This window comes from Paenibacillus sp. N3.4 (genome assembly GCF_008017805.1).
Classification (GTDB): domain Bacteria; phylum Bacillota; class Bacilli; order Paenibacillales; family NBRC-103111; genus Paenibacillus_E.
Genome location: NZ_VRTT01000002.1, coordinates 1 through 115,343, shown reverse-complemented (window position 1 = coordinate 115,343; position 115,343 = coordinate 1). Strand labels below are relative to the sequence as shown.

Genomic DNA, 115,343 nt, shown 5'->3' with positions numbered 1-115,343 from the left:
AACGGAACTGATGAATTTGGCATACTCACACATATACGAAATTAGAAATGTGCTGATATTTGAGCTGGATAAGCCAGCAAGAGGTAATGCTTATAAGGTACAGAATGCAATTTATAGACTAATGGATCGATAGGTTCTGGTAAAGCGATGGTTCGAATGCTTGCGGTTATTGCTGAGCCAGAACGGGATATTATAAGTGAGCGAACGATTGCAGAACTTTCAGCGGCAAGAACTAGAGTTAGAGAAGTGGAAAGCAATTTCATAATGAAGGGTTAAAAATAAAAGCATCCTGCAGAAGGGTGTTTTTTCTTTTGATTTATATGGCAACAGGGGCGGGGTGGATAAAGCCATTTAGACATTCGGTTTTACCCAGAAAGCCTATGCACTTACATCCAGCGCACCTAAACTCAATTCGAACGATAAATTATCAACTACAGCTATACGCCAAATGGTAAAATAGGAATAAAAAGGGAAATAACTCATTTGTTTAATTGCTAACACGTGCGATTGTCAAAGGAGTGTTTTAGTTGGAGAGTATTACAGTTTTGCAAATCAAACAACTTCCAAACGAAATACATCAATTAGTTATAGAAGCTAGTAATGAAGGATTTAGGCATTTGATTCGTTTGGTTAATGAATATCAAGCTGGAACAAATAGATTTAATAAACATAGTGAAGCACTATTCGTTGCGTATGCTCTAAGTGAAATTGTTGGCGTTTGTAGGCTTAATCAAGCCCCCTATTCACAAGAGGGATCAATTAGGCGTGTACGCCGCTTGTACGTATCAAAAGACTTTCGTGGTTTCAAACTGCGCCTAGATTGCTTCTGAGTGGCTTCGGGGTCGCAGTATTGATATTAGTCTTAATGAAATTTCAATTTTAATTTTTTGAAGGTGGTTCTTATGAAAATTTTAATTCTTCAACCAAAACTTGAAAAAAATGTTGAACAGCTTGAAAAACTGTTGCGAATCAACCCTTCTGTTGATGCAGTGATATTTCCAGAAGGGTATTTGAATGAAAATATGGAGCAAGCATGTAATCTAGCAAAAAGTTATAACACAATCCTAATTGGAGGTCATAGGAGATTACAAGACAAACCAAAGGATAGAGCAATAATAATAAATCGTAAAGGTGAAATCGTTCTTGATAGAGTAAAATATAGCCCAACTTCATTTGTTGTAGAAGAAGGTCTAAGAATTGGACACATACTTTGTGACGAGTTAATAGTTCAAGGTATTACTGGCGAAGAAGCTAGTGATATTGACTTAATTATTCATCCAATTGGTGTAGGTATGTTTAGCGAAGAACAATTCGTAGAATGGATAAACGAAGCCCAGAAAGCAGCAATTAGATATAAAGCTATGATTATAGGTACAAGTCATGCTGATGGTTCATTTAAAGGTTGTGATGTGTCAATTCCTATTGCTTATTGTATTGATAAAAATGGTAATATTGTTTTCATTTCAAAAAATGACGTTCGAACACGCATATTGGATAGTGAAACAAAAGTGGTTTCAGTTCTTTAACTATTAACAAATCAATAATCATCGAAAAGGGTTCTAAACTAGCATTTGAACGACACTACATAGTCATTAATAACCTGCCAATTATAGTTGGTTTCTTAAAAAAGCCATGGAGCAAATAAAAGTACGATTTTATAAGGAATATCAATTAAAAGCAAAAACAGCTCAGTTCGCAATTTTAGCGAAAGAGCCGTTTAGTTTTACTATTTCACACTATTTTTAATAACAAACACACCATAATTAAGAATTAACACCTTTGTATTGAAATTAATTAATTCTTCATCATGTACTCCTTCAGAAGGAGAGTAATTCAATGGTACCGAAGTAACTCGTTCAAAAACACCAAATTTTGTTGAGATGGTATTGATTGAGTTTCGAATTTCATTCATTTGTTCTACAGATAATTTCTTGGGTTCAGTTACAGTGGAAATATGTGCATAACTTTTTGCAATTCCTAAACTTGAAACAGCAACAAGAAATAATGACATGACCAAGATTATTGTTCGTTTATGCACTGAATTGTAGTCCTTCCAGTAATATCAAAAGTAGTATTACCTAAATATTGTAACTTATTCCATGGAAATAAACTAGCTTGTATAAGCATTTTAATGAAACTGATTTTGTTGCTTTAGGTAGTATTGCTAGTTGTCGCGTTGATAAGCGCCATAAGATACTTTGATTGGAAGTGAAATTAGATTGGCTGGAATACTATCAGTAATTTTTCCTGGAATGGGACAATTGATATGGTAAATGCACTAATAATATTGCGAAATAGAAGTGATGAAATAGATTGGCATGAAAGCTAATATTTCTAATAAAAAAGAAGTTTCATGTAAGGCAGATTGCATGTTGAGAGGAGAGAATACTAGATGGGAAATTCGTTTTGGGTAATATCTGGTGTAATGCAACTGATTTCGTTACTTTTGGTAGTATTGCTAGTTGCTGCGTTGATAAGCGCCATCAGATATTTTGATTGGAAGAGAAAAAACGATGTCGAGATGGGAAAGAAGCTTGATAAAGTAATTGAACTGCTTGGTAAGGATAGGTCTTGAAATAAGATGGCTGAGAGACTGTTCAAGTATGCAGCGGTGATTGAGCTATTGTTGGAAGTTCGTTCACTTGTAGATACGCCTTGATTGGGAAGTCGCTCCATTTTTCCATTGAGGCCTTACGTCGGCAAGTGAATGCTGTTTTGTGGTACAATACAAAGACTGCATCACAGACCAAGGCTTCATTTGGAAGCTTAAGCGTATAAGGGAGAGATGGATCCATGGCATTTACGGCGAATGAAGTAGCAGAATGGATGTTTGAAAAGCTGAAAACAGCAGGTATTTTACATCAAAAAGAGGCAGTGGATTATATCGTTAGTCATTTCGGGGAATCCTATATCTATGTGAATGAGAACGGGAACCAAGCCATCTCCAAGGATGTAAAAAAATATTTAAAAAATTGCATGGTGGAAGAGCGGCGTGGGAGCGAGATGGCTTTTTTTGGGGTTGGCATTAACTTGTAGAAATAATTAATGTAGGATTCAGCTTCCTTTAATCTTTTCTGATTGCAATAGGAGTAGACTAATCATAACTTCTAAACAGGAGCAGTCAGAGATGAGGAGTGATGGTCATGAAAAATCTTAAACATGTCGCTCAGGGATTTTTGTTTGCATTCGTTTCGATCGGCGCACTTCCTTTTTTGCTGATCAAAAGCTTTCTTGAATTATAAATATTCGAATCTGTACCTTCTTAACTGTATAAGAGGCTGAAGCCGTTATGAAAACAGGCATCGGCTTTTTTTTGCTTCTGTTCTTAAAAAAATGTCAATATCCAAGTTGCTAAAACATACAATTCATAATAAGATAAGTATAAGCAATTAAATTGTCTGAATATTTAAATAAGAATGAGAATGATTTATTTTGGAGGGGATTGCCGTGAGTAAAAGTCATGAAGTAGAGTATTGCAACCTAGAGTTACGATTTGATCGCCGGCTAATCCGGAACTTTATTAAAGCCCTGATTCAGGAAGGTTATTCGTTATACTGGCACGAGAGTGAGCTGCAATTCATTATTTCCATTCGTACAGGACGCAAGTTAATTAAACTGAAATTCGAACGCATTGGTGAGAAGTATAAAATTGTTGGCAATTATTCGTTTAAAGATGAGAAATTAGCTGAAATGATGGAGAAATTAATTGGCGATACACGTGGTCATGCTGTGGTCAAAAGATTCAAAGATCGGCAAATTCTCATTGAGAATATTATGTTCGGAGAAATTATTCGCATGGTGGAGATTAGCGGCATCGAACATAAAGTGCTGTATCAGAAGGAGCCTGCCGTGACAGTAGAAGAAGTCATGCAAGCGCTGCGATCCAAACGAACAGACGAGCGAATCCCGATTCTACGCTTGGAACTTGACTATGAGCTGGCTACTTTACAGGATGCAATAGGCTCCGGGGATGTCAAAGCCATAATGGAGAGCAAAACCAAACTAAGTGAATTAAGACAAGAAATGCTCTTATTGGAGATGTGACAATGAATAGTGGATTTAAATAAAGAGAGAGCCTGTATCTAGATACGGACTCTCTTTTATATTTTTGTGAATTTGCGCTTGGCAACATCCAAAAGATCTTATATAATCAAAACATCAAAGTTAAAGCGATTAAACTTTTGTTTGCTACATAATTGATAATCTCTTTAAATTCGACTCATTATTCATAATAAGGGGGAATTAGAACCTTAAAGTTAAAGCGATTTAACTTTTATCTAAATAACGCACGGAGGAGAAAACAGCGGAAGGAGCGGTCTCGTTGGGAACAAGCAGAGGAAGTCGTAGAGAAAGTAAGTATTTCTATCTTTTCGTTTCACCTTGGATCATCGGTTTTATTGTATTTGCGTTATTTCCGATTGGTGCATCGCTCTATTACAGCTTCACCGACTACGATATCATTCATGCCCCGGTATTCGTGGGGTTTCACAACTATTCGGAACTATTTCAAGATACTCAGTTCTGGAATTCGGTTAGGGTTACGCTCCAATATACTTTTTTTAGTGTTCCGCTGACGCTGTTGCTATCTTTATTTTTTGCTCTGCTTATTAATCAAAAGATACCTTTTCGCGGTTTCTTTCGGACGGCGATGTATTTTCCCAGTATGATTTCCGGTGTTTCGATGTCATTGTTGTTTTTCTGGGTGTTTAACCCGCAAGCCGGATTATTTAACTATGGGCTTTCTTTCTTTGGCATAGAGCCGATTCACTGGCTTCTCGATCAGGAGTATGCGATGTGGGCGCTGATTATTATGTCATTCTGGGGAATGGGAGCGGGCATGCTTATTTTTCTAGCAGGTCTGCAAGGCGTGCCAGTCAGCTTATTGGAAGCAGCAAGGCTCGACGGCGCAGGCCGCTTGCGATCCTTCTGGAACGTAACGTTCCCTATCATCTCTCCCGTATTTCTATTTCAACTGATTATTGGCATGATCGATTCCTTCCAAGTGTTCACGCAAGCTTATACGATGACGCAAGGCGGTCCCAATTATTCCACATGGTTTTATGTGTACAACATTTATGTAAATGCTTTTAAAAATTTCCGCTACGGGTACGCTTCCGCGATGTCGTGGCTGCTGCTCATTGCCGTTATGCTCGTTACCTACCTCATTATGAAAGCTTCGAATCGCTTTGTGCATTATGAAGGAGGAACGCATACATGAATAAAACGAAAGCCATGACAGATCCCATGCAGCTCTTAGGATTTTTGATTTTGCTTATGGTTACGTTGATTATGCTCTCTCCTTTATGGTTCATGGTTTCTACATCGCTCAAGACCTCCAAGGAAATGCTGGTCTTTCCTCCAACTTGGATTCCGAAAACGTTTGCATTCAGCAATTTTAAGACGCTTTTTACGAATCAGGATCTGAAATTTGGTCAGCAGTATGTAAATAGCGTTATTGTTGCCGGATTTTCAGTCATTGGAACCGCGATATCTTCCAGTCTTGTCGCATTTGGTTTTTCGCGCTATAACACGCGGTTGAAATCATTATTCTTTATGCTCTTACTGAGCACAATGATGCTTCCATATCCGGCTATTATGATTCCGCAATTTCTGTTATTTCGTCAAATGGGCCTGCATGATTCTTTACTGCCGCTTATTTTACCTGCTTTTTTCGGCTCTGCCTATATGATATTTCTGCTTAGACAGTTCTTTTATTCGTTGCCCAACGAATTGTTTGATGCAGGAAGAATAGACGGCTGCAGCGAGTTCCGTTTGTTCTGGAACTTGACTATACCGCTCTCAGGTCCTGTATTAGCCACTGTGTCCATTTTCACCTTCATATGGTCGTGGAACGATCTGTTAGCGCCTGTTTTATACTTGGATTCACAAGAGCATTTCACACTTCCCATCGGCATGGCGGCCATGCTTTCTTCCAAGTTCCGCATTGCACCATGGAATTTATTGATGGCCGCTTCACTTTTGTCCGTGTTGCCGATTATCACACTATTTACGTTTGCCCAAAAACGATTTGTAGAAGGTATTGTGCTTACCGGTATTAAGTAATGGAATTACTTATCGGATAAATGGTTAACACGGGGAGGAAAATGAATGAAACAGGGGAAAAGAGCAACAGTAGTTTTTGTAGTAGGTCTGATGATGGTAAGTGTCTCGGCTCTGTCTGCTTGTTCGGATGCAGGAAGTAAAGAGAAGAGCGGTGAGCAAGTCACGATCACGCATTACACAATCGATTCGCCCGATCGCACATTTGTAGAGAAATTGATCCCGGATTTCGAGAAGAAGCATCCGAATATTAAGGTTAAAGTAACGAAAACACCTTACGAACAGTTTGATTCCAAACTGCAATCCGCCATTGCTGCGAATAATGCTCCAGATGTTACGTCTCACTGGGGGTATGGCGGATTTATGGAATATTACAACAAAGGGATGCTTACCGATCTGAGCGCTATGATGCAGGCGGATGGATTTAAAGCTTCCGATTACAATATTCCGGATGACGTTATGAACATTTACAAAGTAGACGGTAAAAACTTCGGGATTCCACTAAATAGCTATGTCACCGTCATGCTCTATAACAAAGATTTATTCGACAAAGCCGGGCTCGCTTATCCGCCAACGGATTACAACGATAAGAGCTGGACTTATGACAAAATGGTACAGTACGCGGCCAAGTTGACTGTTGACTCCAAGGATATGAACCAAGCCCAATATGGTTTGGATTTCGGTTGGGGCGAGCGTGATCAGAAGCCGCAGTACTTTGGAGCAAACGTCTACTCGGACGATACTTGGAAGAATGGTGGCAAGCCATCCGCAATCAATTTGAACAAACCTGAAGTCATCGAGGCTTACAAGAAGATTTATGGGTTGATTTGGGATAAAAAAGTGTCCCCGACGCCGGCGTTTTCCAAGTCTGTGTCCGGGCAATTCGGAGATCCGTTCCTTTCAGGCAAAATCGGGATGTCAGTTGTAGGCTCATGGAGCTTAGCCGCATCCAGTGAATTTAATTTTAAAGTCGGTGTCGCCGCGGTACCGCAGGGCCCGAATAAGAAAGTGCGCGGTGTTCTTTACGTGGACCCGTTGTTCATTCTAAAAGATTCCAAGCACCCTAAAGAAGCTTACGAATGGATCAAATATTTAATTACGACGGAAGTGCAGGAGAAATCCATTGAGCTCAGTGGCGGAAATCCGCCAGTCAATCAAAAGGCTGCCGAGAAGTACTACGCGAATTTCGAAGGCATTGAACCGAAACAAATTAAACAAGTGTATGAAGGAGCATTCAAAAACGGATTCGAATCCTACAACCATATAATCTCGAATTACTCGCAAATCAATGAGCTGTTTATTAATGAGCTAGCGAGCGTCGAAAATGGCGATAAAAAAGTTGAAGATGCTTTACCTGTCATTCAAGATAAACTAACGAAATTGTTGGAACGTGTGAATAAATAGTCGCATCTTTAAAGCAGGAGGGTGCTGACGATGGTTCTGCATGCCTCCTGTATATTTGCTTCATGAATTGTGGTACTTTGGGAATATGCTGTAAATCGCCTTGATTACTGCAATTATTGAGCTACAGGAGTTGTTCTTATATGAAAGTAAGCATCTTTGATGTTGCTAAAAGAAGCGGCTTGTCGGTCGTAACCGTTTCGCGAGTCATTAATCAAGCAGGCACTGTGCGTGAAAAAAATCGTCAAAAAGTGCTGCAGGCCATGAAAGAGCTGGATTACCATCCAAATGCGGCTGCACGAAGCTTGGCTCGTGGCAAAACGGGTATCATTGGCCTTGCTATTACTACATTAAATGATTCTTTCTTGGATGCAGTCGTTAAAGAAATTAACGATCGGCTTGCTGAAAAAGGATACTTCTTAGCGCTTTCGATATCGACAGAAGTATTTGCAGTTTTTGATAATTCGATGTTTCAAGAGGACCGTGTGGACGGTGTTATTATGCTCTCGCCGGTACATGAAGATGACTTTGTCATGGAATTGAAAAAGAAGAAAATTCCTTTCGTCATGCTGGATAATCAGCATATTCATCCATCCATATCCTCCGTGATTGTTGATAACTATAAAGGTGGCTACGACGCCACGAAACATTTAATCGACCTAGGTCATACCGATATTGCTCATATATCTGGCTCAAAGCCTTACTTAAGCAGCAGTGAACGGCAGCGTGGTTTTGAAGCAGCGATGCAGGAAGCCGGTTTGGATGCTTCTTGGGTTGAACAAGGTGATTTCAGCATCACCTCTGGTTATCAAGTGGCAAGCGGCTGGATTCAGTCGGGGAAACTGCCGAGCGCAGTATTTGCCGCAGATGACCTGACGGCTTTTGGCGTGATGGATGCGCTCAAAAATGAAGGTTACAAAATACCGCGAGACATATCGATTGTTGGTTTCGATGATCAGATTTTCTCCGTTGAATTCCATCCGATGTTAACGACCGTTCGTCAACCGGCAGAGAAATTAGGAAGGCAGGGTGTGGACATTCTGCTGAAATGGATCGATGGTACAGCCAAACGCAATGTGACGGTGCAATTGGAACCTGAATTAATCATTCGGGAATCTACACAAAGAAAACTAAACTAGAGAAAACGGAAATACAGGAGTTGTAAGCATGAAATATTACTTAGGTGTGGATGCGGGAGGAAGTAAAACCTACGCTCTTATAACAGATGAACATGGTTGTATCAGGGGTAAAGGGCAAAGTGGCAATGGTAATCATCAACTGGGCTTAGAGCAAGCGCGTCTGAATATTACGAGCTCTGTAGAAACGGCTCTGCAGCAGGCTGGGCTTATACGAAGTGATATCGAATTTGCTTTTTTCGGCCTTGCCGGCGCAGACCGACCGATTGATTATTCCATCCTTCGTCCACTCGTTAGCGGGCTCGGATTTTCAAGACATGCTATTGATTGCGATACCATGATTGCTATGCGTGCAGGCACCTCCCAGCCTTTTGGCGTTGTTCTTCTTTGCGGGAGCGGCACAAACAGTGCCGGCAGGAACAGGCAAGGAGAGTTTTTTCAATGTGGAGGCTTCAACTATCAATTTGGTGATTTTGGCGGGGGCGGCACACTTGCCGTAGAGGCTTTCCGTGCAGTCATTCGTTCGTGGGACGGTAGGGAGCAGCAAACGATATTGACTAAGCTTCTGCTTGAGTTTCTTGGCTGCAATTCGGTGCAGGACATGTTCGACGATTTTTTGGATAACAACAAATCCGTTCCGCTGCATACAACCAAATTGTTATTCCAAGCTGCGGAGCAAGGGGATGAGGTTGCCTGCCGAATTCTTAGCGTGCAGGGGGAAGAGCTGGGCAAGTCAGCCGCAGCTATCATTCAGCGATTGAATATGCAACATGAGGCTTTTGACGTTGTACTTGCGGGAAGTGTTCTCACAAGAGGAGAAGGACCCTTTATATATTCCTATATTGCAAAAGCAGTCAGCGAAGTCGCTTCACAAGCAACGCTGGTCAAATTAAAGGTTGAACCTGCGGTAGGCGCCGTTTGGATGGCTATGGAAGCTTCAGGGAGCAGCGTTAGTACGGAAGTGTATGAGAAGCTTCGGACCGTGTCGGATTATCAAACCATACAGCAATTAGATGAGACTAGGAGGGCGTGAGTGCCATGAGAGGTGCATTGAAAATAGCCATTATTGGCGGAGGCTCATCGTATACGCCGGAAATCGTGGAAGGCTTTATTTTGAAATATGCGCAGCTGCCTGTGAAAGAACTTTGGCTTGTTGATGTGGAAGCGGGCAGGCACAAGCTGGAAATTGTCGGGAATTTGGCTAAAAGAATGATCGAAAAGTCTGGCTTGCCGATCGAGGTTCACTTAACGTTAGATCGCAGAAAAGCGATTGAAAATGCCGATTTCGTTAGCACTCAAATGCGCGTAGGTCTCTTGGAGGCACGGAAGTGGGATGAACATATTCCGAATCAGCATGGGGTTATCGGTCAAGAAACGACAGGTCCGGGCGGTATGATGAAAGCTCTTCGTACGATTCCTGTCTTGCTGGATATTTGTAAGGATATAGAAGAATTAAGTCCGGATGCCTGGCTCCTAAACTTTACGAACCCCGCAGGCATGGTGACGGAAGCTATTCATAAATACGCCAATGTAAAGAGCATTGGTCTTTGCAATGCGCCTATTGGCTTGCATAAATGGCTTATGAAGAAGTATGACGCTGCGCCTGAACACATCTATACCGAGTTCGTTGGATTAAACCATCTGCACTGGGTAACGCGGGCAGAAGTCAGAGGCGAGGATAAATTAGCTGAACTGCTGGGCCGCAGAGAAGAATACAGCGGCAAAAATGTACCGGTCAGTGAATGGGATGCGGATTTCTTGCGCTCACTGCAAGCACTGCCATCCTATTATTTGAAATATTTTTATATGACGGATGTCATGCTTGAAGAACAGCTGGAGTCACTCAAGGAAAACGGGACACGCGCAGAAATTGTGAAACGGGTCGAGGATGAGCTGTTTGAGCTTTATCAAGATCCTAACTTGCAAGAGAAGCCAAAGCAATTGGAAAAGCGCGGAGGCGCTTATTACTCTGAGGCAGCTGTCAACCTCATGGATTCGCTTTACAATGACAAGCGGGATATCCAAACTTTAAACGTCATGAATGATACGATCATCGATTTCTTGCCAAAGGATGCTTGTATTGAAGTGAATTGTGTCATTACAGCGAAAGGTCCGATCCCGATTGCCTTGACCAAAGTACCCGAACATGTCAAAGGCCTTATGCACGCGGTCAAAACGTATGAGCGACTGACGATTGAAGCAGCGGTTACGGGCAGCAGAGACCTCGTTCTGCAAGCGTTGGTTCACCATCCATTGGTGCCGTCAGTGGCAGTGGCCAAACGGCTTATGGACGAGATGCTGGAGAAGAACAAACCTTATCTGCCGGCTTTTTTTAGTTGATAAAAAGTGGCTCAACATCCAAATCGGTGCTTGACGAAAGAATGAAGGGTGCAAGAGGACTGGGGCGATGAACGGATCGTGGAGCAGTTATTGTGGTCTTGAATGACCTATTGGGAACTTTGCGGACACCAGCGCCGTTATTCGAATGATAAGGGGCAGATATCTACGTTTTCACTTCCCTTAACGGAACGTATGTCCGCAGACAGGTACAAGGCGAGGAATAAAGAACAAATAACGGCGGTTGGGTCCGCTTGCCTATCCAATCGTTCTTCGCTACGCTTCACCCTTGACAAACGTACTCGTCCTTGAAGGACGGCGGAGTTGTGAGTAAATATGAGTTGAAGAAGCTCTCTTTATGGGGAGCTTTTTTGGCGTTCTGAAACTAGTAAAGGGCAGCGCAAGGAGTCTTGAGAACGTGACCGAGCTTTCACAGAGGAATCAGATACCGGCTTTTTCTGACAAAGAAAAAAGACTATTGTTAACGTGTGCATAGCTGTGATATGCTACAGGTAGAGGTGAAGGTATGAGCGTAACGATTAAGGATATAGCCAAGCTCGCAGGTGTGTCTCATACAACTGTTTCCAGAGCACTGAACAACAGTCCGCTCATTCAGGAAGACACCAAGGAGCGTATTCGCGTCCTCGCGGAACAGCTCGATTATACACCGAATTTCAATGCCAAAAGCCTAGTGCTGGACCGTTCGTATAACTTGGGGCTCTTTTTTACCACATTGAGTAAAGGAACCTCAGCAGGTTTTTTTTATGAAGCCATTCGTGGTGTCAACAGTGTCATACAAGATCGCTACCAATTGATTGTTAAAGGCATTGACGACTACACGCATTTTCAATCCATTACACGCAAAAGCTTTGATGGCATGATTATCGTCAGTCAAAGCGATGACGATCAGGCATTTATTGATCATGCCGCAGCCAAAGGAATTCCGCTTGCCGTATTAAATCGGCCCGTAGATACACAAGGCGTTTTGAATGTTCTCTCGGATGAGGAGCAAGGGGCTTTCCTGGCAGTTTCTTACTTGATTGAACAGGGACATAAGCGGATTGCTCTTATTGAAGGGCGCAGCGGATTTAAATCCGCGCAAAATCGCAAAGATGGCTTTGAAAGGGCGATGAAGCATTTCCAAATGAACATTCCTCCCGCGTATCGCAGGCCGGGATTGTATGATTTGGAAAGCGGACACTCCGCTATGCAGCAATTCCTTGCTCTTGAAGAAGTGCCAACGGCTGTATTTTGCTGTAATGATGAAATGGCGCTCGGCGCGATGAAGGCGATCACGGAATCGGGAAGACATGTTCCTGACGATATATCCGTTGTTGGATTCGATGACACGGTGTTTGCCGCCTATGTGACACCCGCACTGACAACCGTGCGCAGACCGATTGAGCAAATTAGTAGAGAAGGAGCCTTGCGGCTTCTTGGCAATATAGAAAATAAACGTACCGAGACCGAACAACTGTTATTAAGAACAGAATTGATCCTGCGTGAATCGGTACGATCACTTTAAAATAAATGAAAGAGGGATAAGTCGATGAGCATTCTTAGAGAGCTGTTAAAAGATATTCCCATTCCACAGGTTGTAAAAATTCGCCAGAAGTTTGATCGTACGATTCTTGAACACCCTGAGCTCGAGCTGGAGAAAAAGCTTGCAGACAGCGGCGTCATGGAAAGCATTCTTCCCGGACAGCACGTTGCTGTTGCCGTTGGGAGCAGAGGAATTGCGAATATTGCCGGATTTACCAAAACGACACTGGATGCCATTAAAGCAAGAGGGGCATTTCCGTTCATAGTGCCGTGCATGGGCAGCCATGGGGGAGCGACAGCCGAAGGACAGACCGAAGTGCTGCAGCATCTCGGCATAACGGAAGCTAGCATGGAAGCTCCGATCCGTTCCTCGATGGAAGTTATTCAGATTGATCAATTGCCTAATGGTTTGCCTGTGTATGTAGACCGTATAGCTTCAGAAGCGGATGCGATCGTCGTCATCAACCGTGTGAAACCGCATACTGCGTTCCGCGGGCGTATCGAGAGCGGAATCATGAAGATGATTGCTATTGGACTCGGCAAGCAAAAAGGCGCAGAAGCTTGTCATCAGCTTGGTTTCAAGTACATGGCTGAGAATGTGCCGGCAATGGCTAATTTGATGATAGAGAAGCTGCCTATCATTTTCGGAATCGCGCTCGTCGAGAACGCTTACGACGAGACCTGCCAAGTCGAGGTGCTTCCGGCTGCAGAGATTGAGGTTCGCGAAGAACAGCTTCTGATTGAAGCTAAATCTCGTCTTCCCAAAATATTGTTCGAAGAAATCGATGTGCTTGTTATCGACTACATCGGTAAGAATATAAGTGGCGATGGGATGGATCCGAATGTGACCGGCCGTTACCCAACACCTTACGCTCACGGCGGACCTGATGTTGCGAAGATGGTCGTTCTTGATCTGACACATGAGACGAAAGGCAATGCCAACGGCGTCGGAACGGCTGATTTCACTACCCAACGGTTAGTCGATAAAACAAATCTTGCGTTTACTTACGCCAACGGTTTGACGTCAACGGTCTGTGCGCCGACGAAAATCGCCACCACCTTGGAGAATGACTTCTATGCGATAAAAGCGGCTGTAAAAACCTGTAATATTTTGGATTACACGACCTGCAAGCTGGTTCGGATTCAAGATACGCTTCACTTGGGAGAAATCGAAATTTCTGTTAATTTACTTGAAGCGGCACGTCAGCATCCGGATATTGAAATACTTTCCGAACCGTATGAACTTTTATTCGATGAAGAGGGGAATATAAGCAAATGACAGATTTATCAGCTTCTAACGCTGAGCAGCCTGTAGAAGCAGCTGATGTGGTAGGCTCCAAACCTTATGTGTTAGCTGCAGATATCGGTACGACAAGCACGAAGACGCTCTTGATTGATCGCGACGGGAAAGTTCAAGCCTCTCATTCGATCGAATATCCGCTATTTACACCCGCCTCAGACCGTGCTGAGCAGAATCCGGATCAGATTTTTAAGGCCGTTGTTGAAGGTATCGGTGCCGTCGTTCAGAAGCTGGGGATCTCAGGGGATCAAGTGCTCTGCGTATCTTTCAGCTCTGCGATGCACAGCTTGATTGCGGTGGATGAAAAGCTGAACCCACTAACTGCTTGCATTACCTGGGCAGACAACCGCAGTGCGCGTTATGCGGAACATTTAAAGCAAAGCGGACTGGGCCAACAGATTTATACGCGTACCGGTACGCCTATTCATCCGATGTCCCCATTGCTTAAACTCATGTGGTTCCGTGACAACGAGCCTGAACTTGTGAAAGAAACGCACAAGTTCATCGGCATCAAGGAATATGTCTTCGCCAAGCTGTTTGGCTGCTATCTGATAGACCATTCGCTGGCGAGTGCTACGGGGCTTTTCAATCTTGAAAACCTCGATTGGGATGCAGAAGCGCTTCGACTTGCAGGTGTGACGCAAGACCAGCTCTCTGAGCTGGTGCCTACTACGCACCGTGTGGAGGGTCTCAGCGCCGAGCATGCCTCCGCGATGGGCTTGTTAGTGGATACGCCGTTTATCGTCGGCGCGTCTGACGGTGTCCTCGCCAATCTCGGCGTTGGCGCTTTCGAGCCCGGCGTCGTCGCTGTCACGATTGGCACCAGCGGTGCCGTTCGCAGCGTTGTCACCAAGCCACAAACCGACCCCGAGGGGAAGCTCTTCTGCTATGCGTTAACCGAGGGCTTTTGGGTCGTTGGAGGTCCGATCAACAACGGCGGTATTGTCTTCCGTTGGGTGAGGGATCAGATCGCCACGGCAGAAGCTGAAGAGGCACGTCAGAAAGGGATCGACCCTTACGACTATTTGACTGAGCTGGCATCACAAGTTGGCGCTGGGTCCGATGGCTTGCTTTTCTTGCCGCTGTTGTCCGGCGAGCGGGCTCCTTATTGGAATGCTAATGCTCGCGGCGTGTACTTTGGGCTTTCTCTAGGTCATCAGAAGAAGCACATGATACGTGCCGCTTTGGAAGGCGTTATGTTTTCCATTCAGGCGGTAGCAACCTCGCTAGAACGAATTATGGGTCCGGCAACTGTTATTCGGGCTTCAGGTGGCTTTGCAAGGAGCGAATTTTGGCGGCAATGATGACTGACATGTTGGGGACTTCCGTTACGGTGCCGGACTCGATTGAGAGCTCAGGAATTGGCGCCGCATTGCTTGGTTTACTTGCAATGGGAGAAATCGAAGATTTGACGCATGCGCACAAATGGATTCAGGTAGGAAAGGCTCACGAGGTGAATGAAAGCGATTATCGCATTTATCAACAATTGACATCTATTTATACAAGCGTATATCATCAATTAAAAGATCAATTCGATGCGATTACCGCTTTTCAAGGGCAGCACACTCGGAGTCCCAATTCCTAGGTTTATGCTTACGCAAAAAGTTATGGATAAGCAAAAATTGAAAAGGGGATGAAGAACATGAACTTATTTGATCTTACAGGGAAAACAGCCGTTATTATTGGCGGTAACAGTACACTTGGTGGCGCGATGGCTTTGGCGCTTGGCGGACACGGTGCGAAAGTAGCGATTGTTGGCCGCAATCAAGAGAAGAGCGAACAGGTGCGTCAAAGCATTGAAGCTATCGGAGGAGAAGCGAATTGTTTCCAAGCGGATGCGACTAAACGTGAAGACTTGGAGCAAGTTCTTCAAGACGTTATCGCTTGGTCAGGCGGGGCAGACATTCTTATGAACTGTCCGGGAAAAAATAGTGCGACGCCTTTCTTTGACATTTCCATGGAAGAATGGGATTCTATTATGGAGGTTAATTTGAAAAGCGTTGTGTTAGCCTGCCAAGTGTTCGGCAAATACATGGTTGAACGCGGCGAGGGTGGAAGCATTATTAATATTTCTTCCGTTTCGTCCGATCCTCCGCTTTCCCGTGTATTTACTTACTCCGCCTCCAAAGCAGCTGTGAACAATATCACACAGAACTTGGCCCGTGAGTTTGCTCCGAGCCGTGTACGTGTGAACGCGATCATTCCTGGATTTTTCCCAGCGGAGCAGAATCGCAAAATTTTATCGCCGGAACGTATTGACTCGATCATGCGTCATACTCCGATGAATCGATTCGGTGAAGCGGCTGAGCTTCAGGGTGCTGCTGTGTTTCTTGCTTCCGAGCAAGCTTCTAGCTTTGTAACAGGTTCTGTTTTAAGAGTGGATGGCGGTTTTGGCGCGATGACGATTTAAAATATTTAAATATCGGAAGGGTGTATGAGAACATGTCTAAACAACAAATTGGTGTCGTTGGTCTTGCAGTAATGGGGAAAAACTTGGCTTTGAACATCGAGAGCAGAGGATTTACAGTATCCGTATTTAACCGTTCTGCCGAGAAAACAAAAGAGCTTCTTCAAGAAGCTGAAGGCAAGCAATTAGTAGGTACATACACAGTGGAAGAATTCGTGCAATCGCTCGAAGTTCCTCGCAAAATTTTGATCATGGTAAAAGCCGGCGGTCCAACAGATGATACGATTAACCAGCTTCTGCCATATTTGGATAAAGGTGATATTTTGATTGACGGAGGCAACGCGTTCTTCCCAGATACGCAGCGCCGTAACAAAGAACTTGAAGCACATGGTATCCGTTTTGTAGGTACAGGTGTTTCCGGTGGTGAAGAAGGAGCGCTTAAAGGCCCAGCTATCATGCCGGGTGGTCAAGAAGACGCATATAAACTTGTTGAGCCGATTCTAACAGCGATTTCTGCCAAAGTTGGCGATGATGCATGCTGTACGTATATCGGACCGGATGGTGCCGGACACTATGTGAAAATGGTGCATAACGGTATTGAATACGGTGATATGCAGCTTATTTGCGAAGCTTATCAATTGCTGAAGGATGTCCTTCATGTAAGCACAGAAGAACTGCACGAAATTTTCACAGAGTGGAATAACGGTGAGCTTGATAGCTATTTGATCGAAATTACCCGTGATATTTTCACGAAATACGATGCAGAAACCGGTAAACCAATGGTCGATGTGATCTTAGATTCAGCTGGCCAAAAGGGTACAGGAAAATGGACCAGTCAAAGTGCGCTGGACCTTGGTGTTCCGCTTTCCATTATTACCGAGTCAGTATTCGCTCGTTTCATCTCTGCGATGAAAGAAGAACGCGTTGCAGCAAGCAAAGTGCTTAAAGGACCTGATGCTCCAGCTTTCACAGGCGATCGTAAAGCCTTTATCGAGGCTGTTCGCCAAGCGCTGTATGCAAGCAAAATTTGCTCTTACGCGCAAGGCTTCGCTCAAATGAGAGCAGCTTCCGAAGAATATAAATGGGATCTGAAATATGGCAGCATCGCGATGATTTTCCGTGGTGGTTGTATTATTCGCGCTCGATTCCTTCAAAATATTAAGGATGCCTATGATCGTGAACCTGAATTGAAAAACCTGTTGCTAGATTCCTATTTCAACGGTGTCGTGGATAACTACCAACAATCATGGAGACAAGTTATTGCAGAAGCGGTTACTCGCGGTATTGCTGTTCCGTCGTTCACTTCGGCACTTTCTTACTATGATAGCTACCGTACGGAGCGATTACCGGCTAACTTGCTGCAAGCACAACGTGATTATTTCGGTGCGCACACGTTCCAACGCGTTGACAAAGAAGGATCCTTCCATTTTAACTGGATGGAGAACTAGGATTTTAACGCCGAATCTAATTTGAATAGCTCTGAGAGGTCAAGCTTTTTCCTGAAATCCATAGGCGCTTCGCGCAGCCACTTTTTTAAGCGATCGGCTTCTTGGTCAAAGGAATTGCGTCTATGAATGAGCATCAAGGAGATTTCCGCAAAATATCGAAAATTTCTTAATAAATGTGGTTGAGTAAGACCTTGCATATGCGGGTCTTCTTCAGCCACTTTTTTCTTGATAAATTCCAAAATCCAAACAACATCGTCCTTACAAAGAATATAGCTTGGGTGTAAGATTTGCTCCAGTTTGCCTTGATTGTGGTTGGTATAGGCAACAATTGAATTCAAAGCTCCATCTCTCCTTGTCGGCTTAGATCTTTCTTAAAATCTTAACTGTTTAGGCTGGAATTTATTCACACTACTATATGAATTTTTGTGGGATTGTATTCATGACTAATCGGCTGTGGTATGATGTTGGCAAAGTTTGTATGAATAGCTTATGAGAAAAGGGGATTAACGTGACAACAAGCAATATTGTGCTCGTTGGTTTTATGGGGACAGGCAAATCGACGGTAGGACAGAAGTTGGCTGAGCGGTTGAGCTGGACTTTCCAAGATTCGGATGCTTTCCTTGAGAGCCAACAGCAAATGAGTATTCCTGAATTGTTTCGTAAACACGGTGAAGTACATTTTCGCGTTTTGGAAAGCGAAGCATTGGCACATATATTAAGAGGCACAGGTCAAATTGTGGCAACCGGAGGCGGTGCTGTACTTGCTGAAAGCAACCGGGCATGTATGCTGCAGAATGGGTTTGTCGTAGCGTTGAAGGCTTCTCCCGAAGTCATTATTCAAAGAGTGAGCAGTGACACCAACCGTCCCTTATTGCAAGGCAATTTGGAGGATCGGGTTCACACACTCCTTGAACAACGAAAAGCTGCCTATGACTTCGCTACGATGTCCATTGACACAACAGAGTTAACAACGGAACAGATTGTTAACTTGATTATGACTCAGGCCGGCTTGTCGCAAAAAGACTTAAGCTTAGAAGATTAGTCTTCCCAATCCAACATGCCGCCTGTCATGTTTTTCAGTCCTTTATATCCCTGTGCTTCCAAGAAGCTCAGTGCGCGACCGCTGCGGTTTCCGCTCCGGCATACAAGAATAACTTCTTCCGCTTGCGGGAATTCGCTCAAGCGCTCAGTTAACTCACCCAGAGGAATATGGATAGCACCAGGTATCATACCGGCGGCGACTTCCTCATCTTCACGTACATCGACAATGGCTAGCTGTTCGCCGCGGCCTAGTCTTTCTTTAATCTCGGATGGTAAAATGGTTTCCATGATGGTCCTCCATAGTTTAAGTGTTGGGAAGAAGTCCCTTGATAAATAATGATAGAAATAATCCGTCAGGATGTCAAACCTTTGGTTCATTACGGGAGTTGTAAAGATGATGCTTTATGTTGGACTAGCTGGAATATGTGGGGCTCTTGCCCGATATGGGCTTTCGGTCCTGTGGAATCCTAGCACCTCCTCTGTATTTCCTTGGGGTACCCTGTTTTGTAATTTCGCGGGCTGCTTATTCATTGGCTTCCTTGCTTTTGCTAAGGAGCTCCGAATTCCCGCTAATCTTCGCTTAACTTTGACGACAGGGTTTATCGGGTCCTTCACTACTTTTTCTACTTTCAGCTATGAAACTGTGAATATGCTAAGAACAGATCACTTCGGATTAGCTGCGGTCTATGTATTGGGTAGTTTATGGGGAGGGCTTGCTTTTACATGGCTGGGAGCTCGTTTTGGACAATCTTTTGGAGGGGCAGGAAGGCCTCTATGAATAGTTGGCTGTCGTCTGTGTGCTTGGTAAGTATTGGTGGGTTTCTAGGTGCTGTGAGCCGGTTTAGGCTGGGAGCTTACCTATCAAAACGGTTTCCAAGTTCTATTCCATATGGTACACTGACAATAAATCTGTTGGGCTGTTTTTTGCTGGGCTGGTTGATGAGACATCATGCCTTTGATAACTGGAAATTATTGGTTGGAACTGGGTTTATGGGGGCATTTACCACTTTTTCCACGATGAAGCTTGAGAGTATCAAGATGCTGCAGGCCAGAGAATGGCGTGTCTGGATCTTGTATACGATGCTCAGCTATACAGGTGGTATTGGATTAACCTTCATCGGATATTACATATAATAGGGAGAGATCGACATATGAAAGCCATAGTGAAACCTACCGCAAGCCTACAAGGGGAGATCAATGCACTTTCTTCCAAAAACTATACAACGCGCTATCTGTTGATGGCTGCTCTTGCGGATGGGACAAGTACAATTTATTATCCGGCTCACAGTGAAGATAGCGATGCGATGAGACGTTGTATTCGTGATCTGGGAGCAATCATTGAAGAGGATGATGAAAAAATCGTCATCACAGGCTTTGGGAAGCATCCTAAGCATGTGTCGGAACTTAATGTAGGCAATGCGGGTGCTGTTCTTCGCTTTTTGATGTCGACGGCAGCTTTCTGTCCAGAGTTGACTTTCGTAAATACGTATCCGGAATCATTGGGCAAACGTCCACATGACGATTTAATCGAAACTTTGCAACAAATGGGTGTTGAGGTCCGACATACGAACGGTCGTTTGCCGATAACAATTAAAGGTGGACAACCACGCGGTGGAAAATTGACCGTATCCGGAAATGTCAGCTCTCAATTTCTGAGCTCTTTACTATTTATGACTCCTCTTCTCGAGGAGGACAGTGAAATTGAAGTATTGCATGATTTGAAATCTAAGATTATTGTCGGCCAGACGCTTGAAGTATTGGAGCAGGCTGGTATTGTCGTACACGCCAGCGAAGATTTGATGCATTATCGCATTCCGGGCAGACAGTCTTATCAAGCTAAAGAATATGTGATTCAAGGAGATTACCCGGGATCCGCGGCGATTCTGGCAGCTGCAGCTGTAACAAATTCTGATGTGCGCGTTTTGCGTCTTGAAGAAAATAGCAAGCAGGGTGAGAAGGCTTGTGTAGATGTTTTGCGTGCAATGGGTGTTGACCTGACTCACGTTAACGGGGTTGTTCATGTGCGGGGCAATCAGAAGCTGATCGCTGGCGAATTCGATGGCGATCACTTCACGGACGCTGTGTTGGCTATGGTAGCTGCGGCTGTATTTGCAGACGGTACTTCCCGATTCTACAACGTCGAAAACCTGCGTTATAAAGAGTGCGATCGTATTACCGATTACTTGAATGAATTGCGTAAAGCCGGCGCAGATGTGGAAGAACGTCAAAGCGAAATTATCGTCCATGGCAAGCCGCAAGGTGTAGAAGGCGGAGTGGAAATTAATGCTCATTTCGATCACCGTGTGATTATGGCTCTAACTGTGGTTGGTCTTCGATCCGAGAAAGGTTTGGTCATTCGCGATGCCCATCATGTAGCCAAATCTTATCCGGACTATTTTGACCATTTGCGTTCCATCGGTGCTCAAGTTGAACTTGTGAGTGAATAATAGATTCTCAAAACAACGAACGGGTGAGTAGCATGACGATTATTTGGCAGGGATTGAAAGTAACGTTGGGCTTATTCCTTGTTGCGGGACTTGTGTTTGCCAGCAGTGTGTTTGCTGTATTGCTGTATGCTAAGGCGACGGGGAAAGAGACAGCTCTATTCGCATCCAGTCCAACGCTGTTTGTTGCTGCCCCTACGACAACACCTACGAATGTAACGGTGGCCGTAGCCACGCCGCAAGTTATTCATCAAGTAAAGAAATCAGCATTGATTGATGCCCCCGTCTTTGCCCAACTGCCTGAATTGCCGGCAGGATGTGAAGTAACGAGCTTAACGATGCTGCTGCAATTTAACGGAATTAATAAAACCAAAATGGAGCTTGCCGAAGAAATGCCAAAGGATACGACACCTGCGTCTTTGAATGCAGATGGATCGATTGGTTATTGGGGCAATCCAAATACGGGTTTTGTCGGCGACGTTACGCGTAAACAACGCGGCTTTGGTATTTATCATGCGGGGCTTTTCCCACTCTTAAAAACCTATATTCCTCAAGCAATTGATATCACCGGTGAATCATTTGACTTGTATGAACAACAAATAGCAAACGGCATTCCTGTCATTACTTGGACGACAATTGATTATAATATCCCTTATAAATGGGTAACATGGGATACGCCAATTGGTCCATTGCAAACATCCTATTCTGAACATGCTGTTCTATTAGTCGGATATGATGAAAATAATGTGTACTTGAATGACCCGCTAAAAGGAAAAAAACAAGTGCAAGTCAATAAAGCTCAGTTTATCGAGAGTTGGGCTGCAATGGGGAAACAAGGTCTGACATATTTGAAAAAATAGGAGTGAGTCATATGCCTTTTGAAAATCCGTCTAGAGAGCACATTAAAGACATTTTAGCGCATGCAGGTAATATCGCAGTAGTTGGTTTATCAGATAAACCAGACCGTACCTCGTATATGGTTTCTGCGGCTATGCAAAGCAGAGGTTATCGAATTATTCCCGTAAATCCGAACGCCACAGAAATTTTGGGCGAGAAGAGTTACGCTACTCTTTCTGACATTCCGGAACCTGTTGATATCGTAAATGTGTTCCGCCGCGCTGACCAAGTCGTTCCCATTGCGGAAGAAGCTGCGAAAATTAAAGCCAAGGTATTTTGGCTGCAGCTCGATATCGTGAATGAGGAGGCTGCGCGTATCGCAAGTGAAGCCGGAGTCGAAGTCATAATGGATCGCTGTATTAAAGTCGAGGATGCTATTCTTAATCCAAGAAACAATTAAAAATGAGCGGATAAATGGAAGAGGGCTGTCTCCTCCGTAGCAAATGCTACGAAGGAGACAGCCCTCTTTGTCTATAACAATTAAGCTTTTAATACATCATGATCGACGTATCTCTCGCCATTTAACTCACTAAGCACATTGATAGCGACTTGGCACCATCACCTGAAGTGACGATCGTATGTACGCTAACACCGGCTGTTGTGCCTGCTGCCCAAACGCCCTGCAAGCTTGTACGCCCTTGCGCATCTGCATCCACGACCGTTTTAATCCGCGGCTCTGTGCCAGGTTTGGTTTGGATGCCGGAGGCTTCGGCAAGTTCTACCGACAATCCGGTTGCAAGAATCACATGTTTGCCTTCAAAGGAACCGTTTTCCGTAGCAACTCGAAAGTTATCGCCTTCTTTTTCTAACTGGGTTGCTTTACCTTGTACGAATTCTGCTCCGAATTTAGCGGCTTGCTTTTTGCCGATGTCGACTAAATCGGGACCTGAGATGGCATCTACACCATAATGATTCTCAACCCACGCCCTCTTAGTAATGCTTTGATCACTGTCAATAACCAGCGTTTTTTTACCTGCTTTTGCAGTGAATAGTGCCGCACTGGCTCCGGCGACCTGCGCCAATAATGATAACATCATAGGACATGTGAATAGTTCCTCCTTGAAAAGAGAATAGTTTACAAGGAGATTATGGCATATTCGACCCCACATAGTCAATTTATGTGTATGTTAAGTATACTAAAGAAAAAGAAAATCCAACAGCTTCCATAAATAAAAAAAGACGAAGCGGAGAGAATAAAAAAGGCCGCAAAAAAGGGGTCACAAACTTGATATACTCAGAGGAGGATTTACGCATGTATAACAACTTTAATAGCAACGGGGCTTCTTCTTATGGAAATGCTTCTCAAGGAATGCAAAATCAGAATTCGCAAGGAGTTCAGACGCAATATCAAGGCTACCAAAGACAATACCAACCTGTAGGGACAGTGCAATCCTTCTACAGTAATGCTGGACAACAAAACCAAGCATATGGGCAATCGGCTTCCCCTAATTCCTTTCACACAGCCAATTACAGAGGCAATCAACCAGGGCATGATGCCTATCTTCGCAGTGATTCGGAAAATCCTGCTCAGCAGCAACAAGGTAATTACCAAGGTTCTTATTCCTCTTTCAGCGGAATGAATTCCCCGTATGCTGCTAGCCAAAACCAACAATTCAGCTACCAAACGAATCAACAGCCATATACGTCCAATGCATACGGCAATGCCGTTCAATCGAACCAAGCTTATTCGCAAAGCAACATCATGCCGAATGCTTATCACACAGCTAATTATCGTGGCAATCAACCAGGGCATGACGCGTATCTCCGCAGCGATTCCGTGACACCTGCTCAACAACAACAACAATCCTTCCAGTCTCAAGCTGGATATGGGTCACAACAAAACTCGCAGTCCTATAACACAGGATTTAACAACGTGGGGAACAGTCAACAATTCGGATACAATAACTCTTCGTATTAATAAAGAAATGTTCTAGGAAGCTCCTAAGCAGGTCGAGAATCGACCTGCTTATTTTGTTTTTGACAAACGGGCTGACAAGCTTTACGATTTGTTAAGAGAGGAGGTAGCATACGTTTGAACTGGATGGGGAATTTACAACAGCTCGGCCGCTCATTAATGCTGCCTACCATTGCACTTCCGATAGCTGCTGTATTGCTGCGTTTGGGTGATTTGCCTTGGGGTGTGATGCACGCATCTGGCTTTGGGGATATGCTGCTATTGGCTGGAAATACGGTCTTCGACTATATTCCAATAATTTTTGCTGTTGGCGTAGCGCTAGGACTAACAGAGAGTGCTGGCATAGCTGGATTATCAGCAATGCTGGGTTATTTCATGTTCACTAGGTTAGTTGAACATGCATTGGGCCCCCAGTTCCAACTTGGCGTACCAGGTGGGATCCTGATTGGACTCCTGGCCGCGATCATTTATCATCGATGCAAAGAAATTAAGCTACCCGAATACATACAGTTTTTCGGTGGTCCCCGGATAGTTCCGCTTATTATGGGGCTGGCAACGCTTGTTGTGTCTTACATTATGATTGCAGTAGGTCCCTATTTGGAAATTGGCATGAGCAAGCTATCCAATTGGCTCATCGGTTTAGGTGGTTTAGGTGCTTTTATTTATGGAATCGCACATCGGTTGCTTGTTCCTTCCGGCTTGCATCATATTTTGAACAATTTTTATTGGTTTCAGATAGGTGCATATCAAGGACCTTCAGGGAATATGGTTTATGGTGATTTACCGCGTTATTTTGCCGGAGACCCGACCGCTGGTACGTACATGGCTGGTTTATATCCGATTATGATGTTTGCTTTGCCAGCAATTGCTTTTGCCATTATTGGTGAAGCGCGTGAAGATTTGAAGCCGAAGATTAAAGCCACATTTCTGACAGCTGCTTTAGCTTCATTTTTGACCGGTGTCACAGAGCCTATTGAATTTGCATTTCTATTTGTGGCTCCTTATTTGTTTGTGGTTCATGCGATATTGTCTGGTGTTGCGATGTGGATTGCTTATGAGCTTAATATTCATCATGGATTTTCTTACTCCGCGGGCGCAATCGATTACGTGATTAATCTCCACCTATCGCATAATGGTTTACTTCTGATACCCATCGGTCTGGTTTATGGATTGCTATATTATTTTTTGTTCCGCTGGGCAATTCGGCGGTTCCAAATTCCAACACCCGGTAGGGAGGAAGGCTCTTCACTTGAAGAGTGGGCGGGAGATATCCCGTATCGATCACCGCTAATTTTGCAAGCACTCGGTGGGAAAGACAACATTAAGAAGATTGAGGCCTGTATCACCAGATTGCGACTTACGCTTGTGAATGATCGTCTGATGGACATCACGGCATTACGACACTTGGGAGCTGCAGGCGTCATCCGTCTTGGGGGAGGCAATGTTCAGGTCGTGTTCGGAACATTCTCAGAGTTGATTCGTGAAGAAATTATGAAGGTATTGCGCAAAGATATTCATGTGGTGCTGTTTACTTCTCCTATGCAGGGGCGTATGATCCCCATAGAAGAGGTGCCGGATCGCATCTTTGCTTCTCGGTTAGTTGGGAACGGCGTTGCGTTTATTCCGGAAAAGGGAGAACTGGTTTCTCCAGTTGCGGGTACGATCATGCATATTTATCCGACTATGCATGCACTGGGCATTTTGACCGAGGAAGGCTTGGAGGTCTTGCTGCACATTGGTATTGATACGTCTAGTTTGCCAGGAAAATGCTTTAATGCGGTGGTGAAAGAAGGCGATCATGTGGAGCCAGGCCAGCTGCTTATTAAGTTTAATTATAATAAAGTAAAGAAATTTGCTTCATCTATGGCGACACCGATGATTATTACGAATCCGGATCTTGTTAAGTCTTGGAGTTTTGCTCCATTTAAAGCTGTCAAAAAAGGCCAAGGTTCCGTGATGTCCGTCGTCTTAAAGCCTACTAAATCGTCGGGGGGGACTAACGGATGATCAGAGGGATAGGAGCGTCTTCAGGGATCGCCATGGGCCAAGCTTTCGTGATTCCGACCTGGGAGTGGGACTTTCCAGAGAAGATGATTGATGTAACGGATTTAGCTTATGAATTCGAACGTCTTTATGATGGAATTCGATCTTCCAAGGATGAGTTAGAGCTGATTAAGCAGGAAATCAAGGAAGTAGTGGGACAAGACCAAGCCTACATTTTTGATGCCCATTTAGCCATCTTGGAAGATCCCATCTTCATGAATGAAATTCAGGGGATTATAGAGCTGCAGTACAAAGCAGCGGAAGTGGCTGTGAAAGAAGTCATCGATAAATTCGTCGGCATGTTCAATTTAATTGATGACGAGTATATGAAAGAACGGGCACTCGATATTAAAGATGTAGGCAATCGGCTATTGAAACATTTGCTGGGTGATACAACAGCAACCGTGCCGCCTATCGACCATCCTTATATTTTGGTTGCTAAGGAATTGACGCCATCGCAGTTGGCTCATCTGGATCCGGGTAAAGTGCTGGGGCTGCTGACCATTCTTGGCGGGACACATTCCCATGTGTCCATCATGGCAAGAGCCATGTCGGTGCCTTATGTGCTTGGTTTGGAAGGCAAGCTGCTCAGACCGATTCAGAACGGTGATTTTCTAATTATTGACGGTCAGGAAGGGACTCTTTACATTAATCCGGATGACATCATTATCGAGCGCTACAAGGCGCGCAAACGACATTGGCTGGAATTCAAAGAGAGTTTGCAAGGAATTGCTGATGTCGCGCCGCTGACATTGGATAAGAGCTATGTCAATCTTCATGCTAACATTAATTCCGTGTTAGAGATTGACCAGGTTCTACGAAACGGTGCTTCCGGAGTCGGGTTGTTTCGAACCGAATACTTATATATGGATCGCGATTCATTGCCGAGTGAGGATGAGCAGTTCGAAGTATACCGTCATGCCGTCAGACAGTTAAAGGGACGTCCGATTGTCATTCGAACGTTGGATATTGGCGGAGACAAGAAACTGGATTATATGCCGCTTGCCAAAGAGGATAATCCTTTTCTTGGTTACCGTGCGATAAGGATCTCCTTGCACCGGACAGATCTGTTTATGACGCAGCTGAAGGCCATTCTAAGGGCGAGCAGTTACGGCAACGTGAAAATCATGTATCCAATGGTTACTTCCTTGGATGAAGTGCGCCAGGCGAAAGCACTGCTGGAAAAGGCGAAGGCGGAGCTGACTGTGCAGGGAGTTCCGTTCAACGCGAATATTGAGGTCGGATTAACGATTGAAGTGCCCGCGGCAGCGATTATTGCGGACGTTTTGGCCAGTGAAGTCAACTTCATGAGCATAGGGACGAACGATCTGGTTCAATATATTTTGGCCGTGGATCGCATGAACGAGAATATCGCGCACTTATATAATCCTTACCATCCAGCGGTCATTCGATTGTTGAAACATGTTATCGATTCCGGCAAGCGAGCAGGCATTCCGGTAGGCGTATGCGGGGAGATGGCCGGGGATATTCGAGCGCTGCCGATCTGGTTAGGGCTGGGTATCGAAGAGCTTAGTATATCGGTACAGACGCTGCTGCAAGTGAAACATCGTTTGCTAAGCAGTGATGCTGTTAAATGCAAGGACTTAGTGAACCAAATTTTAGTTTGTAAAACAAGTGAAGAAATTATAGAGCTGCTTGTCCAGTCGGAACAAGCAGAATCCATGGTTGGAGGAAATTAACATGTCATTAGCGGGAACTAACGTATTGGCTTTTGTTGATGAGGAATTTGAGGATTTGGAAATGTGGTATCCGGTTTTGCGCTTGCGTGAGTCTGGAGCTACTGTACACATTGTAGGACCTAAAGCCAAAACCGTGTATCATGGAAAATACGGTGTTCCTATTACGACTGATTATGCATTCGAGGAAGTAAACTCATCGGACTATAGTGGGTTATACGTTCCTGGCGGTTGGGCGCCTGACAAGCTTCGTCGTTATCCGGATGTCATCCGTTTAACCCAAGAGTTTCATGCTGCCGTTAAGCCAATTGCTCAAATTTGTCATGCTGGATGGGTACTCATTTCCGCCAAAATCATCCAAGGCTATACGCTGACCTCTACACCCGGAATTCGTGACGATATTGAAAATGCGGGTGCAACTTGGGTGGATGAAGAAGTCGTCGTCGATCGCAACATCATTTCAGGGCGACGCCCGCCAGATCTTCCGGTATTTTCCAAACGGTTTGTGGATGAACTTATCCAATTTAAGGTGCAAAAGGAAAAGTAATATCTCGCTTCCAAAGGTGGCAAAAACTACTACTCCGTTCTCAGAAGGAAATCAAACGAGATAGTAGAATACCATAGTACAAGCAAGTTATGTACATGCCCCCTTTAGTGAAGGAGTGTTCTTTGGATGCAAAAGTATTGCAAGTGCGGACGTGCGATGAACCTTCGTCTGCGTACGGTTATTTATCAAAATAAAGTGGATATTGAAAATGTCCCTATTTACTCATGTGAAGCGTGCGGCAGAAGTGAAGTTGTTCCTCATGTGAAACCCGAACTTACAGCTCTGATCGGCAAGTTAGGGAGTAAACCTGAGAAGCAGCAGCTCTTTTTTCACGAGTTATCTGAAATTGCTTTTTTACTGCGTAAAGTAACAGAAAGAGAGCATATGAACGATTCTATGGAAAAAATTGTTGAAGAACGCATCAATGAATTGTTGGACATTTTGTTGTTGGCTCAGTCGCTCGGGGATCAGCCATGGACGGAAGAAATTCGTAAACGGTTGTCTCAAATTACACAGAGTGCCATTTCAACATAAGTATAATTTGCCAATCCGTTAGGGTTGGCTTTATCCATTTTATGAACATTAATGAAAAACAATGAAAATATTTTCAAAGCATTTTCAATATACGTTGCAAGATGCATGAAATTGTCGTATTATAACGGTAATATCTACTACTAGGATCGCAGAATACTTTTGAAAATGGAGAGAGTAACCGTGACCGTAACTATTTATGATGTAGCAAGAGAAGCTGGAGTTTCCATGGCAACCGTATCTAGGGTTGTAAACAACAATCCGAACGTGAAGCCCCAAACACGCAAAAAAGTTTTTGAAGCGATAGAACGGCTCGGTTACCGCCCTAATGCGGTGGCAAGAGGTCTTGCCAGCAAGAAAACAACGACGGTTGGTGTCGTTATTCCTGATATTTCCAATTCCATCTTTGCTGAAGTTGCACGGGGGATTGAAGATATTGCGAATATGTATCATTACAATATCATTTTGTGTAACGCAGATAAGAAGAAAGAGAAAGAAATCCGTGTTATCAATACATTGCTTGAGAAACAAGTGGATGGATTGCTTTTCATGGGTGGTGTGGTGACAGAGGATCATATTCAAGCGTTCAGAACCTCTTCGGTTCCTGTTGTATTGTGTGGGACGAAGGATGAGAACCAGACGATGGCTTCCGTTGATATTGACCACGAGAGAGCCGCATTCGATGCTGTGAACGTATTGATTGCTGCTGGACATCGCGATATCGCGATGATCTCCGGTACCTTGCAGGATCCGGCCAATGGCTTTGCTCGCTACCAAGGCTACAAGAAGGCTTTGGATGAAGCGGGAATTGAGCTGCGTGATGAGTATGTGCGTATCGGCAATTATCGCTATGAATCGAGTGTGGATGCTGTGAAATATTTCTTGGAGCTTTCTCCTAGACCTACAGCTATCTTCTCGGCTACAGATGAAATGGCGATTGGTGCCATTCACACCGTTCAAGACAGTGGGCTTCGTGTGCCTGAGGATATCGCCGTGATTAGTGTGGACAACATCCGTATGGCTTCTATGGTAAGACCTACGTTAACTACTGTAGCTCAACCGATGTATGATATTGGTGCGGTTTCCATGCGTTTGCTGACGAAACTGATGAACAAAGAGTCAACCGATAACATGCAAGTCGTACTCCCGCACGAAATTATTTATCGCCATTCGGTTTCCCAGTCTTAATGCGTTGTCTTTTGTAAAACTCAGCCTCTACCCGAGGTCATTCCTTCATGGATGACTCCTGATAGAGGTTTTTCAGTTGATATGAGAGTAAAAGTTTATTACTTTTCGTTTTGCATCAACTTTGGCAAACGCGCTCGTCCTTGAGGGACGGTTGAGTCGTTTATCCTTGAAAGATAAGAAGTTATATGTTTTAAAAATGTGAGTCAGACTTACTAAAAGCAGATGTTTTGAGATGAACGTCATCATTGGGATGCGTTTATAAAAAAGCATAAGGAACATAAAAGGAAAAGGTCAAATGTTCGCAAGGAAATGGCTAAACGGTATGTCTAGAAAGATAACACTGTTTTTCAGTGTTACAGCAGTCAGTCAAAGCAACAATTCCACTTTAACACTGAAAACCGTGCTTACAGGTAGACAAGTAGATCAAAGTGACATATTTAGAACTGTAACACTGTTTTTCAGTGTTACAGCAGTGAGTCAAAGCAACAACTCCACTTTAACACTGAAAACCGTGCTTACAGGTAGACAAGTAGATCAAAAGTGACATATTTAGAACTGTAACACTGTTTTTCAGTGTTACAGCAGTGAGTCCAAGCAACAATTCCACTTTAACACTGAAAACCGTGCTTACGGGTAGGGTCTTCAGGATTTTCTGGCGGTTTTTCTTGTGTAAATTAGGAAAAGAGGTCCCTACGATGTCATGGAATAAGATTGCGCTGATCGGCGCGATGAATGAAGAAATTGAATTACTGATTGCTCATATGGAAAATGTGAGTGAAACGAAGAAGGCGGGCATCACGTTTCGTGAAGGCAGCTATTTCGGGAAACAAGTTGTCGTATGCCGGACGGGTGTAGGAAAAGTGAATGCAGCAGTCACTACGCAACTATTAATAGATCAGTTCCATGTAGAAGCAGTCATCTTCACAGGTGTGGCCGGAGCATTGGATCCAGAACTATCTATCGGGGATCTTGTGATATCGACCGAGTGCATGCAGCACGATATGGATGTAACGGTATTAGGTTTTCCGAAGGGCGTCATCCCTTATGAGGCAAAGTCCATTTTTGAGGCAGATGCGAAGTTGATCGAGCTGGCTTCCATTTCAGGCGAAAAGCTTTTTGCAGGTAAAGTGAAGCAGGGTAGAGTGCTCTCGGGAGATCAGTTTATTGCCAGTCGAGAAGTGGTTGCAAGTCTGCATCAAGATCTGGGCGGCACTTGCGTGGAATGGAGGGAGCCTCCGTTGCACAGGTCTGTTCCATGAATGGCATTCCTTATGTGGTACTGCGTTCGATGTCCGACAAAGCTGATGGCTCCGCACATGTGAATTTTGCCGAATTTACGGTACAAGCTTCAGAGAATTCCTATAAAATGGTTGAAGATATCGTGAAGCAACTTTGATTACAAAGTGTAAAAGTTGAATTATCTATAACGTTCTTTAAGGTCTAACCAAAAAAGCTCAAACCCGCTAAGTTTGCGGAGTTTGAGCTTTTTATGATCTGAGCTTGGAGCATTCAAGCGGGGTTATTATCATTTCAAGTACATCAAGGCCAATTCCTTCGTTTGCCGATTCTTTTCAACAATCGCTTGGCGCCTTGGAATCGGCGCCCATGTGTCTACAGGGTCCAGCCACGTATCTGGCAGCTGGACAGGGCTCTTGCCTTGCCAGGCGTTCAGCCACGCCTGCGGAAGCGCCAGCTGGGGCTCTGCCTCCAGCTGCTGCAAGAAGGCCTGCTGCTCGCTCATGACGAGCCAGAGCAGGCTCCAGGCCCGCGGTACGACGCGCCAGATGTCGTACCCGCCGCCCCCGAGCGCAACCCACCGTCCTTCGCACCATTGGTGCGCAAGGGAGTGGATCAGCTCGGGCATAGCCTTGAACACGTGCATGGAACAATGCACGTGCGCCAGCGGGTCGAAAGCATGGGCATCGCACCCATGCTGCGAAATAATAAGGTCCGGCTTGAAGCGGGCAATCGTCTCCGTCAGCACCTCGCCGAAGCATTCCAGCCACGACTCATCTTCGGTATAAGGCTCTACCGGGATATTGATGTTCGTGCCGAACGCTTCGCCATCGCCGCGTTCGTTAACAGCCCCTGTGCCCGGGAATAAAAATTTCCCGGTCTCATGAATCGACAGTGTGCATACCTGGGGATCGGTGTAAAAGCTCCATTGCACGCCATCGCCATGATGCACGTCGGTGTCGACGTAAAGCACTTTCGCGCCATACTTCTCTTTCACGTGCGCTATGGCCGCGGAGGCGTCATTGTAAACGCAGAACCCTGCTCCTTTGCTCTGCAGGGCGTGATGAAGTCCACCGCCAAGGTGGAGGGCGTGAGGAGCAGCGCCCGACATGACGAGCTCCGCTGCCGTAATGGAACCGCCAACGACCTTTGCTGTGATATCATGCATCCCTGAGAAGTAAGGCGTGTCGTCGGTATCGAGTCCGAAGCGCGTTGCTTCGCGGACCCAAATCTCATCCGGTTCGGGGCTGCTAAGCGCTTTCACAGCTTCGATATAAGCAGGCGTATGTACCCTCATCAGCTCTGCATCCGTTGCGGAACGGGGATGCCTTAAGGCACGCTCAGGCAGCATATTGCTTTTGCGCAGCAGATCGACAGTCATCAGCAGCCGATCTTGGTTGAACGGATGATTTTCATTAAACTTATATTGTATTTCTTGATCATCATAGATAAAGACAGGACCCAATGCCTTCTTCTTCATATCCCAAACTCCCCCGGAATCGCTAACAATCTTGCTCAAAGCTTCTGAAATCCTAGATAACTTGGTCATTATTTACGCTTAGTACATAAACCGTTGTTGAAACCGAATCCGATCAAACTGTTCAATCGATGAGATAGGCACCTGCTTGCCAATCCGCACCATCAGGCAATTGGCCGGATGCGAGCAGATTTCCGGATCATCGGTAGCAAACCAGATCATGTCCACACTCTTCATCAGCTTCTCCATCATTGACGATATTCCCATACCGTTAGTTTGCTTGTTTCCAAATCCCAATGCCAATAATATTCAGTCGTGAAACAAATGACATTTTCGAGTTGCTCACCTTCGAAGGCAAGGCGTATCATCTTTTTACCCAAACCGATCGAACGATACTCGTCCGCAACCTCTATGGCGCCAAGTTCAATTAAATCCTGCATATGTCCTTGTGACCAACGCTCGATTTCGTCCGGATAATGAAAGGTAACATAACCAACGATCGTCACGCCGTCTCTTGCCAATATGATACGTCCTTCAGGCAATTCTGCGATTTCTATAAGAGCTTCCAGCTGTTCCTTGGGTCTGCGAAAGGCATCTAATTTGCTGTGCATCGTCAACTGCTGTAATCTTTCACCTGAAACAGGCCCTTCAATAATGATTTCGGGTTGGTCGGGAGCTGTGCGCAAACAGTGCGAGTGATACGTTTTGATATGCTGCATAACCTTAGCTCTCCTTTTAAAAAACAACATGATGAAAGATTCCTTTTCCTTTAGGTCATAGTACTCTTATATCAAATTCCATCTGGAAATAAAAGCATAACTTAAGCGTAGGCGAAAAATTTTTGATGTGTTATAATAGACAATGTCAAAAATCGCTCACATTTTGCTTGAATACTTCAGTAAAATGAAAACGGTTTACCACGCGAGGAGGGTTTTACGTACATGGATCAAATGAAAGTCGAACTCATTGAAGCTGTTTCACCTAATCCAAACATGAAAAATTATGAACAAACGCATGCTGAGTTTGACTGGAAAGAGGTCGAACAAAGCTTTTCCTGGTATGAGACAGGTAAAGTCAACATGGCTTATGAAGCGATTGATCGACATGCGGACTCTTCCAAAAAGGACAAAATTGCCCTTTATTACAGTGATAATCAACGTGAAGAGGCTATTACCTTTGGGGAAATGAAAGCGAAATCAAATCAATTCGGCAATGTGCTTCGCGGGCTTGGTATTAGCAAAGGTGAACGTGTTTTTATCTTCATGCCGCGTACACCGGAGCTCTACTATGCGTTACTTGGAACTCTTAAAGTTGGAGCCGTTGTTGGTCCGCTTTTTGAAGCTTTCATGGAAACGGCCGTTAGAGACCGATTGGAAGACAGTGAAGCCGTCGCGATTGTTACGACACCAAGCTTGTTGTCTCGCGTTCCGTTCGACGAACTTCCGCATTTGAAACATGTCATTCTGGTTGGTCAGGATATTGAACTCGCACAGGGACAAGTGGATTTCTTCAAAGAAATGGAAACCGCTTCAACAGAGCTGGAAATCACTTGGTTGGATCGCGAGGATGGTTTGATCATTCATTACACATCGGGATCAACAGGGAAGCCCAAAGGTGTGTTCCATGTACAGAACGCGATGATTCAACATTATTACACAGGTAAAATTGTATTGGATCTTCAAGAGGATGATATCTACTGGTGTACGGCTGATCCAGGTTGGGTGACAGGCACTTCCTACGGTATTTTCGCACCCTGGTTGAACGGGGCAACGAATGTCATTCGAGGTGGGCGATTTAGTCCGCAGGATTGGTACAATACGATTCAAAAATATAAAGTAACGGTTTGGTACAGTGCGCCAACGGCATTTCGCATGCTAATGGGCGCAGGCGACGACGTTGTCAACGGATTCGATTTGTCGTCGCTTCGCCATGTTCTGAGCGTAGGCGAGCCTCTTAACCCGGAAGTCGTCCGTTGGGGACTTAAAGTGTACAACCAACGTATTCACGATACGTGGTGGATGACCGAAACCGGTGGGCAACTGATTTGTAATTACCCGGCTATGGCGATCAAACCTGGGTCTATGGGCAGGCCAATTCCTGGTGTTGAAGCAGCTATTATTGATGATTCAGGTCAGGTGCTTCCTCCTAATCGGATGGGCAACCTAGCCATCAAAACGCCTTGGCCATCGATGATGCGTAAAATTTGGAACAATCCGTCCAAGTATGAAGAATATTTCCGTCTGACAGGCTGGTATGTATCCGGAGATTCCGCCTATCAGGATGAAGAAGGCTACTTCTGGTTCCAAGGTCGTGTGGATGACGTGATTAACACAGCGGGAGAACGTGTAGGTCCGTTTGAGGTAGAGAGCAAGCTGGTTGAACACCCAGCGGTTGCTGAAGCAGGTGTTATTGGTAAGCCTGATCCTATGCGTGGCGAAATCATTAAAGCCTTTATCGCATTGCGTGAAGGATTTGTGCCATCGGATGAGCTTAAAGCCGAAATTTCCAAATTCGTCAAAGAGGGCCTTTCTGCACATGCCGCTCCTCGCGAAATCGAATTTAAAGATAAGCTGCCGAAGACACGCAGCGGTAAAATTATGCGTAGAGTTCTTAAAGCATGGGAACTCAATTTGCCAACAGGCGACTTGTCGACGATTGAAGATTAAACCATTTTCCAAGAAAACCCTTTTCTTGCCGCTAGCCGGTAGAAGAGGGTTTTTGTTTGATAAACCCGCTCGTCCCTGAAGGACGACGAAGTCGTTTATCCTTATCTCGCCCATGAAATAAAAAAAGATCCGGTTGCCCGGATCTGATTGAAATCATCTAGTTGTTGTAAGCGATGGTAGCGGATGGTTTGGACTCGCCGGCATCATTTTCAGCTGTAATCCGATAATAGCCATTAAAGGAATTCGCATAATAATGAAATTCGGTAGCGTCTTTTACGGAGCCTAGCTTCGTAAAACGTTCCTTTTTCCTTATCGCTATAGAACACGTTATACTGCTTGACATTGTCTTTGCCCGCATTGGCTTTCCAAGTCAGCGTAATACCGACTCCATCAGCTTTGGCCTTAATGCCTGTAGGAGCAGCGGGTAAATCCTTGGTGCTTCCGCTGCCGTTATTTTTGTCAGTTCCTGGTTGTCCTCCTGGATTGGTCTTATCTCCACGGTTTGATCCGTCCGGTGGAGTGGTGGATCCAGGGATCTGGCTGCCATCTGCAGAAGGTACGAATAAGGAATCCAATGAGCTGCCATCCGTGTAGGAAGACCGGCTTGGGATGGATTCTTTGCCAGCTACATCGACAGCCGTTACGTAATAGCCGACCAACCCACTGGATGGGATATGATCAGTGAATTTGGTTTCTGCGCCTGCTAACACAACTTTCCCGCCCATGAGCTGGAATTTACTGTGATTGTCAGAGCGATAAATGCGATACCCAACCAAATCGGCATTTGTGCTTGCCTGGAAAGTGATTGTAGCCGTATCGCCTGATTTGGTCGTTACTACATTGGTTGGCGCCGTGGGCTCTTTACCGTCATCCACGCGCGGATCCATTTCCGATGGGGCATCATCGTCATAGTCGGTAGGCTTGTAATTATCGATGGGTTTTCTGCTCTTTTCTGGCAGTTTACTCATCGCATCTTCGACTTCCTTAAGCAATTGACTGATCGACTTTTGGCGTTTGATTACCGTTTTTTCTTGTGTAAAATCAGCAGGCGTATGGTCTTGTGCAATGTAGTTAAGTCCGTTATACGAGCTGATTTTCATGTTTACCATAACATTGTCTACATCTGTAGGCACATATTTCTTGTTAAAAATATCTGTGACCAGCAGATCCGATTTGCTCGTTAATTCACTTGGCAGCTTGCCAGATAAACTTGATACTGTTGCAGATACGATGCCTTCCGGTTTCACGAAAGTTTTCGTGGGGAAGAGTTCAGGTTTCTGCTCCATGGTCCGGTTCATAATGAGCGCCCAAATATCCTTGGCGTGATACGTTTGCTTTGTCTTCGATGACAGTTTGTTGATAGGTTGGTCGTAACCAATCCACACACCTACCGTAATATCGGGTGTGAAACCCATGAACCACGCATCTGCATCATCCTGCGTCGATCCTGTTTTTCCTGAAATTTCAATTTTCCCATACGATTTATACTTAGTCATCAAGTCCGTCGCTGTTCCTTGACTTATGACCGTTTTCATCATATCGGTAATGAGATAAGCACTTTGCGGTGAATAGACTTGTGTAGGTTTCAGATCATGCTTATAAATCGTTTTACCATTGGAATCTTTGATTTCACGAATCATAAAGGTCTCATTAAAAGCGCCCTTATTGGGAATCGAGGCATAGGCGCCTGTCAGTTCTCTAACGGATGTGCCGCGGCTTAATCCGCCGATTACACCTGTCTGCGCATAATAATCTTCTTTTTGAATGGAAGTGATCCCAAGTTTTTTGGCAAAGTCCCAAGCGTCATTGATCCCAACTTTATTCAAAAATATATCAATGGCCGGAATGTTGTAAGACTGGTTCAAGGCTTTGCGTGCGGTCATGAGACCATGAAATGTATGATCCCAGTTCTCCGGAAGATGGAATCCTTTAACGCCGTCTTTCAGGATAATTGGAATATCGTCCACGATGCTCGCTGGTTGAATGACGCCTTTTTCTAAGGCCGGTATGTAAGCTGCGATTGGCTTCATGGTAGATCCAGGCTGTCTGAATGCCTGTGTAGCGTGATTCAGCTGTTCATCGAAGAAGTTGCGTCCTTCAATCATTCCTTTAATTGCGCCTGTTTTCGAATCGAGCATAATGGCACCGACTTGTTCAATACCGCCTTTTTTCACGTCGGTAGGCGCGAAGTTTTTCTCATTGCTTGAAATTTCATGCATGGAGTCGTAGATTGATTTATCGATGGTTGTATAGATTTGGTAACCGCCACGCAGCAGCTGAGATTGTATGCCCTTTAACGCTTCATTATAGGCTGCTTGATTTTTCTTTGGATCGAGATCGGGCTTTTGAATGCTGAGCAAAATTTCTGCAGCTTCTCTTTCCGTTTCGATCATCAAATACGGATAGGTCGTATAAGCCTTCTGTGCAGGTTGAGGCATGGAGGATCTAAGATCGAATTTCAGAGCTGTTTGGTACTGATCTGTGGTAATTTTTTTCTCGTCCAACATCCGTTTGAGAACGAGTTGCTGCCTTGTAATTGCCCTTTTGAAATCATCCTCATCAAATTCCGGTTTACTGGTGAATGCCGAGTACTGGGAGGGACTCTGAGGGAGTCCGGCTAAATAAGCCGCTTGAGCAACGTTCAGCTTAGCTAGATCATCGATGTTAAATAAGCCTTTGGCGGCTGCTTTAATCCCATATAAATTATAGCCTGTTGATCCGTTTCCATAAGGAATTTTGTTCAGATAAGCAAGTAAGATTTCGTCTTTGGACATAAGGCGCTCCATGCGAAGCGCGAGCAATAGCTCACGAGCTTTCCGGCCATCATCTTTGTCTAAGGTGAGGAATACTCTTCTGGCGAGTTGTTGTGTAATCGTGCTTCCGCCTGTTTGTACTTCTTCATTCAGCAGCTTCTGGGTGACCGCACGATAAATACCGCGGAAATCTACGCCGCGATGGTTATAGAAGTCTTTGTCCTCAATGGACAAAACAGCGTCCAAGACGACTTGTGGAATGTCTGCCAAAGCGACAAGGCGTCTGTCTTCCTCCGTACGCAATTGACCGATGATCGCGTCGTCATTGAAGTAAGCAAAGCCTGTGACGGCATTTTCTTGCATTTGCTGGCGAATCGATTCTTGACTTCGTATAGGATCTTTTTTAACCAAAGCACTCACATATCCGAATGCGGCGGACCCACCCAAAACACCTGCCAAAAAGGCAGAGATCAGAGTCCATTTTAAGGTAATCCATGTTACTTTGAATGTTGTCCTCACCCAAGGGCGATTCCATTTCGCGAAAAAATTGCGCATAAGTTCCAATATCCTCCTTACATGAACCCTAATAGTATACCATAATTGCACGTTTTGCGGTAATATTGACCATCGAAAACGATGTTTGAATGGTTTGACAACCCACAGAAAGCTGTGATATAACTTGTACAAGTGCGTAGATGGATCAGCAGTAGGTAGCTTGTGGATGCTTTCAGAGAGCCGGTGGATGGTGCGAACCGGTACCTGCAGGTTAGTGAATTACGGTCTTGAGCAGCAGATGGGAACCCACAGCAACTGGCTGTGGCAGTAGTGTTTGCCGATTAAACCCCGTTATAGGTTCTTGAGTGAAAACAGTATGCGTGCCTCTAACAGCTTGTTGATAGACTTGCTATAGATATACGAAGGTGCTGTTTTAATTAGGGTGGTACCGCGAGTCAAGTCTTCTCGTCCCTTTGTGGATGAGAGGACTTTTTTGTATGCCGATTTGGAAAAAGGAGATGGAAGAACATGACGATTTTAAAGGATTTGGAGTTTCGTGGGCTGCTGCATCAAATTACGGATAGGGAAGGATTAGAAAAGAAGCTGAGTGAAGAACGTGTCGTTCTTTATTGCGGGTTCGATCCGACGGCAGATAGTTTGCATATCGGTAGTTTGCTGCCGATTTTGACGTTGAGACGCTTTCAGCTTGCTGGACATATTCCTTTGGCGCTTGTTGGCGGTGGTACGGGTCTTATCGGAGATCCAAGCGGGAAAGCGAATGAAAGAACGCTGAATGGACCAGAGATCGTTGAGGCTTGGTCACAAAGCATCAAAAATCAGCTGTCACGTTTCCTTGATTTTTCCGAACATTTGGACAACAGCGCAGAGCTTGTGAATAATTACGATTGGCTCGGATCCCTGAATGTCATCGAATTCTTACGTGATGTTGGGAAAAACTTTACGGTTAATTACATGCTGGGTAAAGATTCCGTCGATTCACGAATCACAAAAGGTATTTCGTTTACGGAGTTTAGCTATATGATCCTGCAATCGTATGATTTCCTGAAACTGAATGAAACGAAAAATTGTGCGCTTCAAATTGGCGGCAGCGATCAATGGGGAAACATTACAGCAGGACTGGAACTGATCGGGAAAACTACGGATCAACGCGCATATGGAGCTACACTGCCACTTGTGACGAAAAGCGATGGACAGAAATTCGGTAAGACAGAGGGTGGGGCCATCTGGTTGGATGCAGCCAAAACGTCTCCTTACCAGTTCTATCAGTTTTGGTTGGGAACAGCCGATAGTGATGTCATCCGTTTCTTGAAATATTTCACGTTCATCAGTCATGAGGAAATCGAGCGTTTGGAAGAAGAAGTGAAGCAGCAGCCGGAGAAAAGAGAAGCGCAGAAGCTGCTGGCCCGCGAAGTGACGCAGCTGGTACATGGGGAAGAAGCGTTGTTAAGCTCGCTGAACATTACTACGGCTTTGTTCAGTGGGAACATTCAAGACCTGTCGCGTAGTGAGATTGAAGAAGCTTTCAAAGATGTTCCTTCTACGACATTGGAGCAAGCAGACATGCCTTTGGTCGATTTGCTGATTTCGGTAGGAGCTGCGCCATCCAAGCGTCAAGCACGTCAGGACATTGAAAGCGGAGCAGTCACGGTCAATGGGGTTCGTATGACACAAGTCGATGTACTAGCAAATGAACTAGGCAAGCTTGGGGAATCCTATATCGTTATTCGCCGCGGCAAAAAAAAATTACTACCTGGCTCAGTTTCTAAATTAAGAAAATCTCAATGTAGTGAAAGCCTGAGGCTCTGCCTCGGGTTTTTTTGAGTAGATAAGAAAGTATAAGTCTACACATTTGCTTCGCATCTACCTTGACAAACTCGCTCGTCCCTGAAGGAAGACGAAGTCGTTTATCCTTGTGTTGAATAAGGTGCAAATGCGCTCGTCCTTAAGGGATATCAGAGGGATACACCTCGTATGCAAAAAAATAACCCGCCTAGGAAAATTCCTAGGCGGGTTAAGACTATTAACGGCTGTAGAACTCGACGATTTGTTTCTCGTCAATTTCTTGTGGCAGCTCAGAACGTTCTGGCAAACGGATGAACTTGCCTTCTACGCTTGCGTCGTTAAACTCAAGGTAAGTTGGCAGGTAGTTACGGTTAGCAAGAGCTTCTTTTACTGCGGAAAGACCTTTGCTTCTTTCACGAAGAGCAATAACGTCGCCAGTAGATACGAGGTATGAAGCGATATCTACTTTTTTGCCGTTCACAGTAACGTGACCGTGAGCAACTAATTGACGTGCGCCTGCACGGGAGTTGGAAAGACCAAGACGGTAAACCAGGTTGTCCAAACGGCTTTCAAGCAAGATCATGAAGTTCTCACCGGAAATACCTTTTAGTTTGGACGCTTTGTCGAACAAGTTGCGGAATTGTTTCTCGTTCAAACCGTACATGTGACGAAGCTTTTGTTTTTCATTTAATTGAACGCCATAACCGCTCATTTTTTTACGTTGTCCTGGGCCATGTTGACCTGGAGGGAAAGGGCGTTTCAAATCTTTACCGTTACCGCTCAAAGAAATACCAACGCGGCGACTTAATTTAAATTTAGGGCCTGTATAACGTGACATGTAGGAAAAACTCCTTCTTTTTTACAATTAGTGTAGTAGATAGCATCTAGATGTCAGGGTGAAGACAAGTGCCTGGTTTTGCTTACGAATCATAATGTGATTCCCTGACAAGAGTAGTTCAGCCGCTGTCTTGAAAGGAGCAAAAGCAGTGAGGGTGATCACAAATGGCATTCACCGAAATCATGTTGGTACTCGACTTCTAATTTTATAAAAAACAGAGACTCGTGTCAAGTCTCAATCCTTAGGAGAGATTCGAAAAAATAGTGCAATAAGCACAGAAAAAGAGTATGATAATATGAGGTAAGAGAACGGCTTGTGTCATAAGTAAGTCAGTCTGGCGGTGAAGGAGAGGCCTATGAGTGAATCACTTCGTAGTATGAAACAACATAGTCGTGCAGAGCACTTCGAAGAGTTCCTTAGGCAAGGGCTTGTTCTTTCTAGCAACTTTTCCTATTGGGATCCTAACATTCGTGAGGCCATGCAAGAAGCTTTTGCTCTATGGATTCACCAATACGGACAAGCGATGCTACCGGCTCAAACCGCTCTGTTATGCGCAGATTTGGATCTCAGCGTAATCAATGTCTGCCCGAATGATTTCGATCCTATGAATCCATTCCTGCAGAAGGGAATGTCTTGGAGCTATGTTGAACGAGGAGATAATCCGTTTGCCCGATGTGCCCAAAAGGCTGCTTTTCATCGTATGTCCGGTGACGAGTTACTAGGGTTAAGCGAATGGATGGGCCATTCGGCAGCTGCCGTTCCTGTCGTTGATGTTCACGGAAGACCCCTTACATATTTAGGACTAATTTCCTACTTACATATAGAAGCAGATGAGCTTGCAAATTTACTTTACACCTTAATAATTTCGTTTAGAAGCAGTGTGCAAAGCTTGGTGGATCAACGTAAGTATGAGCACTTGTTGCTGCAAAACGAACGGAATGAGCGTGAATTCAAGAAGCAAGATGTGCTGTTTGAAGCTTCAAAGAAGCTGCACGCCAAAATTGATGTTGACTCTGTGCTGACAGAAGTTATTGATAGCATTCATAGTGTTTATCCAAAGATTCAAGTGGATCTATTGCTATCGCAAGACAATGACTCTACCAATTTATCCGTGAAGCCGCTTAATTTTCAAAATATTGAAGATGACATATGTACGCGAGCCTTTATGGAGGGGCATGTCATTTTTGAACCTGTGGTCAAAGATGGCCGTCCCAGTACGGGTAATATTGCGGTACCCCTTTCAGGGAAGCAAGGCGTTTATGGTGTTCTCTATTTACAATCTGCCTATGATTTGATTTATGCGTCGGATTTAGAGTTTATATCGCTGCTCGCCGACACGGCGGGTTCTGCCTTTGAAAATGCCAAATTATATGAACAATCGAATGTGATGATTAACGAGCTTCGTCTCATTAATGAGATAACGAAACAGTTAAATCAAAGCTTACGGCTTAATGAAATATTTAATTTTGCTTCGAGTGAGCTGATCAGTATATTCAGAGCAGACTATAGCTGTATTCTGCAGACGAATAAAACGAGTGAGCATTTGATCGTTCAAGCTAGTAATTTACCTGCTATTTTTAATGAGACGTTTACGTTGGACGAGGGTTTCTCGGGACTCATCTATTCATCTAAAGAGCCTATTATTATTTCTGATTATTGGATCAACTCCAAAGTGCAATCTAAATTAATGCAAATGACCCAATCCTGCTCACTCATTGGTTCACCGATTTTGGTGAATGGGGAAGTAGAAGGTGTCATTCTTGTCGTCCACAGCAAGCCCAATTTTTTCTCCTATGATAATTACAAGCTGCTTCAGGTTCTCTCTGGACATATTGGGCTCGCTATGACGAATGCTTCTCTACATGCGGAAGTAAAGCGAATGGTTATCACGGATAATCTAACAGGGTTATACGTACGACACTACTTGGATGAACAGGCTAACTTGATGCAAAAAAAGGATTTTTGCGGATCGTTGATTGTGGTCGATATCGACAATTTCAAACGAGTTAACGATACGTACGGACATCAAGTCGGTGATAAAATTCTGATTCAGGTAAGCCAAATCATTAAGAGCAGCATACGGGACAGTGACATCGCGGCCAGATGGGGCGGAGAAGAGCTAGCCGTTTACTTACCGCAAGTGGCAAAGGATCAAACCGTTCGGATAGCGGAACGTATTCGTGCGCGTGTCCTCGCGGAGACGAACCCGCAAGTGACCGTTTCCTGTGGCGTCTCAGACTGGAACTGGGAAGAAGATAAGATTAGCGTAGAATCACTCTTTTATCGTGCTGATATGGCGCTTTACCAAGCCAAAAATAACGGACGTAATCAGATTCAGATCGGATAATGAACATGAAGTGCTTGTCCTTGGACAGGTACTTCTTTTTTTTCTCATAAAAGCAAAGCGGGAGGGGAGACTGGAGAAGGAAGGACTTCATTTGCTTCGTTGGTTCCGGTCTAGATTTTTCTTCCTGAACCCAGTGCAACATGTTACAATAGTTGGGTCTAAAAGGAAGGATGGTCGAAATTTGTCGTGTCGTTCAATAGAAAGAGAATTCTTCAAATTGTAATTGCTTGCCTGTTGCTTGGTGGTTTAATTTACTTTTTCTTTTTTAACCATATGGGCATAAAACTAACGCATAGTAATATGCGACAGCTGTCTGAACATCTAAGGGCACTTGGTTGGCCAGGCAAAATTATCGGAATGGCCCTAGTTTTCTTTCAAACGTTTTTTCCATTTATCCCCTTTGTGATTGTCGCGGGAACGAATGTGGCCATTTTCGGTATTAAAGTTGGTTTTCTCGTTAATTATGTGATGTCTTGCTTAGGGGCGATTGCCTCCTTTTACTTTGCTCGTTATTATGGACATGCTTGGGTGGAAAAGAAGCTCGAGCGATTTCCACTCGTAAAGCAGTTTAGTACACGTATGGAGAAACAAGGTTTTTTATACGTATTTTTAGGCAGATTAATTCCCATTCTTCCTTCTTCGGCCATTAATTTTGCCGCAGGACTTACACGCATGCGGTTTACCCATTTTCTGTGGGGTACTTTATTGGGTAAATTGCCTATCATATACCTGGAATCGATGATAGCGCATGATTTATTTCATTTCCGTCAATATAAAGGCAGACTGCTTATGCTGTTGGCTATTTTTGTTGGTTTAATGCTCATTGGAAACGTAGTTAAGAAAGTGCTTACATCCAAGAGCAAGTAAGGACAAGCCTTGGGGATGCAGGAAATTTTTAGTTGCGCTTTGTTACCCATCCAAGTTATCATATAGGAGCAAGACGACCAGTTTATATGTAAACAAATGGAGGAATGAAATATGCCAAGTGCTAATAATGCTGCTATTGTAGAAATTTCACAAACTGCTAACAAATTCAGATCGTCCATCGTTCTTCAATACGATAATAAGTATATCGACGTGAAAAGTATCCTTGGGTTGTTCACGACACTGCTTAGCTCAAGCAACTATGATCTTCATGTTCATGGTCCAGATGCTGAGGAAGCCAAGATTGCTATGGGCGAAGTATTCGCTAAACACAATTTAGGTGTTAATGTTGTAGAAGAATAGATAAAGGCTATGAAAAGAAGGTACTCTCAGAGACTCTGAGGGTACCTTCTCTTGTATATTGGAGCAATTTCGCTTAATATAGATCATATAAGGACGGATGACTATAGGTATGGGGGGAAAGATGGAATGTCTTCATCTGATCTACTGCTCGACTTGAATCAAAAAGCGCTCAGTCTTCTTCAAGAAGATGCAAATAAAATCGAAAAGCTGATCGAAGTGCAAATGGAGAATTTGACAACACGTCAATGCCCACTGTATGAAGAGGTTTTAGATACGCAAATGTACGGACTCTCAAGAGAAATTGATTTTGCCATTCGCGCAGGACTTATATCTGAAATACCTGGCAAAGAAATTCTCAACAAGCTTGAACGTAACCTTGCCGAGCTCTATGAAGCGCTGAATAGCAAAAAGTAACCCTAGCGCAGGGTTACTTTTTTTATTTGCGATATAACCTCCTAAACAAGGAAGAAAACTACGCCTAAGATGATATAAACAATAAGCAGCAACAGACCTTCAAACCAATTCGTGGAACCATCTTGTGAAATGGATTTGGTGATAAAGACAGCGACTCCAATTGCAGCAAGTTCGTAAGTAGAGAAGACGATGTTCATAGGAGTTCCGCCCATAAAGAAACTGGCAATGACAAGCACCGGTGCGACGAATAACGCAATTTGCAGAGAGCTGCCGATGGCGATTTCAACAGCGGCACCCATTTTATTTTTCATGGCCATCATGACAGCGGCACTATGTTCTGCCGCGTTACCGATAATCGCTATGAGAAATGCACCAACAAACAACTCGGATAACCCAAACTTATGGGTAACCGACTCCAAGGTACCGACCAACCATTCGCTTGTGAAGGCTACCATCGTTGTAGCCAGAATGAGGAAGACAATCGAGGTTGACTTGGACCAAGCTGCTTCGCCATGCTCGATGGCCTCATCCGATAGGATTTGTTTGTGGGTGACCATTGAAAATAACAACCACAGTAGGTAAGCGACGATGAGTAGAATAGCTACAATCATACTCATGGAGGATGTTTCCTTGGTGGTTAGGCCTCCTGCAAAAATAGCGGGAATAAATAAAGCGATAACCCCTAGAATCATTAAGGAAGAGTTATGTGAGGCGAGTTTGACATTAAACGATTGCTCCTTGAACTTCATGCCCCCAGCAAAGACACTTAATCCTAGCACAAGCAACAAATTACCGATAATAGAGCCGGTTAAGCTTGCTTTTACGACATCAAATAATCCATCTTTGACAAGGAAAATCGCAATGATCAGTTCAGCTGCATTGCCGAATGTAGCATTTAGGAAGCCTCCTACTCGCTCACCTGCATAATGGGCAACGCTCTCCGTAGCTTTCCCCAGAAACCCAGCTACGAAAATAATAGCTATGGCTGCGATGATGAATTGTAGTGTTGGATTGGCGTGCATGAAGTGGGAAATGGCACTTGCTGTGAAAGAAAGAATCAAACCCACGTAAAACAATTTTCCTTTCAAGATAAACCCTCCGACTGTATCATCAATTTTGGCACTTTTTGACTTCTTTTAATATACCCATATTGTTAGATAAAGTAAATTGAGTTTGTATAAAGCAACTGTTCTTGCTTTCATGTTTTGAACTTATTACAATAGATTTATACCAAATTTAGGGGAGTGATCTGTATGTCCGAAGAGAATCAAACCGGATTAATTCGTATTTCTGATGACGTTGTATCGACAATTGCTGGACTTGCAGCTCTGGAGACCGCAGGCATAGCTGGCATGTCAGGAGGCATCTCAGAGGGCCTTGCTAAGCGTTTAAGCGGTAAAAACGTACAAAGAGGCGTCTCAGTAGAGGTTGGACAAGTAGAGGCTGCTATCGATCTGCGTGTGATTGTGAATTACGGTTCCCGTATTCAGGATGTATGTCGGGATCTCCAAGAAAATGTACGCGAAGCTGTCGAGAATATGACAGGGTTAACAGTTGTGGAAGTGAATGTGAAAGTTGAAGGTGTGGCTTTCAAGGAAGAAGAAGTGGTGGATGATCCGCATCGTGTTAAATGAAAAAAGGACCCAATCGAAGGTTATGTCGATTTGGGTCTTTTTTTGGATGGCACATCTCCTTTGGGAGACTGCTCACGAGAGATACTTAACAGAATGCCCATGCTGATGAGGCAGACCATCATGGAAGAACCGCCTGACGAGATGAAAGGCAGGGTGACGCCGGTTAACGGAATCGTTCCCGTTACGCCGCCTATATTAATGAAAGCTTGGAACGCAAACATGACCATGATGCCTACACCTGCTAACATACCGAACATATCAGGACTGCGAACGGCAACGAGAATACCCCGCCAGATGAAGAGCAAGAAAACAAGGATGAACAACGAACTGCCTATAAAGCCGAGTTCTTCACCAATAATGGCGAAGATGAAGTCATTATGAGCTTCAGGCAAATAGTGCAGCTTCTGAATGCCTTGACCGAAGCCAGCGCCGCTTAACCCGCCATGTCCGAATGCATACAAAGACTGGACAACCTGAAAGCCTGTGTCTTGATTGTCTGCAAAAGGATCAAGAAAAGAGGTTAGACGGTTGACGCGGTAATTCTTTGCAGTGGCATCCCCTTTGAGTAGATAAAGAGCGACGCCCATTCCGCCAATGGCAGCAAAGCCTGTCCCTAAAAGGAAAAGATGCTTGAGATTGGAGCCGCCCACCGTAATAACGATGGCTGCACAAATGAGCAGAATCATGCAGGAGCCCAAATCGGGCTGCAGCATAATCAGGAAGCAGACGAAGCCCACGACGAGCAGAGCAGGGAGGAGTCCCCTCTTAAAATCACGGAATTTTTCATCTTTGTTGCTAATGAGGGAGGCTAAGTACAAAATAACAATCAGCTTGGCGAACTCCGTGGGCTGAATGCCAAACATACCGACTAGGTACCAACTGCTGGCACCCTTCACTTTGGCTGTGAAGACAACAAAGATTAAGGCGATGACAACCAAGAAAAAAGCTGGGATGATCAGCTTCTTGAGCCTCGTGTAGTGAATGTTCATACAGAAGAGCATTCCAATAGTCCCAATGCCGACAGCGATCAACTGCTTCTTGGTGAAGTACCAAGGGTCGCCCCATTTATAAGCACTTGTCATTGAGCTTGCGCTGAATACCATGGCGAGACCGAAGCAGACTAGCACAAAAGCCAAAAAAAGCAGCAGAAAATCCGGTGTTCCTCTTCGAGGGGGATTCATGCCGTCTCCTCGCTTAATCCGCGAGGAGTTGTTGCAGCTGTGCTAATTTTTGTTTAGAGATTTTAAGTATAGCTTCTGGTACTGGGGAGTTATAATCCAGACCATGCGGGAAAGTCTCTCTGCCGATGTAAGCCTCTTCTAAAAACAAGATGGCGTAAGGAGATTCCAATTTACCGGATTCAACCCTGGCATTCACGCGTAAGAAATAAACAGCATTTCCTGCTTTATCTTCCATTTTAAAATCATAAGTTGCACGGGTGTATTCCCACTGCCAACGAACGAATCCGAGCGTAGTCGTTACTTCGTCCAGATGAGCAAGATCGTCTTTTAAGCCTTTTAAGCCAGTTGTTTCAATAATCACTTTTAACGCCTCCATATTGTATGTATGCATTCTTTATTCATGATAGTATGTTTCCAAAGGTTCTGCAAGTCGATCCCCCGTTCAAATTTCTAATATTTGATGGCACTTTGCGGGTGAAACACAAGCATTAATTTGATAGAATAGATTCAAATGCGAAGCCAAAAGCGATAAGTTAAGATACAAGGATAGACGGAGGGTTTTCTATATGAACGATTTTGAAGCTGGCTTGCGCGCCATTTACGGAGAAATGGTTGGTTGGAGGCGCTATTTACATCAGAACCCGGAATTATCGTTTCACGAGTATCGGACTGCGGAATTTATTGCCGCTCATTTGCAGGATTGGCAAATTGAAGTTCGCAAAGGAGTAGGCGGCAATGGCATTGTGGGCGTACTGCGCGGCAATGTCGATGGACCTACTGTTGCACTTCGAGCTGATATGGATGCTCTACCTATACAAGATGAGAAGAATTGCTCCTATAGCTCAAAGATTAATGGTGTTATGCATGCGTGTGGCCATGATGCCCATACATCAACTTTGCTAGGCATTGCCAAAGTTGCCAGTCAAAACCGAGATCAAATTAAAGGGAATTTGGTATTTTTGTTTCAGCATGCGGAAGAGATTACGCCCGGAGGCGCTGACGCCATGATTCAAGACAGAGCGCTCGAAGGTGTTGACGCCGTGTTTGGCGTTCATCTATGGACTCCTTTTCCTGTTGGACATGTCTATGGCAAAGCTGGCCCTATGATGGCAGCACCGGATGAATTCTCGATTCGCATCCAAGGGAAAGGCGGACATGGGGGATTGCCTCATCAAACCATTGATAGCATTTATGTAGCATCCCAATTAGTTGTTAACCTTCAGTCCATCGTGAGCAGACAAGTAGATCCGATCGAGCCATGTGTCGTAAGTGTCGGTTCTTTCCATGCGGGCAGCAGTTTTAATGTTATAGCAGAAACGAGTGTCATTAATGGGACTGTACGTACATTCAACGCCGAGCTTAGACAAGATGTCAAGGAACGGCTGGAACGTATCGTTCAGGGGACATGCTCCATGTTTGGCGCTTCTTATGAGCTTGATTATAAAATGGGTTATCCAACCGTTGTCAATGATGCGCATGAAGCACAGCGTTTCTTCAAAGTCGGTACTGAATTATTCGGAGTGGCATCGGTTCATGAATCTCCTCTTATTATGGCCGGAGAGGACTTTTCCTATTATCTTCACCATCGTCCGGGTTGTTATATGTTTGTAGGAGCAGGTAATGTAGAGGCAGGCATCATTCATCCTCATCACCATCCAAAGTTTGATATTGATGAAGATGCCATGTTGAACGCGGCTAGATTATTGCTAGGAATGGCTTTGGATTATATGGCATGAATGTCTTCCTTCCCTTGGAGAAAGGCTATCTATGCAAGAGGATAACTCCAAGGAGGGATTATTGCATGGCTACCAGAACCGTAAGAGACATTATGACCAAAGAGTGTGTAACCGTGACGTTGCAAGACAACGTATTTGAAATTGCGTTGAAAATGAAACAGCATGATATTGGCTTCGTTGCCGTTGTTGAAGGTGAGAAACTCATTGGCGTCGTCACAGATCGGGATCTTGTACTGCGCGGGTACGCGGAGAAGAAGTCAGGGTCAACCGCGGTGAAAGAAGTGATCACCACAGACATTGCTACCATTGAGGCCGACACTTCTGTGGAGGAAGCGGCTAAGATCATGGCAAAAGGCCAAATCAGACGATTACCCGTTGTTGAGAATGGAAAACTTGTCGGCGTTATTGCGATCGGTGACCTCGCAGTCCGAAACCATTTCGAGGATGAAGCCGGAGAAGCGCTTAGTAAAATCTCCTCGGACAAGGAACTTGTCGGAAGTAAATAAGGTTGTCGTTTCAGGAAGCAGTCGTTTTCCAAATTGGGAAACGATTGTTTTTTTTGCGGAGGTAGAATGGCAGGTTAGCTTCCACTGAGGGAATCTCGAGCGAATCTCTCGCGTCCTGATACACAACTGTCAAAGTTCGCAATAAGGTAGTCAATCTGAGACAAGATACCGCTTCGTATATATGCTAAAGTGAAAACGTGCTCAATCATTGTGAATCCTAAAAGAAAAGGGTGACCCTTCATATGGCAAAGTAAGAATTGGTATTATTGGTCTCGGCAATATGGGAACCGGACACGCCAAATATTTAGTGAACAACGAAGTGAAAGATGCGGAACTAACAGCTATATGCGAGTTTAGAGCAGATCGTTTGGAATGGGCCAAAGAGAATCTTGGCGCAAATGTCCTCTTATTTGACAATCTGGATGAATTCCTGAATTCGGGAACAATTGATGGCGTTTTGATTGCTACGCCTCACTATGACCACCCTGATACAGCAGCGCGCGCATTCAAAGCGGGTCTTCATGTACTTTGTGAGAAGCCTGCAGGCGTATATACGAAACAAGTTCGTGAAATGAATGAAGCCGCTGAAGCTTCAGGTAAAGTATTCAGCATGATGTATAATCAGCGCACGAATCCATTATATAAGAAATTAAAAGATCTTGTTTCTTCCGGCGAACTAGGTGAAATTCGCAGAACGAACTGGATCATTACGAACTGGTATAGATCACAAAGTTATTACGATTCAGGCGGCTGGCGTGCAACTTGGGCAGGTGAAGGCGGCGGGGTTCTTATTAACCAAGATCCGCATCAGCTTGATCTATGGCAGTGGACGATTGATATGATGCCGAAAAGAGTGCGTGCATTCTGTTACTTCGGTAAGCATCGCAATATTGAAGTGGAAGACGATGTAACTGCATTCGTTGAATATGAGAACGGAGCTACAGGCTTGTTTGTAACAACAACAGGCGAAGCGCCGGGCACGAACCGTTTCGAGCTTTCAGGCGATCGCGGCAAAATTGTTATTGAAGACGGCAAACTGACATTTTGGCGGTTGCGTGTATCTGAGAGAGAGTTTAATGAAACGTTTACGGGCGGATTTGGCCAACCGGAATGTTGGAAATGCGAGATCCCTATTGAAGGTCAAGAAACAGGCCATAAGGGAATCACACAAAACTGGGTTGATGCCATTTTGCATGGTACACCGCTTGTTGCACCGGGAGCAGAAGGTATTAAAGGTCTGATGCTTTCCAATGCCATGCTGCTTTCGACATGGACGGATAACTGGGTCGATTTACCGATCGACGAAGAGTTGTTTGAAAAGCATTTGAATGAAAAAATTAAAAATTCCACAGTCAATAAAGAAGTGGGCTTCAAAACATTGGACGTTTAATTCAATTCGATCGATGGTCAACGAACGTGTCTGATACTCGAAGTGGAGGTTTCTTTGCTTATGAAAAAGAACGATGGCATGACTTACGCACCAAAAGGAAAACCCAACGCGGTTGTTCAAAAAGGGGAATTCGTCTTTGCGGCGATTGCATTGGATCATGGACATATCTATGGCATGTGCAATGGCTTACAAGAAGCGGGAGCCGAATTGAGATGGGTTTATGACCAGGATCCTGTTAAGGTCGAAGCCTTTGTTAAACAATATCCGCATGTTAAAGTGGCTTCCTCTGAGCAAGAAATATTTGATGATGCCGAGGTCAAATTGATCGCAGCCGCAGCTGTTCCATCTGAACGAGCTGCACTAGGCTTTAGGGCAATGGATCATGGCAAACACTATTTTACGGACAAAACGCCTTTCACAACATTGGAGCAGCTTGCTGTCGCTAAAGCGAAGGTTATAGAAACAGGCCGTAAATATGCGGTTTATTATAGTGAGCGCCTTCATGTGGAGAGTGCAGTATTCGCTGGTCAGCTTATTCAAGAGGGAGCTATTGGGCGTGTCGTTCAAGTGATTGGCCTAGGACCTCATCGATTAAATGCACCAAGCCGTCCAGAGTGGTTTTTCAAGAAGGAAAACTATGGGGGTATACTTTGCGATATCGGCAGTCACCAAATTGAACAATTTCTGTTCTACGCAGGCTGTAAGGATGCTACGGTATTAAGCAGTAAAATAGCTAACTACAACGCCAAGGATTATCCGGAACTTGAGGATTTTGGCGATGCGACACTCGTAGGCGATAATGGCGCAACGAACTATTTCCGAGTGGATTGGTTGACACCAAGCGGACTGGGTACTTGGGGAGACGGACGGACCTTAATTCTAGGCACAGAGTGGATTGGTTGACACCAAGCGGACTGGGTACTTGGGGAGACGGACGGACCTTAATTCTAGGCACAGAGGGGTATATTGAGCTGCGCAAATATATCGATATCGCGCGTGACCCTGAGGGAGACCAGCTGTATTTGGTTAACCAGCAAGGAGAAAAGCACTACAGCCTTCACGGACAAGTAGGCTTTCCTTTCTTCGGTCAGTTGATATTGGACATTATAAATGGAACCGATCTTGCTATGACACAGGAGCACACGTTTAAAGCGGCAGAGCTTTGTTTGCTTGCTCAAGAGAAAGCGGTACGTGTTGAGTAGACGTGCACATTAATTGGACAAAAGCCTGCATGGGCAAAGATAGCTGCTTTTTGGCATGATAGCATAGCTGCACGTGCAGTTTAAAATTCGGGTATTCTAGCGGTAATATCGCTAGGTACCCTTTTTGTGTTTCTGCGGTTACTGTCGTTTTAGGCAGAAGGGACAGTCCGAGCCCATGCATGGCGCATTTTTTGACTGTTTCATAATTATTGATTTCATAGGTTTATGGTGTAATGGATCTGATGCTTACGCAGCATTTTCTCAAACTTTGAATCTGGGTAGTTACGCTCGATTGGGCATAGCCGAGGTGTTCCCCGGCCTTTGTGTAGTTATGCCATTTGGCTACTTCCAAAAGCGTTTTGTATAAGGTAAGATCCATCCTCGAGACGTGCCCACTGGTATGAAAAAGAGGAGAAACGGGGGAGCCGCTTCATCCTGTATATTGGCGTCATAACGCTGCTTATCTCGGTTGTCGTTAGTTACTTTTTAGTATCGAATGCTTTGTCGTAATTGGTCCATAGCCCTTTCTTTTTAGTGCGGGCCGATTCTTGATCTTGCTTGAAAAAATCAACGTACTTGACGTTTGGAGGGAATGTAGCCATGCGCGCATAGCCCTCTTGAACCAAGGTGCGGTTGAATAACTCCTCTCCAATCCACACGTAAGCAAGCAGGCGATGGTAACGATCTTCTTTCTCCACATCGAACTCTAACTCCACGTTTTCTTTTCTAAACGCTTTTTCGTATACGCACTTGCTTCTTTTCCATAAAACATAACCGGTGTGTTCGGTTTCACTGTTTCCGGCGTGTCTATCCCGATTAAACGTACTTTCTCTTTCTTGCCCTTCCTGGTCACCTCAATCGTATCTCCGTCCACAACACGTTCCACCTTGACGCTTTCACGACCAGCGCTGTAGTAGGCTTGCTTCCACAACCAGTTACTGAGAATACAAGACCGCAGAGGAGGAAAAGGGCGATGATGCGCTTGCGCATGTAGGACCTCCTTTAGGGAAAACATGGTTCTCCTCATTTTGCTTTGTTTATGACGTTAGCATGGCAAGGATGTTTAAATCAAGTACTTTCCTTTCATACTATTGAGATAACCCTCTCTCGAAGTTTTTCCAAGTCGAGCGACCGTGTTTAGAGGATGGTTTGTTCGCCAATAAGTTGGCTCTTTTCGACAACTGAAAACTGATATTTTCTTAGTATGGTAAAAAGGAGGCTCACACTTTGGAGTGGGACGTTACTCGCCCGTTGATCGTGCAAAATGATTTATCCATCCTGCTGGACATCCATCATCCTGAATCTGAAGCTGTGCGGATGAGACTATCTCGGTTCACGGATTTGATGAAAAGCCCGGAGCATCTTCACACTTATCGAATCACGCCATTATCTCTCTGGCATGCAGCAGCGGCTGGAATGGCAATGGAAGAGATCATAGCCTGCTTGCGGCAATACGCTAAATTTGGCGTTCCGACCGTTGTTATGAACAGTATTCGGAAATATTCGAAACGCTATGGCGTGCTGCGTCTGGAGGATGTCGGAAGTGAACTGTTCTTGGTTAGCGATGATACGGTCGTGTTGAAGGAAATATGTGCGTATGATTCGTTGAAAACATATGTAGCGGATACCCGCGGTGAGCGGGCTATTGCGATTTCACCATTGGCTAGAGGAATGCTAAAGCAGGAGCTCATGAAGCTAGGTTACCCGGTTGAAGATTTGGCCGCTTATCGGAAAGGAGAGTTCCTGTCTATGCAGCTGAAAGAGGACATGGTTGAACAACCTTTTCAGCTTCGCGAATATCAAAAGGCTGCCGTAGACGCTTTTCAGCAGATTGGAGAGGAAAGCGGTAGAGGCGGGGGCAGTGGCGTTTTGGTCTTGCCTTGCGGAGCAGGGAAAACCGTGGTCGGTATTGCGGCGATGGTGAGATGCAGCTGCGCAACGTTGATTCTTACTTCCAATGTGACTTCGGTCAAGCAGTGGAAGCGGGAAATTTTGGACAAAACGGGCCTTAACGAAGATCAGGTCGGAGAATATAACGGTACCCATAAGGAAGTCAGACCGGTCACGATAGCGACGTATCAAATATTGACGCATCGCGGCAAGAAAGAGGATGCTTTCTCGCATATGGGGCTATTTAGCGAAAGAGAGTGGGGGCTTATCATTACGATGAGGTGCATTTACTGCCTGCACCTGTATTTAGGGCAACCGCTGATATTCAAGCTACCCGCCGTCTTGGTCTCACGGCGACATTGATCAGGGAAGATGGCAGAGAGGATGACGTATTCTCGCTTGTAGGACCGAAGAAGTACGAAATGGCTTGGAAAGAGCTGGAGTCCCAAGGTTGGATTGCTACAGTTGCTTGTCAGGAGATACGTGTGGAGTTATCTGCACTTGATCGAGATCGTTATGGAGCCTCAGGCGCACGACAGCAGTTCAGGATTGCTGGTGAAAATAGGACCAAGCTGGATGTGATTGACTACTTGTTAAAGCTTCATGCCAACGAGCAGGTATTAATTATCGGCCAATACATTGAGCAGTTAACGCTGATTGCCGCGCATACAGGTGCGCCTATGATTAGCGGAGGAACTCCCTGTGAAGCTCGGGAAGAGCTATATGAACAGTTCAAGAGAGGGGATATTTCACTCCTAGTCGTATCCAAGGTTGCTAACTTTGCCGTTGATCTGCCGGATGCAACGGTAGCGATCCAGGTGTCCGGCAGCTACGGGTCCAGACAGGAAGAGGCGCAGCGCCTTGGACGTATTCTTCGCCCTAAGCGAGGAGCGAATGAGGCCGTATTTTATTCGCTCATTACCGAAAATACTAAAGAGCAGGATTTCGCTATGAAGCGCCAATTGTTCCTCGTTGAACAAGGCTATCAATACCGCATTGCATCATGGAGCCAAAGTTCGAACTGGCCGAAAGGAGAATGGGATGAGGTACGAGCAAATAGATAGAAAAATACCGTCAGCCCTCAAAAAGCTGATCATGGGTCAGTCATGGTGCGCCAGTCTAATCGAGCAGGGTGTTGAGTTTCCCGGGTTATTAACGGATCAGGAGTATCTGTCTTCGTTGGAGAGGCATTTGTCGGCTATCGAGAAGCAAACGTTGCGTCTTATCCTTTCTTCATTTGGCTGTGAACCGTTTACAAGTGAAATCTTGGAGAAGCAAGCCGCGCTTCGACTGTCAGGGTCGCAGGTGGCGCTTGGGTTAGTTGGTTTACGCAGGTATGGAGTGATTGCGGCTTTTCGGAAAGCTTGGGGTGATCAGCTTTACGCGCTGCCGGAAGATGGGTTTGCTTCATGGCAAAGGCTATTATTTCCGGAGGTAAAGCTCCGAACTAAGGAAGCGAGTATCGAGTTGGAGCAGTTGGAAGCCGTTGATCAAGTAGGTTGGGAGTGGCAGGTTCTTGTCGCTAATCCCAGAGGATTGGCCCAACAGGTATTCCATTTTGTGGCAGCTTGTTCGCAGCAGTCTACGCTTCCATTAACAAACAAAGGTACGCTGCATAAGAAGCAACTGCAGAAGTTGATGGAACATGTAAGCTTGCGTAGAGAAGTGCTGCAAGCTTGTGGGCTTAGCCATGCCTATCGGGATGTTTATGAGGAGCCTGCTGCTATTCTCCTTGAAATGACTATTCGCCTTGGCATTCTTCAGACACAAGCCGATAGATATGTGTTGAATGAACAAGCTTGCCTGGGATGGATGAAAGGTTCCTACGACAGACAGCAGGGAGTTCTATACCGCATATGGCGACAATTGCTGACACCAGCACCTTTATGGCTGGAACACGGCCTCGCGCTCCTTGAGAGAGCCATACAAGGGCAATGGTGCGATCTGAGTATCATCATCATACAAGGGGTTAGGTCTTGTTGTTCTTTGGGCGGTCATGGGGCAGAAGATGACGTCATTCGCCGAACTCTCATGGATGCGTTGATCATCCCACTAGCCATTTTTCGCTTCGTAGAGCTTTCAAAGGATCAGGAAGGAACGCTATGGTTCCGGTGGCTGATTTCACCTCTAGAGGCAAATCTATCTGTGGATGATCGATCCTCAGAGGATTTTTTGATTTTACAAAAAGAACATTCTCTTTATGTGCAGCCTGACTTTGATATTTTGCTGCCACCTCAAGTTCCCCTTCGTGTGGAATGGGAAATAGCGGCTTTTGCTGATCTTCTGTCTACAGATCTTGTTCGTACCTATCGGTTGAAGAGCGAGAGCTTTCATCGCGCTTGGGAAAAGGGAGTAAGCAGCGAAATGATAATTTCGCTTCTCCAGGAGCATGCTTGTTATGAAGTTCCCGAGCACATCATGAAGGCGTTGCGGCAGTGGGGGGAGCATGCGGGTAATGTACATTTCCAGGAAGTTACGCTGCTTCGCTGTTGCTCCGAAGAGATGGCTGAGGCACTGCTTCGAAATGAGAAGTGCCGTTCCTTGCTTGGAGAGCGGGTAGGGAGTTCCGATTTTATCATCTTCAGCGAACACTTGACCTCGCTTGCAAAGTGCCTGGAAGGGATGGGGTATCATACAGGAAACAATGGGGACAGGAAGAACATGAAAGCTTCAGTGTCGGCAAGCTTACCGACGGATCAGCCTATGGGGCTTTTTTATTCCCGTGATACGGTAAGATTATACGAAATGGAACCCATTTTACCTGAATGTGACAATCTGTATCCCGAGATGCAGATGATACCGCCGCTGTGGTTGAAGGAGTTCCGGGATTACCATGGCACTACCCGTAAAGAATTGATTCGTAAAGCCATTGAATGGAAAAGCTATTTGCAGCTTCGCCAAGAAGGGAGAGATCGTTTCATCATCCCTAGCGTGCTGCGGGAGGATCGAACAGGTTTTACCTTGGTTGGTTTTGAAGCGCAGCAAGAGATCTCTTTAACAGGTGAAGATTTCAGTGAAATGAAACTTATTTTGCCTGGGATTAACGATGAAGGCCTGCCATGCTGATAGGGAGAAAAGGGATGAACGCATTCGTCTGAATGATAAAAAGAAAGAAACTCTGAGCAAACTGTGATATGATAAATGAGGTATACACTCTTTGTGAGGAAGGATGTTGATATTCATATGTTGAATACCCTGGAAGCGGAAACCCTTGATATGTCTGCTGTTCTTATGCAGGCCTATGATATGGGTGATATGATTAATTCCTCTGCGGAAGTAGCAGATTATTTATATTGGAAGACAGCTGTGGAGAATAGCGCTGAGGTTCGCGATTTGAAATATGCTTTTGCGAGAAAGAAAGATGCCTTCGAAGAATGTGAGCGTTTCGGTCACTACCATCCTAGCTACCATGAGGCTCTGGCCGCGGTGAATGCCGTTCAGGAAAAGCTGAATGCCGTCGAAGCCGTCCGTCGATTCAAGCAAGCAGAGGATCGACTTGATGATTTGTTATTTACGGTTTCCACAACCATTGCTCATGCGGTTTCAGACTCGATCAAAGTACCGAGCAACAATCCGTTACCGACAGGTAAAGGCTGCAGCTCCGGTGGGAGCTGCAGCGGCAATTGCGGCTAAGGATAAAGGATCTGAGAACTCAAAGCTGGAAATCAGGTCGGATGTATCCGACCTGGGTTCCTTGCCAGTTATAAACGGCAGGGGTATGGAACGCTGCAAGAGCGCTTACTTCGGATTCGGTGAGTAGATCGAGCTGTTTCAAGGCTTCGACGACTGCAGGATACGTCGCTCGCAGATTGCCATCTTCGATCTTTAGGACGAAGCCAAGTTCTCGCTCAGGGATCGTGAGTGCAAATAAGCCCTCAGCGCCCATTTTACCAACGATACGTCCGTTCGTTATCTCGATTAATTGCGTATCGAAGCGGTCGCTCCCGGCGAGGAATTGCGGATATTTGCGCACCGCTGCGACAATTCTCTGGCAAGCGTTTGCACGTGTTTGGGATAATCCGGCAGGGTTGCCTAATCGAGCAAAAGCGAGGGCAAGATGCTTAATCGGCATACCGAATACAGGAACACCGCAGCCATCAGTACCAAGCTGTATCTGCTCCCTGGACATGCCCGACATCTCGCACACCGTTTCGAGCATGAGCTGTTGGACGGGATGTTCAATGCGCATATAAGTGTCCGGCGATGCTCCCAAATGCGCAGTTAGCGTGAGCATACCCGAATGCTTGCCCGAGCAGTTGTTATGCAGTGTGGTTGGAGCTTCACCGCGATCACGCATAGCCTGTGCGGTCGCTGCATGGTAAGGCTCATGCGCACCACATTGCAGATGAGCGTGATTGAAACCCAGCTTGCCCAGGATGTGCTGGGCCGTGCTTACATGCTCAACTTCCCCATTGTGGGAAGCGCAGCACAAAGCAATTTCGGCTTCTTCGAGGCCGAAACGATCAGCCGCTCCGGATTCAATGACCGGCAGCGTTTGAATGAGTTTGGCCGTTGAACGGGCGAAGGTAAGAAAGTGCGGATCGCCAGCTTGGTACAGCAGCGTTCCTTGGTTGTTAACGACTGCAAGATGAACATGGTGGATACTTTCTGTGATGTTTCCGCGGTAAACGCGAACAAGGGCGTCAGAGGACTTCATATTGTTGTCTCACTCCATATTAGGATTTAGTGAAAAGAGGTAGAATAAGTCATGATGATCGAGCGCAGCGGATTAATCATTTGGGTGAATGATACGAAAGCGGCCAGAAATTTGGAACGATTCGGTTCACTCCATTACATTTCCAAAAAAATGAATTATGCAGTCCTTTATATACATGCAAGTAAATTAGATGAGACGATACGGAACATTCAGAAGCTTCCTTACGTCAAAAAGGTAGAACGATCTTACCGCAACGAAATTAAAACTGAATACAGTAGTGATGTGCCGGACAAAACTAGATTTTACACCCTTTGAGGCTACAGTGCAAAACGAAAGCTTCGTAAAGAAGCTTTTTTTATTTTTTGAATTTTTAGAAAATAAGCATTTTTTCATGATTTCACAAATAATTATTAATAATTTATATATTCTTCCATGGAATTTAACGTTATAATCAAGTAAAATAAAACTTACATATCAATAGGGAATAGGTACACGGTCCCATTTTAGTAGGAGAGGGGTTGTGATCATGAAAGACAAAGTAATGGGGCGATGGAGTACTTATGAACCATTCTTCGTACAATTAGGTGACAAGAAAGTAGCAGATATCGTGATCACGAATCATGCGAAGCTGAGATGGAGTGATCGTGTTTCTAGTCAGAACGGTTCGCTCGAAGAAATTTGCGCTTTTCTGTGGGAAAAGCTTAAAAATAATAATATCATGCCGTATTATCGCAATGAAGAGGATGTTTACCTCATTGATGATGACCTTGTAGTGGTGGCAGAATTTTCACATTTGGAACACGAAACGGATTTGGTCGGCAACCCCTTGCACAAAATGATTATCGTTACTTTTCTTGGCCGAATGTCGGAAACGATGGAGCTTCGTGATTTGAAGTCTTACTATTCTTGGCTGAGACATTCTCGCCGCATGACGCTAATCAAGAACAGCCGTAAGCGGAGATAGCCAAATAGGCTTTCAAAACCTGAGTATGTCGCTTGTCCGCGATATGCTCTTTTTTGCGCCTTAATGGACTCCAGAAGTCTAATTTCATATAATAGAACAAAGAGAGGCGGGTTGGAATGGCACTTAATTTCCATCAACTACATATTTTTTACACGGTCGCTGAGAAAGGAAGCTTCTCTCATGCAGCCGGAGCTTTACATATGACCCAACCGGCAGTCACGATGCAGGTTCAATCGTTGGAAGATTATTTTGGCGTCAAATTGTTCCATCGCAGCACGAAAAAAATCGAACTCTCGGAAGCGGGACGGGCTCTCATGCCGTTTGCCAAAAATAGTATTGAGCTGATTCGTGAAACGGACGTAGCGATGTCCAAATTCACCAAATGATAGAAGGGCGGCTGCAGCTAGGCGCCAGCTTGACGATGGGCGAATACATATTGCCAAGGCTGCTCGGGCCATTCAGCAGGGACTACCCGAAAATTTCGGTGTCTATGAAAGTAATGAACACCGCGCAAATATTGGACGAAGTACTTGGTCATCAGTTGAACTTCGGCTTAGTGGAAGCGCCGATTCATCATCCCGATGTTCATATCGAAGCTATTCTTAGCGATGAGCTTAAGTTGATCGTACCTGCCAATCATCCTTTGGCGGATATGGATGTGGTGACACTTGAGGAGTTGTTGAAATATCCATTTGTTCTTCGCGAGCAAGGTTCTGGGACGAGACGAGTGATGGAAGAAGAATTTGCTCGCTGTAATATGGATTGCACATCGATGAAAATTGTGATGGAATTAGGCAGTACAGGCGCTATTAAATCGGCCGTTGAAGCGGGGCTTGGCGTTTCTATTTTGTCGCAGTCGTCCGTCAAGCATGAAGTAACGCTGGGATTGCTTAAGGTCAAGCAAATCGAAAACATTTCTTTCAAACGCAGCTTCTATGCGATTTATTTAAGTTCTACGCTGCTGCCCATATCGGCAGTTAGCTTTATGACCTTTCTGCGGCAGGAAGACTTGAGCCGATTCTTGTAATGATTTTACACAAATCTACAATTCAATTAATGATCCGTTTATACATCTCCATTACGATGAAGAAAGGGGGAACGAACATGCTTTTAAGAAAAGAAGCCGATTTACATACGCATACGACAGCCTCTGATGGTACGCAGCGACCCGCCGCTAACGTTCGAATGGCTTACGAGGCTGGTCTGGGCGCCATTGCGATAACTGATCATGATACGGTTTCTGGAGTAGCGGAAGCGCTTAAAGCAGGCAGAGAGCTTGGCATTGACGTCATTCCGGGCATAGAAATTTCTACTGTAGCCAACGGTCAGGATATTCATGTATTAGGTTACTACATACAAATCGATGATGTGCAGTTTCTCCAGAGACTGGAATCTTTGCGCGAAACGAGAACTGTCCGTAATCAAATGATGATTTCACGTCTGCAGGAGCTTGGTTTTGACATTACGATGGCGGAAGTGCTGGAAGAAGTGGCCAATACCAAAGGCAAGGGCGATACGGTTGGGAGACCTCATCTAGCAGCTGTGCTGCTGAACAAAGGCTATGTAAGCTCCATTAGCGAGGCTTTTGACAAGTATTTGGGTACAGGGGCTGCCGCTTATGCCAACCCGCCCCGTATCGAGCCAGCTACAGCCATTCAGTGGATTCATGAGGCAGGTGGAAAGGCTGTTCTTGCCCATCCCGGCCTCTATCACGATGATGCGCTGGTTGAAGAAATTACACGTCAAGGTTTAGATGGCATTGAGGTTTATCACTCAGATCATACACCGGAAGAGGAGGCAAAGTATCTTCTTCTTGCGCAGAGCTCCGGACTTCTCGTCACGGCTGGTTCTGATTTTCATGGTGAACGAGGCGGTGTTGTGTTCCATGCGCCGATCGGCTCCAAACGAATCGGGATTGACGTATTGCAAAGCCTACAAACGATAAAGGAGCAACGTTCATGAAGAAAATACGCAAAGCCATCATTCCCGCAGCTGGTCTGGGAACAAGATTCCTGCCGGCGACCAAAGCGCAGCCCAAAGAGATGCTGCCTATTGTAGATAAGCCTGCGATTCAATATATCGTGGAAGAAGCGATCGAATCAGGGATTGAAGATATAATTATTGTAACAGGCCGCAATAAGCGGGCCATCGAAGATCATTTCGATAAATCCGTTGAGCTTGAAATGATGCTGGAAGAGAAGGGAAATGTAAAGCTGCTAGAGATTGTGCAATCCGTCTCTAATCTGGCTGACGTTCATTATATAAGGCAAAAACAGCCGCTAGGACTTGGTCATGCCATTCTTTGCGCGCGCAAATTTATTGGCGATGAGCCCTTTGCCGTTTTGCTGGGCGATGATATTCTGCAAGCTTCTCCGCCAGGGCTGAAGCAGATGATGAATGTCTATGAACAGACCCAAACTTCCGTTATTGCTGTCCAAGAAGTGCCTTGGGAAGACGTAAGTAAGTATGGAATCGTATCGCCATCCATGAGTCGCGACGGCTATAAATTAATTGATGATCTCATTGAAAAGCCGGACCGTGATCAAGCGCCTTCGAATTTGGCTGTTATCGGCAGATACATCATTACACCTGAGATTTTCAGTATTTTGGAAAGGCAAGAGCCTGGCCGCGGCGGTGAAATTCAATTGACCGACGCTTTGCGTGTTCTCAATAGGCAGCAGCAAATGGCGGCTTATCTCATGCAAGCGAAACGCTATGATGTTGGCGATAAAATGGGATATATTGAAGCGACTATCGAGCTAGCCTTGCAACGACCAGATTTACAAGACCAAGTAAAAGCCTATTTATTATCTCTGATTCGCGACTGGGAATTAAAATAGATAATTACCGTTTGAACTTGGGAGGTTGATGGCATGGTCAAGGTACAGCGAATTGCTGTGATTGGAACGGGATATGTGGGATTGGTATCGGGCGCCTGTTTGGCTGAAATGGGGCATCAGGTCGTTTGTGTAGACCGCGATGAAAGGAGAATCGCGCGGCTGCTGCAAGCGGATATTCCGATCTACGAGCCCGGACTGCGAGATTTAGTAGCTTCCAATCTTCATGGTCATCGCTTAACATTCACCTCCCAGATCGGGGATGCCATTCGTCTATCCGACATTATTGTGATCGCAGTAGGAACACCTACTCTTGAAAATGGCGATGTCGATATGACGCAAGTTAACAGTGTCGTCGCAAGTATAGCCGCTTACGCCATCTCCTCCAAAACTGTCGTGATGAAAAGCACAGTACCTGTAGGCACGGGAAGATGGTTGGAAGAGCAGTTAGGTTTGCTTCTTCCTTCCGATATTAAAATTCCTGTTGTTTCCAACCCTGAGTTTTTGAGAGAAGGGTCAGCCATTCATGATACTTTTCATCCGGACCGTGTGGTAATTGGCGCGGAGTATGCTCAGGCAGGAGCTGAGATCGCCGAGCTTCATGCACCGTTGGGAGCTGAAATCCTTCTGACGGACCGTGAAAGCGCGGAGTTAATTAAATATGCATCCAACGCATTTCTGGCGGCGAAAATTTCATTCATTAACGAAATGGCTCATGTGTGTGAGAAGGTCGGTGCAAATGTTGGGCTTGTAGCTAAAGGGATGGGGTTGGATCGGCGCATTGGCCCTCATTTTCTGAATGCTGGCATTGGCTACGGAGGCTCTTGTTTCCCAAAAGATACGAAGGCTCAGCTTAAGATTGCCCAGAATGTTGATTATGATTTTAAAATATTACGCGCTGTCATCGAAGTCAATCATAGACAACGCGAACGTTTTGTAAGCAAAATAGAGCGCACGCTTGGCAGTCTGGACGGAAAGCATTTGGCTGTCATGGGGTTGGCTTTCAAGCCAAATACGGACGATTTGCGTGATGCGCCTGCGCTTGAAATTATTGCCTCTTTACAAAACTTGGGTGCCAGCGTGAGTGGCTACGATCCTGCAGTGTCAGCACATGCTGTTCAAATGCTATTAGGCGTTAACTTGTTTACAGATCCCTACAGCGCTTTAAGGGACGCAGATGCGATGGTTATTGCTACCGAATGGGATAGCCTACGAGAGTTGAATTGGGCCCTTGTACGAAGCCTGCTGAAGCAGCCGATCATCATTGATGGGCGGAATATGTTTGAGCCGGAAGAAATGGGAAGGTTAGGCTTTACTTACGTGTCCATAGGAAGAAAAACATGCGCACGCGATATGGCCGCAACAAGTTCATATATGACAAAAAAGCTGTTCCAAGGTTGAATACAACCATGGGAACAGCTTTTTGTTGACTATTTGATCGTTACTTTCATTTGTTTAATTGCGTCTTCATCCGGTGTGACGAATAGCGTTTTTTGATTCACATAAATGACAAATCCAGGCTTGGATCCCGTTGGTTTGTGGACGTGTTTAATAGCTGTATAGTCAACGGGAACTTGGCTCGAATGCTTCGCTTGACTGAAATAAGCAGCTAGTTGGGCTGCTTCCCGCAGGGTAGTATCTGAGAAGCTGTCACTGCGGATAACGACGTGCGAGCCGGGAATGTCTTTGGTATGCAGCCAGGTATCCATGGAAGAAGCTAGCCGATTCGTTAAATATTCGTTCTGCGTATTATTTTTACCGACATAGATCGGAATGCCTTCACTGGATACATAGCAGGATAGAGATGGCTTGTCTTTCTTTTTCTTTTTACGCTGTTTCTTATTGCGATCACGCACATAGCCTTGCTCCATGAGCTCGTCGCGAATTTCTTCAATATCGGTTAATGAGGCGACGCTAAGCTGCTGCAGCAGGGAGTTTAAATAGGTGATTTCCTGGTGCGTTTGATTGATTTGTTCCTCGACGATTGCCGTACTGTTTTTCATTTTTGTATATTTTTTAAAATAACGCTGCGCATTATCCGAGGGATTGAGCAGCGGATCCAGCGTAATCGTAATGATCGACTGATGCTCATCGTAATAGTTGATGGTTTCAACTTGTTTATCTCCTCTTTTAATGGTGTGGAGGGTGGCCGTAACCAGCTCACCAAGAATTCGGTACCTGTCAGCATCTTTGGAGTCTTCCACGGTTTCCTGCAGCTTTTCCAATTTTTTCACATTTTTATTCGTCTCGTTGTGCAAAAAACGAAGAAGATCGGCGACTCGCTGTTTGACTGTATCTCTTTCGGCTTTATCCCCATAAAAACGCTCTAAACAAGCACTTGGAGTGGAGTAAACCGTAGAAATCCCATCTATATGGGTCAAAGGTGTCATGGCAAAAAACATTTTTGCCGGTGCCTGCCTGTTCAACGATAACGGGCTCATAGCTATGCTGGCGAACGGCAGTCATTATGCCGTCAAAAGCATTCCACAGGGCTTCGGCAGCCGTGATGGACTCGCTATTGCCTACTTGGCGACTGCGGAATACGATTTCCTTTGCAATTAAAGGACTTAGTCCGCTGAAAGCTGCAACTAGCCGCTGCTCGGGTTGTTCTTCCGGCTGCGGTTCTTCTGTCACCGAAGGTTCGAACAACCGCTGGAAAGCAACAGAATCGATCTGTAACGGATCTTGTTTATCTTGTTCGGGCGGTGTCACATATTTACTCCCTGGCATAACGATCCGATAGGAGCTAATGGCTGGGGTAACATGATGAATACCGTCCAGAATCGTTTCTGTTTCAGGATCTAAAAGAATAATATTGCTGTGTCGCCCCATAATTTCCACAATAATATGCTTCGTGCTCATATCCCCTAATTCATCGCGGTGACGAATTTGCATGCGAATTACGCGTTCCATGCCGACTTGTTCCACGGTTTCAATAACGCCATTTTCACAGTGCTTGCGGAGCAGCATACAGAACATGGGAGCATCCATGGGATTGATCGAGGATTGCTCGGTGGCCTGCACCGCGGGTAAGTAGGATTGGCTGAAAGCAGAAGCTTAATATTTTGTCCTTGTGCTCTGATTTGCATAATAACGTCATTTTCGCTGGGCTGGTGAATCTTATTAATTCGGCCTCCTACGCACGTTTGCAGTTCGTGAACAATCGCGTGAAGGACTAGTCCGTCTAAAGCCATGATACATACAACTCCATTCTAGTTAGAAAACTTTGCTAACCTCTATGATGACATACTTTTCACAAAAACTTAAGGGCTGTTCGCTAGGAAAGATGTTTTCAGGGATATTTTCCGGCTTGTCTGAATACATTTACGTATGAGTGAGAGGCAAGATCAAGTGGGAAGTAGGAGGGAGAAGGGCGGATGAGTGAGAACAAGTGGTACCAGTTGACGTCGGAGGAAGTCTTGCAGTCTCAACAGGTGAGCATGCAGCAAGGATTGCCCTGGGAGGAAGCCTTGAAGCGGCAAGAGGAAGAAGGGAAGAATGAACTTTCAGAAGGGCAACGGGTATCTCCGATTACACTGTTATTGAATCAATTCAAAGATTTCATGGTATTAGTCTTATTAGGGGCTACGTTAATTTCTGGTTTGCTTGGCGAATACTTGGATGCAATTACGATTGTGATCATAATTGTGATGAACGGTGTGCTTGGCTTTGTACAGGAATTCCGCGCCGAGCGCTCCTTGCGCGCACTGAAAGAATTGTCGGCCCCGAATGCGAACGTGTGGAGAGAGGGCGCAGTCCATCAAATACCGGCTCGCGAACTGGTCCGTGGCGATATTATTTTGCTCGAAAGCGGAGACCGTATTCCTGCAGATGTCAGGTTTTTGGAAACCAATGGTGTGTATATCGAGGAATCTGCCCTAACGGGTGAGTCGGTAGCTATCGGGAAAATCATTGCAGCCATTCCACATGATGAAGTTCCGCTCGGAGATCAACGCAATCTGGGCTTCATGGGTACGATGGTAGCTCGTGGAACGGCTAAAGCGATCGTTGTTCGTACGGGCATGAATACAGAGATGGGCAAGATTGCAGACCTCATTCAAAACACAGAATCGATGGAAACGCCGCTGCAGCATCGTCTGGAGCAGCTCGGTAAAATCTTGATTATCGTGGCCATTGCGCTTACCGTACTTGTTGTTGTCGCAGGTATTATGCATGGACAACCGCCTTATGCGATGTTCCTGGCAGGAGTCAGCTTAGCCGTGGCAGCCATTCCAGAAGGGCTCCCAGCTATTGTAACGATTGCGCTCGCACTTGGCGTGCAGCGCATGATTAAGCGTAAAGCGATCGTTCGGAAGCTGCCTTCTGTAGAGACACTTGGGTGCGCTTCGGTGATTTGTTCTGATAAAACGGGAACGTTAACTCAGAATAAAATGACCGTTACTCACTTGTGGGTAGGCGGTGAAGTGCTGGAAGTGACTGGAGACGGCTATACACCTTCAGGCGACATTCAGGTGAATGGACAAAAGGCTGATCCTCACAAAAATCCGATGCTGGGCAGGCTGCTTCAAGTATCCGTTCTGTGCAACAATGCGACTTTGTATGAGGAGCAGCAAGAACACAGAAGGAAGAAGAGTAAGGAAAACAAGGATGAGGGAGCTGCCTCTGTATGGAACATAAAAGGCGATCCAACAGAAGGGGCACTGGTTGTATTAAGCGCTAAAAGCGGGATTACGCAACAATCGCTGGGCGGACACTTCCAACGTATTGCTGAGTTCCCTTTTGATTCTGATCGTAAACGCATGTCGGTACTCGTTGCTCATGAGGGTGGACGTTTGGCGTGCACGAAAGGTGCGCCTGACATGCTGCTGCAGCACTGCAATTACATTCTGTGGGATGGTAAAGTCATCCCTTTCACGCCTACGCTCAAGCAGAAGGTTATCTCCGCAAACGAAGGCATGGCCAAATCCGCCTTGCGTGTATTGGGACTTGCTTACAGAGATTTGAAAAGCAACGAGAGCTACGACGAATGTGAGGACGTGGAAAACAACCTTGTGTTCGTCGGGTTAACGGGGATGATCGATCCACCACGCAAGGAAGTTCGCGAAGCGATTTCCAAGTGCCGCAAAGCAGGAATCAGAACCGTGATGATTACTGGAGATCATCAGACAACGGCAGAAGCGATCGCCAAACAGCTGGGGATGATTCCGGCCAACGGGATTAGCATGAACGGGCAGCAAATTGGGCAGCTATCCGATGATGAACTTGATGCCAAAGTCGAAGATACCTATGTGTATGCCAGAGTTTCCCCTGAGCATAAGCTGCGTATCGTCAAAGCTTTGCAGCGCAAAGGACATGTTGTCGCGATGACGGGGGATGGGGTTAACGATGCACCCGCAATTAAAGCAGCAGACATCGGTATCGCCATGGGCATTACCGGTACAGATGTATCGAAGGAAGCTTCTTCTTTGATTCTCAGTGATGACAACTTCTCCACCATCGTGGCTGCCATCGAAGAAGGCCGTAATATTTATGAAAATATTCGCAAATTCATCCGTTATTTGCTGGCATCCAACGTGGGTGAAATTATGACGATGTTCATTGCCATGATGGCTGGACTGCCTTTACCTCTTGTTCCCATCCAAATTCTCTGGGTCAACTTGGTCACGGACGGACTTCCGGCTATGGCGCTGGGTGTTGATCAGGCCGAGAAGGATTTAATGCAGCATAAGCCACGCAGCTCGAAGGAGAGCATTTTTGCCAGACGATTAGGCTGGAAAATTATTTCTCGAGGCATTTTGATTGGCATATGCACATTAGGTGCATTCTGGCTTGTTTTCAGAGGCAACCCCAGTGATGCGGACAATTTGCTCAAAGCACAAAGCATCGCTTTTGCCACATTGGTTATGGCACAGCTCATTCACGTATTCGATTGCCGCAGTTCACGTTCCATTTTCCACCGCAATCCGCTGCAAAATCGTTATCTTGTGCTCGCTGTCCTGTCGTCGCTGGTTCTGATGTTAGCCGTCATGTACGTCGATGAGCTAAGACCCATTTTCAAAACGGTTCCTCTGGGGTGGAAAGACTGGATTCTTGTTTTGATTGCCGCAGGCATCCCGACATTCTTAATGGGACTTGGCAGTGTGCTGTCACCTAAACGAAACAAGCGCTCACGTTCGGTTCCTTATAATTCGAAGCCCAGCTTTAGATAACATAGATACGTTATGGAAATGAGTACTTGCAGAGAGCTGCCGTTTGGCGGCTTTTTGGCGTATAGGTTGCCTTCCACAATAGTTAGCGTTTGCACAGATGATCCTTCTGAAGGCACTCTGCTTTTGATCAAGATCGTTATTCGCAATTGCGGTATATTTAGACTATGCATAGAACAACTTTTACGCTATGATAGTGGCTAAAACACATTTATAGGAGTGCTATTTACAATGAATTTTACGAAAATGCATGGATTAGGTAATGATTTTATCGTGGTAGCCGGTGAAAAAGAACTTCCTGCGGGTGTGGATCAACTGGCGATTCAACTGTGTAATCGTTTTTTGGAATTGGAGCCGATGGCTTAGTATATATTCTTCCTTCCGAGCAAGCAGATTTCAAAATGCGCATCATCAATTCGGATGGTTCTGAGGCTGAACAATGCGGTAATGCGATTCGTTGCGTTTCCAAATATGTATATGATCATAAACTGATCGATAAAGAAGAGATTACCGTTGAGACATTAGGCGCAGGCGTGCAAAAAGTGCAGCTTAACGTACAAGAAGGTAAAGTTGTGACTGTACGTGTAGATATGGGGCAACCGATTTTAAATGGCTTGCAAGTGCCGACAACGATCGATGAAGCGCAAGTCATTAATCATCCGATCGAAGTGGACGGCAAAGAATTCCGTTTCACCGCTGTTTCCATGGGGAACCCGCATTGTGTGATTTATGTCGATGATGCTGTTCACTTTGACTTAGCTGTTTGGGGACCTAAACTGGAAGTTCATCCTTTATTCCCGCGAAAAATTAATGTGGAATTCGTCACGGTCAAAAATCGTGCATACACCGATATGCGTGTGTGGGAACGAGGAGCGGGCCCAACGCTGGCATGCGGAACCGGAGCCTGCGCGACACTCGTATCTTCCGTATTGAATGGCTTGACGGACCGCGAAGCAACGGTCTCGCTCAAAGGCGGCGATCTGTTCATCGAATGGAACGAGCAAGACAACCACGTATATATGACTGGACCGGCAGAAGAAGTGTTCAAGGGAACGGTTGACTAAGAGAAACCCTAACGTATCAGAATTATTGATAAACGTTTGTCTTAATATCTCCCTTGATTTGTGATACAGTATAACTACATTTTTTAGTAGGTGGGGAGTTTATTATGAAATTGGATCTTCGATCGGCGCTGCAGCGGGACATTTTGACCGGTGATGGCGCTATGGGGACTTATTTATATCAGATGGGGTTTCCCGTCGGCATTTCCTATGAAGAATTAAATTTGCTTCGACCGGAAACGGTCGCTGACGTGCACCGCCGCTATTTTGAGGCAGGTGCTCGTCTTATTGAAACGAATACGTTTTCGGCCAATCGCGAAAAATTGTCGAAATACGGGCTCGAAGGCGATGTGGAAGCCATTAACCGAGCTGGCGTGGAGCTGGCGAGGAAAGCCGTAGGTGACGAGGCTTATGTCGTGGGAGCCATTGGTTCCATTCGCGCAGGCAAACGCAAAAACGTTCGCACAGTGGATGTCGAGGCGTCGCTGCGGGAGCAGATCAGCATTCTTCTTGATTGTCCGGTGGACGGGCTTTTACTGGAGACCTTCTATGATTTGGAGGAGCTGCAGCTGGCGCTTCGCATCATCCGCAGCATGAGCCAGCTTCCCGTCATTTGTCAGTTTGCTAACGAAGGAACGGGGAGCACGCAAGACGGTGTCCCGCTGCAAGAAGCGTTTCTGAGGTTACGAGATGAAGGCGCTGATGTCATTGGCTTCAACTGCCGTGTAGGCCCGAATGGGATTCTCCGTTCGATGGAGAAACTGACTCCGCTTGACGGCGTGCCATTCTCCGCGTTTCCGAACGCTGGACTGCCCGACTACGTGGACGGGCACTACAGTTACACGGCGACGCCGGAGTACTTCGCCGAGAGCGCGCTGCGCTTCGCTGATCTTGGCGCGCGTATCATCGGCGGCTGCTGCGGCACGACGCCGGAGCATATCGCCGCTGTGGCAAAAGCGCTTAGCGGCTACGTCCCGGCTGCGCCGGGTACGGATGCTGCGCACGCTTCTGCGGTGCGCGTGAAGGAGCCTGCGCCAGCGAAGCCTGCGCCGCAGGCCGTTAAGCCCACGCTGCTGGACATCGTGAAGCAGCGCAAAACCGTGATTGTCGAGTTGGATCCTCCGAAGGATCTCGACATTGAGAAATTTATGCAGGGGTCCAAAGCCCTGCAGGACGCCCATGTCGACGCGATTACGATGGCCGACAATTCATTGGCGGTAACGCGCATGAGCAACCTTGCCCTGGGATATCTCGTGCAAGACAAGCTGGGCGCGCGTCCGCTTATTCATATCGCGTGCCGCGACCGCAACATGATTGGGACGCAGTCTCATCTGATGGGGCTTCACGCGCTTGGCATCGACCATGTGCTGGCCGTTACCGGCGATCCCGCCAAGTTCGGCGATTTACCGGGATCCAGCTCGGTTTATGATCTTACTTCTTTTGAAATCATTCGTATGATTAAGCAGCTTAACGAAGGTATTGCCTTCTCGGGCAAGCCGCTGAAGCAGAAAGCGAATTTCATCGTCGGGGCTGCTTTTAATCCAAATGTCAAACATTTAGATAAAGCCGTGCAGCGCTTGGAACGCAAAATTGAGGCAGGCGCGGATTATGTCATGACACAGCCTGTTTATGACGCCAAGCTCATCGAGCAAATTTACGAAGCCACGAAGCATCTGAATATACCGATTTTCCTTGGCATTGCACCACTCGCGAGCGGAGGGAATGCGGAATATTGCATAATGAGGTGCCTGGCATCAAGCTTTCTGATGAAGTCAGGGCACGTATGGATGGTCTTAAAGGGGCAGAAGGACGCGCAGAAGGTGTTGAGATTGCCAAAGAACTGCTCGATACAGCGATGGCCTACTTCAATGGCATCTATCTGATGACTCCATTTCTGGCTTATGAAATGTGTGTAGACCTGACAAGATATGTCTGGGAAAAGTCGAATCGGCATGATTTCCACTTGTACCCACTTTCAAAATGAATTAAAATAGGTTAATGGATGTGATGAGGATGATTTGCAGTATGACCGGATTCGGACAAGCGAATCGTTCTTTTGCGGGGTATAAGGTGTTTATCGATGTGAAATCGGTCAATCATAGGTATAGTGAAGTGTCTATACGGATGCCTAAGGAATGGGCGGTCTTTGAAGACGCTTTGAAGAAAACGGTGCTGCAAGCCGTGAAAAGAGGACGTGTAGACGTCTTCGTCACCGCGGAACGTGAAGCGGCTTCCATGAAAAGCGTAACCGTTGATTTTGCTTTGGCCGATGCTTATTTGCAAGCGTCCGAGCAGTTGAGGGAGCGCTATGGCTATGCCGAGCAGATCGGACTCAAAGATTTACTTAAGCTTCCTGATCTCGTTCAAATGAGGGAATCACGCGTTGAACCTGACGAACAGCTGGAACAGGAGCTATGCGCCTGCTTACAGGAGGCTGTTGCGGGGTTATCCGACATGCGCCGGCGAGAAGGCGCGTTTCTGGAGCAGGACATTCGCGAACGCCTAGGGGTATTGAAGAGCATTCATCTGGAATTGGAAGCATTAGCTCCGCATGTTGTACATGAATATGCAGCTAAATTGACAAGTCGAATCCAGTTGCTGCTCCAGGAACAATCCCCTGTGGACGAACAGCGTCTAGCGACGGAAATTGCGATCTTCGCAGATCGCTGCAATGTGGATGAAGAATTGACGAGGCTAAAAAGTCATTTTCAGCAATGTGAAGGGCTGCTCGCTGAGCAGGAGCCTGTTGGGCGTAAGCTCGACTTCCTGATTCAAGAAATGAATCGTGAAGTGAATACGATTGGCTCTAAATCGAATCATTCGGAGCCGACGGCGAGAGTGATTACGATGAAAGCAGAGCTTGAGAAGATGCGAGAACAAATACAGAATATCGAGTGAAGCGTGCATGAAGCTTCGCGAGGAGGAAGCCCTGATGGCTATCAAATTAATTAATATCGGGTTCGGGAACATCGTATCGGCGAACCGCATTATCTCGATCGTAAGCCCGGAATCGGCGCCGATCAAGAGGATCATTCAAGAAGCGCGTGATCGTCACATGCTGATTGACGCTACATATGGTAGAAGAACCCGTGCCGTTATTATTACAGACAGTGATCACGTGATTCTGTCGGCGGTACAACCAGAAACGGTAGCGCATCGACTCTCCAACAAGGACGATGATCATGACGAGTAATACGAACACTCTTGAGCGTGAGAGAGGTATTCTGATTGTTTTATCCGGTCCGTCCGGTGTCGGCAAAGGCACGGTTTGTGCGGCACTGCGTAAGATTTCCCCGGATATTGTCTACTCTGTGTCAGCTACAACCCGTTCACCCCGTCAAGGTGAAGTGGACGGCGTAAACTATTTTTTCAAAACGCGTGAACAGTTCCAGCATATGATTGAGGCCGATGAAGTGTTGGAATGGGCTGAGTATGTCGGTAATTTCTACGGTACGCCAAGGCGCTTTGTTGACGACATGCTGCGCTCCGGTCGAGATGTGATACTGGAGATCGAGGTCCAGGGGGCTTTGCAGGTGAAACAAAAGTTTGCCGAAGGTGTTTTTATCTTCTTGCTTCCGCCGTCTTTGGATGAACTGGAGAACCGTATTGTGACGCGTGGTACCGAAACGGATGAAGTGATTCGCAGTCGTATGTCCGTTGCTGTTGACGAAATCCGTTTAATGGAGCATTATGATTATGCGATCGTCAATGATCATGTAGAAACAGCATGTGCGAAAATTCAAGCCATACTGGCAGCGGAACACTGCAAAAAAGATCGTATGTTTCCAAAAATCGTACAATGGATGGATGAGGTGAATTAAGAATGTTATATCCTTCAATTGATAAACTTCTCGATATCGTTGATAGCAAGTACTCGCTTGTTGTTGCTGCTTCCAAAAGAGCAAGATCGCTGCGCGATGGTGCTAAATCAAATTTAAAAGGGCAAAAAGCCCATAAGCATGTTGGAGTTGCTTTAGAGGAACTGTACGGCAACTATATCGGCTATGAGAAAATTGAGCCCACAGAGACAGAGAAATAAAACTGCTTTATCCAACAACCCTAGTGGTTGTTATTTTTTTCTCAAACCATGCTTACGAAGCTAGTATTTCTAGGAGGATGCTGCATGAGTGTGCTGCAAGGCAAAACAATTGTGCTTGGCGTATGTGGAGGCATTGCTGCTTATAAGGCCGCTACGCTTACAAGTAAACTGACGCAGGCTGGTGCGACGGTGCGCGTCATTATGACCGAATCGGCGGTTCAATTCGTAGCGCCGCTGACGTTCCAAACGTTGTCTCGTCATCATGTTTTCGTAGATACGTTTGATGAGAAAGATGCTTCTGTCGTATCCCATATCAACTTGGCGGACAGCGCTGATTTGATGCTTATTGCGCCTGCAACGGCCAACATCATCGGCAAGTTGGCCCTGGGACTGGGGGACGATATGCTCAGCACAACGCTGCTAGCGGCTACGGCACCCATCTGGGTGGCGCCTGCCATGAATGTCCATATGTATGCCAATCCGGCCGTCATGCACAATATGCAAACATTGCTTAACCGAGGGGTTCGCTTTATTGAGCCTGGCGAGGGACAACTGGCCTGTGGTTATGTGGGCAAAGGTCGTCTTGCTGAACCCGAAGAGATTGTTGCGGCGATTGTGCGACATTTTACAGCGGAAGTTCCACGTTTGGAGGGACGACGCGTACTTGTGACGGCAGGTGGGACGGTGGAGCGTATTGACCCAGTGCGTTACATAACGAATGATTCTTCGGGCAAGATGGGATATGCCATTGCCGCAGAAGCGGTTCGTATGGGAGCTAAAGTTACTTTGGTATCCGGTCCTACGGCTTTATCCGCACCTGAGGGAGTCGAACTAATCCCTGTACAATCGGCATTGGATATGAGAGAGGCGGTACTGAGCCGCTTGGATACCCATGATTTGATTATAAAAGCGGCGGCTGTCGCGGATTATCGACCGGCATCCATCGCAAAGCAAAAAATCAAAAAGAAATCCGATGCGATGACGTTGGAGCTGGTCAAAAATCCAGATATTTTACAAGAAATCGGTACGCTCAAAACGCATCAATTTGTTATCGGTTTTGCAGCTGAAACGGAACGTCTGGATGAACATGCGATGGACAAGCTGAAACGCAAAAATTGCGATTTCGTCGTGGGCAACGATGTCTCTCAAGCGGGTGCCGGATTTAGCGGAGATACGAATGTTGTGCGAATTTATGATAGCAATGGTCTTGTAGAAGCTTTGCCTATACAAAGCAAGAACGATGTAGCGCGCAGGCTGCTTGAATTGGCAGCGGATCGTCTGCATCCAGATGAGGGTGAATCCTGATGTATGCCAAAGTCATCGTCGATGTCCCTGCGAAACAAACGAACCGGGCGTTCGACTATGAAGTTCCTGTCTCCTTGCGCAAGTGGGTAGAAGTGGGAAGCCGTGTCAGCGTGCCTTTCGGACCTCGGTTGCTGCAAGGCTTTGTTGTAGAGCTGCACGAGAATACGCAGGTAGATGCTGCTCGCATCAAACCGATCCAAACCATACTCGACTTGGTGCCGCCACTGACCGCAGAACTGGTAGGACTGGGGAGATGGATGAGCAGCATGTATTTGTGCCATGAAGTTACAGCACTTCAAGCGATGCTGCCCGCAGCTCTCAAGGCGAAATACGAGCGAGTTATCCAAATTGGTGATGAAACGGGTGATCAATCGCTGCTTGAACTGCCAGATCTGCAAGAAATCGTTGGGTTTGTGAAGGCGAAGGGCTCTGTCACGATGGAGGTTCTTTTAGAGCGTTTTGTCCATGATGGATCTTTGATTAAACAATTGCTAGGTATGGGGATACTCATCGAAGTGCAAATGGTTAAAGATCGCATGACGACGAAAAAAGCGTTGACGATATTTCCTCCGGAAGGCGGCAGCGGTTTGGAAGAGGCGTTGGATGGACTACCGGCCAGAGCGGGCAAACAGCAGGATGTGCTTAGGTATTTAATCAAATATCCGCATGCCATCCGACTCACAGCCCTGATGGAAGCGGTGGAGGTCGGCGCTAGTACCGTTAAAAGCTTAGCAGATCGCGGTTTCATTGAACTTCGCGAAGTGGAAGTGATGCGGGACCCTTATGCAGGCCGTTCATTCGCGCGCACACAACCGCTTGTCTTGACGCAGGAGCAGGGCGGTGTTTTTGAAGAAATTCGCAGCGCTGTTGTTGAGGAACGACACGAGGTGTTCCTGCTGCACGGGGTGACGGGAAGCGGCAAAACGGAAGTCTATTTGCAGTCGATCCAGCAATGTTTGGATATGGGCAAAGAAGCGATTGTGCTTGTTCCCGAAATTTCGTTGACACCGCAAATGGTGGAACGATTTAAAGGCAGATTCGGTGATCTGGTTGCTGTTCTACATAGTCGGTTGTCGAACGGCGAACGGTATGACGAATGGCGCAAAATTACCCGTAAACAAGTTAAAGTGGTCATTGGGGCCCGCTCAGCGATTTTTGCTCCTTTGACGAAGATTGGCCTGATTATTATTGATGAAGAGCATGAATCCTCCTATAAGCAGGAAGAGAGCCCTAAATATCATACGCGGGATGTCTCGGTGGAGCGAGCCAAGCAGCACGGCGCCGCCGTTATACTTGGCTCGGCAACGCCGTCGCTCGAAAGCATAGAGAAGACAAAACGTCGGAGAGACCGAGAAAAGCCGCCTTATCGGCTGTTGACGATGAAAGAAAGGGTAGCGGGCAGACCGCTGCCCAAAGTTGAAATCGTAGATATGCGGGAAGAACTCAAGACAGGCAATCGATCTATGTTTAGCAGGTCGTTGTATAAAGCGATTGAAGATCGGTTAAACAAGAAGGAACAGACTGTGCTTCTGCTGAATCGACGCGGTTATGCGACGTTCGTCATGTGCCGCACATGCGGCTTCGTCTCGACTTGTCCACATTGTGATATCTCACTTACCTATCATCAAAGCTCGCGCATGCTGCGCTGTCATTATTGTGGATACGCGGAACGTGAAGTTACGCAATGTCCGAGCTGTCAATCCGAACATATTCGTCATTTTGGGACGGGCACGCAGCGGGTAGAAGAGGAACTTAGTAAAATTTTTCCAGGCATTCGTGTTATCCGAATGGATGTGGATACAACAACCGAAAAAGGCTCGCATGAAAAGTGGCTGAAAATGTTCGGGGACAAGCAAGCTGATGTGCTGCTCGGCACACAAATGGTGGCCAAAGGACTGGATTTCCCAGACGTGACATTGGTTGGGGTTATCGCGGCGGACACGGTGCTGAACTTGCCGGATTTTCTTCAGCTGAACGAACGTTTCAATTGTTAACCCAGGTTGCAGGTCGTGCTGGTCGCCATGAAAAGCTAGGCGAAGTGTTCGTTCAGACGTACACACCTGAACACTACAGTGTACAATGTGCTAGTCAGCACGATTATGTCGCCTTCGCTAATCATGAACTGGATATTCGCGCGAATTTGGGCTATCCGCCTTATCAACGATTGATTTTAATCACGTTCTCGCACGAGCAGGTTCCGCTTCTTGTGCGCTCTGCGGAAGCTTTTGTCACAAGGCTTAAGGAACTGTCTCAGCAGTTTGCGAGCGAGCAAGGGGACTTGTTTACGAGCCCTTCAGCCTCAGAAAATGTATTCAGTATGGACGTGCTTGGCCCTGTTGCCTCACCGATTTCCCGAATCAAGGATAGATATCGATTCCAATGCGTGGTAAAATATCGGGGGGATGATCAGGCGGCTGAGCTTGTCGGTCGAACTGTAACGTGGTTCGAAGAGCGCTCAGCGAAGGAGAAACTGCTGATCAGCGTCGATGTTGACCCGCAATATTTAATGTAAATCCCCAAATAGAGATGACTTTATAAGGTAGGTGCACGCTATGGCTATTCGCATTATTGTCAAAGATCCAGATCCTGTGCTGCGCGAAAAAGCGATCACGGTTACGAAATTTAATTCCAATCTGCATAAACTGCTGGATGATATGGCAGACACCATGTACGACGCAGAAGGCGTTGGTCTTGCTGCTCCGCAAATCGGTATTCTCAAACGCGTTATCGTCATGGATTGCGGAGAAGAACATGGCGGTTTGATCGAAATGGTCAATCCTGAGGTTGTGGAATCCAGCGGGGAACAAACAGGTCCGGAAGGATGCCTTAGTATCCCTGGGCTGCGCGGTGATGTTCTCCGTCCGTTGAATGTGACAGCCAAGGGCCAAGATCGTGACGGGAACCCGATCGAAGTTACGGGTACAGAGCTTCTGGCACGCTGTATTTTCCATGAAATCGATCATTTGAATGGTGTTTTATTTACGGATCTCGCTATCAAAACGTATACAAGCGATGAAGAGGAAGAAGCCGAGTGAATATAATTTTTATGGGTACACCGGATTTTGCTGTACCGTCCCTGCAGCTCCTTCTGGAGGAAGGCTATAACGTTACAACAGTTGTCACGCAGCCTGATCGACCGAAGGGACGCAAACGCGTCTTAACGCCTCCTCCGGTTAAAGTAGAAGCCGAGAAGCATGGCATTCCCGTACTTCAACCTGAACGGCTGCGTCATGCCGATTCGGTTGACGTTCTTCGTGAGCTGAAGCCTGATTTGATCGTGACAGCTGCCTATGGTCAAATTCTGCCTAAATCGGTGCTGGAGCTGCCGCAGTACGGTTGTATTAACATTCATGCTTCCTTACTGCCCAAATATCGCGGCGGTGCCCCGATTCACCACGCTGTGCTGCGAGGTGAATCGGTGACGGGTGTGACCATTATGTATATGGCGGAGGGCCTGGACACCGGCGACATGATTTCGAGCGTGGAACTGCCTATCGCGGATACCGATACGACAGGCACCTTGTTCTATAAGCTAAGTATCGCGGGTGCGGATCTACTTAAACGCACATTACCGGATTTGTTAGCTGGACGGATTCAAGCTGTTCCCCAAAATGAAGCAGATGCCGTTTATTCACCGAACATCCGCAGGGATGACGAGTTAATGAACTGGTCACGCTCATCTGTGGAGCTGTGGAATCAAATCCGAGGATTGAATCCTTTTCCCGGCGCTTACACGCTCTGGAATGGAGAAGTCATGAAAGTATGGGCCAGCGCAAATCCGAAGACGTCTGTCGAACCGAGAAGTCGGAGCTTGTCTGAAATGAGCGGTAACGCTCCTGTTCCAGGGACTGTGTTAAATAGTAATGAACAGGGGATTGAAGTGATGACAGGGGAAGGCACTTTGTGGCTTACCAATATTCAACCTTCAGGCAAGAAGGCGATGCCTGTATCGGAATTCATCCGTGGTGTGAAAATCGAAACGGGCACTGTATTTGGCCGTTGAGATTATCTGCCAGATAGACACATAACGAGGAATGTTTAGATCTCATCATCTTTTTTTAGTTGGGTGTATGGGGGTCATGACTTAACAAAAATGAGGTATTAGATTTGTCTACGCAAAAACCGAACCGTCCGCATCATGGATCTGCAAACAAGCCGCAGGGGGGGCAGAAGCCCCCATCTCCAAAACCGTCCTCAGGCGCTGCGAAGAGCAGCGCTGTTAAGCATTCCGCCCGCGAGGCTGCGCTGGATGTCTTAATTCGTGTGGAAGAAAATCAGTCGTACAGCAATTTGCTGCTGAACCAAACGCTGCAGAAGCATGCGCTCGAACGCGCAGATGCGGGACTGGCTACTGAGCTTGTTTATGGCACGATCGGACGTAAAAATACAATCGATTTTTTCTTGGAGCGCTTTGTCAGCAAAGGGCTTGCAAAGCTGGAGCCGTGGGTCCGTTGTCTGCTGCGGCTAAGCTTCTATCAGCTGCATTATTTGGACCGCATCCCCGACCATGCGGTCGTAAGCGAAGCGGTCAATATCGCGAAGCGCCGAGGTCATCAAGGTATCTCGGGCATGGTTAATGGGGTGCTGCGGGCAATCATTCGCAGCAAAGAGGAACTCACGCTGCCGGCTGCGCTCGGCGACGTGAAGCGCATCGCCCTAGGCCATTCCCATCCGGAATGCTCGTGCGGCGATGGATCCGTCAGCTGGGAGCTGAGCTGACGGAACAGATCTGTGCGGCGAACAATGAGCCGCCGCATGTGAGCATCCGCGCGAACGCGAGGCGCCACAGCCGGCTGGAGCTGCTGGAGCAGCTTCAGGCGAGCGGCCTTGACGCGGAAGCGTCCGCGTTGGCCCCGGCCGGCATCCTTGTGCGCGGAGCCGGGAACATGGCATTAGCCCCCGCTTTCCAGCAGGGGGACTTCTCGATTCAAGACGAGAGCTCTATGCTCGTCGCCGAGGCTTTGGATCCGCACCCAGGGATGCGCGTGTTGGACTGCTGCGCGGCCCCGGGCGGCAAAACCGCTCACATCGCCGAGAAGATGGACGATGCGGGCACGATTTGGGCTTGTGATCTGCACGAGCACAAAGAGAAGCTGATTGCAGACCAGGCGGAGCGGCTTGGACTATCGGCGATCCAGACACTGGTCATGGATGCTGCGAATCTGGATGAGCATTTTGCGGCAGAATCGTTTGACCGCATCCTGCTCGATGCTCCTTGCTCGGGACTTGGGGTTATTCGCCGCAAGCCTGATTTGAAGTGGGCCAAGCAGGAGGCTGAGATCGAAGCGATTAGTGAGCTGCAGCACGCTATTCTAAGCAAGGTGCATCGGCTGCTCAAGCCGGGCGGCGTCCTGGTATATAGCACGTGTACAATCGAGCATGCCGAGAACGAGGGCATGATCGAGCGCTTTCTCGCTGCGAACAGTGAGTTTGAGCTTGCTCCGCTGCCGGAAGCTGTGTTTGCGGGGATCGACCCGCAGGCGGCGGCAACAGGCATGATCCAAATTCTGCCTCAGCAATTTCATTCCGACGGTTTTTTCATCGCACGACTGCGCAAGCGTACTTAACCGAAAGCGGTATTGGCTTATCCACGCAGGTGGGCTGCAAGCCTTTGGTTCGTAGATTAGAAAGTATATGTCTATACGTTTGCTTCGCATCTACCTTGACAAACTCGCTCGTCCCTGAAGGACGACGAAGTCGTTTATCCTTGGACGGCTTAGAATCACACGGACGTGTGTTCGTTCCCGCTTTGTGATAAAATACATGAGATTAGTAAATGATAGAAGAAATAACTACAGGTTGTGATAAATATGACAGGTCCATTAAAAGTAGAGTTGAATGTAAAACCATTTGTTTATGATTTAAATTGGGATGAGTGGCAGAGCTGGGTGAAAGAGAACGGCGAGTCCTCTTTTCGTGCGGGGCAAATTTTTGACTGGCTGTATATCAAGCGAGTGTTCAGCTTCGATGAAATGTCGAATTTGCCGAAGACGTTGCGGGACAAATTAAAGGATCAGTTTGAGTTCGTCACGCTGACCGAAATCGCAAAGTATCAGTCGCAAGACGGTACAGTTAAGTTCTTATTCGAGCTTGAAGATAAGAATGCGATTGAAACGGTTGTCATGAAGCATAATTATGGCAACAGCATTTGTGTGACGACACAGGTCGGCTGCCGAGTCGGCTGTACGTTTTGCGCGTCCACATTGGGCGGTCTTAAACGTGATTTGAGACCCGGTGAGATCGTTGCCCAGGTTGTTAAGGCACAGAAATTGCTTGATGATACAGAAGAACGGATCTCCTCTATTGTGATCATGGGGATCGGCGAACCTTTTGAGAACTACGAAGCAACGATGAATTTCCTGCGCGTGATGATTCACCCCAAAGGGCTGAATATCGGGCAGCGTCATATTACGGTATCGACGAGCGGCATTGTGCCGAATATCTACAAGTTCGCAGATGAGAATTTACAAGTGAATTTGGCGATTTCCATTCATGCGCCGAACGATAAGCTTCGCTCAAAGTTAATGCCCGTCAATCGGAGATTTCCTTTCGTTGACTTGATTGAAGCTTGTAAGTATTACATTGCCAAAACCGGAAGACGTATTACGTTTGAATATGCGCTTATGGGTGAAGTGAACGATCAACCTGAGCATGCTGAAGAATTGGCACTTGTGCTTAAGGATATGCCGCTTAGTCACGTGAATCTGATTCCTGTGAATTTCGTTGCTGAACGCGATTTCAAGCGCACGCCACGGGATGATATTTTCACATTTCAGCGGATTCTCGAAAAAGGCAAAATTAATGCCACCATACGCCGCGAACAGGGAAGCGATATTGCTGCTGCCTGTGGACAACTGCGCGCTAAGCATATGGAGAACAAGTAATGAGGTGAAATCGGGATGAAGATGGTGAGCCGTACCGATATCGGCAAGGTCCGCTTAGTCAACGAGGACCGTGCCGCCATTCATCATGAGCTGAATGGCCTTTCCTTGGCAATCGTAGCCGATGGCATGGGGGGACATCAAGCCGGTGATATTGCTAGTACAATGGCGATCGAAGTGATTGAGGCACAGCTGCAGGCGATCCATGGTGGAATGTCCGCGGAAGCTTGCAAGCAAGTGCTGAAAGAAGCGATTGAGAAGGCAAACGAGAAAATTTATGAGTTTGCCTCCCAGCAAGAAAATTATCATGGTATGGGGACGACGGTTGTTGCCATTATTGCTTCGCAAGAGCTTCTTATCATCGGACACATCGGCGACAGCCGTGCTTACAAAATTACCAGCGAATCAATTACACAGTTAACGGAAGATCATTCTTTGGTCTATGAGCTTGTGAAGAACGGGCAAATTACCATTGAAGAGGCAGATCATCATCCCAGACGTAATTGGATCACGCGCGCGCTTGGTACAGAGCCAGGCGTAGAAGTGGATCTTTATGAATTTACATGGCGTCCGGAAGAAACGATTTTAATTTGCACGGATGGTCTGAGTGGACTTGTGGATGCCAGCGAAATTCTTAAAATATTGCATACAAACAACAAGCTTGAGGACGCAGCTGACCAGCTCATACGTAGTGCGCTGGATGCAGGCGGAGATGATAATGTAACGGTTGTCTTATTTACACATGATAAAAAATCGGATGAGCAAAGGGGTGATGAGAATTGATCGGTAGAAAGCTGGGTGGCCGCTATGAAATTTTGGAACGCATCGGCGGAGGCGGCATGGCTTTGGTTTACAAAGGGCATGATCTGCTGCTGAATCGTAAAGTAGCCGTGAAGGTGCTGCGTCAGCAGTATGTCCATGACGAAGAGTTTATTCGTCGCTTCCGCAGAGAGGCGCAAGCAGCCGCATCTCTTTCTCATCCTAATGTCGTCAGTATTTATGATGTAGGACAAGAAGAAGATGTACATTATATTGTCATGGAGTACATTGAAGGTACGACCTTGAATGATTTAATCAAGGAGAAGGCTCCTCTGCAAGTCGAGGATGCGGTTCATTACGCGAGTCAGATCGCGGACGCCCTCGATCATGCTCACCACAACGAAATTATTCACCGCGATATCAAGCCGCACAACATTCTCATCGGTAAAAATGGTCGTATTAAAGTGACTGATTTCGGTATTGCCCGTGCAGCCACGTCTTCGACGATCACACAAACTGGTTCCGTCGTCGGCTCTGTGCATTATTTCTCTCCTGAACATGCCAAAGGGACGAATACCGGCGAGAAATCTGACTTGTATTCTCTGGGTATTGTGATGTACCAAATGCTCACAGGCAAACTGCCTTTCCTTGGGGAAAGCCCGATTTCCGTGGCCCTTAAACATTTGCAAGAGGATGTAGAGGATCCGCGCAAAGCGAATCCGCTTATTCCACAGAGTGTGGAAAACATCATTTTGAAGGCTATGCGGAAAAAACCCGATGAGCGCTATCAATCGGCTAAGCTGATGATGGCGGATCTGGATACTTGTTTGAATCCAGACCGAAGGAATGAGGCCAAGGTTGCATTCTGGGATGCTGATGGGATGGATGAAGAACGGACCTTGGTGATGCCGGCGATAAGAGCTGATCAGCTTGTAAAGTTCGATGACGAAGAGATTGAGAAAACCTTGTCACGCGAAGAGCCAATCCCCTCGAAGAGCAAGGGATGGATCAAGCCGCTCGTTTGGATCGTTATTCTTTTGATGATTCTAGGCGCGATGTGGTACATGGTAGGGTATGTCAAAGGAATGTTTGCCATTGAGACTGTCGAGGTTCCCAATGTTGTCAACAAGCCTTTAATCCAAGCTCAAGCAGAATTGACAGCAGCCAAGCTTGGTTCTACGATTGAATATGATTTGGAAAGCAAGTTGGCCAAGGATACCGTCATTAGTCAAAATCCTACCGGAATGAGGCTCAATGTCGGCACCAAAGTGACGCTTTACGTCAGCAAGGGCATACCCAAGATTAAAATGGACAACTATGCTGGGCAGCCGCTAAAAGATGTGAGGCTAAAGCTGTTGGCCCTTGGCATCAACAATGATCAGATTAACATCACGCCAGTACCAACGGAGGATGCGCCGGACACCGTTCTCAAACAGACACCGCCTGCCGGCGAAGAGTTTGAATTGGAGAAGGCTGCGATTTCGTTCACGGTTAGTAAAGCGAAGGAAACGTTTAAAATGCCTGATCTTGTCGGCTTGTCCGAAGCGGAGGCCAAAGATAGGCTGACCAAGCTTAATCTCAAGCTGGCCGTAAACGGCATTACACGAGAGAAGAGTTACAAGGTTGCAAAAGGCAAAGTCATCGATCAATTTCCGTTTAGGAAAAATCAGGATGTTTCCGTAGGCACGAATACGGAATTTTCTCTGGCCATCAGCGATGGCTTCCCGGAAGAAGCCGGTCAATTAACAGTTAGCATACCGGTTAAACCTACAGTAGAAGGCAAGGATTCGGAGTTTAAGATTGTAGTTAGCGATGCGCAGTACGAGAATTTCGAATACAAGACAGAAAAAGTGACGAAGCCTCAAAATCTAGATGTGAAAGTCATTGTTTCTCCGGAGAAAAAAGCGGTTATTTTGATCAAAGAAGGCGATAACTTGGTCAATTCGATTACGCGTACATACCAAGATTATTTGGATCAAAAGAATGGCAAAACCGGTTCGCCGAGTTCTTCGTTAGCCCCTTCCACATCGCCGAAGCAGCAAAACAACGCCCCGGCTATTCCGGTCGGCGGCAACACTCAGGGCCAAACAAGCGGCGCTTCTTCTAAACCTGCAACTGGAGGCACAAATTAATGCCACAAGGATACATCGTTAAGGCATTAAGCGGTTATTACTATGTGCTGCCCGAAGGGGCAGTGCTTCATGAAACAAAGACGATAACGTGTCGAGGCAGAGGTGTCTTCAAAAATAGGAACATAACGCCGCTCGTCGGGGATCGTGTCATGTACGAAGAAACCGAGAACGGGGAAGGGACGGTTACCGAAATCCTTCCTCGCATTTCGGAGCTTATTCGTCCTCCGATTGCCAATGTGAACGTTGTTGTACTCGTTTTCTCGGTTACTGAGCCTGTTCTTAACTTACAGCTTTTAGATAAGTTTCTTGTGCATATCGAGAATACGGGCATTGATGTTCTGTTATGTTTTACCAAAAGTGATTTGCTTACGGAGGATGACAGTTCTCTAGCAAAGGAAATGACTGTTTCCGAGTTGAAGCGGATTACGGAGCTGTACGAGCAAATCGGATATACGGTACTGAAGACGAGTTCTAAGCTGCAAGAGGGCGTGGAAGCGATTCTGCAGCATTTGGACGGGGCAGTGAGCGTGTTCGCTGGACAGTCTGGCGTTGGCAAGTCATCCTTGCTCAATGAAATGATTAGCGGGCTTAACTTGGAAACCAATGCCATCTCTCAGAGGCTTGGTAGAGGAAAGCATACTACGCGCCATGTTGAACTGCTTCCTTTGCCAAACGGAGGACTTGTTGCGGACACGCCTGGATTCAGCCAGCTGGATTTCATGGAAGTGGAAGCGGAAGGTCTTGGCAGCTGTTTCAGGGAATTCGCTGCGATAGCTGAAGGATGTAGATTTCGAGGCTGTTTGCATCTGCATGAACCGAACTGCAAAGTACGCGACGGGGTAGCCGAGGGAACGATTGCGGCGTCTCGCTATGATCATTACTTATTATTTTTAACAGAAATTAAGGATCGTAAGAGGAGGTATTAGGGCTGATGGTATACATAGCACCTTCTATTTTATCAGCAAATTTTGCCAAGCTTGGCGAAGAGATTAAAGAAGCAGAGCATGGCGGAGCAGATTGGATTCATGTGGACGTGATGGATGGTCATTTCGTGCCTAACATCACCATCGGTCCGCTTGTTGTCGAGGCCATTCGGCCGATTACGAAGCTGCCGCTTGATGTTCATCTGATGATTGAGCAGCCGGATCGGTACATTCCTGACTTCGCCAAGGCCGGCGCGGATTTAATATCCGTCCATGTGGAAGCTTGCACGCATCTGCACCGCACGCTGCACTTAATTAAACAAAACGGTGTCAAAGCGGGGGTCGTGTTGAATCCGGCAACTCCGATCTCGTTGATTGAACATGTGCTGGATGAACAGCTGGACCTTGTGCTTATTATGACCGTCAATCCCGGATTCGGGGGACAGGCTTTCATTCCCGGCATGCTGAACAAAATTCGGGCGCTGCGTGAGCAGGCGAATGCCAAGGGGCTCCATGGGCTTCATATTGAAGTCGACGGGGGGATTAATGAGGCTACGGCTCGTCTAGTGACAGAAGCGGGAGCAGACGTCCTGGTAGCGGGTAATGCTGTATTCGGACAGTCTGATCGCGCTGATGCGATTCAGCGAATACGCGGATAAAGGGGAACGCAGCACTTGAACATTTTATGGCTTTTTGTCTACAGCATCCTCTGTGCCATACTATTAACATGCTACGCCAATATACATGATCTCTCCAAGTTTATTTTCTCGATTGCCGCTCTCTACGCAGGGATTCGATTTTTTCGACGTTTTGAGCAATTGAGCTTTCGCGTGTGGTTTATTGTTTTGTCTGTTCTTTTATATTTTATTTTCAGTTTAGCTTTTGCCCTTTACACGCAGGCGGGCATAACGACATAGAAGCCGCATACATATAGTTACAAGAGCGCTATGCTCTTGTAGCTTTTTTTGCTTTCTGGAAGCGAATGGATGGGAAAAGTAAAATAGAAGGTACTTTTTCGCGGTCCGGGCATATACTGTTGTAACGATGCTAAGGAGCAGTCATGCAACCTATGAAGCCTATGCTTATGAAGTAAGTTTTCGGGCGAAAGCTCTAAGCCTACACTTACGCTGTAAGTTTTCGGGCGAAAACTTGAAGGAGGGGTAGAGAATGAAGTTCTACACAATTAAGCTACCAAGGTTTTTGGGTGGATTCGTTAAAGCCGTACTTAATACATTTAGTAAGAACTAGGCAAACACATACTTGACCCCCCAGAAATGCAAAAAAAGCACCGATAAGGTGCTTTTTGTCTTTCCATAAGAAAGTGTGCGTATCCGCAGCTGCAATTAAACGCGAGCCACTTTACCGGACTTCAATGCACGAGTACTTACGTAAACGCGTTTAGGCTTACCATCAACGAGAATGCGAACCTTTTGAACGTTAACTCCCCAAGTACGCTTGTTTTTATTGTTAGCGTGGGACACGTGATTACCGGAACCTGGACTTTTACCTGTGATAAAACATTTGCGAGACATGTATGACACCTCCTTCGCAGTATACAAAGCAGCATGGGTGGCAAGCCTAAGCTTGACATGACAGCTTTCCTCAAATTTAGACTTTGCTTCTTGCGATTCATGATATAACCAGCAAAAACACACTTAGACATAATATCATAGCAAAAGGAGTCGAGTCAACGAATTGGCTGCATTTTTGCCGTTTATTTATTTAGTGTGTTATAGTACAATGAAGAGTAGCCCACAATCCCGTACATAGTGAATACAATGGGAAGTCCTTATTGCTTTAGCAAAGCGGGCTAGGGAATGCTTACAAGATTAGTGTTTGCCGACGTAGAACCTGAAGGAGTTGTTAGATAATGGCAATTGAACTCACAACCGAGTATGGAAAAGTGTATATTACCAATGAAGTGATTTCAACTCTGGCCGGATCCGCCGCGTTAGATTGTTATGGACTTGTTGGCATGGCTACGAGAAAACAGCTGAAAGACGGAATAGCGGAACTTTTGGGGCGAGATAATTTAAGCCGCGGTGTCGAAGTGCGTCGGGAAAATGGACGACTCGAAATTGATCTCTATATTATTGTCAGCTATGGAACCAAAATATCCGTAGTCGCAGGCAATGTTCAAACCAAAGTTAAATATATTTTGAACGAAGTTGTGGGGCTTCATGTGGATGATGTGAACATTTTTGTTCAAGGCGTTCGTGTAGCTAAATAAAAGCCCGGTAACTGGGAAGGAGAATTGCTTTGAGTAAGCGCTTTATTTCAATAAATGGAAATGACTTCACTGCTATGGTCTTGGCGGGTGCGGATAACCTTCGCAGGAATGTTGAAAGGGTTAACGGATTAAATGTATTCCCTGTACCCGACGGAGATACCGGCACCAACATGAATTTAACACTCACAGCAGGTTGTGAGGAACTGAAGAAGAAGCCATCCTCTCATATTGGGAAAGCAGCAGATGCATTGTCCAAAGGTTTACTAATGGGCGCCAGAGGCAACTCAGGGGTAATTTTGTCACAGCTGTTTCGTGGATTCGCCAAGCATGTGCATGATCTTGAGAGCGTGAATGTACAGCAATTCGCGGCTGCGCTGCAGCAAGGCGTAGAGACCGCATACAAGGCAGTGGTGAAACCTGTTGAAGGAACGATATTAACCGTGTCCAAAGAAGCGGCTAAGCATGCGGTACAATACCGCCGCGGAGGAGATCATCTTGATTTTATGCAGGAAGTTCTGACCAAGGCTAAAGAGGCGCTCGCCAGAACGCCTGAGCAGCTCGCTGTGCTCAAACAGGTGGGTGTGGTAGATGCTGGAGGGCAAGGACTCGTATGCGTCTATGAGGGCTTCGTAGCTGCGTTAAGCGGAGGTGATTGTGAGGTGACCGACGATTACGCAACCATGGATACGACAATCGGTGAGGTTTCGCTCGTTCCCGGGATGAATTTGGCGAAGGAAGTGCATGCTCATATGCCTGCACAAGCGCATCTCGCCACGGAGGATATTGAATTTGGCTATTGCACGGAATTCATGCTCACCATTGCTCCGGGCAAGGTCAAAGGACTCACATTTGATGAAGGCCGATTCCGCGACCAATTGAGCAAGCTCGGCGATTCTCTTCTCGTTGTGGCTGATGAGGAATTAGTGAAAGTTCATATTCACGCGGAATATCCGGGTGAAGTTATGAACCAAGCCATGAATTACGGTGCTTTGAGTCGTATCAAAATCGAAAATATGCGCGATCAGCATTCACATATATTAGAAGATATGGCGGAAGGATACGAGGCTCCGGAATCCTTTGCTGCCCCGACGTTAGCCGTGCAGGCACCAAGTAAGGCTTACGGCTTCGTCGCCGTTGCGCTTGGTGATGGAATTACAGATATATTATCCAGTGTAGGTGTGGATGTCGTTCTGTCCGGTGGGCAAACGATGAACCCAAGCACAGAAGATATTGTCAAAGCGGTTAACAGTATTGATGCACAGACCATTTATGTATTACCGAACAACTCCAATATTATTTTGGCTGCTCAGCAAGCGACCGAGCTCGTAGAGGGTAAGACGCTTATTGTGATTCCTTCCAAATCGATACCGCAAGGTCTTGCGGCGATTTTGCCTTCCAAGAGAAGGCCGATGCCAAGACGAATACGGAAGCCATGAATGAATCTCTGGCACGTGTTAAATCGGGCCAAGTGACCTATGCTGTGCGAGACACGAACATGGATGGCATGGATATCAAGCAGGGACATTTCATCGGTATCCAAGACGGCCGTATTGTGTCTTCGCAGTCGAGCCTTCTTGACGCCTGCAAAAAGCTGCTGGAAGAAATGATTGAGGAAAGCAGTGAGATCGTGACGATCCTCACCGGTCAAGATGCTTCGGAAGAAGAAACCGAGGAGCTTGAGGCTTTCATCCAGGTGCTTTATCCCCAAATCGAAGTAGAACTTCATCCAGGCGGACAGCCTTTGTATGCCTACCTGTTCTCTGTCGAATAAGAAAACAGGTACAGGCATGGAGTAAAATAGGAAATGGAGTGAGTCCTGTTGAAACATATTCGTATCGTAACGGATAGCACGGCCGATATCCCATTGGCACTCAGGCAGGAGCTTCATATTGAGATGGTGCCGCTTAAGATTCATTTTGGTGATGAGGATTATTTAGATACCGTGACTTTGCAGTCGGAAGAGTTTTATCCGAAGCTGCAGGCATCCACTCATTTTCCGAGAACGTCACAGCCGTCTCCGGCAGAGTTTCTGAGCTTGTATGAGAAGCTGCTCGAAGAGCCGGATACGGAAATTATCTCCATTCATCTAGCCTCGACGCTAAGCGGGACCTATCAATCCGCTCTGCTAGCTTCTAACATGCTTGAAGATTCAGCGGGCAAGGTCCATGTGGTGGATTCATGCTCGGCTTCTTATGGCATTGGCGCACTTGTTGTAGCTGCTGCGAAAGCAGCAAGTGAGGGACAAAGTGCAGATCAGATATTGCACCTTGTGCAAACCCTGAGAGAGAACTTTTACATTTATTTTCTCGTAGATACGCTAGAGTTTTGCAAAAAGGCGGAAGAATCGGTAAAGCATCCGCGCTCTTTGGTTCCTTGCTTAATATTAAGCCGATTCTTTCCTTGGATCGGGATGGCCAAGTAGCGGCCATTGATAAAGTTCGCGGTCATAAGAAAGCGATAGCACGTATTCTTGAACTGCTCAGGATCGATTTAGCGGGACGCAACATAGTAACCTTACATATTGCTCATGCAAACAACTTGGAAGGCGCGGAACAACTGCGCGAGGCGGTTATGCAGCACTTTGCGGTGCAGAATGCGGACTATATTACGCTTGGTCCTGTTATTGGCGCACACGCGGGTCCTGGTACGATTGCAGCGTTCGTTAGCACGGTGTAGGGCGATGGATTTAAATCAATGTGAAGTACGGGGAGTCCATGGTGTCGGTGCTCAGAAAGTGCTTGAGCTGAACGCCATGGGCGTTTTTACCGTTATGGATTTGCTTGAGTATGTGCCGTTCCGTTATGAGGACTACACGGTCAGGGATTTAGCAGGTGTGAAGGACGGGGATCGCGTTACAGTAAAAGGCTTCATCATCGGGGAGCCGGTACTTCAGCGCTACAGCGGCAAATCTCGGCTATCCTGCAAGGTGATGGTCGATGATTTTCTGCTGACGGCGGTGTGGTTCAACCGCCACTTTTTGAAGGATCGCCTGCGACCGCAGCAGGAAATTATTCTCACCGGCAAGTGGGATGGCAGGCGCAGGCAAATGAGTGTGTCCGATTCCGAGTTTCCCGGACAAAACGATTCGAATACCGGCACGATCCAGCCGGTATATTCGGTTGCGGGCTCGATCACGCAAAAATGGATGCGTAAGGTCATTCAGCAGGCGCTGACGCAGTACAGCGCCATGATCAGTGAAGTGCTGCCGGAGAGTATAACGATCCGGTATGGGTTTATGCCGCGCAGCAAGGCGCTGGCCGTCATCCACACGCCAAGCGGCGTGGAGGAAGGGAAGCAGGCGCGCAGGCGTATGGTCTACGAGGAGCTGTTCCTGTTCCAGCTCAAGCTGCAGGCTTACCGCGCGGTGACACGCAGTCGCGTGGACGGATTGAAGCAGCAGGTGGATTTGCCTGCTGTGCGCGCCTTCGTGCGCGCTCTCCCCTTCCAGCTGACGGAGTCGCAGAAGCAGGTCGTGGCTGAGCTCCTGCATGATATGCAGGAGCCGTATAGCATGAACCGACTGCTGCAAGGCGATGTCGGTGCGGGAAAGACAATCGTCGCGGCCATAGGCCTCTACGCGACGGTGAAGGCCGGCTACCAGGGCGCGCTGATGGTGCCGACAGAGATTCTGGCCGAGCAGCATAAGCGCTCGCTGGACAGCCTGTTCGAGCCCTACGGCCTGCAGGTTGCGCTGCTGACAGGCAGCTCCACCGACCGCCGGCGGCGGGACTTGCTCGCTTCCTTGCAGATGGGCATGATCGACGTGCTCGTTGGCACGCATGCCCTGATCCAGGAGGACGTCTACTTCCGTCAGCTTGGGCTGGTAGTGACCGATGAGCAGCATCGCTTCGGCGTGAACCAGCGCAGCATCCTGCGGCGCAAAGGAATGAATCCCGATGTGCTGACGATGACCGCGACACCGATTCCCCGCACGCTGGCGATTACTGCCTTCGGCGACATGGACGTGTCGACGCTGCGCGAGCTGCCGAAGGGGCGTAAGCCGATCAAGACTTATGCGGTGCAGCACGCGATGCTGGAGCGCGTACTTGGCTTCATTCAACGCGAAGTCGCTGCGGGACGACAGGCGTACGTGATTTGTCCGCTTATTGAAGAGTCGGAAAAGCTGGATGTGCAGAATGCGATCGATGTCCACATTCAATTGCAACAGCACTTTCCGCAGATGCGCATTGGTCTGCTGCACGGGCGTATGAGCGCGCAGGAGAAGGAAGCTATCATGCGAGCATTCAAGGAAGGTACTTTGGAGGCACTCGTGTCCACCACGGTCATTGAGGTCGGCGTGGACGTGCCGAACGCCACGCTGATGGTCATTTACGACGCCGACCGCTTCGGCCTGTCACAGCTGCATCAGCTGCGCGGACGGGTCGGTCGCGGTGAGCACCAGTCCTACTGCGTGCTCATCGCCGACCCCAAGACCGAGGTCGGCAAGGAGCGTATGAAGGCGATGACGGACACAACGGACGGTTTCGAAATCGCCCGACGCGATCTGGAGCTGCGCGGCCCCGGCGATTTCTTCGGCACGAAGCAGAGCGGGCTGCCGGAATTTCGCATCGCCGATATGATGGCTGATTTCGAGGTCATGGAGCAGGCGCGCGATGATGCGGCAGAGCTTGTGAGCGACTCGACCTTTTGGACAGGGGCTTCGTTCATGCCGCTCAGGGCCTACTTGCAGCGGGCCCAAATTTTTGAAAGCGAAGTGCTGGATTAACCTTAAACGCCGCTTTCTGTGAAATAAAAACGCTAGGACGGACTGATGGCGATCAGTCACTGTTCCTAGCGTTTTTTGTGCTGCTGTTATGTTTTCCCCCATGCACATTCATTCGATATTCCGTAGGGGGAAAACCGGTGTCTTTGCGAAAGCTTTTGGCGAAATGGTTGGTATCCTCATATCCGGTCTGCTCGGCAATTTCTTTCATACTCAGCGAGGTGGTCGTGAGTAGAAATTTGGCCTTGTCGATGCGCTTGCGCTGCATGTATTTGGCGGGAGGCATGCCAAAATGCTTTTTAAAATATTTGATCAAGTAGTTGGGGTGGAGATGAACGGACTTGGCCATTTGTTCCACGGTGATGCTCTTATGAAGATTCTGTTCAATGAATTGCCGCAATTGGCCGAGTCGGTCCATTTCATCAGTGCGTTTTTGCAGGATCTGGACAGGAACCGCTTCCAGGTATGCGGAAAGGATTTGAAGTAGGACCGCTTTTTCTCGCAAACGGGAAGTTAGCGAAGGTTCGTGATGCAGGGCAGTGAGCTCTTGAAACCAGGCCGTCATTTGCTCGTTATGCCGTACATCAATGTATAAAGGAATGTCCAACCATTGAAATAAATCAAAAGAGCCGATATGAGCTGTGAAATGGCACCAATATTTCAAATAAGGACGGTTGCTGATCGTTGAATAGGACTGCATCGCATGAGCGGGAATCAAGCCTAGCTGCCCTGGCAGGAGATTCAGTTCTTGGTTCTCGACTTTAAGCCAGCCTTCCCCATCCAAAATCCAATACAGCTTGTTATACTCGGGTGTAAAATCCAACATTTGCCACGAAGCGGTACACTGCGTAAGATGAGCTTCCAAAATATGAATCTGAAGGTTCTGAAGAAGGTCCGATAGGAATGTCGTTTGCTGCGAATTCATCATTGTGCTCACCTGAGAATGTTAATTATATCCTTATGGAGGTTAGTTTCGTACCTGTCTATTATAGCACAGGGTTGGTAGACTAAAGCTGTGAAGTTTACAAGCGATTTTAAAGACGAAAGGTGTGCAGCAGATGACGAACCATCATCCGATTATTCAAGAAAGAACAGCGCGTACGCAGTGGTTTCTGCAGGATCGATTCGGTATGTTTATTCATTGGGGCCTATACGCGATTCCGGCCAGAGGAGAATGGGTACGCAGTACGGAACGCATGTCGGTAGAGGATTATCAGACGTATTATGATCAGTTTGATCCTGTCCGTTATGACCCTAAGGCATGGGCTCGGGCAGCGAAGCAAGCGGGGATGAAGTATGCTGTATTGACGGCGAAGCATCATGACGGGTTTTGTTTGTTTGATAGCGCTCTCACGGATTATAAGTCAATGAATACAAGATCCGGACGTGATTTGGTTCGCGAATTTATCGATGCGTTTCGGGCAGAGGGCTTAAAGGTCGGACTCTATTATTCATTACTTGATTGGCATCATGAGGATTACCCCGCTTATGGAGATCGGATTCATCCGATGCGGAACAACGAGAACTACGCAAGAAATCCGGAGACGTTCGAGCGATATATACAGTATATGCATGGGCAAGTAAAAGAATTGCTGATGAACTACGGCAAGCTGGACATCATGTGGTTTGATTTCTCCTACGAACACATGAAAGGGGAGGCGTGGAAAGCGGCTGAGCTAATGGCGATGATTCGTTCGCTGCAGCCTCATATCATCGTAGACAATCGCTTGGATGCAAGCGGTGAGGAAGGCGGAAGTATCTACACGAACAATCCACTCAGCTATTCGGGTGACTTTGCTTCACCGGAGCAGATTATTCCTCCGCAGGGTGTGACCGATGAGGAGGGCAATCCGCTTCCGTGGGAAGCCTGTATCACATTGAACAATAACTGGGGATATGCCGCCCAAGATTTTCAATATAAATCTCCGACTACCGTTATCCGTAAGCTGGTAGAGTGCGTCAGCAAAAATGGGAATATGCTCTTGAATGTGGGGCCTAATGCGCTCGGCGAGATTCCGAAGGAGTCACTGGACATTTTGGCGGAGATCGGAGATTGGATGCAGAAAAATGGCGACAGCATTTACGGCTGCGGGCAAGCCAGTTGGCTGAAGCCCGAGTGGGGCAGATACACCCAAAAGGGTAATCTGCTGTATGCCCACTTGTTCGAAGAAAGCGTGGGTCCTATTAACCTGAGCGGGCTAGCTGGCAAAGTAAAGAAAGCCAGACTGCTGGCTGACGGTTCGGAGCTCTTTCTTAGTCGACCTTGGAACGCTGCGCAATATCCGAATGATGCGTTCCTCAGCTTTGCGAAACCGGAGTCTGCAAGCTATCCGCTGCCTGATAAGAGAGCTACAGTTGTGGAATTGGAGCTGCTCTAAAGTCTCAAAGCATCTTAGGATTTGGGCTGTTGCCCAGGTACTAGGGTGCTTTTTGGTGAGTCTGCAATCAAAATTTGACAATGATAATCATTATCAATTAAGATGGGGGAGATAATTATGGATCGCAAGAATTGATTGCGTGAGAAGAAGGAGCTGATTTTGTGCAGCAGCGTTCCCCGAAGGATGGTACGGACGACTTTTTATTTCATTTTTCTTCGATTAAAATTTTTAATCATGAAACGTTAGTCGCAGCTCCCATGGGCAAAGGCGTGTTTTTTAAGCAGAAAGAAGGCGACTGGGAGGGACTTCTTAGCGGGCTGCCTGAAGGCATTCATGTGAACCGTCTCATCGTCCAGGATGCTCATCTTTTTGCTTGCGCGAACAAAGGACTGTTTGAATTCGATATGAATCAGCAGCTGTGGCATGATACAGAGCTTGCCCTCGGCTGCTATCAATATAAAGAAGTGAACGGTCAAGAATGGGCTGGAACCCCGTACGGTTTGTGGTGCAAATCATCGACCGGTTGGCAAAAAACAGCCTATTCTCATGCGATGGTATATGACTTTCTTTGTTATCCAGCCTACATGATTCTCGCACTGGATAGTGGACTAGCCGTTTATGATCGATTGATGGGGAGCTGGATGGACTTTACTTTGGAGCAAGCGGTGACGGGACTTGCCGTTTACCGGGGACATATTTTGGGCGTTACGGAAGATGGTGCGCTGCTGCAGGGGGACAAGAAGGGGGGATTCGAACTTATTCGTTTTCCGCATTTATTTCTTTTTTCTTTAGTAACGAAAGGCGCGGAGGTATTTGTTTGCTCAGATCGGGGTCTTTACCGTATCAGCTATATTCGGAACCAAATTACGCTGATTTCTGTTAAACTCGGTTATCCGGTTACCGACATCGATTGCAACTCGGATAGCTTGTATATGGCGACATTGTTTCAAGGTATTCAAATGATGGAAAGATGACTACTTCCACTTTCGGTTCGATAAAAGTTGACCCTGCGCGCGTTCGCTTTTAAGATAGTAGGAGAGGGGCTATTTCTTTTGAAATGAAGGTGTGGGGAACTTGACTTATTTTCTCGTGTATATGCTGCTGATTAATCTGATTACGTTCATCGAAATGGGATATGACAAGGGACAAGCCAAAAAGGGAGGCCGCAGAGTACCGGAAAAGCGTCTGTTTACCATGGCTGCTCTAGGTGGCGGTGTCGGCGGTTGGCTGGGTATGCGGGCATGGCGTCATAAAACCAAGCATACCTCGTTCGTCGTGGGGATGCCGCTGCTTATCGTTCTGAATGCGGTGTGCGTTATTGTTATTACGATTTATGTCTAGCAGTTTGGGATAGAACAGTTACCGGAGACGGTGGCTGTTTTTTTGTTTTCGAGAGAATTTATATAGGGGTAGACAGCCGCCATGCGGCGGCGATACAATACGCGCCCAGGATCCACGCCCGTTGGGTTCGGTTTGGGTTAAGCTGGGATGGAATCAAGCCGTTTAAGATGACATTTTTCGATGAATGTGGTCATGACTAGTTACTCTTTTCATGGAGAATCTCCGGGTGTCGAGAAAGTCTCAGCTGCCTGAGATTTTCCTATGTATGATCCGGGGAGATGGTTAGCTTCTGAGCGTTGTATCCAACTCCGAACGTGCTTTTGGCGTCGGGTTCGGCTTTCAACATGTTGAGGGCCTTCTTTTTTTGACGGGGACTCCTTACGAACTCAGCAAGCCTTATTTGATCAAAATACAAAGAGTTATCGTTTTAACGAACTCCAGACGCGTTATTTCATGTAAAAGCGCATAACTTCACTAATTATTGACTCCATAGCGTCGCTACAGTTCGTTAGATGAATGGAGAGGCTCATTTCTCGTCGATAGAGACGCTACGGTTCGTTAGCGTAGACAACACAAGTAAGGACATACCCATGGCAATCTTCGCGATTATCTCCTCCTGCCCACAATGCCTGCAAAGCTCTGAATAGCCGAGTCACGATTTCATAGGAGCTGACGCACATTTATCCCCTAGCACAAAATGGTAGAGAACCTAGCTTCAGGCTAGGTGTATCTTATCTGCCTATTGGCTATAGACCCCGAGTCAAGTTTGAGGACGTTCGTTCATAAGATAGGCATATGACGAGTTTTCGGAGGTAGAGCCATGCATTATCGCAATTATGAAATCGATCCAGCGTTAGTTGAGCGTGTGAAGGTGAAAATGAAGGATACGGAAACGAAAGAACGTGTCAAGGTGCTGCTGCAGGGCGTGACCAAGGCTGATCTCCAAAAGCGCGCGGAGGTTGCTCGGTTGCTGGGGGCGGCCGTAGGCATATACGGAGAGAAGCTTAGCGAGAGCCAGACCAGCTCTATAATTGATTTTATTGTTGCCCAGAAAATTGATCCAACGAGCACGCTGCATCTGATTAGGCTATGGGCTATGTTTCGTTAAAGCTCAGGCACTCAGGAAAAGCTCCCTTTCTGCTTTGTTTAGAAATTTCGTTCATTTCCAAAAAAAGCTACTTGCATAACAAATGCATGTTCGGTATATAATAGATAATACGAATATATGTTCGTGTTATGGTGGTGAGAAAATGAGTGTGAATTCAAGAATTGAAACCGAAGAAGATATTCAAATCATCAAGGAATACACCTTGCTGCCTATCCTGCTGGATATGTTAGTCCGAGATATGGAGGAGCTGAAGGTATACAAGGATAAAATTGTGTACAATCATCTTCTGTTCTATCTCAGAGAGGTTGAAAACGCGATTTATCCCGAGCTGCACAATATTAAGACTCAGATGAGAAAACGGGATATGAAAATTATTCATACCGAAATGAATGCATTAGGCATCAACGTCGAATACAAAGTCAGAGGCTACATCCATCATTTTACGATGCTGCGAAGCTTGGTTAAAGCAGAGCTGATGACCACCCTAATGAATATGCGGAAGGGATTGCGATAAGCAGAAGAATACGTTCCCTATAAAGTCAAGTTGACATTCTAGTAAAGTTGGTGTAAAAATAAATAAATTGAATGTTCTTGATAAATCCAAATTCATTGACGAGAACGAGTAAGCTAATCCCCTTGTTTTCCAGAGAGTTGGCCTTGAGCTGAAAGCCAATATGCAAGAATTAGCCGAAAATCCCCTCCGAGAAGGAAAGCTGAAGGAACAGTAAGCTGACCCGGGATCCCGCCGTTACAAGGGCCGCGTATATTCGTACGCAGAATGAGGAGCTGCAAGGATCATACTCGTTATGATCACTGTGGAACTAGGGTGGTATCGCGAGATGAATCTCGTCCCTTACGGGGCGGGATTTTTTGCGTTTGATAACAACGTTTTACCAGTCATTTAATTAGAGGAGCGTAAGTTACCCATGAGAAAAGTTGATGTGAAAGAAAAAGCGAGAGCCCGCGAACTGCGCGTTCTGGAGCAGTGGAAACAGAACGATACATTCCGCCAATCTATCGAAAATCGCAAAGGAAAAACGAACTTCGTTTTTTATGAAGGACCGCCGACGGCAAACGGATCGCCCCATATCGGGCACGTGCTTGGTCGAGTAGTGAAAGATTTCATCTGTCGTTATAAAACGATGTCCGGCTACCGGGTCATCCGTAAAGCGGGCTGGGATACGCACGGCCTGCCTGTCGAGCTTGGCGTGCAAAAGCAGCTTGGTATTTCCAGCAAACAAGAAATCGAAGAATATGGCGTAGCGGAATTCGTTGAGAAATGCAAAAGCAGCGTCTTCGAATACGAAAAACAGTGGCGTGAACTGACAGAAGCGATTGCCTACTGGACCGATATGGATAACCCGTACGTAACGCTGGATAATCACTATATCGAGAGTGTGTGGCATATTTTATCCACCATCCATAACAAAGGATTGTTATACAAGGGACACCGTGTCAGTCCTTATTGTCCGGATTGCCAAACGACGCTAAGCTCACACGAAGTGGCGCAAGGCTATGAAGACGTCAAGGATTTAAGTGCCACTGTGAAGTTTAAAAGTAAAAACGGACACGAGATCTTTTTGGCTTGGACGACTACGCCGTGGACACTGCCTGCCAACATTGCGTTGGCCGTAAATAAGGACCTGGACTATGTGAAAGTCAAACAAAACGGCGATGTATATATCGTTGCGCAAAACCTTGCAGAAAAAGTATTTAAAGAAGACTACGAAATTGTATCCGTGCATAAAGGATCGGAATTCGTTGGGACTTCCTATGAGCCTCCTTTTGGCTATATAAGCGCAAACAAAGGACATCTCGTTGTAGATGCTGATTATGTCATGGATACGAGTGGTACGGGTATCGTTCATATCGCTCCCGCGCACGGAGAAGATGACTATCGAACATCTCGTCAACATGAACTAGATTTTGTGAATGTAGTTAATCTTGCCGGTCGTTACAATGAACAGATCACTGACTTCGCGGGACGTTTTGTCAAAGATTGTGATATTGATATCGTGAAATACCTGGCTGAGCGTGGCCTGCTCTTTTCCAAAGAGCGCTATGAGCATAGTTACCCTTTCTGCTGGCGTTGTAAATCCCCGCTGCTCTATTATGCGATGGAAAGCTGGTTTATCAAAACGACGGCGATCAAAGAGCAACTGATCGAAAACAACAGTAAAATCGATTGGTATCCTGCCCATCTCCGTGAAGGGCGCTTCGGCAAGTTCCTTGAAGAGCTTGTCGATTGGAACATCAGCCGCAATCGTTATTGGGGTACCCCGCTTAACGTTTGGTTATGTGGGGATTGCGGATCCGAATACGCACCGGGAAGCCACCAAGATTTGCGGGGAAAATCGATAGATCCCATTGATGAGAACCTGGAGCTGCACAAGCCCTATGTGGATGGAGTGAAGCTGCGCTGCTCTTGCGGAGGTGTTATGCATAGAACTCCGGAAGTGATTGACGTCTGGTTCGACAGCGGTTCTATGCCTTTTGCGCAGTATCATCATCCGTTCGGAGATGAGACGCAGTTCAATGAGCAGTATCCCGCGGATATGATCTGTGAAGGTATTGACCAAACAAGAGGCTGGTTCTTCAGCTTACTAGCTGTTTCGACGTTGTATAACGGCAAATCGCCGTACAAATCCGTTCTTTCTACTGGGCATGTCTTGGACGAAAACGGGCAAAAGATGTCCAAGAGCAAAGGCAACGGCATTGATCCTTGGGAGATCATCGATGAGTTTGGCACGGATGCGTTTCGATGGGCCCTGCTGTCAGATAGCGCACCGTGGAACAGCAAGCGCTTCTCTAAGCAAATCGTAGCCGAAGCGAAATCCAAATTGATTGATACGATCAATAACACACATGCTTTTTATGCCTTGTATGCAACGATCGATCACTATAAGCACGAAGACCATCTGCCTCAAACGTGCACCAATGAACTGGATCTCTGGATCTTATCCAGATTGAACAGCACGTTGGAAAAGGTAGCTAAGGGCTTGGAAATTAACGATTTCCTGAACCCAGCCAAGCAAATTGAAATGTTTGTCGACGAGCTGAGCAACTGGTACATTCGCCGCTCACGCGACCGTTTCTGGGGCAGTGAAATGACCGTTGATAAGTTATCGGCGTACCAAACATTGCGTGAGGTGCTGCTGACGCTTTCGCGAATGATAGCTCCCTACGCGCCACTCATTGCCGAAGACATATACGGTAACCTCGGTGGCGAAGGAAGTGTGCATTTGGCGGATTATCCAAGGGCGAGCCAGTCGGCAATCGACAGCACGCTCGAGAGTGATATGGAAACCGCACGGCAAATCGTGGAGCTGGCTCGAAATATTCGGAATGAAACGGGTATCAAGACCCGCCAACCTCTTTCCGAGCTAATCGTTTCGCTAGAAAGGGATTTCAATCTCAGTCGATTCGAGGACATCATTAAAGACGAAATCAATGTCAAAGAAATTCGTGTAGAACAAAGCGATAGCGGTCTTGTTGACTTCAATGTGAAGCTGAATCTGAAGGTGGCAGGCAAAAAATACGGCAAATTCGTCGGTCCTTTGCAAAACCATTTCAAGCAGTTGTCTGCGCTAGAAACGAAGCACGCAGTCGATCATGGCTTTTTAGAAGTAATCATCGAGGGACAGGAGCTTCGGATCACGCTGGATGAGCTGCTTGTGGAAAGACAAGCCAAAGTTGGGTTCGCCTCCGCTTCCGGCAACCAGATTACCGTTGCCTTAAATACAGCCCTAACAGAAGCTTTGGAACAAGAAGGCTTTGTGAGAGAAATCATACGTGCGGTGCAGGATTATCGTAAAAAGCTGGAGCTGCCGATTGATAAACGTATTCACCTTGTTCTCGATGTCGATGCAGCGCTCCAAGAAGCGTTGGAACGGTTTCATCATGTGCTGCAGGACAACGTCCTCCTTGCCAGTGTCAAATATGGGAAAGAGGCGGGTATGGAAGCCGTTTCTTTCGGGGACAAAACCATCCGTTTGCTTATCAAGTAGCAGTCATTTGCAACGGAAAGAATGGTTTCAATTATTTTTAATCTATCATTTATTAGGATGATATCGTAGAATCAACAATGATTTTAAACAATGGAGGCGATAATTGTGGTGACGATGGAGGATTTTTTTGAAATTTGATATCCGTGTTGGTACTGTAATTAAAGCAGAGCCTTTTTCCAGAAGCGCGAAAACCCGCTATAAAATTAGAGATTGATTTTGGTGAGCTGGGGATTAAACGGTCATCAGCTCAAATCAACACAAAGATACGAACCAGAGCAACTGATCGGACGTCAAGTCATCGCGGTAGTAAACTTTCCTGTTAGACGGATCGCAGGTTTTAAATCTGAGGTGTTGGTCATCGGTGGAACGCCAGAAGAAGGCGATGTGGTGCTTTTAAAGCCAGATGAACCTGTAGAAAATGGTACACCGATTGCCTAAGATCGAATGAAATAGGTTTAATCCATAAGAAATGGTAAACGAAAGGAGGGGGGCGAATTGTCTGAGCAGTCCGAGTATTCAGGACCCTCCGCTGACAGGAGTCGGGACAGTCTGGGAGCAGACTGCGAGAACTGCTTCGGCTTGTGCTGTGTTGCGCTGCCCTTCGCCGCTTCTGTTGACTTCGCGATCGACAAAGATGCTGGGCAGCCCTGCCGCAACCTGCAATCGGACTTCCGCTGCGGCGTTCACACAAGCCTTAGGCAGTTGGGCTTTCGAGGTTGCACGGTTTATGACTGCTTCGGTGCGGGGCAAAAGGTTTCCCAAGTCACCTTCGGCGGACAAGACTGGCGGCAGGACCCGGAATCTGCGAAGCCAATGTTCGAGGTGCTTCCGATCATGCGTCAACTCCATGAGCTGCTCTGGTATCTGATCGAAGCGCTGACGCTGCAGCCGGCCCATTCGATCCATGGTGAGCTTAGCTTCGCCCTGGACGAGACAGAACGTCTCACGGACCTCAGTCCGGACGATCTCATGAAACTGGACGTTGCGGCACACCGAGCCGAAGTCAATGCGCTGCTCCTGCGGACCAGCGAACTGGTGCGAGCCGAGGTCCGTCGCCCGCAGAAGACCGCCTCAGGCGTCCGAAGATCCCCAGCCGAGGAGCCGACCTCATCGGCGCTAATCTTCGAGGAGCTGATTTCCGAGGCGCCAGCTTGAGAGGAGCCTATCTGATTGCTGCTGATCTTCGAGGAGCCGACCTTCGAGGAACTGACCTCATCGGGGCTGATTTCCGAGATGCTGATCTCCGAGGAGCCGATCTTACCGAGAGTATCTTTCTCACCCAAGCTCAGCTCAACGCGGCGAAGGGCGATGCCGACACCAAGCTGCCGCCGTCGTTCACTCGTCCAACGCACTGGTCTATTTTCGGAGCATAGAGGGGGAGCATACACCTAGGGGAACTTGGATATTTTCAACATAATCAAGAGACAGGACCAAAGAAAATTGTGACGCAGGTGGCTATTGAAGGGGAAAAGCAGGTGGAGACACGAGAGATGCGGGGCGAAATGCCCTGTGTCTTTTTTTGTTATTTCAGATTAATTTAAGCCATTATGGCGGATAGTAAGAAGGGGAAATCCGCAGGGAAAATTAACATGTAAAAGGCGAGATGAGATATGGAAACCGTGAGCAGATTGGAAAAACAGGAATATATTAGCCATATGTTTGAAAACACCTCCGATTTTGTGTATATGGAAGCCAAGTTTTTTCATACAACCGTACACGTTTGCTACTTACAGACATTAGTTGATTATGAAAGTACAGAAGACATGCTGGTGGCCAAGCTGTCTCATATCCATGCCGACGCTAATCCAATCGAGCAGCTCGTAGCCTCCCATTTATCAAGAGTGGATCAATCCTTAACCGAGATCGTTAATTCCATACTACTAGGTATGTTGATTATTTTTCCGGAAGAGGGATATGAGAACATCATCATTAATCCCTCTCCGATTAGCACAAGTCGAAGTGTCACGGAAGCCCAGACTGAAAATCCGATTCAAACAGCGCTGGACGCCTTCACCGAAGATATGAATTTGAATTTAAGTCTCATTCGCAGAAAAATGAGAACAAGGGATTTAATTATACAAAACCATACTGTAGGAACGAAGGTCCCTCGTGAAGTGGCAGTTCTCTATGTAGAAGGACAGGCCGATCCGAAGGTCGTTGAACTTATTAATGATTGCTTGATTGAAAACAGCATGATGGAAGTATCCAATATTCAAGAATTGCTGAAAGTTCTAAAGCAGCCTAGTTTCAGCCTCGTTCCTACCTATTTGACTTCAGAGCTTCCTTCGACAACCAAGCATAATCTGATGGACGGCAGAGTGGTCATCTTTTTGGACCATTTTCCGTTTTCGCTCTCGTTTCCTTCCATTGTATCGGACTTCTGGGAGGTCAAAACGGATAAGGATCAACTTCCTCTATTTATGTATTTATACCGGGTTATTCGCATAACGAGCTTAATCGTAGCTGTTACTATGCCGGGGCTTTATGTCGTTCTCAATTCGGTCAATCCTGAGCTTTGCGTATCCAGCTGGCGGTATCGATCACAAACTCGAGGGAGGGTGTTCCTTATCCTGTTCTCGTTGAATTGATGCTTATGCTGTTCATTATTGAAATGGTCATAGAGGCAAGCATTCGGCTTCCGAAGAGCATTGGTCCAACCATTACCATGATCGGCGGTATTATTCTTGGCCAAGCCGTCGTTCAAGCTAGGTTAGTCAGTTACTTTTTAATTATCGTCGTAGCCGGCTCAACGATAGCGCATTTTACGATGGGAACTTACATGAATACAGTTTCCATACGGCTGTATAAGTATGTCGTTATCCTGCTTAGTGCTTTGTATGGCATACTGGGTCTCATGTCCTCCGTCGTATTATTTTGTTTTTATCTCGGAACCATTTCAACCTTTGAGGTGCCATATTTGAGTCTCTCCACAAAAAGAGGAAAATCCAAATGACGAATAAATCTGTTTTAACTATGTTTGTAATTGTCCATATCTCGTTGTATTTTTACGTATATCCCGTAAAAATGATTGAGGCTACGTCCAAAGGTCATTGGGAGCCTATACTAGTTGGCTTTCTTACGGAATTCACGTGCATATGGGTGTATCTGAAGGGGCTTTCGGTTTTCCCCGGCGAGGATATTGTTGACATTTTTAATCAAGTATCCGGGAAATGGCTGGCTCGACTTCTGCTCATTCCTTTGATTATCTACTTGTTTTTGAACTTCAACCTCATCCACCGCTATGAGTTTGAATCGGTTAACGTCCTTCTGCTGCCTAAAACCCCTATGTACTTCATTTTACTCCTCTATGCAATTCCCCTCTATATAGCGTGGAAAGGCTTGGCGGCAATTTCAAGAGGAGGCATCATGTTATTCATTTGTGTGCTGCCCATGATTGTATTTTCATTGATAAGCGCTATGAACAATTTCGATTTTAATAATGTCTTCCCCTGGTATGATACTCAGCTGAGTTTCTTTAAGAGGCCTATGTTTTATTCCGCTTTTTTTGCGAATACCGGGTTCATATTTCTAGGTATGGTTAAGTTTGAAGCAGAAGCTGCCGCTGCGTCAAATCATCCCTCTATTATCCATCCTTTTTATTTTTGCCTTATCTTCCGTTTACGTGCCGATGTTCATTTTTGGTCAGGAATCTATTATTTATTTTCGTTATCCCAATGTAATGACTTCAGATACTGTAGACATTGAGTGGGTTGTTTTTGATTGGCTGCCTACTTTTTTTGTCATTGCGATGATCGCTATATCAATGGTGGAGGCTGCGATGTCTTTTTGGATGATGACTACCTTGCTCGAAAAGCTTTTTTTTAAAAATAAGAGAGGCTGGGTTGTCCTCATCATCGGTATCTTATCCTATAGCTTTAGCTGCTACATTTCCAGCATTGACATGCTGGAAAAGCTAGTTGCCTTCAATACCTCTTTTTGTTTCTATAGCATTAGTGTTATACCGCTTGCTGTACTGATCATGAGTTTGAAGTATAGGAGGAATCCTGCTTGATTCGTCGTTCATTTATAGCGGTTGTCCTGCTTATGTGCAGCATAAGCGCGCTCCTTACTGGTTGTTGGGATACGAAAGATATTAATAAGCGACTCATGCCCGTCGTTATGGGCATCTGCAAGGAGAAAGATCAGACTTATCGCGTTATTTTACAAATTCCGAGCCCGGAAAAGAAAGGCTCCCAATATTTAGAGAGCAGCTCCGCGACGATTAACAATGCGATTGACAATATTCGCTCGAAAGCTGAAAAGAGTATTGATCTCCTGCATATTCGACTCTTTCTTATTTGTGAAAAAACCATAAAAGAAGGTATTAGCGATATTATCGATTACTCGGTGCAGGCTAACGATATTTCGATTAAAGGGTTGCTGGGGATTGTTAGAGGAGATTTTGCAGAGGTTATTCATCACCATGTACAAGCCAATCCGGAGCTTTCATCCTATGATTTTTTCAGCGAGGAAGCTGGCTGGACCCCCAATAACACGATACTGCGTTTATGGGAAGCTTATCGGGATATCAATTCTTATACCCAAGATATGTCGGTTCCGATTCTCAGTAAAGGAACGGATACCCTGTATAAATTTGAAGGCTCCGCGATCATGAGTAAAGATAGGATGGTAGGCGAAATTTCCTCGGAGGAAGTATTGGTATACAATGTTTTTCGAGGAAAGTATACAGGAGGCACGATTGAGGTTTCCGATTACAGCAGCGTTCTTATTAAGAAGGCGAGCATACGCCGCCACGTCGATTGGACTGCGTCCGGTCCCCGAATGAAGAGTCAAATTAAATTGAATGTGGTCATCTCGGAGAATAAAAATGATGAATCTGAAGAAAAAATTGCAGCCATGCTCAAAGAAATAATAGAGAAACGAGCGCAGAATTTAATGAAGGAGCTTCAAAAAGACAAGGCAGACGTGCTTGGCATTGGACAACTTTTTCGAAAAAGATGACAAAGGAGCAGTTGAAAGATTGGAAACAACAGTTCTTTCCCGAGATGAAGCATGAAATTACCGTCGATGTAAAAATACTTAGCAGTATTTATTTAAAGGCGCCCAATAAATTAAAAAAACCAGAGGAATAACGTTATACAAGAACCTGGCCAGAGGCCGGGTTCTTCTTCACAGTATCCAGAAAAAACCACTTGCATAACGAATACATGTTCGGTATATAATAAACAAAGAGAATATATGTTCGTATTATTGCGATGTAAGGGTGAGTATGAAAGCAACAATCCAAGCCGAAGAGGATAGTCAAGTCATCAAGGCGTACAGAAATGAATTCGCTGGTCATGCATATGACATATTCAATTCGTATGCTTGTGGGGGAGCCGGTTCATAAAATGCTTGGTGTCGGTTCGAAGATGTTGTCTTCAGATTACCAATACAAAATAATTAATCAAAATTCATATGGTTAGAGGGGCTGGCCAAAATGCCATTATACTCTAAGAGACTAATGACAAAACAACAGATAAAGGCATTGCAGCGAGTGAAGCACTATGCTATCTGATCAAAAAGTTATCTTTCTGGTCGATTGTCAGAGTTTTTATGCCAGTGTGGAGAAAGCAGCGCATCCAGAGCTTTGCAATAAACCCATTGCGGTTGGCGACCCTGCCCGTAAGAACGGTATTGTATTAGCTGCTTGTCCCATTGCGAAATCTTATGGCGTGTCAACTGCGATGCGAAATTTTGAAGCTCTTGCTGTTTGCCCAGATCTTACTATAGTCCGACCAAGAATGAAGACCTACATTGATGTCTCTACACTTATCACGGAAATTTATGAAACCTTTACCGACTTGGTTGAGCCGTGGAGCATTGACGAGCAATTTATTGACGTGACAGGTTCAATATCGCTTTTCGGATCACCAGAAGAAATTGCACGCCAGATGCAAACAAAAGTTATGCTTTCTACTGGTGTTTGGATTCGTGCCGGTATATCTTCAACCAAAGTGCTTGCCAAGATGGCAACAGACAATTTCGCGAAGAAGAGCGAAAGTGGCATTTTCGAATTGCCAGTAAATCAGGTTGAGTCCATATTATGGCCGTTACCTGTCTCACAAATGTACATGGTTGGGTCTCGGATGACTGTCCACTTTGTAAAAATGGGATTGAATACTATCGGTGATATAGCGCGGCTAGAGCTTGGAGAATTCAAGCGGCGCATGCGGATTAGGATGGGACGACAAAGCGACATCAAAGCAGAATATTATTGGCAAACAGCGCGTGGAATTGATCCCAGCCCGGTCGTTGCAAGAGCCTTCGCGAAGCCGCAATCGATTACTCGAGGCAGAACGGTACAGTCAACCAAATACCAAACAATGGAGGACATCGAGCCGTTAATGATTGAATTAGTGATTGAAGTATGCCGAACAAGCCGACGGTACAACAGCATGGGGTGTGTAGTGACAGTTGCTGCTGGTACGATGACGAATGGCTTTTCGAGACAGATGACTGTCCCCTCGCCAACTTGTTTAGAGCATCATGTTGTTTCAGCAGCACGTGAGTTGTTTCAGAAGCATTGGAACGGAGACCCCCTCACACACCTAGCCATAGACCTCTCAGAATTGACAGATGATAGCACGTATCAGCTCGATCTATTCGAAGATATCGAAAGAAATCTTAGGCTCGCTAAGGCTCAGGATATTATTAAGGACAGATTTGGCAGTGCAGCAGTTATTAGAGCTTCTTCACTGCTAGAAACTGCACAAGCCAAAGAAAGAGCGATTATGATAGGGGGACATTATGCTTGAGCAAACTACTTGATGGAAACGGTAGATGGAGCACGAAGTTCATGTCACCAGAACATAGTGCTGCACTTCAGCAGAGACACCAACAGCAAACCCAAACTACAATGCCTACGAAAGAGGAATTGGAAGCGATTCGGGATTTCGTTTTGCTCCCAATGTTGCTTTCAATAGTCGAAAAGAATAAACAGGAAATAGAAAGAACCTCCTACTCCATGAGAACAATTTTTGTTAAGGCGGCAAATATCATTCAAAACTTCATAACAAACGACCTGCAAGCAGTGCGGAAGCTATTGAAAGAACGAAATATAAAGGTGTTTGAAGATGAGATGATAGACTCGAATTTGCGGTACAAATACATCTGCCGCGGCTACGAGGACAAATTTGTTTTGATTAGAGATGTTGCTCGGGCAGAGCTTATGAAACGTTTAGGGAAGTATTCGGAGTTTTTGAAATAAAGTTATTGGGCACATATTAAAGAAAAACGAGTGCTCTCTAGGATCTCACAAATCCTGAGTTACACTCGTTTTTAGCTTCACTGGTTAATTTTTAATTGCTTTTAGACCGAACCTCTGTAATTACAACATCCACTAACTTTTTAATTAAAGCTAGTTCTTTATCCGAACATTGTTTAATTAAGAGATATGTGGAATCTAATAATTTCGATCTCTCATACTGCAAATTTTAGGTCATAACCACTAAAAGAGGGTTTCTAATGAGATATTCTTTTCACCGCGCTCAATACCACCAATGTAGGACTGAGGGAGCGCAACGAGCTCACCGAGTTGTTCTTGGGTTAATCCTCTATTTTTTACCTAATAATTAAAACTACTTATAGAACCGCTTTTTGAATGGCACCTCTATTGCTTAATTTGAATTAGCGGTAAAAGGGCTCTGAGCATAATAATGGACATTCGCCTAGATCGCTATAGACATTAGCGGAATAATGTATCTATAAAGTTTAAGCGAGAGCGAGGTAAATTCGTGCAAATCCATGTTGTGCAAAGAGGAGAAAATCTTTGGCTGATTTCTAAGCGGTATGGTGTTCATATCAATCGGATTATTGAAGTTAACGCGCTCGAGGATCCCAATCATTTAGTTATCGGTTTGGCGTTGCTTATTCCGGAGCCTTATCTCGAATATGTGGTGCGGTCAGGAGACACTCTGGGGACGATTGCCGGCCGTTATGGCATAAGCGTAGAGGCCCTTGCTCGGGCAAATTCAATTTCCGATGTCGCGCAACTTACGCCTGGTCAAGTATTAGTGATTCCGGTTTTGTATCATACCGTACGGCCGGGCGAGTCTCTTTGGGCGATTGCTCACCGCTACGGCATTTCCATGCAAGCCATTTCACAAGCCAATGGGATTACGAATCTTAGTCTTATTTATCCAGGTCAAACCTTAAAAATCCCGGAAAAGCAGAAGAAGACCATCGATGTCAATGGTTATACCAACGTATTCGGAGAAACAGCTGCCAAACAAATTCGGCAGGACGGCGTGCATCTAACTTACGTATGTCCCTTTGGGTACCGCATGAAGGATGATGGGAGCCTGGAACCGGCAGATGATCAGGCACTTATTGCAGCTGCTTACGAAGAACATGTTGTACCGGTCATGTCGATCACCAACTTTTCCGCTACGGAAGCCGGGTCTAAGCTGGCTCATACCATTTTGTCCAGCCCTGAATTGCAAAATAAGCTTGTGACCAACATCTTAACGATCATGGAAACCAAAGGTTATCGCGGTTTAAATGTTGATTTTGAGAACGTGTATCCAAGCGACCGTGAGTCCTATAATCAATTTCTTCGACTGGCTGTCCGCAGGCTGCATGAGAAAGGATTTTTCGTCTCATCCGCGCTTGCCCCCAAAACCAGCTCTGAACAAAAGGGGCTGCTTTACGAAGCCCACGATTATGCTGCGCATGGAGACATTGTGGACTTTGTCGTCCTCATGACGTATGAGTGGGGATACCGGTTCGGTCCTCCGCAGGCCATTTCGCCTATCAACGAAATACGGCGCGTTCTCGACTACGCAGTCACGGTCATCCCGAGAAATAAAATATTTATGGGTTTCCAGCTTTACGCACGCGATTGGCTGCTTCCACATGTAAAAGGTCAGCAGGCTGAAACGTTCAGTATGCAGGAAGCCGTGCGTCGCGCGATCAGGCATGGAGCGGAAATCAAGTACGATCCCGTGTCCGAGACCCCATACTATCGATATGTCGATGATAAGCAGCGAACACATGAAGTCTGGTTTGAGGATGCAAGAAGTGCTCAGGCCAAATTCGACCTCGTTAAGTCCTATAACTTGAGAGGAGTCAGTTATTGGGTGCTGGGTTATCCGTTCCCGCAAAATTGGGTGTTGCTCGAAGATAATTTTCAAGTTCGCAAGCTCATATGACGCATATGTGAAAACAACCCTTATCCAATTTACATGGAAGGGTTGTTTGGTTGCTAATACTTATTGAATGAGACGGCGAGCTCCCCAATAGTGCGAATCGTAATAGGGGGTGCCAAATAACGTACTCACTTTGACTTCTCTCGTTCCGATGGTGCCGGCTTGAAGGATTTTGTTATCTCCAAGATAAATCGCTACATGGGAGACACCGCTAGTATAGGTTCCTTCCAGGAAAACAAGGTCTCCTTTACGAAGCTCGTTTTTATTAACGGGCGTACCCATCTGACTCATTAACGCTGCGGAATGAAGGAGATTGAACCCGTTTTGATTGAAGGCGTATTGCACAAAGCCGGAGCAGTCAAAAGCGACGCCGGGCGTACTTCCACCAAAAATATAAGGTGTGCCGAGCTGTTTCATACCTGTTGCAATGATCGTGTCCGCCTTTGCCTCCCAGCTTTGCTTTTGCGAAGCGGCAGCAGGAAGCTGAATAACGACACCACTATAAATATTATTCGGATCAACTTGAGGATTGGCTGCCATGAGAGCTGCAAGATTGACGTTGAATTTTTGAGAAATGGTCCAAAATGTATCTGCATCCGTGGCTAAGTAAGAATTGGATGGCGTTGCATAAGCGATCCCCCCAAATAAACAGCTTGCCGCTATCACTGATGTAAGAATAACCTTTTTCATTCGTTACCTCCTAAAAGATTTCGTTAGTCTGAAAGCTCTTTCTTGCACCGCCTTTAGTCTAGCAGATTCGGAATGCTAGAGAATACGGGTAAATTATGGATGTCCCTAGCGGATGAAAAATATCGGGTTGGAAATCCTAGTATCGGCATTCCGATTCACGAAGGAGGATAAGCATGGAAATCCAAGAAATACTTGCATTAAACGCTCCAAGTACAGAATCATTTAAACCTATACCTAATGCGCGTCTGATTGTTATTGACGCGACGGCAAGATCATTGAAAATGGTATAACTGATAGTAAAGGGGAGTGGAGCGTCAAAATCAATACTCCAATTGATCCGCGGTTAGGGAAGGGGAAATGCCTTGGAGTACAAAAATTGAAGTAAGAAGTAAACTAAGATAAACCCAATTGAATGGGCTTTTCTTAGTTTAATCAAATAGAATATCTAAAACGGTTCCTAATGACCGCGTGACTTTTAAGTATATTCGGATTGTAAACCTACCTATAGCTAGCCGCAGTTTTCACAAGAGACAAAGAGAAAATGATTGTTTTGAATGTCGAACATTTTGCTTAGCTCTTTACCAGTCATTGCTGCTTTTTTTATTCGGCAACTTGTGCTGGAGGAGCTTGCATCATGAATGAACTGCAGCTCCTTTTTCTTTTGTCCAAGTAACGGCAGTTTAGTTCACTATCGCAGGTAGGAAATTATCTTGATTTAGCGAATATAAAATAAGATGAAACTGAAAAATATAGGAGTTACTAGGAGAAGAGTCTGACAGTTTTTTCAAGAGCGCAAATATCGAATGAAGGAGCCAGGAATTCATATACTCGACACCATACATAACCGCAGTTTATATCGTGTCACAAGAAAATATTAGTAGGAATGTCGAAAGGGAGGATTCAACCTTGGTCAACGCCATCATAGAAGTGGACGGACTAGTCAAACGGTATGGGAAATTCATCGCGGTGAATGGAATTCATTTCAAAGTGCGTGAAGGGGAAGTGTTCGGACTGCTCGGGCCGAACGGGGCGGGCAAGACGACAACGATGGAAATGATCGAAGGTCTGCGGCGACCTGACGAAGGGAGGGCACTTGTCGCAGGCTTCGATACGAAAAAAGATTTGAAAAAGATCAAGGAAATCATCGGCGTCCAGCTCCAATCGACGTCACTGTTCGACCTGCTCCACGTTCACGAGATCATTCGTATGTACGCAAGCTTTTATCCAAGAACAGTGCCGATCGAGCCGCTGCTCGACGACATGATATTGCGCGAAAAAATGAATGACCGCGTCAAAAACTTATCCGGCGGTCAGAAACAGCGACTCGCCATTGCGCTGGCGCTCGTGAATGATCCAAAGGTGGTTTTTCTGGACGAGCCGACAACCGGACTCGATCCTCAAGCCCGGCGTACGTTGTGGGATATCGTGCTCCGCCTGAAGGAGCGCGGCAAGACTGTGGTGATCTCAACGCACTACATGGAAGAGGCTCATGTGCTTTGTGACCGCATCTGCCTCATGGATAAAGGGGAAATCGTTGCGTTGGACACGCCGGAGCAGCTCGTCCGCAGCCTGCAGTCAGACAGCGCCATCGAGTTTCGCTTGCCGGAGCGGATTCGAGAAGATGAGACACAAAAGCAGGAAGTGCTGACGCTTGTCCAGTCATTGCCTGATGTGAAGCAAGTTGACCAGCGTAAAGACACGTTTGTGTTGTACACTGATCATTTGCAAAATGCGCTGACCGCTTTTGTACAACAAGCCGCTGAGCGGAACATCCGTGTTTCCGATCTGCAAACGCGCACTGCAACGCTCGAGGACGTGTTCATCCACATGACGGGAAGGAGCTTGAGGGAAGAATGAAAGCGTATCGTCAATTGACTTTAGCCCAGTTACGACTTTTTGGGCGGAATCGGCAAGTATTATTTTGGACGCTTGTTTTTCCGATTTTTTTCATGGTGATGCTAGGTTCATTCTTCGGAAAAGGGGACAGTACATCGCTCTCCGTCACCGTTATCGACCAAGACCAGACGACAGCGTCAAAGGTGCTTCTATCTTCCATGAAACAGCTATCCATCTTAAAATTAAGCGAAAGTACCGATCTCGACGCGGCGATGAAAGATCTTAAGCACGGCGATCGGCAGCTCGTCGTCGCTGTTCCCAAAGGTTATGAAGCTGCTGTAAGCGCTAAATCTGCTTCTATGCAGGGTTCCAAACTCACTGTTTACTACGATGAGACGAGCCAAACAACTAATCAGATCGGGCTCCCTATCATGTCTCAGATCGTCGACGGCATTAGTAAGCAGATCTTAGGTTACACGCCTGTTATTACGATTCAATCTCAGGCGGTACAATCCCTTAACCTGAAGTATATCGACTTCCTTGTCCCGGGCATAGTCGCAATGATGATTATGAGTAACAATATGAACGGCGTCGCTGGCCAAATCGCATCTTGGCGCGAGCGGGGTATTCTCCGGCGTCTGCAGAGTACGCCTCTCCATCCGCGGAGCTTCATCGCGGCACAAATCACGGCCCGACTGCTGTTGAACGGTTCGCAGGCGATAATCGTACTGCTAATCGGCAGCTTGATTTTCGGAACGCAGGTGAATGGTTCGTGGGTGCTGCTGCTAATGTTCGTCGTACTTGGGACATTGACGTTCATGTCGATAGGCTTTATCATCGCCGCGCTCGCCAAAACGCCGGAAAGTGCTGGTCCGATTGCTGGCTTCGTCTCCTTCCCACTTCTTTTTCTAGGCGGCGTCTTCTTTCCGATCAAGAACATGCCTGACTGGCTACAGCCCGTAGTCAAGTTGCTGCCGATCTCGCATCTGTCCACATCATTGCGCCAAATCATGAATGTCGGAGCCTCGCTTGCCGACCTGTGGTATGAAGCCGCGCTGCTTGGCGGCTGGATGCTTGTAGCCTTCATTATCGCCAGCCTAACATTCAAGTGGGAGTAACGAATGATTCTGGATACAATTATAACGGCAATTACTTCTAACCACATTCCCAATCGGGGGCTCCACTCTATGTCTCTTAAAGGCATTTCGAGGGAGTGGATGTAGCATTTCATTGAACTAACGAGGACGATAGCTTACTATCTCAACTTTCGCAGCTTAATTCTCCAAACAAACCCTTGATATAACAAGGCAAACCGGAGATCCACTCGTGGAGTTGACAAAATACCGACGACTTTTCGCGGTTGGTCTTTGCATGAGTCAGTTGAATAAATAACACCATGAGCTGTTGTAACGCTGTTTGGTAATCCA

At 46.2% G+C, this 115,343-nt stretch carries 91 protein-coding genes, 22 pseudogenes and 2 other annotated features (1 of these 115 running past the window's edge); of the genes and pseudogenes, 91 read left to right on the top strand and 22 right to left on the bottom strand.

Annotated features, from left to right (window positions below):
* The 4 genes from FU659_RS02255 to FU659_RS02240 form a co-directional block, all read left to right on the top strand.
* Nucleotides 1–133, top strand: partial view of a hypothetical protein gene (locus FU659_RS02255; protein WP_147946043.1) — the end only. It extends 641 nt beyond the left edge of the window; 133 of the gene's 774 nt are visible here — the last part of the coding sequence; the start codon falls outside the window, past its left edge; the stop codon is at nucleotides 131–133.
* Nucleotides 134–147: 14 nt separating this feature from the next.
* Nucleotides 148–276, top strand: a complete 129-nt coding sequence (locus tag FU659_RS36220; protein WP_222708470.1) for a recombinase family protein — start codon at nucleotides 148–150, stop codon at nucleotides 274–276.
* A 251-nt stretch (nucleotides 277–527) separates the two neighbouring features.
* On the top strand, nucleotides 528–830 hold the full coding sequence (locus FU659_RS02245; protein WP_147946042.1) for a hypothetical protein: 303 nt from the start codon (nucleotides 528–530) through the stop codon (nucleotides 828–830).
* 72 nt (nucleotides 831–902) lie between these two features.
* A complete protein-coding gene (locus FU659_RS02240; RefSeq protein ID WP_147946041.1) occupies nucleotides 903–1,526 on the top strand; it encodes a carbon-nitrogen hydrolase family protein in 624 nt (207 codons plus the stop codon).
* A 200-nt stretch (nucleotides 1,527–1,726) separates the two neighbouring features.
* Here FU659_RS02240 and FU659_RS02235 read toward each other — a convergent pair whose 3' ends face one another.
* Entirely contained in the window at nucleotides 1,727–2,011 is a 285-nt protein-coding gene (locus FU659_RS02235; RefSeq protein ID WP_187273844.1) for a hypothetical protein, read from the bottom strand.
* 381 nt (nucleotides 2,012–2,392) lie between these two features.
* On the opposite strand from FU659_RS02235, the gene FU659_RS02230 reads away from it, so the two are divergent.
* The 14 genes and pseudogenes from FU659_RS02230 (at nucleotide 2,393) to gndA (ending at nucleotide 17,631) form a co-directional block, all read left to right on the top strand.
* Nucleotides 2,393–2,575: a DUF4083 family protein gene (locus tag FU659_RS02230; RefSeq protein WP_147946039.1), complete on the top strand. Its 183-nt coding sequence runs from the start codon at nucleotides 2,393–2,395 to the stop codon at nucleotides 2,573–2,575.
* A gap of 218 nt (nucleotides 2,576–2,793) precedes the next feature.
* Nucleotides 2,794–3,029, top strand: a pseudogene (locus tag FU659_RS02225) (DUF6953 family protein).
* A gap of 418 nt (nucleotides 3,030–3,447) precedes the next feature.
* Nucleotides 3,448–4,044, top strand: a complete 597-nt coding sequence (locus tag FU659_RS02220) for a hypothetical protein (RefSeq protein ID WP_147946038.1) — start codon at nucleotides 3,448–3,450, stop codon at nucleotides 4,042–4,044.
* A 277-nt stretch (nucleotides 4,045–4,321) separates the two neighbouring features.
* Nucleotides 4,322–5,218, top strand: a complete 897-nt coding sequence (locus FU659_RS02215) for a carbohydrate ABC transporter permease (RefSeq protein ID WP_147946037.1) — start codon at nucleotides 4,322–4,324, stop codon at nucleotides 5,216–5,218.
* Nucleotides 5,215–6,063 (top strand): carbohydrate ABC transporter permease, encoded by an 849-nt coding sequence (locus FU659_RS02210; RefSeq protein WP_147946036.1) that lies wholly within the window; start codon nucleotides 5,215–5,217, stop codon nucleotides 6,061–6,063. Before FU659_RS02215 ends, FU659_RS02210 begins: the two co-directional genes overlap by 4 nt.
* A gap of 45 nt (nucleotides 6,064–6,108) precedes the next feature.
* A complete protein-coding gene (locus tag FU659_RS02205) occupies nucleotides 6,109–7,464 on the top strand; it encodes an ABC transporter substrate-binding protein (protein ID WP_147946035.1) in 1,356 nt (451 codons plus the stop codon).
* A 140-nt stretch (nucleotides 7,465–7,604) separates the two neighbouring features.
* Nucleotides 7,605–8,600, top strand: coding sequence for a LacI family DNA-binding transcriptional regulator (locus FU659_RS02200; RefSeq protein WP_147946034.1), 996 nt, complete (start codon nucleotides 7,605–7,607; stop codon nucleotides 8,598–8,600).
* Nucleotides 8,601–8,628: 28 nt separating this feature from the next.
* A complete protein-coding gene (locus FU659_RS02195; RefSeq protein ID WP_147946033.1) occupies nucleotides 8,629–9,630 on the top strand; it encodes an N-acetylglucosamine kinase in 1,002 nt (333 codons plus the stop codon).
* A 5-nt stretch (nucleotides 9,631–9,635) separates the two neighbouring features.
* Nucleotides 9,636–10,937, top strand: coding sequence for a 6-phospho-beta-glucosidase (locus tag FU659_RS02190; RefSeq protein WP_147946032.1), 1,302 nt, complete (start codon nucleotides 9,636–9,638; stop codon nucleotides 10,935–10,937).
* Nucleotides 10,938–11,460: 523 nt separating this feature from the next.
* On the top strand, nucleotides 11,461–12,459 hold the full coding sequence (locus FU659_RS02185; RefSeq protein WP_147946031.1) for a LacI family DNA-binding transcriptional regulator: 999 nt from the start codon (nucleotides 11,461–11,463) through the stop codon (nucleotides 12,457–12,459).
* Between the two features lie 24 nt (nucleotides 12,460–12,483).
* Nucleotides 12,484–13,755 (top strand): nickel pincer cofactor-dependent isomerase, group 22, encoded by a 1,272-nt coding sequence (locus FU659_RS02180; RefSeq protein WP_147946030.1) that lies wholly within the window; start codon nucleotides 12,484–12,486, stop codon nucleotides 13,753–13,755.
* Nucleotides 13,752–15,361 (top strand): annotated as a pseudogene (gene gntK, locus FU659_RS02175) (gluconokinase). Before FU659_RS02180 ends, gntK begins: the two are co-directional and overlap by 4 nt.
* A gap of 57 nt (nucleotides 15,362–15,418) precedes the next feature.
* Nucleotides 15,419–16,186 (top strand): SDR family oxidoreductase, encoded by a 768-nt coding sequence (locus FU659_RS02170; protein WP_147946029.1) that lies wholly within the window; start codon nucleotides 15,419–15,421, stop codon nucleotides 16,184–16,186.
* 32 nt (nucleotides 16,187–16,218) lie between these two features.
* A complete protein-coding gene (gene gndA, locus FU659_RS02165; protein ID WP_147946028.1) occupies nucleotides 16,219–17,631 on the top strand; it encodes an NADP-dependent phosphogluconate dehydrogenase in 1,413 nt (470 codons plus the stop codon).
* Here gndA and FU659_RS02160 read toward each other — a convergent pair.
* A complete protein-coding gene (locus FU659_RS02160) occupies nucleotides 17,628–17,969 on the bottom strand; it encodes a hypothetical protein (RefSeq protein WP_261807561.1) in 342 nt (113 codons plus the stop codon). The two genes, gndA and FU659_RS02160, sit on opposite strands and share 4 nt — an antisense overlap.
* A 170-nt stretch (nucleotides 17,970–18,139) precedes the next feature.
* Here FU659_RS02160 and FU659_RS02155 point away from each other — a divergent pair, with 170 nt between their 5' ends.
* A complete protein-coding gene (locus FU659_RS02155; RefSeq protein WP_147946027.1) occupies nucleotides 18,140–18,673 on the top strand; it encodes a shikimate kinase in 534 nt (177 codons plus the stop codon).
* On the opposite strand, the gene FU659_RS02150 is transcribed toward FU659_RS02155, so the two are convergent.
* Nucleotides 18,670–18,960 carry a rhodanese-like domain-containing protein gene (locus FU659_RS02150; RefSeq protein ID WP_147946026.1) on the bottom strand — a complete coding sequence of 97 codons (291 nt, stop codon included), beginning with the start codon at nucleotides 18,958–18,960 and terminating at the stop codon, nucleotides 18,670–18,672. The two genes, FU659_RS02155 and FU659_RS02150, sit on opposite strands and share 4 nt — an antisense overlap.
* A 106-nt stretch (nucleotides 18,961–19,066) precedes the next feature.
* On the opposite strand from FU659_RS02150, the gene crcB (FU659_RS02145) reads away from it, so the two are divergent.
* From crcB (FU659_RS02145) to FU659_RS02125, 5 genes are read left to right on the top strand one after another with little or no spacing between them, the layout of a single operon-like run.
* Nucleotides 19,067–19,450 carry a fluoride efflux transporter CrcB gene (crcB, locus tag FU659_RS02145; protein ID WP_261807560.1) on the top strand — a complete coding sequence of 128 codons (384 nt, stop codon included), beginning with the start codon at nucleotides 19,067–19,069 and terminating at the stop codon, nucleotides 19,448–19,450.
* On the top strand, nucleotides 19,447–19,806 hold the full coding sequence (gene crcB, locus FU659_RS02140) for a fluoride efflux transporter CrcB (protein WP_147946025.1): 360 nt from the start codon (nucleotides 19,447–19,449) through the stop codon (nucleotides 19,804–19,806). Before crcB (FU659_RS02145) ends, crcB (FU659_RS02140) begins: the two co-directional genes overlap by 4 nt.
* Before the next feature lie 17 nt (nucleotides 19,807–19,823).
* On the top strand, nucleotides 19,824–21,119 hold the full coding sequence (gene aroA, locus FU659_RS02135) for a 3-phosphoshikimate 1-carboxyvinyltransferase (protein ID WP_147946024.1): 1,296 nt from the start codon (nucleotides 19,824–19,826) through the stop codon (nucleotides 21,117–21,119).
* Nucleotides 21,120–21,151: 32 nt separating this feature from the next.
* Entirely contained in the window at nucleotides 21,152–21,976 is an 825-nt protein-coding gene (locus FU659_RS02130; protein ID WP_187273843.1) for a C39 family peptidase, read from the top strand.
* An 11-nt stretch (nucleotides 21,977–21,987) separates the two neighbouring features.
* Nucleotides 21,988–22,413: a CoA-binding protein gene (locus FU659_RS02125; protein ID WP_147946023.1), complete on the top strand. Its 426-nt coding sequence runs from the start codon at nucleotides 21,988–21,990 to the stop codon at nucleotides 22,411–22,413.
* An 80-nt stretch (nucleotides 22,414–22,493) separates the two neighbouring features.
* On the opposite strand, the pseudogene FU659_RS02120 reads toward FU659_RS02125, so the two are convergent.
* Nucleotides 22,494–23,057 (bottom strand): annotated as a pseudogene (locus tag FU659_RS02120) (FAD-dependent oxidoreductase).
* 208 nt (nucleotides 23,058–23,265) lie between these two features.
* Between FU659_RS02120 and FU659_RS02115 the strand changes: the two are divergent.
* The 7 genes and pseudogenes from FU659_RS02115 (at nucleotide 23,266) to FU659_RS02085 (ending at nucleotide 31,330) form a co-directional block, all read left to right on the top strand.
* On the top strand, nucleotides 23,266–23,931 hold the full coding sequence (locus FU659_RS02115; RefSeq protein WP_147946022.1) for a hypothetical protein: 666 nt from the start codon (nucleotides 23,266–23,268) through the stop codon (nucleotides 23,929–23,931).
* A 114-nt stretch (nucleotides 23,932–24,045) separates the two neighbouring features.
* A complete protein-coding gene (locus FU659_RS02110; protein WP_147946021.1) occupies nucleotides 24,046–25,935 on the top strand; it encodes a glucose PTS transporter subunit IIA in 1,890 nt (629 codons plus the stop codon).
* A complete protein-coding gene (gene ptsP, locus FU659_RS02105) occupies nucleotides 25,932–27,671 on the top strand; it encodes a phosphoenolpyruvate--protein phosphotransferase (RefSeq protein ID WP_147946020.1) in 1,740 nt (579 codons plus the stop codon). Before FU659_RS02110 ends, ptsP begins: the two co-directional genes overlap by 4 nt.
* Before the next feature lies 1 nt (nucleotide 27,672).
* Nucleotides 27,673–28,215, top strand: coding sequence for a type 1 glutamine amidotransferase domain-containing protein (locus tag FU659_RS02100; protein ID WP_147946019.1), 543 nt, complete (start codon nucleotides 27,673–27,675; stop codon nucleotides 28,213–28,215).
* A gap of 126 nt (nucleotides 28,216–28,341) precedes the next feature.
* Entirely contained in the window at nucleotides 28,342–28,749 is a 408-nt protein-coding gene (locus FU659_RS02095; protein WP_147946018.1) for a hypothetical protein, read from the top strand.
* Between the two features lie 180 nt (nucleotides 28,750–28,929).
* On the top strand, nucleotides 28,930–29,934 hold the full coding sequence (gene ccpA / locus FU659_RS02090; protein WP_147946017.1) for a catabolite control protein A: 1,005 nt from the start codon (nucleotides 28,930–28,932) through the stop codon (nucleotides 29,932–29,934).
* Nucleotides 29,935–30,629: 695 nt separating this feature from the next.
* Nucleotides 30,630–31,330 (top strand): annotated as a pseudogene (locus tag FU659_RS02085) (5'-methylthioadenosine/adenosylhomocysteine nucleosidase).
* 129 nt (nucleotides 31,331–31,459) lie between these two features.
* On the opposite strand, the gene FU659_RS02080 reads toward FU659_RS02085, so the two are convergent.
* Complete coding sequence (locus FU659_RS02080; protein ID WP_147946016.1) at nucleotides 31,460–32,650, bottom strand: acetoin utilization protein AcuC; 1,191 nt, start codon at nucleotides 32,648–32,650, stop codon at nucleotides 31,460–31,462.
* Between the two features lie 78 nt (nucleotides 32,651–32,728).
* A pseudogene (locus tag FU659_RS02075) lies at nucleotides 32,729–33,366 on the bottom strand (GNAT family N-acetyltransferase).
* A 222-nt stretch (nucleotides 33,367–33,588) separates the two neighbouring features.
* On the opposite strand from FU659_RS02075, the gene acsA reads away from it, so the two are divergent.
* Nucleotides 33,589–35,313 carry an acetate--CoA ligase gene (gene acsA, locus FU659_RS02070; protein ID WP_147946015.1) on the top strand — a complete coding sequence of 575 codons (1,725 nt, stop codon included), beginning with the start codon at nucleotides 33,589–33,591 and terminating at the stop codon, nucleotides 35,311–35,313.
* 233 nt (nucleotides 35,314–35,546) lie between these two features.
* Here the strand turns inward: acsA and FU659_RS02065 are convergent, their stop codons facing one another.
* Complete coding sequence (locus FU659_RS02065; RefSeq protein ID WP_261807559.1) at nucleotides 35,547–38,621, bottom strand: transglycosylase domain-containing protein; 3,075 nt, start codon at nucleotides 38,619–38,621, stop codon at nucleotides 35,547–35,549.
* A 128-nt stretch (nucleotides 38,622–38,749) separates the two neighbouring features.
* Nucleotides 38,750–39,037 (top strand) — a binding site (T-box leader).
* A gap of 52 nt (nucleotides 39,038–39,089) precedes the next feature.
* On the opposite strand from FU659_RS02065, the gene tyrS reads away from it, so the two are divergent.
* A complete protein-coding gene (gene tyrS / locus FU659_RS02060) occupies nucleotides 39,090–40,403 on the top strand; it encodes a tyrosine--tRNA ligase (protein ID WP_147946014.1) in 1,314 nt (437 codons plus the stop codon).
* A gap of 199 nt (nucleotides 40,404–40,602) precedes the next feature.
* Here the strand turns inward: tyrS and rpsD are convergent, their stop codons facing one another.
* Complete coding sequence (gene rpsD / locus FU659_RS02055; RefSeq protein WP_147946013.1) at nucleotides 40,603–41,202, bottom strand: 30S ribosomal protein S4; 600 nt, start codon at nucleotides 41,200–41,202, stop codon at nucleotides 40,603–40,605.
* 355 nt (nucleotides 41,203–41,557) lie between these two features.
* Between rpsD and FU659_RS02050 the strand changes: the two genes are divergently transcribed.
* The 4 genes from FU659_RS02050 (at nucleotide 41,558) to FU659_RS02035 (ending at nucleotide 45,190) form a co-directional block, all read left to right on the top strand.
* A complete protein-coding gene (locus FU659_RS02050) occupies nucleotides 41,558–43,549 on the top strand; it encodes a sensor domain-containing diguanylate cyclase (RefSeq protein WP_147946012.1) in 1,992 nt (663 codons plus the stop codon).
* Nucleotides 43,550–43,735: 186 nt separating this feature from the next.
* A complete protein-coding gene (locus tag FU659_RS02045; protein ID WP_261807558.1) occupies nucleotides 43,736–44,416 on the top strand; it encodes a TVP38/TMEM64 family protein in 681 nt (226 codons plus the stop codon).
* A gap of 111 nt (nucleotides 44,417–44,527) precedes the next feature.
* On the top strand, nucleotides 44,528–44,776 hold the full coding sequence (locus FU659_RS02040; RefSeq protein ID WP_147946011.1) for an HPr family phosphocarrier protein: 249 nt from the start codon (nucleotides 44,528–44,530) through the stop codon (nucleotides 44,774–44,776).
* Between the two features lie 126 nt (nucleotides 44,777–44,902).
* Nucleotides 44,903–45,190, top strand: a complete 288-nt coding sequence (locus FU659_RS02035) for an Fpa/YlaN family protein (protein ID WP_147946010.1) — start codon at nucleotides 44,903–44,905, stop codon at nucleotides 45,188–45,190.
* 41 nt (nucleotides 45,191–45,231) lie between these two features.
* Here FU659_RS02035 and cax read toward each other — a convergent pair whose 3' ends face one another.
* The gene (gene cax / locus FU659_RS02030) at nucleotides 45,232–46,278 is read right to left on the bottom strand and encodes a calcium/proton exchanger (RefSeq protein WP_147946009.1); all 1,047 of its coding nucleotides are present in this window, start codon (nucleotides 46,276–46,278) and stop codon (nucleotides 45,232–45,234) included.
* A 165-nt stretch (nucleotides 46,279–46,443) separates the two neighbouring features.
* On the opposite strand from cax, the gene FU659_RS02025 reads away from it, so the two are divergent.
* Nucleotides 46,444–46,824, top strand: coding sequence for an Asp23/Gls24 family envelope stress response protein (locus tag FU659_RS02025; protein ID WP_147946008.1), 381 nt, complete (start codon nucleotides 46,444–46,446; stop codon nucleotides 46,822–46,824).
* A 20-nt stretch (nucleotides 46,825–46,844) separates the two neighbouring features.
* Here FU659_RS02025 and ftsW read toward each other — a convergent pair whose 3' ends face one another.
* Together ftsW and FU659_RS02015 are read right to left on the bottom strand one after the other, a co-directional pair.
* Nucleotides 46,845–48,005, bottom strand: coding sequence for a putative lipid II flippase FtsW (gene ftsW / locus FU659_RS02020; RefSeq protein WP_147946007.1), 1,161 nt, complete (start codon nucleotides 48,003–48,005; stop codon nucleotides 46,845–46,847).
* Nucleotides 48,006–48,018: 13 nt separating this feature from the next.
* A complete protein-coding gene (locus FU659_RS02015) occupies nucleotides 48,019–48,366 on the bottom strand; it encodes a YugN family protein (protein ID WP_147946006.1) in 348 nt (115 codons plus the stop codon).
* Between the two features lie 205 nt (nucleotides 48,367–48,571).
* Here FU659_RS02015 and FU659_RS02010 point away from each other — a divergent pair, with 205 nt between their 5' ends.
* The 4 genes and pseudogenes from FU659_RS02010 to FU659_RS01995 all read left to right on the top strand — a co-directional run bounded on the left by FU659_RS02010 (nucleotide 48,572) and on the right by FU659_RS01995 (nucleotide 52,839).
* Nucleotides 48,572–49,741: a M20 family metallopeptidase gene (locus tag FU659_RS02010; protein ID WP_147946005.1), complete on the top strand. Its 1,170-nt coding sequence runs from the start codon at nucleotides 48,572–48,574 to the stop codon at nucleotides 49,739–49,741.
* A gap of 65 nt (nucleotides 49,742–49,806) precedes the next feature.
* A complete protein-coding gene (locus FU659_RS02005; RefSeq protein ID WP_147946004.1) occupies nucleotides 49,807–50,247 on the top strand; it encodes a CBS domain-containing protein in 441 nt (146 codons plus the stop codon).
* A 214-nt stretch (nucleotides 50,248–50,461) separates the two neighbouring features.
* Nucleotides 50,462–51,637: a Gfo/Idh/MocA family protein gene (locus FU659_RS02000; RefSeq protein ID WP_261807571.1), complete on the top strand. Its 1,176-nt coding sequence runs from the start codon at nucleotides 50,462–50,464 to the stop codon at nucleotides 51,635–51,637.
* A gap of 60 nt (nucleotides 51,638–51,697) precedes the next feature.
* A pseudogene (locus FU659_RS01995) lies at nucleotides 51,698–52,839 on the top strand (Gfo/Idh/MocA family protein).
* On the opposite strand, the gene FU659_RS38675 reads toward FU659_RS01995, so the two are convergent.
* The 3 genes and pseudogenes from FU659_RS38675 to FU659_RS36765 all read right to left on the bottom strand — a co-directional run bounded on the left by FU659_RS38675 (nucleotide 52,784) and on the right by FU659_RS36765 (nucleotide 53,611).
* On the bottom strand, nucleotides 52,784–53,053 hold the full coding sequence (locus FU659_RS38675) for a LysR family transcriptional regulator substrate-binding protein (RefSeq protein ID WP_397354930.1): 270 nt from the start codon (nucleotides 53,051–53,053) through the stop codon (nucleotides 52,784–52,786). The pseudogene FU659_RS01995 and the gene FU659_RS38675 sit on opposite strands and share 56 nt — an antisense overlap.
* A gap of 42 nt (nucleotides 53,054–53,095) precedes the next feature.
* Nucleotides 53,096–53,218, bottom strand: a pseudogene (locus tag FU659_RS38670) (LysR family transcriptional regulator); the annotation flags it as partial.
* A 100-nt stretch (nucleotides 53,219–53,318) separates the two neighbouring features.
* Nucleotides 53,319–53,611 (bottom strand): annotated as a pseudogene (locus FU659_RS36765) (thermonuclease family protein).
* Nucleotides 53,612–54,066: 455 nt separating this feature from the next.
* On the opposite strand from FU659_RS36765, the pseudogene FU659_RS01975 reads away from it, so the two are divergent.
* The 3 genes and pseudogenes from FU659_RS01975 (at nucleotide 54,067) to FU659_RS01965 (ending at nucleotide 58,362) form a co-directional block, all read left to right on the top strand.
* Nucleotides 54,067–55,793 (top strand): annotated as a pseudogene (locus FU659_RS01975) (DNA repair helicase XPB).
* Nucleotides 55,771–57,795 carry a helicase-associated domain-containing protein gene (locus FU659_RS01970; RefSeq protein WP_147946000.1) on the top strand — a complete coding sequence of 675 codons (2,025 nt, stop codon included), beginning with the start codon at nucleotides 55,771–55,773 and terminating at the stop codon, nucleotides 57,793–57,795. Before FU659_RS01975 ends, FU659_RS01970 begins: the two are co-directional and overlap by 23 nt.
* 120 nt (nucleotides 57,796–57,915) lie before the next feature.
* On the top strand, nucleotides 57,916–58,362 hold the full coding sequence (locus tag FU659_RS01965; RefSeq protein ID WP_147946136.1) for a YlbF/YmcA family competence regulator: 447 nt from the start codon (nucleotides 57,916–57,918) through the stop codon (nucleotides 58,360–58,362).
* A gap of 19 nt (nucleotides 58,363–58,381) precedes the next feature.
* Here the strand turns inward: FU659_RS01965 and FU659_RS01960 are convergent, their stop codons facing one another.
* Nucleotides 58,382–59,386 (bottom strand): asparaginase, encoded by a 1,005-nt coding sequence (locus tag FU659_RS01960; RefSeq protein WP_147945999.1) that lies wholly within the window; start codon nucleotides 59,384–59,386, stop codon nucleotides 58,382–58,384.
* Nucleotides 59,387–59,437: 51 nt separating this feature from the next.
* Here FU659_RS01960 and FU659_RS01955 point away from each other — a divergent pair, with 51 nt between their 5' ends.
* From FU659_RS01955 to FU659_RS01930, 6 genes and pseudogenes are all read left to right on the top strand, one after another.
* Nucleotides 59,438–59,701 carry a YlbG family protein gene (locus FU659_RS01955; RefSeq protein ID WP_147945998.1) on the top strand — a complete coding sequence of 88 codons (264 nt, stop codon included), beginning with the start codon at nucleotides 59,438–59,440 and terminating at the stop codon, nucleotides 59,699–59,701.
* Nucleotides 59,702–59,912: 211 nt separating this feature from the next.
* The gene (locus tag FU659_RS01950) at nucleotides 59,913–60,350 is read left to right on the top strand and encodes a hypothetical protein (protein WP_147945997.1); all 438 of its coding nucleotides are present in this window, start codon (nucleotides 59,913–59,915) and stop codon (nucleotides 60,348–60,350) included.
* Nucleotides 60,351–60,466: 116 nt separating this feature from the next.
* Nucleotides 60,467–61,377: pseudogene (locus FU659_RS01945) on the top strand (selenium metabolism-associated LysR family transcriptional regulator).
* Between the two features lie 77 nt (nucleotides 61,378–61,454).
* Nucleotides 61,455–62,312 (top strand): PHP domain-containing protein, encoded by an 858-nt coding sequence (locus tag FU659_RS01940; protein WP_147945996.1) that lies wholly within the window; start codon nucleotides 61,455–61,457, stop codon nucleotides 62,310–62,312.
* Nucleotides 62,309–63,190, top strand: coding sequence for a UTP--glucose-1-phosphate uridylyltransferase GalU (gene galU, locus FU659_RS01935; RefSeq protein WP_147945995.1), 882 nt, complete (start codon nucleotides 62,309–62,311; stop codon nucleotides 63,188–63,190). The genes FU659_RS01940 and galU overlap by 4 nt, the downstream gene beginning before the upstream one ends.
* Nucleotides 63,191–63,223: 33 nt before the next feature.
* Nucleotides 63,224–64,588 (top strand): UDP-glucose dehydrogenase family protein, encoded by a 1,365-nt coding sequence (locus FU659_RS01930; protein ID WP_147945994.1) that lies wholly within the window; start codon nucleotides 63,224–63,226, stop codon nucleotides 64,586–64,588.
* Between the two features lie 29 nt (nucleotides 64,589–64,617).
* On the opposite strand, the pseudogene FU659_RS01925 reads toward FU659_RS01930, so the two are convergent.
* Nucleotides 64,618–66,381: pseudogene (locus FU659_RS01925) on the bottom strand (Rqc2 family fibronectin-binding protein).
* Nucleotides 66,382–66,564: 183 nt separating this feature from the next.
* Between FU659_RS01925 and FU659_RS01920 the strand changes: the two are divergent.
* The 18 genes and pseudogenes from FU659_RS01920 to spoVM all read left to right on the top strand — a co-directional run bounded on the left by FU659_RS01920 (nucleotide 66,565) and on the right by spoVM (nucleotide 87,702).
* Nucleotides 66,565–69,357, top strand: a complete 2,793-nt coding sequence (locus tag FU659_RS01920; protein WP_147945993.1) for a calcium-translocating P-type ATPase, SERCA-type — start codon at nucleotides 66,565–66,567, stop codon at nucleotides 69,355–69,357.
* Between the two features lie 228 nt (nucleotides 69,358–69,585).
* A pseudogene (gene dapF, locus FU659_RS01915) lies at nucleotides 69,586–70,418 on the top strand (diaminopimelate epimerase).
* Between the two features lie 104 nt (nucleotides 70,419–70,522).
* Nucleotides 70,523–72,399 (top strand): annotated as a pseudogene (locus FU659_RS01910) (bifunctional homocysteine S-methyltransferase/methylenetetrahydrofolate reductase).
* A 29-nt stretch (nucleotides 72,400–72,428) separates the two neighbouring features.
* Nucleotides 72,429–73,313: a YicC/YloC family endoribonuclease gene (locus FU659_RS01905; protein WP_147945992.1), complete on the top strand. Its 885-nt coding sequence runs from the start codon at nucleotides 72,429–72,431 to the stop codon at nucleotides 73,311–73,313.
* A gap of 34 nt (nucleotides 73,314–73,347) precedes the next feature.
* Entirely contained in the window at nucleotides 73,348–73,608 is a 261-nt protein-coding gene (gene remA, locus FU659_RS01900; protein WP_009672664.1) for an extracellular matrix/biofilm regulator RemA, read from the top strand.
* Nucleotides 73,598–74,236 carry a guanylate kinase gene (gene gmk / locus FU659_RS01895; RefSeq protein WP_147945991.1) on the top strand — a complete coding sequence of 213 codons (639 nt, stop codon included), beginning with the start codon at nucleotides 73,598–73,600 and terminating at the stop codon, nucleotides 74,234–74,236. The genes remA and gmk overlap by 11 nt, the downstream gene beginning before the upstream one ends.
* A 2-nt stretch (nucleotides 74,237–74,238) precedes the next feature.
* Entirely contained in the window at nucleotides 74,239–74,454 is a 216-nt protein-coding gene (gene rpoZ / locus FU659_RS01890; protein WP_147945990.1) for a DNA-directed RNA polymerase subunit omega, read from the top strand.
* 90 nt (nucleotides 74,455–74,544) lie between these two features.
* Nucleotides 74,545–75,759, top strand: coding sequence for a bifunctional phosphopantothenoylcysteine decarboxylase/phosphopantothenate--cysteine ligase CoaBC (gene coaBC / locus FU659_RS01885; protein WP_147946135.1), 1,215 nt, complete (start codon nucleotides 74,545–74,547; stop codon nucleotides 75,757–75,759).
* Nucleotides 75,759–78,271 (top strand): annotated as a pseudogene (gene priA / locus FU659_RS01880) (primosomal protein N'). Before coaBC ends, priA begins: the two are co-directional and overlap by 1 nt.
* Before the next feature lie 40 nt (nucleotides 78,272–78,311).
* Nucleotides 78,312–78,794, top strand: coding sequence for a peptide deformylase (gene def / locus FU659_RS01875; protein ID WP_147945989.1), 483 nt, complete (start codon nucleotides 78,312–78,314; stop codon nucleotides 78,792–78,794).
* Nucleotides 78,791–79,762 carry a methionyl-tRNA formyltransferase gene (gene fmt, locus FU659_RS01870; protein WP_261807557.1) on the top strand — a complete coding sequence of 324 codons (972 nt, stop codon included), beginning with the start codon at nucleotides 78,791–78,793 and terminating at the stop codon, nucleotides 79,760–79,762. Before def ends, fmt begins: the two co-directional genes overlap by 4 nt.
* 104 nt (nucleotides 79,763–79,866) lie before the next feature.
* Nucleotides 79,867–81,326, top strand: a pseudogene (rsmB, locus tag FU659_RS01865) (16S rRNA (cytosine(967)-C(5))-methyltransferase RsmB).
* A gap of 243 nt (nucleotides 81,327–81,569) precedes the next feature.
* Nucleotides 81,570–82,643 (top strand): dual-specificity RNA methyltransferase RlmN, encoded by a 1,074-nt coding sequence (gene rlmN, locus FU659_RS01860; RefSeq protein WP_147945988.1) that lies wholly within the window; start codon nucleotides 81,570–81,572, stop codon nucleotides 82,641–82,643.
* A 15-nt stretch (nucleotides 82,644–82,658) separates the two neighbouring features.
* Complete coding sequence (locus tag FU659_RS01855) at nucleotides 82,659–83,423, top strand: Stp1/IreP family PP2C-type Ser/Thr phosphatase (RefSeq protein WP_147945987.1); 765 nt, start codon at nucleotides 82,659–82,661, stop codon at nucleotides 83,421–83,423.
* Nucleotides 83,420–85,531 carry a Stk1 family PASTA domain-containing Ser/Thr kinase gene (gene pknB, locus FU659_RS01850; protein ID WP_147945986.1) on the top strand — a complete coding sequence of 704 codons (2,112 nt, stop codon included), beginning with the start codon at nucleotides 83,420–83,422 and terminating at the stop codon, nucleotides 85,529–85,531. The genes FU659_RS01855 and pknB overlap by 4 nt, the downstream gene beginning before the upstream one ends.
* Nucleotides 85,531–86,457, top strand: coding sequence for a ribosome small subunit-dependent GTPase A (gene rsgA, locus FU659_RS01845; RefSeq protein ID WP_147945985.1), 927 nt, complete (start codon nucleotides 85,531–85,533; stop codon nucleotides 86,455–86,457). The genes pknB and rsgA overlap by 1 nt, the downstream gene beginning before the upstream one ends.
* Nucleotides 86,458–86,462: 5 nt before the next feature.
* Entirely contained in the window at nucleotides 86,463–87,113 is a 651-nt protein-coding gene (gene rpe / locus FU659_RS01840; protein ID WP_147945984.1) for a ribulose-phosphate 3-epimerase, read from the top strand.
* A gap of 508 nt (nucleotides 87,114–87,621) precedes the next feature.
* The gene (spoVM, locus tag FU659_RS01830) at nucleotides 87,622–87,702 is read left to right on the top strand and encodes a stage V sporulation protein SpoVM (protein WP_036634233.1); all 81 of its coding nucleotides are present in this window, start codon (nucleotides 87,622–87,624) and stop codon (nucleotides 87,700–87,702) included.
* A gap of 95 nt (nucleotides 87,703–87,797) precedes the next feature.
* On the opposite strand, the gene rpmB is transcribed toward spoVM, so the two are convergent.
* Nucleotides 87,798–87,986 carry a 50S ribosomal protein L28 gene (gene rpmB / locus FU659_RS01825; protein WP_090816405.1) on the bottom strand — a complete coding sequence of 63 codons (189 nt, stop codon included), beginning with the start codon at nucleotides 87,984–87,986 and terminating at the stop codon, nucleotides 87,798–87,800.
* A gap of 338 nt (nucleotides 87,987–88,324) precedes the next feature.
* On the opposite strand from rpmB, the gene FU659_RS01820 reads away from it, so the two are divergent.
* The 4 genes and pseudogenes from FU659_RS01820 to recG all read left to right on the top strand — a co-directional run bounded on the left by FU659_RS01820 (nucleotide 88,325) and on the right by recG (nucleotide 93,410).
* Nucleotides 88,325–88,684, top strand: coding sequence for an Asp23/Gls24 family envelope stress response protein (locus FU659_RS01820; RefSeq protein WP_147945982.1), 360 nt, complete (start codon nucleotides 88,325–88,327; stop codon nucleotides 88,682–88,684).
* 29 nt (nucleotides 88,685–88,713) lie between these two features.
* A pseudogene (locus FU659_RS01815) lies at nucleotides 88,714–90,455 on the top strand (DAK2 domain-containing protein).
* 48 nt (nucleotides 90,456–90,503) lie between these two features.
* Nucleotides 90,504–91,360, top strand: a pseudogene (locus FU659_RS01810) (DegV family protein).
* 4 nt (nucleotides 91,361–91,364) lie between these two features.
* On the top strand, nucleotides 91,365–93,410 hold the full coding sequence (gene recG / locus FU659_RS01805; protein ID WP_147945981.1) for an ATP-dependent DNA helicase RecG: 2,046 nt from the start codon (nucleotides 91,365–91,367) through the stop codon (nucleotides 93,408–93,410).
* A gap of 52 nt (nucleotides 93,411–93,462) precedes the next feature.
* On the opposite strand, the gene FU659_RS01800 is transcribed toward recG, so the two are convergent.
* The gene (locus FU659_RS01800) at nucleotides 93,463–94,335 is read right to left on the bottom strand and encodes an AraC family transcriptional regulator (protein WP_261807556.1); all 873 of its coding nucleotides are present in this window, start codon (nucleotides 94,333–94,335) and stop codon (nucleotides 93,463–93,465) included.
* A gap of 130 nt (nucleotides 94,336–94,465) precedes the next feature.
* On the opposite strand from FU659_RS01800, the gene FU659_RS01795 reads away from it, so the two are divergent.
* The 15 genes and pseudogenes from FU659_RS01795 (at nucleotide 94,466) to FU659_RS01730 (ending at nucleotide 109,451) form a co-directional block, all read left to right on the top strand.
* Nucleotides 94,466–95,785, top strand: a complete 1,320-nt coding sequence (locus tag FU659_RS01795) for an alpha-L-fucosidase (RefSeq protein ID WP_147945980.1) — start codon at nucleotides 94,466–94,468, stop codon at nucleotides 95,783–95,785.
* 161 nt (nucleotides 95,786–95,946) lie between these two features.
* Entirely contained in the window at nucleotides 95,947–96,759 is an 813-nt protein-coding gene (locus tag FU659_RS01790; protein WP_147945979.1) for a hypothetical protein, read from the top strand.
* A gap of 100 nt (nucleotides 96,760–96,859) precedes the next feature.
* Nucleotides 96,860–97,126, top strand: a complete 267-nt coding sequence (locus tag FU659_RS01785; RefSeq protein ID WP_147945978.1) for a DUF1294 domain-containing protein — start codon at nucleotides 96,860–96,862, stop codon at nucleotides 97,124–97,126.
* An 820-nt stretch (nucleotides 97,127–97,946) separates the two neighbouring features.
* Entirely contained in the window at nucleotides 97,947–98,234 is a 288-nt protein-coding gene (locus FU659_RS01780; protein WP_147945977.1) for a stage VI sporulation protein F, read from the top strand.
* 142 nt (nucleotides 98,235–98,376) lie between these two features.
* Entirely contained in the window at nucleotides 98,377–98,748 is a 372-nt protein-coding gene (locus FU659_RS01775) for a YhjD family protein (protein ID WP_147945976.1), read from the top strand.
* A gap of 86 nt (nucleotides 98,749–98,834) precedes the next feature.
* Nucleotides 98,835–99,091: a binding site (T-box leader), on the top strand.
* A 69-nt stretch (nucleotides 99,092–99,160) separates the two neighbouring features.
* A complete protein-coding gene (gene ileS, locus FU659_RS01770; protein ID WP_147945975.1) occupies nucleotides 99,161–102,241 on the top strand; it encodes an isoleucine--tRNA ligase in 3,081 nt (1,026 codons plus the stop codon).
* Nucleotides 102,242–102,362: 121 nt separating this feature from the next.
* A pseudogene (gene csaA, locus FU659_RS01765) lies at nucleotides 102,363–102,679 on the top strand (chaperone CsaA).
* A gap of 57 nt (nucleotides 102,680–102,736) precedes the next feature.
* Nucleotides 102,737–103,614, top strand: a pseudogene (locus FU659_RS01760) (pentapeptide repeat-containing protein).
* 237 nt (nucleotides 103,615–103,851) lie between these two features.
* On the top strand, nucleotides 103,852–104,829 hold the full coding sequence (locus FU659_RS01755; RefSeq protein ID WP_147945974.1) for a spore germination protein: 978 nt from the start codon (nucleotides 103,852–103,854) through the stop codon (nucleotides 104,827–104,829).
* Nucleotides 104,757–105,194 (top strand): spore germination protein, encoded by a 438-nt coding sequence (locus FU659_RS01750; RefSeq protein WP_147945973.1) that lies wholly within the window; start codon nucleotides 104,757–104,759, stop codon nucleotides 105,192–105,194. The genes FU659_RS01755 and FU659_RS01750 overlap by 73 nt, the downstream gene beginning before the upstream one ends.
* Nucleotides 105,191–105,751: pseudogene (locus tag FU659_RS38665) on the top strand (GerAB/ArcD/ProY family transporter); the annotation flags it as partial. The gene FU659_RS01750 and the pseudogene FU659_RS38665, both read left to right, overlap by 4 nt.
* A gap of 34 nt (nucleotides 105,752–105,785) precedes the next feature.
* Complete coding sequence (locus tag FU659_RS35040) at nucleotides 105,786–106,253, top strand: hypothetical protein (protein WP_261807554.1); 468 nt, start codon at nucleotides 105,786–105,788, stop codon at nucleotides 106,251–106,253.
* The gene (locus FU659_RS01740; protein ID WP_147945971.1) at nucleotides 106,250–107,203 is read left to right on the top strand and encodes a Ger(x)C family spore germination protein; all 954 of its coding nucleotides are present in this window, start codon (nucleotides 106,250–106,252) and stop codon (nucleotides 107,201–107,203) included. Before FU659_RS35040 ends, FU659_RS01740 begins: the two co-directional genes overlap by 4 nt.
* A 545-nt stretch (nucleotides 107,204–107,748) precedes the next feature.
* A complete protein-coding gene (locus tag FU659_RS01735) occupies nucleotides 107,749–108,999 on the top strand; it encodes a DNA polymerase IV (protein ID WP_147945970.1) in 1,251 nt (416 codons plus the stop codon).
* The gene (locus tag FU659_RS01730) at nucleotides 108,996–109,451 is read left to right on the top strand and encodes a YhjD family protein (protein ID WP_147945969.1); all 456 of its coding nucleotides are present in this window, start codon (nucleotides 108,996–108,998) and stop codon (nucleotides 109,449–109,451) included. The genes FU659_RS01735 and FU659_RS01730 overlap by 4 nt, the downstream gene beginning before the upstream one ends.
* A 246-nt stretch (nucleotides 109,452–109,697) precedes the next feature.
* Here the strand turns inward: FU659_RS01730 and FU659_RS01725 are convergent.
* Nucleotides 109,698–109,805, bottom strand: a pseudogene (locus tag FU659_RS01725) (helix-turn-helix domain-containing protein); the annotation flags it as partial.
* A 172-nt stretch (nucleotides 109,806–109,977) separates the two neighbouring features.
* Between FU659_RS01725 and FU659_RS01720 the strand changes: the two are divergent.
* Nucleotides 109,978–111,393 carry a glycoside hydrolase family 18 protein gene (locus FU659_RS01720; RefSeq protein WP_147945968.1) on the top strand — a complete coding sequence of 472 codons (1,416 nt, stop codon included), beginning with the start codon at nucleotides 109,978–109,980 and terminating at the stop codon, nucleotides 111,391–111,393.
* A gap of 60 nt (nucleotides 111,394–111,453) precedes the next feature.
* Here the strand turns inward: FU659_RS01720 and FU659_RS01715 are convergent, their stop codons facing one another.
* Both FU659_RS01715 and FU659_RS01710 read right to left on the bottom strand, forming a co-directional pair.
* A complete protein-coding gene (locus tag FU659_RS01715) occupies nucleotides 111,454–112,080 on the bottom strand; it encodes a C40 family peptidase (RefSeq protein WP_147945967.1) in 627 nt (208 codons plus the stop codon).
* A gap of 508 nt (nucleotides 112,081–112,588) precedes the next feature.
* Nucleotides 112,589–112,669, bottom strand: coding sequence for a zinc ribbon domain-containing protein (locus FU659_RS01710; protein WP_187273856.1), 81 nt, complete (start codon nucleotides 112,667–112,669; stop codon nucleotides 112,589–112,591).
* 317 nt (nucleotides 112,670–112,986) lie between these two features.
* Here FU659_RS01710 and FU659_RS01705 point away from each other — a divergent pair, with 317 nt between their 5' ends.
* Both FU659_RS01705 and FU659_RS01700 read left to right on the top strand, forming a co-directional pair.
* The gene (locus tag FU659_RS01705) at nucleotides 112,987–113,937 is read left to right on the top strand and encodes an ABC transporter ATP-binding protein (RefSeq protein WP_147945966.1); all 951 of its coding nucleotides are present in this window, start codon (nucleotides 112,987–112,989) and stop codon (nucleotides 113,935–113,937) included.
* A complete protein-coding gene (locus FU659_RS01700; RefSeq protein ID WP_147945965.1) occupies nucleotides 113,934–115,034 on the top strand; it encodes an ABC transporter permease in 1,101 nt (366 codons plus the stop codon). The genes FU659_RS01705 and FU659_RS01700 overlap by 4 nt, the downstream gene beginning before the upstream one ends.
* 142 nt (nucleotides 115,035–115,176) lie before the next feature.
* On the opposite strand, the pseudogene FU659_RS39300 reads toward FU659_RS01700, so the two are convergent.
* Nucleotides 115,177–115,343 (bottom strand): annotated as a pseudogene (locus FU659_RS39300) (IS4 family transposase); the annotation flags it as partial.

Excerpts from the sequence above, each read along its gene's own strand:
- FU659_RS36220 (WP_222708470.1), top strand. The coding sequence starts at position 148 with ATGGTTCGAATGCTTGCGGTTATTGCTGAGCCAGAACGGGATATTATA.
- FU659_RS02240 (WP_147946041.1), top strand. The coding sequence starts at position 903 with ATGAAAATTTTAATTCTTCAACCAAAACTTGAAAAAAATGTTGAACAG.
- FU659_RS02235 (WP_187273844.1), bottom strand. The coding sequence starts at position 2,011 with ATGTCATTATTTCTTGTTGCTGTTTCAAGTTTAGGAATTGCAAAAAGT.
- FU659_RS02230 (WP_147946039.1), top strand. The coding sequence starts at position 2,393 with ATGGGAAATTCGTTTTGGGTAATATCTGGTGTAATGCAACTGATTTCG.
- FU659_RS02210 (WP_147946036.1), top strand. The coding sequence starts at position 5,215 with ATGAATAAAACGAAAGCCATGACAGATCCCATGCAGCTCTTAGGATTT.
- FU659_RS02205 (WP_147946035.1), top strand. The coding sequence starts at position 6,109 with ATGAAACAGGGGAAAAGAGCAACAGTAGTTTTTGTAGTAGGTCTGATG.
- FU659_RS02200 (WP_147946034.1), top strand. The coding sequence starts at position 7,605 with ATGAAAGTAAGCATCTTTGATGTTGCTAAAAGAAGCGGCTTGTCGGTC.
- FU659_RS02195 (WP_147946033.1), top strand. The coding sequence starts at position 8,629 with ATGAAATATTACTTAGGTGTGGATGCGGGAGGAAGTAAAACCTACGCT.
- FU659_RS02190 (WP_147946032.1), top strand. The coding sequence starts at position 9,636 with ATGAGAGGTGCATTGAAAATAGCCATTATTGGCGGAGGCTCATCGTAT.
- FU659_RS02185 (WP_147946031.1), top strand. The coding sequence starts at position 11,461 with ATGAGCGTAACGATTAAGGATATAGCCAAGCTCGCAGGTGTGTCTCAT.
- FU659_RS02180 (WP_147946030.1), top strand. The coding sequence starts at position 12,484 with ATGAGCATTCTTAGAGAGCTGTTAAAAGATATTCCCATTCCACAGGTT.
- FU659_RS02170 (WP_147946029.1), top strand. The coding sequence starts at position 15,419 with ATGAACTTATTTGATCTTACAGGGAAAACAGCCGTTATTATTGGCGGT.
- gndA (WP_147946028.1), top strand. The coding sequence starts at position 16,219 with ATGTCTAAACAACAAATTGGTGTCGTTGGTCTTGCAGTAATGGGGAAA.
- FU659_RS02150 (WP_147946026.1), bottom strand. The coding sequence starts at position 18,960 with ATGGAAACCATTTTACCATCCGAGATTAAAGAAAGACTAGGCCGCGGC.
- crcB (WP_261807560.1), top strand. The coding sequence starts at position 19,067 with ATGATGCTTTATGTTGGACTAGCTGGAATATGTGGGGCTCTTGCCCGA.
- crcB (WP_147946025.1), top strand. The coding sequence starts at position 19,447 with ATGAATAGTTGGCTGTCGTCTGTGTGCTTGGTAAGTATTGGTGGGTTT.
- aroA (WP_147946024.1), top strand. The coding sequence starts at position 19,824 with ATGAAAGCCATAGTGAAACCTACCGCAAGCCTACAAGGGGAGATCAAT.
- FU659_RS02130 (WP_187273843.1), top strand. The coding sequence starts at position 21,152 with ATGACGATTATTTGGCAGGGATTGAAAGTAACGTTGGGCTTATTCCTT.
- FU659_RS02125 (WP_147946023.1), top strand. The coding sequence starts at position 21,988 with ATGCCTTTTGAAAATCCGTCTAGAGAGCACATTAAAGACATTTTAGCG.
- FU659_RS02115 (WP_147946022.1), top strand. The coding sequence starts at position 23,266 with ATGTATAACAACTTTAATAGCAACGGGGCTTCTTCTTATGGAAATGCT.
- ptsP (WP_147946020.1), top strand. The coding sequence starts at position 25,932 with ATGATCAGAGGGATAGGAGCGTCTTCAGGGATCGCCATGGGCCAAGCT.
- FU659_RS02100 (WP_147946019.1), top strand. The coding sequence starts at position 27,673 with ATGTCATTAGCGGGAACTAACGTATTGGCTTTTGTTGATGAGGAATTT.
- FU659_RS02095 (WP_147946018.1), top strand. The coding sequence starts at position 28,342 with ATGCAAAAGTATTGCAAGTGCGGACGTGCGATGAACCTTCGTCTGCGT.
- FU659_RS02080 (WP_147946016.1), bottom strand. The coding sequence starts at position 32,650 with ATGAAGAAGAAGGCATTGGGTCCTGTCTTTATCTATGATGATCAAGAA.
- acsA (WP_147946015.1), top strand. The coding sequence starts at position 33,589 with ATGGATCAAATGAAAGTCGAACTCATTGAAGCTGTTTCACCTAATCCA.
- FU659_RS02065 (WP_261807559.1), bottom strand. The coding sequence starts at position 38,621 with ATGCGCAATTTTTTCGCGAAATGGAATCGCCCTTGGGTGAGGACAACA.
- tyrS (WP_147946014.1), top strand. The coding sequence starts at position 39,090 with ATGACGATTTTAAAGGATTTGGAGTTTCGTGGGCTGCTGCATCAAATT.
- rpsD (WP_147946013.1), bottom strand. The coding sequence starts at position 41,202 with ATGTCACGTTATACAGGCCCTAAATTTAAATTAAGTCGCCGCGTTGGT.
- FU659_RS02050 (WP_147946012.1), top strand. The coding sequence starts at position 41,558 with ATGAGTGAATCACTTCGTAGTATGAAACAACATAGTCGTGCAGAGCAC.
- FU659_RS02040 (WP_147946011.1), top strand. The coding sequence starts at position 44,528 with ATGCCAAGTGCTAATAATGCTGCTATTGTAGAAATTTCACAAACTGCT.
- FU659_RS02035 (WP_147946010.1), top strand. The coding sequence starts at position 44,903 with ATGTCTTCATCTGATCTACTGCTCGACTTGAATCAAAAAGCGCTCAGT.
- FU659_RS02025 (WP_147946008.1), top strand. The coding sequence starts at position 46,444 with ATGTCCGAAGAGAATCAAACCGGATTAATTCGTATTTCTGATGACGTT.
- ftsW (WP_147946007.1), bottom strand. The coding sequence starts at position 48,005 with ATGAATCCCCCTCGAAGAGGAACACCGGATTTTCTGCTGCTTTTTTTG.
- FU659_RS02010 (WP_147946005.1), top strand. The coding sequence starts at position 48,572 with ATGAACGATTTTGAAGCTGGCTTGCGCGCCATTTACGGAGAAATGGTT.
- FU659_RS02005 (WP_147946004.1), top strand. The coding sequence starts at position 49,807 with ATGGCTACCAGAACCGTAAGAGACATTATGACCAAAGAGTGTGTAACC.
- FU659_RS01970 (WP_147946000.1), top strand. The coding sequence starts at position 55,771 with ATGAGGTACGAGCAAATAGATAGAAAAATACCGTCAGCCCTCAAAAAG.
- FU659_RS01960 (WP_147945999.1), bottom strand. The coding sequence starts at position 59,386 with ATGAAGTCCTCTGACGCCCTTGTTCGCGTTTACCGCGGAAACATCACA.
- FU659_RS01955 (WP_147945998.1), top strand. The coding sequence starts at position 59,438 with ATGATGATCGAGCGCAGCGGATTAATCATTTGGGTGAATGATACGAAA.
- FU659_RS01950 (WP_147945997.1), top strand. The coding sequence starts at position 59,913 with ATGAAAGACAAAGTAATGGGGCGATGGAGTACTTATGAACCATTCTTC.
- FU659_RS01940 (WP_147945996.1), top strand. The coding sequence starts at position 61,455 with ATGCTTTTAAGAAAAGAAGCCGATTTACATACGCATACGACAGCCTCT.
- galU (WP_147945995.1), top strand. The coding sequence starts at position 62,309 with ATGAAGAAAATACGCAAAGCCATCATTCCCGCAGCTGGTCTGGGAACA.
- FU659_RS01930 (WP_147945994.1), top strand. The coding sequence starts at position 63,224 with ATGGTCAAGGTACAGCGAATTGCTGTGATTGGAACGGGATATGTGGGA.
- FU659_RS01920 (WP_147945993.1), top strand. The coding sequence starts at position 66,565 with ATGAGTGAGAACAAGTGGTACCAGTTGACGTCGGAGGAAGTCTTGCAG.
- FU659_RS01905 (WP_147945992.1), top strand. The coding sequence starts at position 72,429 with ATGATTTGCAGTATGACCGGATTCGGACAAGCGAATCGTTCTTTTGCG.
- remA (WP_009672664.1), top strand. The coding sequence starts at position 73,348 with ATGGCTATCAAATTAATTAATATCGGGTTCGGGAACATCGTATCGGCG.
- gmk (WP_147945991.1), top strand. The coding sequence starts at position 73,598 with ATGACGAGTAATACGAACACTCTTGAGCGTGAGAGAGGTATTCTGATT.
- rpoZ (WP_147945990.1), top strand. The coding sequence starts at position 74,239 with ATGTTATATCCTTCAATTGATAAACTTCTCGATATCGTTGATAGCAAG.
- def (WP_147945989.1), top strand. The coding sequence starts at position 78,312 with ATGGCTATTCGCATTATTGTCAAAGATCCAGATCCTGTGCTGCGCGAA.
- rlmN (WP_147945988.1), top strand. The coding sequence starts at position 81,570 with ATGACAGGTCCATTAAAAGTAGAGTTGAATGTAAAACCATTTGTTTAT.
- FU659_RS01855 (WP_147945987.1), top strand. The coding sequence starts at position 82,659 with ATGAAGATGGTGAGCCGTACCGATATCGGCAAGGTCCGCTTAGTCAAC.
- rsgA (WP_147945985.1), top strand. The coding sequence starts at position 85,531 with ATGCCACAAGGATACATCGTTAAGGCATTAAGCGGTTATTACTATGTG.
- rpe (WP_147945984.1), top strand. The coding sequence starts at position 86,463 with ATGGTATACATAGCACCTTCTATTTTATCAGCAAATTTTGCCAAGCTT.
- spoVM (WP_036634233.1), top strand. The coding sequence starts at position 87,622 with ATGAAGTTCTACACAATTAAGCTACCAAGGTTTTTGGGTGGATTCGTT.
- rpmB (WP_090816405.1), bottom strand. The coding sequence starts at position 87,986 with ATGTCTCGCAAATGTTTTATCACAGGTAAAAGTCCAGGTTCCGGTAAT.
- FU659_RS01820 (WP_147945982.1), top strand. The coding sequence starts at position 88,325 with ATGGCAATTGAACTCACAACCGAGTATGGAAAAGTGTATATTACCAAT.
- recG (WP_147945981.1), top strand. The coding sequence starts at position 91,365 with ATGGATTTAAATCAATGTGAAGTACGGGGAGTCCATGGTGTCGGTGCT.
- FU659_RS01800 (WP_261807556.1), bottom strand. The coding sequence starts at position 94,335 with ATGATGAATTCGCAGCAAACGACATTCCTATCGGACCTTCTTCAGAAC.
- FU659_RS01795 (WP_147945980.1), top strand. The coding sequence starts at position 94,466 with ATGACGAACCATCATCCGATTATTCAAGAAAGAACAGCGCGTACGCAG.
- FU659_RS01780 (WP_147945977.1), top strand. The coding sequence starts at position 97,947 with ATGCATTATCGCAATTATGAAATCGATCCAGCGTTAGTTGAGCGTGTG.
- FU659_RS01775 (WP_147945976.1), top strand. The coding sequence starts at position 98,377 with ATGAGTGTGAATTCAAGAATTGAAACCGAAGAAGATATTCAAATCATC.
- ileS (WP_147945975.1), top strand. The coding sequence starts at position 99,161 with ATGAGAAAAGTTGATGTGAAAGAAAAAGCGAGAGCCCGCGAACTGCGC.
- FU659_RS01755 (WP_147945974.1), top strand. The coding sequence starts at position 103,852 with ATGGAAACCGTGAGCAGATTGGAAAAACAGGAATATATTAGCCATATG.
- FU659_RS01735 (WP_147945970.1), top strand. The coding sequence starts at position 107,749 with ATGCTATCTGATCAAAAAGTTATCTTTCTGGTCGATTGTCAGAGTTTT.
- FU659_RS01715 (WP_147945967.1), bottom strand. The coding sequence starts at position 112,080 with ATGAAAAAGGTTATTCTTACATCAGTGATAGCGGCAAGCTGTTTATTT.
- FU659_RS01710 (WP_187273856.1), bottom strand. The coding sequence starts at position 112,669 with ATGACTGGTAAAGAGCTAAGCAAAATGTTCGACATTCAAAACAATCAT.
- FU659_RS01700 (WP_147945965.1), top strand. The coding sequence starts at position 113,934 with ATGAAAGCGTATCGTCAATTGACTTTAGCCCAGTTACGACTTTTTGGG.